Source organism: Sorangiineae bacterium MSr12523, from assembly GCA_037157775.1.
GTDB classification, from domain to species: Bacteria; Myxococcota_A; Polyangia; order Polyangiales; family Polyangiaceae; genus Pendulispora; species Pendulispora brunnea.
Window position 1 is genome coordinate 5,881,102 of the sequence record CP089982.1, and the last position, 115,343, is coordinate 5,996,444.

Here is a 115,343-nt window from a genome sequence, read left to right on the forward strand (position 1 = left end):
TCGAGATCTCGCGGCGCACCCGCAAAAGCTCGAGCTGCTTGCCCACGATGGCGGCGACGGCCCGAACGCGCGCCTTCGCGTCGAAGGTCTCCAGGATGCGCTGCTTGTCGGCCACGCTGGCCTGCTCGGCCGCCAAGTTCGACGCGATCAGGTCCGCCAAGGCGCCGCTTTCGCGCACGTTGTCCAAAATGCCCGCCGTCTCTTTGGGCAGGTTGGGCATCAGCGCCAGGGCCTCGCGCATCGATTCGCGAAGGCTCGCGCCCAGGGCATCGAGCTCCACGTCGCGCTCGAGGTTCTCGGGAATGCGGCGGATGCGCGCCCGCATGTACGGCTCGAGGCCGAGCGGCGCGAGCATCTTCAGCCGCGACACCCCGTGGAGCACGACGGAATAGTTGCTCGGTCCCAGGCGAATGACCTTCACCACGCGGGCGACGGTGCCGACCTCGTAAAGGTCGCCGAACGCAGGCTCGTCGACCTCGGCATCGCGCTGGCTGACGATGCCGACGACCGCGCGCTCCTGGCCGAGCAAATCCTCGACGAGCCGCACGCTTCGCGCACGCCCCACGTTGATGGGAACCACGCTCGCCGGGAACACGACACTGTTCCTCAGCGGCAGAATCGGGACCATTTCTCCTTCGCTCGAACGCGTTTCGCTCACACTCTGGTGATACCGCGAAACGCGGATCTTAGCGACAAACGTAACGAACGGAAAAAGCGCAAACGATGACAGTGGAGCCCGGTCGTGGTACTCCTTCGCGCCAATGCGGACGAAGTCCCGTTTCTCGGCGATGGTTGCCTTGGCCGCGGCCGTCTCGGCCCTCGTGGGCTGCGGGGCGGGGCAAGCGGAAGACCCGGAAAGCGCCCTGCGCGCGTATGCCCGCGCCCTCGAGGAGGGCCGCTCCGACGACGCCTACCGCATGCTGAGCGACGAAGCGCGGCGAGGCATCTCACCTGACGCCTTTCGGCGCATGCTCAAGGACAGCCCGGAAGAGGTGCGCGAAATCGGTCGAGCCTTGCAGCGTCCCACCGCACCGCCCGTGGTGACGGCCGTGGTGACGAGCCCGTCGGGCCAAGAGCTGGAGCTGGTCCTCGAGAAGGGCAAATGGAAGGTCGAATCCAACGCCATCGACCTGTACGCCCAGGATACGCCCCGCCACGCGGTGCAGGGCTTCGTGCGTGCGCTCGAGCGGCGCCGCTACGACGTCATTTTGCGCTACGTGCCCGACGCCCACAAAGAGGGGTTGGACAGCGCCAAGCTGAAACAGGCTTGGGAGGGCTACGACAAGGAAGAGATGTCCCAGCTCATTGCTGCCCTGAGGCAAGCGCTCCCGGCCGCATCCATCGAAGAGGCGGGTGACCGAGCGACCATGCCCTACGGGGCGGGCACCATGCAGCTCGTGCGCGAGCACGGGCTCTGGAAAATCGAGGATTTCGATTGAGGACGCACGGAAATTGACTGATCGGCGGGGATCCCCCGTCCAACTCGGCGAATACGCTGCCCCTGGAGAATCCATGCGATACGAATTGAATATTGGCCGTAGGTGCGTCGTCGCGTTTGCCGGGGTCCTTGCCCTGGCGGCGACCACGGGATGTCAGGCGTCCTTCAAGGCGACGGCTGGAGGCAGCAACCAGCCGTCGACCTACAACCCACCGCCCTCGTACAACGAGCCGCCCCAGGGACAGGGACGCGGTCCGCGGCGCGCGCCCATGCCGGGTGCCGGCGGGCCGACGTCGACGAACAACCCGCCGCCCTACAATCCGCCGCCGTACAACCCGGGGCCGCAGGCGCCGCGTTACACGTTGCCGGGCGGGGAGTCGGTGCCCGTCGCCACGGCGAACAACGGCTTCGGCGACGGCCAGGCCACGGCCGATGCGTTGCGCGGCTTCGTGTACTCGATCCCGGCCGGCACCTCGCGTTTGCCGTCGCTCCAGAACATGCGCCCCATCGGCGTCATCTACGCGCGCAGCCTGGACGTGCCCGAGCGCAACTTCCGCGACGGCTTCCCCGGCATCGACAACACGCGCAACGAGTGGTTCGCCATCCGCTACGAGGGCACGTTCAACGTCTCACGCACGGCGAACTACAGCTTCCGCCTGCGCTCGGACGACGGCTCGCTCCTGTACATCGACGACACGATCCGCCTCAACAACGACGGTCTGCATTCGGCGGGTGGTGGCGCGGTCAACGTGCCGCTCAATGCCGGTACGCACCGCATCCGCGTCGATTACTTCCAGGGCGGAGCCGGCAATGCCGCCCTGCAGCTCTTCGTCGCGCCGTCCGGCAGCGGCGAGCGCATCTTCACGACGAGCCTTTAGGTAGCGTGATGTCCGGGGGCCGCACGTAAAGCGGCTCTACTTCGGTAGGTTCCACGGATTGCGTGCGTTGCGCGGCGACGCGCGCAATCGACGTGGCGTGTGGCACGTCGTGGGGGGCGTCGTTCACGAGGCGCACGGGGCGCTCGTGAATCGAGTCCCAATCGACGAGCGGGCCTCCGCTTCCCACGATGAGAAGCCGCCCGTGCGCAATTTCTTGTCCAATGCGCTGCGGGGCCGTGGCCAGCGGCAGGTGCAACGGTTCCGCATCGCCCCATTGGACGAAGACCTCCCCGTGCATCGCCGGAAGGACGCTCACCGCGACCTCGTCGGGCGCCGCCACGAGGCCCCAGCGCACCGCCTCGAACGACGTCACCGCCACGACCTCGCGACCGGTGCCGAGCGCAATTCCTTTCACGGTCGCCACGCCGATGCGTGTGCCGGTGAACGAGCCCGGCCCGATGCCCACGGCCCATCGCTCCACGTCCCGCGGGGTCCAGCCCGCGTGCTTCATGGCCTCGTCCATCGCCAAGAGCAACGATTCACCATGGGCATTCGAAAGCCGCCGCTCGGAGGTGAAAACGAGGCGCTCCCCTTCGAGCAGGGCCACCGATCCGAGGGCCGTGGACGTATCGACCGCGACGATGCGCGACATTCTTGTCCGGGGCGCCTTCAAAGCTGCGCGAAGCGGCCGCTGCGAAACGCCGCCTCCAGCAATTGATCGACGCGCGCCGTGAGCTCGCGGGCACGGGGATCGGGCGACTGCCCGAGGGCCACCTTGATCTCGTTGAGCGCCTTGAGCTGGCTGAAGAGCTGCACATCTCCGAGCCCCGCATTGCCGGTGAGCACCTGCCGAATGCGATCGATCTCGCCCGCAAGCGCCTCGATGCCGATGCCCATGGCCCCGACCCGTTTGAGGTTCGGATGGTCGCGGTAGTGCGCCTCCAGCACGGGGGTCACAATGCCTTCGAGGATCGCGGCCTGGTCCTGGTTGTTCCAGATGTGCTTGAGCACGAAGAAGTCCGACGCGTCGGCCTGCTGCCGACCATCGAGGAACGCGCTCGCCACGAACAGCTTGAGGATCTTCACCACGCGCCGGTCCGAAAGCGTGATGCCCTCGGCGCGGATCTGGAAGACCAGACCTTTGTAGGCCGAGAGGAACTCCTCGGAAAATTGCAGGTTGCGCGCGAAGGTGCGATGGAACTGGGCCATCTCCTGCGCGCTGGCCAGCGGCTGAATGGGCGCGTCGGCGTAGGCCTCGTTGCGGATGCCCTTCTCGAGCAAATCCTGGAAGTGGTACGCGTCGAGATTGTCGCTGCGAATGCGCAGGATGAACCGATCGAAGATCGCCGTGAGCGTCTCGTCGGTGGGCACCTCGTTCGAGGCACCAAAGCACGAGAGCAGCGGGCAACGCAGCACCGTACCGCCGCTCGTGTAGCGCCGCTCGTTCAGCAGGGTGAGAAGCGCGTTGAGGATGGCCGAGTTCGACTTGAAGACCTCGTCGAGAAAGACAATCTCGGCCCGCGGAAGCATGCCATCGATGCGCCGCTCGTAGCGGCCTTCGCGGAAGGCGGCGATGTCGACCGGGCCAAAGATCTCGTTCGGCTCGGTGAAACGGGTGAGCAGGTACTCGAAGTAGTTCGCATGAATCAGCCGCGCGAACATGCGGATCAGCGCGCTCTTCGCGGTGCCCGGTGGGCCGACCAACACGGCATGCTCGCCCGCCAGCGTCGAAATCAGGAGGAGGCGGATGACCTCTTCCTTGCCGAGGAAAAATCCTTCGAGCGTACGAGCGATTTGGGCGAGACGAACGTGAAGGGACTGGTTCTCGAGGGCGGCCGCCATGCGTGTGGGAAGCGGGCGTTCACCCGCCGGTAGGTTGGCAGACTACCAGGGTTCTTCCTGATGGGGAGCCCCGATGACACACGTGCTTCCTTGGTGCTTCGGAGGCTTGCGAAATGTCCCTGGGGCCTGGGGATCCCATGGATATCCCGTGCTCCATACAAATCGTGATCGAACTTCCGTAGAGTTCGTCGAAGATGCGCTCGCCGATTCTTCCTCGTCGCTATGGTTTTGCTGGGTTGGTCGCCTTGGCAGGTTGGCTGCTGCTCGTCCCCGCTGCGGGAGCGTGCTCCTCTTCGTCCTCCGAAGGGGATAACTGCTCCCAGATCCAGTGCATCAACAACGTGACGTTGCGCCTTCGTGTGACGCTGACCGCGGATCAGATGAAGGACACATCGATTCACGTGTGCCGCAACGGCGTGTGCAGCCAGGGCGAGGTGGACTCCCTGCCCGCCTTCCGCGGTGACACGCACAAGGTGCTGTTGACGGGCGGTGTTCCGAACGACACCACGCTCGATTTGGCGGAGCCGGGCAAGTCGTACTCGGTGGAGGCGATCATCCCCATCGACGACTTCCCGATCGACAAGACGAAGGATCAGTACGAGCTTCGCGTAAAGCGCGGAACGACCGAGGTCCAAGGCCTCGCCGAAAAGGCGAACTACAAAGAGACCCGCCCCAACGGCGAAAACTGCCCCACCGTCTGCATCAACGCCACCATCGGCAATCCGTAGAGCGAAGAGAGAGAGCAAACATGAAGGCGGGAAGGCGGGAAGTTTTTTGTGTTTTTTGAACAATGCTCCTTCTTCGAGAGCACCTGGCTCCAACAACAAAAAAACCTTCCCGCCTTCCCGCCTTCATGTGAATCTCTCCTAGCTTCGAAGTGCGGCGAGAGGTGATATCCGCGAGGCGCGGTAGGCGGGGAAGAAGCCGCCGATGAGGCCCATGAGGGCGGCGAAGACGACGGCCTTCACCAGGATTTCCGCGGTGGGCGAGAACGTGAAAACGAGCTCGGACCACGTCGCGTAGTTGATCATCGAGATTTTCACGCGGGAGAGGCACGTCGAGAGAAGCACGCCGAGGGCGCCGCCCGCGGCCGTCAGGGTCATCGCCTCGACGAGGAAGCCCACGAGAATCTTTCGCCGGGGAAATCCCAGGGCGCGCAAGGTGCCGATCTCGCGCTCGCGGTTGGCTACGGCCGCGTGCATCGTCATGGTGGCCCCGAGCATGGCACCCAGCGAAAAGAAGACTCCAATCAATGTGCCCATGATCCGTAAGAACATGCTGAGCCCTTCGGACTGGTGCTCCAGGAAGACCGGCTCCTCGATGGCATCCAGCGCCAGGCGCTTGTCGTGCTCCACCGCGGACTCGAAGGCCGCGAACTGCTCCTTGTCGGTCAAACGCACGTGCACCGACGACACGGTGGCCGTGCGACCGAAGGCCGCCGACAGCACCGGGCGATCGATCCACACCTCCGACTCCGACGCGTGGCCGCGGTCCTCGAAGACGCCAACGATGGTGACCGGCCGATTTTTCCTGAGCTCGAACGACTTACCGAGATCGAGCCCCTGGAAGCGCCCGCGCAACCGCGAGCCGATGATGGCCTCGTCGGTGCCCGGCCGCGGCTTCTGCCCTTCGACGATCACGAGCTCCGAATGAAGCGCGTACGACTGCGGATCCACGCCCCGCAGCGTCACGTTGCTCATCCCCTCGCCGCCCGACTTGGGCACGGCGGCGACCACCACCGTCTCCGCAGACCCGAGCGGCGCACCGTTCTCGTTTTTCACGCCGGGCGCGGAAAGCACGAGCGCGAGTGCCTGCGCATCGAAGCTGCTGTTCAACTCCGCATCGCTCCCCTTTCGAAGCACCAAGGCCGTATCGTCCCTTCCGCCTTCGCCCAGCGTCTTGGTCACGCCGGCCGCAAGCATCCACGATGCCGCGAACACCAGGGTTGCGAGGGCAACACCCAGCGCGGTCGCAACTGCGGTCGTCTTGCGCGCGAGCAGACTACGAAGATTGTACTTTGCAATGAGCATGGGGTCCTCTAGGCAACGCGCCGGAGCGCTTCGGTGACACGCAAACGTGACGCGCGGATTGCTGGCTGCAGCGACGCGCAGAGCCCCAGCGCGATCGCAACGACCAGCGCCATGGCGAGGGTGCTGCCATCGACGCGGAACACGGGGAAGAACTGCGTCATGTTCTCCTCGAAGAACTTCCCCACGCCGCGGTCGACGACCAAGTACGAGAGCACCAGGCCGACCAGGCCCCCGAGAAAACCGACCAGCGCCGCTTCGCCGGCCACGATGAAGGCGATGTGACGCGGCTTGAAGCCCACGGCTTTGAGCGCGGCATACTCGCTCGTTCGCTCGCGGGTGCTCATGCCCACGGCGTTGGCCAGAATGAGCCCCATGATGGCCAGAATGACCAGCGAGAGCACGCTCAGCACGTCGAGCACGGAGGAGATCATCCCGATGAATCCCGTGTTGAAGGTCCGCTCGTCCTGGCTCACCGTCTGCACGTCGCGCTCGCCGAAGATGCGATCCAGCGCCACACTGGCCTTGACCGCGCCGTCGGGATCCGTCGTGCGGCTGGTGATCCAGCCGATCATGTTGCGCCGCTCAGACGGCAACGTGTCGTCGAGGCGCTGCCAGTGAAAGAGGAACGTCTGTTGGCCGACGTGCGGCGCCGCCGTATAGATGCCCGAGACGGTGAACGTCCACCCGGCCCCTTCGGGTGCGGGATAGAGAGGGCTTTCCAGGGTGATGCGGTCGCCCACCTTCCACCCGAACTTGTCGGCCAGCCCTTTTCCGACGATGGCCCCCGAGCGATCCTTCAGGAACGCGTCGTACTGGTCCTTCGGCACGTGCACGTCGTCGTAGACCTCGAAGTACGTCTTGCCGTCGACGGCGATGCTCGCGAAAAACTCGTTCGGATGGTTCGGCTCGCGCCCGCCGAACCAATTCGCGTACGTCACCGCCCGCACGAGAGGCCGGCCGTCGGCGCCTTTGGCATTGGCCACGTCCTCCGCGTACCGTTTGGGCAACGGTAGAACGAAGGTGACCTTGTGCCGGGTCATGAGGCGATCCTTCTGCGCGAACTCCTGCGCCACCGTCCACGAGCGCAGCGCCGTGCGCAGGGTGATGAACGTCATCACCGCGACGGCGGCACCGAGCACGGTCAGGGCGAGACGAACCTTGTTGCGGAACACGTTCCGCACGACCAAGTGTCCGAGGTTCATATCAAGGCTCCCTTGTCGAGGCGGCGGATGATCGATGCGCGCTCGGCGGCCGTGGGATCGTGCGTGACCATGACGATGGTCTTGCCCATCTCGCGGTAAAGCTTCTCGAAGATCTCCAGCACCTCGTTGGCACTCTGCCGATCGAGATCGCCCGTGGGTTCGTCGGCGATGATGACCAGCGGATCGTTCACGATGGCGCGCGCAATGGCCACGCGCTGCTCCTGCCCGCCGGAGAGCTGGCGCGGGTAGTGGCCCATGCGCTGCTCGAGCCCCACGATCTTCAGCGCCGTTTGGGCGCGCTTGCGCCGTTCGGAGGATGGCAGCGACGTAAGGAGAAGCGGCAGCTCGACGTTCTCCAGTGCCGTGAGCACGGGCAAGAGGTTGTACGCCTGAAAAATGATGCCCAACGTCTGCGCGCGCCACTCGGAGAGCTCCGCGTCGCTCAATTGATCGAGCCGCACGCCGGCCACCTCCAAGCTGCCGCGTGTGGGGCGATCCAGACCGCCGATGAGGTTGAGCAACGTCGTCTTGCCCGAGCCCGACGGGCCCATGAGGGCCTCGAATGCGCCCTGCGCGACATCGAGATCGAGATCGCTCAGGATGCGCAAAGTCTCCCCTCCGCGTTGGTACTCCTTGGCGACACCGCGCAGGCGGATGACGGGAGGGCCGTCGGCGAAGGGCGCGATGCGCACCGAGTTGGTGACTTTGGGGGAGGCGTTCGTTCGGTCTCGTTCGAGTTCCAGTTCCATCACTTCGCTTCGCTTTCCTTGACCATCTGACCATCCATGAGATCCGGGCCCGGGTTTTCCGCGACGCGCGTTCCCGACGAAGGCCCTTCCGCCAGAACGAATCTCCCGCCGAGTGCCTCGCCGAGCGTCACGCGCTCGAGGTGCACGGCATCGCCCCGAAGGGCGAAGACGAACTTTTGCCCACCGCGCTCGACGATGGCCGACTTGGAGACCACCGTTTGCGGGGCGGCGTGGAGCTTTTCCGGGTCGAGCGCCTCGCGCAGAAAGCCCACGCGGGCCGCCATTTCCGCGCGCAGCTCCGGCACCGGGTCGAGGAACTTCACTTTGACCAGGGCCGTGGCTTTCGCGCGATTCAGGCGGGGTCCCACCATGACGACCTGGCCGCGGTGACGGTCGTTCGGAAACGCGTCGAGCACGATTTCGCAGGGTGCCTCGACCGCCACGGCGCCCGCGCGGCCTTCGGGCACGTCGACTTCGACGAGAAGCGATGCCGGGTCGAGAATTTCGACCAGCGGGGTTTCGTTGGTGACGACCTCGCCCACCTCGAGCGGCTTGGTCGTGAGCACGCCATCGATGGGCGCGAGCACGCGCATGTCGTGAAGTGCGGCTTCGATGCGGGCGGCATCGGCCGATGCGGCCTTGATTTCCGCCTCGGCCGCGGCCACCGAGGCCGAAAGCGACAGGGAACGCGTCTCCAGATCTTCCGCTGTGGCGACGGCCACCGCGCCGCTGGCAGCGAGCTTCTTCTCACGGGCCAGGGAGCGCTCCGTCTCGGCCAGGGTGGCGCGGGCGACCTGCACTTTGGCGCGCGCAACCTCGACGCGGGCACGCGCGGCCGCGAGCTCCCGGCGTTGATCCGTGGGATCGAGCTCGAAGAGCACGTCACCTTGGTGCACGCGATCGCCCTCGTGGGCGTTCGTCTTGGTGATGCGCCCCTGAACCTTCGCGCCGACCTTCGCTGTGCGCTGCGCCACGACGTATCCGGTGGCCGTGAGCTCGACCGAAGCCTGCGACGGCGCCACCTGCGCAATCTCCGTCATGCGTACGACGGGGCGCTGCACCCTCGCGAGCAACGGACGCGCCGATACGGCGGAAACCGCGCCGACGCCCGCAACGGCGAGGAGTGCGATCCAGCGTTTCGAAAGGCCACCCTGCGTGCCACGCACCGGCGGAGAAGGAGATGAAGAACCGCGCGAAGGCCCCGTGCGGTCGATGCGGAGCGACGCCAGCTCCGCCGAAAGAGAATCGTTTTGGACGCGTGCCACGATGGGCGCTCCCTTCTTTGAATATCACCCATTGGTAATATAACTTTTTGGAAATTCAATACGCCCGGCGACGCAAACGAATTATCTTAGTAAGTAAGATACATAGTTAATGGATCCGCACGTCTGACGAGTCAAGTGTCTTATTAAGTAAGATAATTTAGTGTGCCGGAGTTTTCCCGCGCCGCGGCTCGACACGCGTCAACGCGGACCGTATAAATCTTACATACTAAACAATTTTGGAGACGCTCCTCGTGGCGAGCAAGGGAACCGAACCCAGCATTAAAGAGATCCCCGCCTCCGGCGTGACCGGTACGACCGGCGTTACCCGCAAAAACTGGTCACGCACCATCGGTGAGGAGCTCGGGCGCGAGCTCAGTGCGCGCACCATCCTCTTCCATCAGGCCATCGCGGAGCGCATGGGCATCAGCGTCACCGATCACAAATGCCTCGACATCGCGGGCCGCGCCGCACTCGAAGGCCCGCTCACCGCCGGTCGCATGGCCGAACTCACCGGCCTCACCACGGGCGCCATCACCGGCGTGCTCGATCGGCTCGAGAAGGCAGGCTTCGTGCGCCGCGAGAAAGATCCCGACGATCGCAGGCAGGTGCTCGTGCGCATCCTGCCCGATCGCACGGCCGAGTACATCTCGATCTTCGGACCCTTCGCAAAAGCCTGGGAGGAGATGTGCTCACGCTACACGGAAGAGGAGCTCGCCCGTGTGCACGACTTCTTCCGCACGTCGCTCGAGTTGATTCGCCAAGAGACGGAGCGGGTCCGGGCCATGGGGCCCGCCAGTCCCGCCGGAGGCCCAAACCCACCGCCGCAAGGCACGACCGAGCTCTCCGCACCGCTCACCCACGACAAGGTCGGCTACCTGGAGTTCGTGCGCGGCTGCACCAACATGCAGCTCCACGCCGAGGTCGGCCCGCATCTTTACCGTGGCCGCTTCGTCGGCGCGGAACCTCGCATCACCGCGCACGAAGGCCACATCGTGGTCGAACCCTCGCGATCCATGCTTCGCGGACTCACGTCGAAGCGCGGCACGTCGGAGCTCGCCATTCACCCGTCCCTGCCGTGGCACATCCTCGTTCGCGGCGGCGTGGTGAACCTCGATGCCGACTTGCGCGCCCTCACATTGCGCGAGCTCGAAATCTCGGGCGGCGCGGTCGATGTGTCCCTGCAGCTCCCCCGCCCCGCCGACACCGTCATCGTCCGCATCCGCGGGGGCGTCAAAAAGGTCACCCTTCTGCGTCCCGAGGGTGTACCCACGCGGCTCGTCGTCAAAAGCGGCGCCTCCGGGCTGACCATCGACACGCTCCACTTGGGCGCCGTCGGTGGAAAGACGGACTGGGCATCGCCGGACTTCGCGAACGCCAAAGCGCGCTACGATATCGAGGTACTCGGGGGGGCGGACCGTCTCACCCTCGGGACGCTCCCCCCCGTCACGTACACCCGCAGCGAGTGACCGCGCCTACTGCACGAGATCGCCGTACGCGTCCCGCCCCTCGGGCGCGCCGAGCCGCAAGGTCTGCGTCAGCTCCGACTCGAGCTTCGCGCGATCGCCGACGATGACGACCTTGAGCGCCTCGGGATGGAGATACTTTTTCGCCACCCGACGAACGTCCTTCACCGTCACCGCGTCGATCCGCTTGGGCAAGGTCACGAATTCGTCCAGCGGAAGGTCGTAAATCGCGATGTCTTCCACGGCCGACGTGACCGCGTTCACCGTCTCGAACCGCCCCGGCAGGCCATGCTTGATGTCCGACTTCGCGTCCGCGAGCTCCTCGTCCTTGACGTCCTCGTCGATCATCCGCCGGATCTCGCGAAACAGCTCGCCCACCGCCGCAGCCGTCTTCTCGGACACCATCGCACCGCCGGCCAGGAATGGGCCCGGGCCGTGCCGCATCGCGAACCGTGACCCTGCCCCATACGTGAAGTGATTCGCCTCACGCAGGTTCAAGTTGATGCGGCTCGAAAAGATGCCGCCCAAGATGGAATTCATCACCGTGATGGCATCGCGATCGGCATTGCGACGGGGCACCCCCACCTCGACCAAGGCCACCTGCGACTGGGCCGCCCCCGGCTTGTCCACCAACACGAGCCGCGGGGCCTTCGACGTGGCCGGCGCCGCCGGCGTGCGCGGAGCCTGCGCCGCACCGGCCGCAGCCCACGCACCGAACGACGACTCCAGCTTGTCCGCGAGCGCCTTCTGCGTGATGTCACCCGCGACCACCAAGGTGGCATTCTTCGGCGTGAACATCGTCTCGTAGGCTTTGACCAGGTCCTTGCGCGCCAGCGCCTTCACGTCGTCCGCGCGACCGCCCAGCGCGTTGCCGTAAGGGTGGTTGCGCCCGTACAGCGCCGCCGCGACCGCATTTTGCGACATGGCACCGGGCTGCGTCTTCTCCTGCGCGAGCGCCGCCAAGCGCCGCGAGCGCAAGCGCTCGATTTCGGCATCGGGGAACGTCGGGTGCGTGGCCACGTCCGCCAAGAGCTGCAGCGCCCGATCGAGGTGCTTCGCCAGCGTCTTCACGGAACCACCGCACGAGTCCCACCCGCACCATGCCGCATGCTGCGCGCCGATCTCCTCGTAGTCGTCGGACAACTGCAACGCCGTGCGGCTCTTCGTCCCCTGCTCCAGCATCGAGCCCATGAACGACGCGACCCCCGGCTTCAGCGCGGGATAGTCCCCCGCACCGGCCTTGAGCGCCAGGCGCACGCTCACGATGGGCAGATCGCGCCGCTCGACGAAGAGAACGCGCACGCCATTCTTCAGACGAAACGACTCCACCTTCGGCGGCGTGAAGACGACGGTGCCATCTTCGTCCGGCGCCTTCTCGCGGAACGCCGCATCGGGCGTGTCCCCGCGCGGGGCAGCCGGCGAACTCGGCTCGAGCGGCTTCGGAGGCTCCACGGGGGACGGTGCCGGCGGCGCCGGAGGAAGCTTCGGCGTGCCACCGCAGGCCACGCCCAGAATGCCCACCATGACGACTGCCCCCAACGAAACGATGCGCCTCATCACGAACCTCCTTTAAGGCGGCCCGCCACCGGCGCCCCTTTTTCGGGTGTCACCACCGTCACGATGCGTTTGTCCGCCGGAAGGTACCGGCGCGCGACATCCTGCACCGAGCTCGCCGTGGCTTGTTCGTACCGGGCGAGATCCTTCGCGAGATACCGCGGATCGCCCATGTACTGGTTGTACAAATTGATGCGATCGGCCCTCGACGCCGTCCGCTCCAGGCTGAAGGTCAGCCCCGAGAGCACCGACGTCTTCGCCCGCGCGAGCTCCTCGCTTTTCACGCCGCCCGAGCGCACGAGCGCAAGCTCCTCGTCGATGGCCTTGAGCAGCTCCTGCGCCGTGTGCCCGGGCTGCGCCGTGGCCACGATCTCGAAGGTCGAGCCGAGCTGGCTCGAGTCCTGCGACGCCGAAATGTCCGCCGCAATTTGAAGATCGTAAACGAGCTTCTTGTACAACCGACTCGTTTTCCCGCTCGAAAGAACGTGCGACAGCAAATCCAAATCGCCATCACCCGGCGCGAACATCGGCGGCGTGGGCCACGTGATGTAAACGCGCGGCAGCTCCACCCCAGCGGCCACGTCGAGCCGCACCTCCTTGGCCAACGTCACCGGCGGCACCGGCGCACGCGCCGGCAGCGCACCCGACGGGATCGGCCCGAAGTACTTTTCCACGAGCTCCAGGGTCTTCGTTCGATCGAAGTCGCCCGCGATCACCAAGGTCGCATTGTTGGGCGCATACCACGTGCGGAAGAACGACTTCACATCCTCGAGCGAGGCCGCATCGAGATCGCGCGGCGTGCCGATGGTGAGAAAGTGGTACGGATGTCCCACCGGGTAGAGCCGCTCGTAGATGTACTGCACCACCAGGCCGTACGGCGCATTCTCGTAGTTCTGGCGCCGCTCGTTCTTCACCACGTCGCGCTGTCCCGTGAAGGTCAGCTCGTCGACGTGGGAGAGCAAAAATCCCATGCGGTCGCTCTCCAGCCATAGGGCCAGATTCAGCCGATTTTTCGGCACCGTCTCGTAGTAGTTCGTCCGGTCCGTGCTGGTGGTGCCGTTCACGTCCGTCGCACCAACGCGCTCCAAGAAGCGAAAGTACGCGTCCTCGGGAACGTGTTTCGAGCCCTGGAACATGAGGTGCTCGAACAGGTGGGCGAAGCCGTTCCGGCCCGAGGGCTCGTCCTTCGAACCGACGTGGTACCAGACGTTCGTCGTGACGATCGGCGTCCGATGGTCCTCGTGCAGGATGACCTCGAGACCGTTCGCAAGCCGGGTCTTTTCGATGGATAATGAGGGAGGCTCACCTTGAATCGAGGGAGCAGGCGCCGCGGCCGCCGAGGTGACGGGCACGGTCACCGCGGCCAACGCAAAGATGCGCGCCCAGCGAATGGGATCGAAGATGCGACGGGACATGGCGCGCAGTATGGATCGGCCCGAGGTTCGACCCAAAGCCGGATCTGGTATCGTGCCGAGCCCATGGATCGACGGACGTTCCTCGGCGTGACGATTTCGGGCATTTTGGCGCAATTTGGGAGTGGCTGTGCCCGGAGCGGGGTCACGCCGTCCCTCACGAGCGCGCCGCGGCCGCGCGGACTCGAGCTGGAGGAAGCCTCCATCGCCGATCTGGCCGGGCGCATGGCGCGCGGCGACTGCTCGTCGCGGGAGCTAGTGGACGCGTACCTCGCACGCATCGAGGCCGTCGATCGCAAGGGGCCGGCGCTGAAATCCGTGCTCGAGATCAACCCGGAGGCGCAGGCCATCGCCACGCGCCTCGACGAAGAGCGGCGCAGCAAGGGCGCACGCGGGCCGCTGCACGGCATACCGCTGCTCGTGAAGGACAACATCGATACGGGCGATCGCATGCAGACGACCGCAGGTTCGCTGGCGCTGCTCGGGACGCCCGCCCTGCGCGATGCCCATGTGGTGGCGCGGTTGCGGGACGCCGGCGCCATCATCCTGGGCAAGACGAACTTGAGCGAGTGGGCGAACATGCGCGACTCGCACTCGGTCAGCGGGTGGAGCGCCCGCGGCGGGCTCACGAAGAATCCCTACGTGCTCAATCGCAACACGAGCGGCTCGAGCTCGGGCTCCGCGTCCGCCGTCGCCGCAAACCTCGCCGCCGCGGCCATCGGCACCGAGACGGACGGATCCATCGTGAGCCCGGCGCAACTCTGCGGGCTCGTGGGCCTGAAGCCCACGGTGGGCTTGGTCAGCCGCGCGGGCATCATCCCCATCGCGCACTCGCAGGACACGGCCGGCCCCATGACCCGCACCGTGGCCGACACCGCGATTTTGCTTGGCGCCATTGCCGGCGCCGACCCGCGCGATCCCGCGACGAGCGGCGCACGCGCCGAACGCGACTACACGCGATTCCTCACGCGGGACGGTGCCCGCGGTGCGCGCATCGGAGTGCTCCGCGGCGAGCGCTGGATGACCCCTGCCCTGATGGCCACCCTGGATGCGGCCATCGCGGCGTTGCGAAAGCTGGGCGCCACGGTCGTCGAGATCGAAGCGCACGCGCCCGAGGAAGCCGCACGCGCCGGGGCCCGCGCGCTGGGCGATATTGCGAAGGCCGTGGAAGCCCCCGAGCTGGAAGTGCTGCTCTACGAGCTCAAGGCCGACATGGCGGCGTACCTGGCCACGCGCACGAACCAGCCTTTGCGCACCTTGGACGATCTGGTGAAGTTCAACGTGCAGCGCGCCCGCGAAGAGATGCCCTGGTTCCGGCAGGATCTCTTCGACCGCGCCCTGCAAAAGGGCCCGCTCGACACACCGGCGTACCGCGAGGCCTTGGTCGCGTGCCGCAAGCTCGCGCGCGAAGAAGGTATCGATCGCACCGTGCGCGAGAACAAGCTCGACGCCATCGTCACCCTCACCGGCGGCGTGGCCTGGGTCACGGACTTCGTGCACGGCGACGCCATCACGGGCTCGATGTCGACGTTGGCCGCGGTGGCCGGCTACCCGAGCATCACCGTCCCGTGCGGTGCCGTGCACGGACTGCCGGCGGGCGTTCTCTTTTTCGGCCCCGCGTGGTCCGAGCCTGCGCTCTTGCGCATCGCCTACGCGTACGAGCAAGCGACGCACCTTCGCACGAAGCCGACGTTCCTTCCGAGCCTCGAGAACTAGGCGAACCTCGCTCCGATCGCGAGCACGTGCTTGCGCAACCAGATCGATCCCGGATCGACCTGGGCGCGCGTCGGATGGAACATGATCTCTTCGAACGATCCCGGATCCAGCGGGGGTTGGACGGCATCGAGACCGAGCACGCCCCCGAGCACCTCGATCTGCCGGCGAGGGACGACGGCGATCAAATCGGAGCACGAGACCATGTGCAGCGCTTGCAGATAGCTCGGCACCACGAGCGCAATGCGGCGCTCCACACCGTTCTCGCGCAGCCACGTATCCACGGGATCTTCGCGCTGGCCGCGGCCGTAGACGGCCACGTGTGGCGTCGCGAGAAAAGGCTCCATCTGCCCGATACAGGCGCGCTCCGGGTGATCCTTGCGGATGGCGATGGCATCGGTGTCCGAAAAGAGGCGCTGGCCGTGGAAGCCAGGAAATTCCGACCCGGTACAGGCGATCACCAAGTCGATCGTGCGCGCGAACTCGGCGGTCATCACGCCCGGTCCACGCCAGGGCGCTACGTCCACGCGAACCCTCGGAGCCTCGCTGCGAATGCGTTCGCGAAGCGGCGGCAGGATCAAGTTGAGAACGTGGTCGGGCATCATCACGCTGAACCGGCGCTCGCTCATCGCTGGCTCGAAGGTGTCGGCCACGAAGAGCCCCTGCACCTGAGCCAGCGCCTCCGACAACGGCACGCGTAAGGCCTGCGCGCGGGGCGTGAGCTCCATGCGCGAGCCCACGCGCACCAACAAAGGATCGCCCATGATGTCCCGCAGGCGCTGCAGGGCGTGGCTGGTCGCAGGCTGCGAAAGGCCCACGCGCTGCGCAGCGCGGCTGACGCTCTCCTCGGAGAGAAGAGCCTGGAGCGCTACGAGAAGGTTGAGGTCGAGCGAAGCAAGATTCATGGGACGAAAGGACTCTATGCCACCTATGGATTGGAGCCGGCGGCGCCCGTTGTCCATGCTTTGGCGCATGGAATCGAACGAGAACAAGCGACTCTTGCAGCATGTTTATGCGGAACTGGCCAAGGGCAACTCGCGGCCGTTGGTGGAGTCTTTGGCGGACGACGTGCGCTGGACGGTGCCGGGCACGACGAAATGGTCCAAAACCTACGTGGGAAAGGAATCCGTACTCCGCGATCTTCTCGCGCCACTTCGGGCGAAATTCGCGACCCCCTACAAGGCCACGGCGACTCGCTTCATCGCCGAAGGCGACTGCGTCGTCGTGGAGGCACGCGGCGATGTCATGACCAAGAGCAACATGCCCTACAACAATGCCTACTGTTTCGTGTACCGCTTCGCCGAGGGCAAGGTGCGCGAGCTCGTCGAATACGCCGACACCGAGCTCGTCACCTCCGCGCTCGGCGATCCTACAGAGGCTTCGCCGCCTGGATGACCACCTGCCCGCCCCGTTTTAGCCCGAGGGAAATGCTCGTTCCCTCGGGCACGTTGCTCAAGGAACGATAGAGGTAGCCGTTCGGGCCGACGACGTCCTGCCCGTCCACGCTGACGATTTCATCGCCCACCACGAGGCCGGCCTTCGCCGCGGCGCTGCCCGGCCGCACCACGCTCACGATGTTGCGCGCCTGCTCGAGATCCGCGTCCGGCGAGCGCTCTTGGAGGACGAAGCCGAGATCGCCGCCCATGTCGAATCCTTTGGTGCGCTTGCGCGGCGCACGGAGCGGGGCAACCTCGTTCGTTCTTCCCGCGTCGACGGTGAGCGGAACGTAAATCGGGGAAAATTCCGAGCCGCGGAAGTCATTGGGGTATGCGCTCACGATGACGCGCCCCGCGGGACAGCGCTCGATCTCGAATCGGCCCTCCGCATCGGTGACATTTTTGCGGTCCTGGTCCCCCATCGAACCGCCCATCGACATCATCCCCGACGAGCCTCCTTTCGCCGGCCGGGCGAAGACGACCATGCCCGGAATGGGTTGCCCGTTGTCGAGTGCAACGACGCGGCCGCGCAGGGTGGCATTGCCTTCGAGCTCGAGGCGCAAGCCTTCGCGCTTGGCCCCTTGCTCGAGTTGCACTTTGGTGAGCGCGCGTCCCTCGGCGGCCTCGGCGGAGACGACGAAGTCGCCCGCCGGAAGATCGCGCAGCGCGAAGGCGCCGCCCGTGCGGAAAAAGCTTTCGTCGCGCGAGACGCCCGTTTTCTCGTCGCGCAAGGTCACCGAGAAGCGTTCGGGCGACGAGCCTTTGCTCCCCACGACGACGCCCGAGATGGATCCCGTCTGGCGAATGGTGAGCGTGACCTCCGTTCCCGCGCGCACCTTTTCGGCCATCGTCTCGCCACCCCCTTTGCGGAAGGCGCGCACGGTGTACGTTCCCGGGGACAGCTTCGTGAGGGTGAAGCGCCCGTCGAGCTCCGTGAGGACGGGCGTGCGACGGCCCCAGGCCCATCGCATCGAGCGACCGGCCTGCCCCTGCGCCTTGCTCGCACTGTCCGATTCACGCTCGGCGTCGACGAAGGCGTCGGTGACCGGCTGGCCGCCGTCGTCGACGACGCGGCCGCGGATTTCGTCTTTTTGGGACTCGACGACGACCTTCACGCGGGCCGTTTCCCCGGCCTTCACCGCCGTGGAGACACCTTGCACGTCGTCGTCTTTGGTGCCGGGGGCGCGCATGGCCGACCAACCGTGGGAGGCGGAAACGCGGTAGTCGCCCGGGTTGATGCCCTTGAGGGCGAAGGTCCCATCGTCGCGCGTGGACGTTTGGTTCCAGCCCCACGAGCTGCCCTTCGCCTGCACGTTCGCGCCCGCGACGGGTGCACCCGATCCATCGACCACGGTGCCTTCGATGGAGCCGCCGGCGGGAAGCGTAATGCGCAATCCGCTCACGTCGCGATCGACTTTGACGTCCAGCGGCTCCTTGGGCGTGGCGATGCCTTCACGCCGCACATCGACGCTGTACGTACCCGCGAGCAGGCCCCGGATGCGGAAGCTTCCATCCTTCTCGCTCTGGGTGTTGCCCCACCCGGTACGGCTGCGCGGATCGCGGCCATCGCCTCCGCGGGTGCGCGCGAAGAGCGTTACGCCGGCCACGGGCTCTCCTTTGGCGTCGACGACGACGCCGCTCATGGAAAGCCCCGCGTTGACCTTCCACACGAGGCCGTCGATGTCCTTTTCGGCGAGCGTGATGGGTTCGTACTTGTCCTCGAGCGCCGCGTCCTTGCACCAGACTTCGACCTGGTACGTGCCGGGGAGCAAGGCTTCGACACGCACCTTGCCGTCGTCGTCGGCCTTGGCCCAGCGGAACTCGCCCTTGCCTTTTTCGGAGAGGTTCACCGCGCCTTGTGGACAGCCTTTGCCGTCGCTGAACGTGATGCGGCCGCTCACGGTGGCTGCCGGGTGGGCTTCGATGAGCACCTCGCCGGACGTCTCGCCCACGCCAAGGAGAACGCTCTCGCGGGCGGTGCCCCATCGATGCGGCGTTTTCGCATCCGGCTTGTAGCGGCCGGGCTCGAGCCGCGAAATGCGAAAGCGCCCTTCCGCATCGGTGAGCGCCGTGTGCTCTCCTCCTCCGCCGGGGCCGAACATGATGGCGTTCCCATTCGCGGACACGCGCGCTCCGGCCACGGGCGTGTCGGTGCCCGCCTCGACGACGCGACCTTGCAGCACCGATTCGGGCGTGAGCGCAATCTCGATGAACTGCCCTGGCGCGACGCCATCCTTCGAGCCATCGGCGTATCCCTCCGCCGTGGCCTGCGCGGAGATTCGGCCCGGCGAGACCCAAACTTGCCACTCGCCCTTGCCATCGCTTTGCGCCACCGCATTGGCGGCGCCTTCTGGACCAAACATGGCTTGGTCGGTCGACAGCACGGTCACCAGCGCACCGACGACGGGACCACCCGAGATGTCCTGCACGCGCCCGCGGACCTGCACGCCGCCCCCGGTGAGAACGAGATCGATGTTCTCGCGTGCCTCGCCCGATGCCAAGGTGAGCGCGCGTCCTGTCTTCTCTGCGTTGACCCAGCGTGCGGGCTGGTAATTCACCGCCGACGCGGTCACCTCGTAGCTTGCGACGAGCAGGTCGTCGATGCGGTAGCGCCCATCGGCACCCGTGGTCACGCAACGCGGAACGCGCTTGTCGACCGAGACGAGGCGGTCCGACGAAGCGAAGGCGCAGACTTGGGCTCCGGCAATGGGCTTCGCCGCCGTGTCGGTGACGCGCCCCGAAACGCTGCCGCGCGACAGATCGCGATCGCTCGCGGTGACGTCGGAAGCGGTGGACTCGGGTGCAGCAGGATCGCCTCGCTCGCCCGAAGCCGCCACGTCGCCGCGATGGCGGAAGCGATACACGGCGAACGCGAACAGCACCGCAGCCAGCGCGCCCAAGGCGATCCACGTGCGTCGATTCATCGCTTGCCCTCAACGCGGGACGAGGCCAGCTATTCCGTAGCGCGGAGCGTCGCTGCAAAGCGGCATGGGCGGCCCGGTTCGTGATACAAGGTGTGCCCAATGCGTCCGATATGGCTGGGACTGGCTCTCGCGACGTGTGCCTTCGCGGTACCGGCAAGCGCCAAAAACGCGTCGAAGTCGACGCAGACGAAAAGCGCAAAGCACGCTTCGAGCAGGCCGAACAGCTCGAGCAGCGATGACGCGGAGGGGCCGAAAGATTGGTGCGCGCCCGAGGTCACGGAGCTGGAAGAGCACGTCTGCTACTTCGATGGCGACGATCCGGCGAAGTCCGAGGGACACCATACGCTGGTGATTTATCTCCATGGCTCGCTGGCCACGACCCCCGGTTTTGCGTGGCTCCAACAGCGCTCGATGGCGAACTACGCGAAGCGCCACGGCTTCACCGTTCTTCTGCCGACGTCGCCGAAGAACGCCGCGGGCAACGGGTATTTGTGGCCCACGTCCATCCCCGCGCAACGCGAACACGAAGCCAAGGTGCTCGCCGACATCCAACGCGAACGCAAAGAGCTCGCAAAGCGCGTGGGCCACGACTTCGACGAGACATTCGTGGTCGGCTTCTCGAGCGGCGCCTACTACGGGAGCGGCGTCGCCGTGCGCGGCGCCCTCACCGACATCGACGGCTACGTGATCCTCGCGGGCGGCGCCTCCCCCGGCCAACACCTCGCCGCCACGAAAAACCGAGCCCCGATCTTCGTCGGCGTCTCCGCCTCCGATCGCCAAACCGCCGACGACTCCCGCCGCTACGCCCACGCCTTGGCCGCCATGGGCTGGCCCCACCGCGTCGAAGAACGCCCCGCCGGCCACACCGTGGACCCGACGTTCCTGTCGCAAGCCCTCTCCTGGCTCCGCACCAAGACACGCAACACCGCGCACCGCACGGGGGGTTGATCGCCAAATCGTGTACACCTTAAGGTGAGCGACACGTAGGGGAGGCCGAAATGCCGAAGGGGCCAAAGCTTGGTCGGGAAGATTGGCGCTGCGTCTTGGATCGGCTTTCGGCGGAATTGGCGGACGGACCTCCCAGTCAAATCATCGCTATTGGAGGCGTAGCATTTGCCTTCGCTTTTGATTCACGAAGAACGACACAGGACTTCGACGCCGTGCTGGACCCCGCCGATGCACCGCGGATCCTCGCAGCCGCGGACAAAATCGCCCCGGAGTTTGGGCTGCCTTCGGGGTGGTTGAACGAGAGGGCCAAGCACGCGGGTCTTCTACCACCTCAAGTTTCAGGCGACGTGCACCTCCTGTTGAAGGTGGGCTGCATCGACATTTTGATACCAGGCGCTGAGCAACTGCTCGCCATGAAATTGATGGCGTTTCGAGATGAAACTGACCGCGAGGATGCCCTGATCCTGCTGAGAACGATGAACACGGCTGGACTCGATCTGGAGGACGTATGGAATCGCGTTGGCGGCTTCGTCCTCCCCGCGAAGCGACATAACACCAGGCTCAATCTTGATGACCTATGGGAGCTGATTAGCGAGGCGATCTAGCGGTCCTGTCTTTGCGGGCTCGTTGCGCCGTTAGCAGCCCGATCGTATAGATCAGGGTAAATGGTTTCGCCGCATGCCTCTCCAGCAATGTCTCTGACCGAGAGGGTCGTGGCATTAGTGCGAGCCGTCATGTCCGGAGACAACCTAGCCGCGAGACAATGGGTCAAGGATGCGCATCGGGAGCATCTGGACATGTCCGCGCTACCGCCCCCACCCGAAACCTTTGGTCGCAACGAGCGTGCAACGTACGCTGCACTCGCAGAGCTACTTTGCGAGCGAACTCAGCGGCCAGCACCTGCGTGGACGAAAGCCGTGGGTCCCGCAGAGTCTCCCGTGTACCTAGATGGCGGTGCGGCGAAGAGTGCAAAATTGCGCATCTTCTTAGAGCGAACGGCTCCCGAACCGCTGAAGCGTCGCCGAGTCTACGCGATGCGCGGCTACCTCGACGTGCTCTGACGTCACCACGTCTCGCCTTTGCGGCGGTGGCCCCTGCGGGACTCGAACCCGCACGCCCTTTCGAGCCGTGAATTTTAAATTCACTGCGTATGCCATTCCGCCAAGGGGCCTTGTCGGTGGTTCCTCCTATAGCAGGACCTCAGGTGTCCATGTTGGTCGGAAGTGTCGCGAGTCGTCGCGACTGTTGACGGCAAGGGGTATCGCGGGCTTTTTGGCACCATGAGGGCGGCTTGTTCGAAAGGCGTGCGACGGCTTTTGTTCGGAATGTTGACGCTTGGGGGGCTCCTCGGGGGCTGCCAGGCGCATGTGGCGGCGGCCAAGCCACCGGAGAGTGCGACGCTGGGGCGCATTCGTGGGATCCGGGCGGCGCGGATGTTCGACGCCAAGGCCGGACGCATCGTGAACAACGCGGTGGTCCGGATCGAGGGAGACCGCATCGTTTCGGTGACCGAAGGCGCACCGGCGGATCCCACCGTCGTCGACTTGGGCAACGTCACGATCATCCCTGGAATGATCGATGCGCACTCGCACATTCTCTCGAACGGCGACAAGTCTTATCTGGAGATGCTCGTCGAGAAATCCGAGGCGTACCGCACGCTCGAAGGCGTCGCCAATGCTCGCAACGTGCTGCGCGCTGGGTTCACCACGGTACGAGACTGCGGCAACGAAGGGCTCATGTATGCAGACGTTTCCCTGCGCGATGCGATTGCCAAAGGGCTCGTGGAGGGACCGCGCATGTTCGTCGCCACACGCGCCATCGCGGCGGTCGGCGGGTACATGCCCTTTGGCGTGTCGCCCGATCTCGCGCACCCTCCTTCCGGTGCCCAGTTCGTGAGCGGCGTCGAGGAAACGCGGCGAGCCGCCCGTGAACAGATTCAGCATGGCGCGGACTTGCTCAAGCTTTATGCGGATTTTCCCGAGGGCTGGGGTACCTTCACCGTCCACCCCACGCTCACCGTCGACGAGATGAAGGCCGCCGTCGATATCGCCCACACCGCTGGCCACAAAGTCGCGGCGCACGCCACCTCGAAACAAGGGATCCGCAACGCCATCGCAGCAGGCGTCGACTCCATCGAGCACGGAGAGAACGCCGATCCGGAGATCCTCCGACTCATGCGCGATCGCGGCGTCGTCCTCGTTCCCACGGTCGCCGCCCTGGCAAACCTCCTCGCCGACGCCCCCGCCAGCGGCCTACGACGCGAGCGCTACCTCAAACGCATCGCCAATAGCCCGCGCCTCGTGCGCGACGCACGCGATGCTGGCGTCAAGATCGCGGCAGGTTTCGATGCCAGCGAATCCGCCGACGACGGTCACAACGCCATGGAGGCCATCATGCTCGTGGCCTACGGCCTCTCACCCGTGGAAGCCCTCCGCGCCGCCACGTTGCGCGGCGCGGAGCTCATTGGGTGGGATGACCGCATCGGCTCGATCGAGAAAGGCAAAATCGCCGACTTGGTCGCCGTCGAAGGCGACCCGACCAAGGACATCCACGCCCTTGGTCACGTCACCTTCGTCATGAAAGACGGCGCCGTCGCTTGGGACGTGCGCGACGTCAGTGGAGCGTCCCTATCTCCGACTCGACCGCGCGGGCCAGCTCGCCCGACGCGATGAGCGCCGACACCGCCGCGATGTCCTTGTAGAGCGGCCGATCCTCGGTCAGAGGCGCCACCAATTCGCGCACCTTGGCATGCGCCGCGCGCACACCGCGGCTCGGCGTCAGCGGCTTTCGCTGGTCGAGCCCCGCCGAGGCGACCATCGTCTCGATGGCAATCGCGTTGCGCACGTTGGCCACGATCTCCCGCAGCTTGCGCGCGCTCACGCTCCCCATGCTCACGTGGTCTTCCTTGCCCGCCGACGACGGAATCGAATCCACGCTCGCCGGATGGCACAGCACCTTGTTCTCACTCACCAGCGACGCCGAGGCCACCTGCGCGATCATGAAGCCCGAGTGAAGGCCGCTGCCCGGCGCCAAAAACGGCGTCAGCCCCGTCGAAAACGCCGGGTTCACCAGCTGCTCCACCCGGCGCTCGCTGATGTTCGCCAGCTCGGCCACCGCCATCGCCGCGAGATCCAGCGCCAGCGCCAGCGGCTGCCCGTGGAAGTTGCCGCCGCTGATGATGTCCGGCTCCCCCTTCTCGTCCAAAAAGACGCTCGGGTTGTCGGTGACGCTGTTCACCTCCCGCTCGAGCACCGAGCGCACCCAGCCGAGTGCGTCGCGCGTTGCACCGTGGACCTGCGGCATACAGCGAAGGCTGTAGGCGTCCTGCACCTTGCCGCAATCGCGGTGGCTCTCCATGATTTCGCTGTCCGTGAGCAGCGCGCGCAAATTGCTCGCCACCGAGGCTTGCCCCGGGTGCGGACGCGCCACCTGCAGCCGCTCGTCGAAGGGACGTTTCGTCCCCTTCAGCGCCTCCAGGCTCATCGCACCCGCGATGTCCGATGCCGTGCACAGGCGCTCGGCCTCGAGCAACATCAAGGTGCCCAGCGATGCCATGTACTGGGTGCCGTTGATGAGCGCGAGCCCCTCCTTGGCCTCCAGCGAAAGCGGCGCAATGCCCACCATGCCCAGCGCATCGGCGCCCGGAATGTGCACGGGGCGGTAGCCGGCCTTGGGGTCGGCGCTCGCCCGCACCGAGGCTTCGACCGACGCCTCGCCTTCCCCGATCATGGCCAGCGCGAGATGCGCGAGCGGGGCGAGATCGCCCGAGGCGCCCACCGATCCCTGGGACGGAATGCGCGGGTGCACACCTTTATTGAGCATCTCGATCAGCTGCTCGACCAGCACCGGGCGCACGCCGGAGTGCCCGATGGCCAGCACCTGCGCGCGCAGCAGCATCATCCCGCGCACCTCGGCAATCGACAGATCGGGGCCGACGCCGGTCGCGTGGGAGCGCACCAGGTTTCGCTGCAGCGCACGAATGTCGTTGGCACCGATGCGCGTTTCGCTCAGCGCACCGAAGCCGGTGTTGACGCCGTAGATGCTCGGCGCATCATCGCCTTGGAGGGCGACGCGATCGATGGCCGCGCGCGATGCAACGACTTTTGCGCGGGCTTCGGGGTGGAACTCCACGGCGCGCCCCCGGAGGGCGACGTCTTCGAGGTCTCGCAGAGAAAAGGGTTTGCCGACGAGGACAGCGGACATGGATAGCCCAATAGCGCAGGCAACGCTGGCCGACAAAGACTCCTTCGGGTAACGTCCGTCCGCGCCATGCGTTATTACGTCTCCCTCGATTCTGCGGCGTCCCCCGACAGCCAACCCGTCGAGGTCGACGTCACCGAGTTGCCCAGCGGCGAGCTGCAGGTTCGCATCGGAGGCGAGCTCGTCGACGTCGACCGGGTCTCGCTCCCTGGACGCGGGCTCATTTCCGTGCGCGTCGACGGCCAGGTCGTCGATCTCACGACGGAAGGCACCCCGCCCGACGTCGGCGTCGTCGCCAGCGGGCACCGCTCCTACGTGCGCGTCGTGAGCGAACGCCAGCGCGCCGCCGACGCTGCGAAGAAAGCTGGTGGCGGCGCCGGAGAGAAAATCGTCAAGTCGCCCATGCCCGGCCGCGTCGTAAAAGTGCTGGTCCAAAAAGGCGACGAGGTCGCCGCAGGGCAACCGCTCCTGATCATCGAGGCCATGAAAATGGAAAACGAGCTTCGCGCCAAAGCGCCCGGCACGGTGGCCGAGGTGCACGTCACCCCCGGAACCGCCGTCGAAGGCAGCGCCAAATTGGTCACGTTCGCGTGAGGCCCCGCATCCCTCTGGTTCATGCGCCGACCCCCATCGTGCGCTCCAAAGCGCTCTCGTCGATGCTTGGCGTGGAGCTGTACATCAAACGCGACGACATCACCGGCGGCGCCGAGTCGGGCAACAAGCTGCGCAAGCTCGAGTACCTCTTGGGCGACGCCCTCGAGCGGCGCACCACCTGCGTACTCACCTGCGGCGGCGCCCAATCGAACCACGCCCGCAGCACGGCCATCGCCAGCGCGATGCTCGGCTTGCGCAGCATCCTCTTTCTGCGCACGGGCGAAAACCCCGACGCGCTCCGCCGCGACTACACGGGCAACGTCTTGCTCGATCGCCTCGCCGGCGCGGAAATTCGTCCCGTTTCGGCCGATGAATACCGCGATCGCACGCGCATCATGGGCGAAGCCGCCGAAGCGTTGGTCGAGGTGGGTGAACGCCCGTACGTCATCCCCGAGGGCGGCTCCAACGGGCTCGGTGCCTTCGGGTACGTCGAGGCCATGCGCGAAACGCGCATGCAGCTCGAGCACGGAATCGCGGGCGGCGCAGCGGCCTTCGACCTGGTGGCCCACGCGTGTGGCTCCGGCGGCACGGCCGCAGGCGTCGTCTTGGGCGCCGCCGAATACGAGGTCGCGCACCACGTGTGGACCTTCGCCGTCTGCGACGATCGCGCCCATTTCGAGCAGCAAATCGCCCGCGTCGTCGCCGAGGCGCGCGAGCTCGAGCCCTCGCTGAGCCGACTGGCCCCCCTCACCATCGACGACAGCGCCAAGGGCCCTGCCTATGGCGTCATGAGCGAAGAGCAGCGCGCGTTCTTGATCCGCGTCGCGCGCACGAGCGGCATCCTGCTCGACCCTGTTTACAGCGGCAAGGCGCTGTTCGGCCTCGCACAAGCCGTCGCCCGCGGAGCCATTCCGCGCGGGGCGCGCGTCCTGTTCATCCACACCGGCGGCCTGCCCGGTCTCCTCGCACAAGGGGCCAACTTCGAAGGCGCCTTGTGAAGGCGCTCGCGCAGGTGGCCAAGCCGCTGGCCTCGGCCCTTGCGCTGCAGGCGGGCATCCTCCTCGTCGGCGCCCTGCTCCATCGCAACGCCATGGGCGCGGCTGCCGTGCAAGCCGCGGCGGCCGAATTCGGCTCAGGGCAATTCGGAGTCGCCTGGTCCACTCCGCTGGAAAAGGCACCGCCCGCGAAGGCCATCGCCCTGCGGGCCCTGCGCGGTGCGGGCTATGCGCTCGGTTTGGCCGTGGTTCTCGTGGGATTGGCCCTCGTCACCCGCGCGGCCACGTTCCACGGGGCCGCCCAGATCGGAGTGCTTCCTCTCATTAATGGGCTCATTGTCTCCGTGCTCCTCGCCGTGCGTGACGAGCTCATTTTGCGAGGAATGGTGCTGCGCGCCCTCGACGGGGCGGTCCCGCGCGCGGTCGAGCTCGTCGTTTGCGGCCTCGTGGCTGCGGCCGCGGCGTGGGGCTCCAAGGAAGGCGCCGGGGCCCTGGAAATCGTGGCCGCCGGCGTGTTCGGCGCAGGCTTCGCCGCTCTTTGGAAGATCGACCGCGGGGCCTGGATGGCCTGGGGGGCCAACGCCACGTTCCACTTCGTCATGACGACCCTAACGCACGGCGCCGTTTTCGATGTTCGCGTTGCGCAAGGTACCTGGGCGCAGGCCGTCCTCTAAGGGTAGGATCCGTCGGTCATGGATGACAGCGTTGGACGACGCAGCCCCCGATCGCTCAGCCCGGAGCGTCGCGCGTCCGCGCTTCCGCGTTCGGATCACACGCACGATCCCGCAGGCGAGGAGTTTCTCTTCCACCTTTTCCGCGGCAGCGAGCTGCTTCAAGACAGCCGCGTGCACGAGGCCAAAGAGGAGCTCGAGCAGGCCCTCCTCCTTCAGCCGCGCGATCCCAAAGGGCAGGATCTGCTCGCCGTCGTCTACTTCCGCATTGGCCACTACCCGCGGGCCATCCAGATCTACGAGCAGCTCAAACGAGACCATCCCGGGCGCGCGTCGCTCAGCCTCAACCTTGCACTGTGCTACTTGAAAACCGGCCAGGCGCAGCTCGCGCGCGAGGAGCTCGAAGAGGTGGTGCGCCTCTCCCCGGAGCACCGCCGCGCGTGGGGCTACCTGGGTCTCGCCTACGAGCGGCTCGGTGACTACGACAAGGCGGAGCTCGCGTTCGAACGCGGCGGACACTCCGCCATGGCCCGCCGCATGATGCAGCGGCGCGGCGGGCGGCCTTCCATCGCGGCCCTCTCTTCGGAGCTCGGGTACTCGATGCGGCCCTCGGATCCCACGCGCGATTCGTACGAGCCGCCGCGACGCTACAGCGAAAACGGCAAGCCGCCGAGCCTCGGCGCCGTCGAGACACCTACCCCCGCCGGCGCGACGCCAGCGCCCCATAGCGAAGCCCTCGAAGACGTGCGCGCCGCCGCCGCGGAGGCCTTCGAAGAGCTGGACGCGGGCGAGCTCTCGTTCGTCCTGGCTCAAGCCGAAACGCGCCGCCCCGACGGAGAGATGTGGCACCCGGTGGAAATCGGCGAAGCCATTCGCTTTCCCGCGCACATGCCCGGGCCGTCGAGCCTTCCCATTCCCGCGTCGGCCCCCGCCCCGTCCCCGAGGTCCGTACCGCAGATCCTCGCCGCCGCGCGCATCGCGGCCTCCGTGGATCGGAGCATTGCAGCCGCACGCAATGCCGGACACGTCGTCGTGTCCCTCGCCAAGCGCGAGAACGAAGAGACCGCGCACGCGTTCGCGGTCCGCTTCGATGCGCTGCGCAGCTACACCGGCACGCTCGCCGCGAGCGTCCTCGAACGGCGCGGGCGCGGTGCCTGCGATGCATTCGGCGGCATCTCCGCCACGGTGATGCAGGTCACCGGCGATGGACTCCTCGTCCTCGCCCCACGCGCGGGCCGCAGTGCCCTCGCCTCCACCCTCGGCGAAGACGACGTCCTCTTTTTGCGCGAGGATGCGATTCTCGCGTTCGATCTCACCATGCCCTTCGAGAACGGAAAGATCCTCCAGGATCCCATCTTCGTCGCGCAGTTGAAGGGCCCAGGCCCCGTCGCCTTCGAGTACATCGAGCCGCTCACCACCTTGGAGGTCACCCCCTCGCATCCGGCGACCGTGCGTAGCCCTTCGGTTCTCGGTTGGATGGGCCGACTCGTTCCCGAGAGCATCGCACCGGGAGAAGCACCGGGTGGGGTGCGGGGTCTCATCAGCTTCGCGGGCACGGGAACCGTGTTGGTCGCCGGACGATGACGGTCGAACATACCCCCGGTTCCAAGGCCACGGTGCCGCGGGACATCAAAGAGCAACGAAAGGAACACCGCCGCACCCTCGCCCAGGACGCGGTGAACCTTCCGAACCTCCTCACGATGGCCCGCATCGTGATGATCCCCGTCTTTCTCGTGCTGCTGGATCGTCAGACGCCGCTCGACTGCTTTTGGGCCGCCATCGTCTACACCCTGGCCGCCCTGACCGACGCGCTCGACGGCTACTTGGCCCGCAAAATGGGCGTGGTCAGCGTCCTCGGAAAGTTTCTCGACCCGCTTGCCGACAAGCTCATCGTCATGGCCGGCCTGGTCTGGATGGTCCCCATGGGCCGAATCCCCGCCTGGGTGGTCGTCGTGCTCCTCGGCCGCGAAATCAGCGTCACCGGGCTGCGCAGCGTCGCCGCCAATTCGGGCGTGGTCATCTCCGCCGGTCGCGAAGGCAAAACGAAAACGGCGCTGCAAATGATTGGGATCATCGCCCTCGTCCTGGGTTACCCCTATCATCTGGCGTACTTGGGTATCGATCTCGGCGTGGTCGACCTGGTCCACGTCGGGCGCTTGCTCGTGTATCTTTCGCTTGTCTTTTCGGTCGCCAGCGCCGCCCAGTACTTGCAGCTTTTCGGGCAGGCGGTCGAAGCCAAAGAAAGCAACCTACGCGACCATTGAAGCCCAAAAACCCGGATATGCGCGCACAGTCTTTGCTCTGGCTTGCGCTCCGTTGCGAGCTACACTCGCGTCCGCGTTGAACCAATGACGACGCACGCCACACCGCAAGCCTCCGCAGTCCCCAAGTCCGGCCTCGATGCTGCGGATCTGGGCGCTTCTGCGCGCTCGTCGAGTCCGGCGGCGGAGCCAGCCGCGCGAAGCCGTTGGTCATGGATGGGCTTGGGGTTCGTCGGGGCGCTCGGCATCCTCGTTTTCTGGGCGTTCGACGCACTTCCCTTCCAGGACCTGCCGGCGCACGCAGGCCTCATTGCATTGCGTCATCGCTTCGCGGAGTCGCCCTTCGACCAGCGCTTCTTCGTGTTGGCGCCGCACCTGGGGCCGTACTCGCTGTTTCGGTTCATCGGCGAGCAGGTCACCTCGATGTTCGGGCCGATTGCCGCGGTGCGCACGCTCGGAACCTTGCCCCTCGTGGTGACACCCGCGGCGCTCCTTTTCGCGCGTAGGCGGTTGCACGGCGACATGTCGCCGACCATGGGGTTCATGGGCATCGTCCTCTCGTTCGGGCTGATGACCCTTCTCGGCTTCGCCAGCTACCTGCTCGGTCTGGCGGTCATGCTGTTCGGCCTGACCTTGTGGCTCGAGCTTTTGCTCGCCGCCGATCGCGGGGAAAACACGATCGCCAAAGAGCTGGTCATGCTGGCGGCGGCGCCGCTCATCTTCATCGCGCACGGCCACGCCTTCATTCTGTTCCTGGTGTTGGCAGGGATTGCCACCATCGTGACGGGCCGCCGGCGCCAGCGTCTACTGCGGCTGCGCACCCTCGTTCCGGCGCTTTCCCTCGCGGCGTACGTCGCTTGGTTGGAGCGTGCCTCGACGACGCCGCCGGGCTCCGTGCACGTGAGCGCCGCGAGCCTGGAGCCCCATTTTCAAGGGCCGTACGACAAGTTCACCTTGCTCATCACGCCCACGTTGATGACGCGAACCGGCATCGACTTCGTGATCGGCTGTGTGGTTTGGCTGCTGGTGATCCTCTGTACCGTTGCCACGGTACGGAAGCTATCGAAGCCGGATGCCGCGGCGTTCGCGACCGAAGGTGACGGCAGCAGCATCCACACGCGCGCCCTCGTGGCCGGGGCCGTGGTCATTGGCGCCATGTTCCTCGTGCTTCCGCATGCCATCGGCTGGTTCGGCTTCGTCGATGGCCGCCTGGTGCCGCTGGTTCTCTTTCTCTGCCTGATGGCGATTCGGCGGCCCTCGCTGGATCGTTGGCTCGCAAGCTCGCTGGACCGGATGGCGCCGGCCCTCGCCTACGGCGTGGCGGTGGTGGCCCTGGTGGCGTCGTACCGCTTTCAAAACGAAGCGCGCGGCTACCACGAGATCCTGGCGGCCGTGCCCAGTGAGGCGCGGGTCCTCAATGTGCCGCTCGATCCGAACAGCGACATTTTCACGGCCCACCCCTTTACGCATTACGACAAGCTGCTCTTGGCCGAGCGTCCCACCGTCGTGAGCGACATCTGGTTCCACCAAGGTTCCGCGCTCTACCCGACGAAGGAGAACCCCGCCTTGCGGTTGCCTTCGACCTACAGCGAGAGCGATCTCCACGGGGTCGACTGGGCGGCCTATCACCTCGAGGACTGGGACTACGTGCTCATTCGCACGCGCCCCGAAGCCTCCACCCCCGCCACGCCGGACCGGCTTTCCCTCGCCGAACACCGCGGCGGCTGGTGGCTTTACAAGTCACTGTAGACGCGAAGCAGACGCGAAGCAGACGCGAAGCGTGCGCCGGCATGGAGCGCCGGCATCCTGCCGGCGGTTAGCCGGCTTCCAGCCGGCGCCGCGATCGCCGCGAAAAAGAGCCACCTGGAAGGTGGCGGACCGCCGGCAAGATGCCGGCGATCCATACCTAGCGGTTCCTTCGTTTCGCGGACTTGCTCAGGTGCTGATCTGCGGGTGCTTCACGGTCTTCTTCTGCTTCTCGCTCTCCTTCGCGGGGCGAAGGTGGCCGAACAGGTACAGACCGCCCATGAACGTCGTCCACGGCCGGAAGTAGCGGAAGGTCGTGTACCACTGCAGCGCCTTCGGGCGCTCGGCCACCGGGCGAAGCCCGCATGCGGCCGCGTGGTCCTGCGCATGCTGGAAAGCATCCGCGATACGCTCCTCGACGACGCGGGGATGCGCGCGCTCCCGCGCCACCTTCGCGGCCGTTTGACCGAGACGGCCACGCCGCTTCGGATCGCGGATCAAGCCGAGCGTCGCCCGGGCGAAGGCCTCGTCGGCCTCGTCGACGCCCGCACCGCGGTTGCCCGGGGCGAGGAGCACGCCGTTGACGCCGTCCTGGATTTGCGCGCTGACGCCCATTCCGTCGGCAAAGGCAACGGTCGGCGTGCCGCACCAGAGCGCCTCGCCCATGACGTTGCCGTAGGTTTCGCTGAGCGACGCGTGCAAGAACAAATCGGCGTACGCGTAGTAATCCGCCATCTTCGAGAACGGCACCTCGCCCGGGAAGAACACCCGATCGGCCACGCCCTGTTCAACGGCGACGCGCTTGTAGTACTCCGTGTCGGGTCCCTGCCCGAGCAAGGTCAACGTCGCATCCGGCTCCGCCTTGGCAATGTGCCTCGCGAAGATGCGAATCAGCCGGTCCTGCGATTTTTCACGGGTGTGGCGCCCGGCGCACAGGAGGCGCGGGCCGCGGGAGAGCCGGCCATTGCCGAGGTGCTCGTAGGGGTCCGCCCCGAGCGGCTTGTCGAACATCTCCGGCTGTACGGCGCGCGGAATCACGTGGATGGGCGCGGTCACCCCACGCTCACGCCAGTAGCGGCGCAGCCCCTCGGACAGCACCACGAGGCCATCGCTCTCGTTGTAAATGCTGGCGAAAAGCTCCTCGTACGGCCGGCGCAGGAACATCTCCAAGCCGCCGTGGACCGCCTCGATCTTCGAGAGCTTCTCGGGCAGCAGCACGTCGTAGGCGGCCGCGAGGTGCGTCGTGTTCACGATGAGGAGCGGGATGCCCTTCATGCGGCGCAGCCATAGGCCGAATTCGACCAACAGCGACGTCGTCTGCGCGAAGACGATGTCGAAGTTCCAACGATCGGCGTCGTACACCCACGATGCAAGTGGAAGTGGGATGTGCACGCCTGGATACGTCTTCAGTGGGAGACTCGGAAGCGACACCGTACCCGGTGCGAGTTCCTCCGGTCTGGCATCCGGATCGTGTGGACCGATGACTGTGACTTCGTGACCACACCGACGCAATTCCTGATACAGAAAGCGTGTCTGAAACGCTGCACCGTTGGCGTACGGGATCCGAGTGAAGTCACTGAGAATCGCCACCCTCAAAGGCCGCCCCTGTCGCGCGGCCAAACGCGCGAACGGCGGGAGCTCCTCGAGGACCGATTCCTCCTGCTTTCTCGGGGAAATCTGGGAGGCCGGCGCCTTGGATGTTTCACCCTTGGCTACCGTTTTTCCGTGCAATCGCACGACGGTTGCGCTCGCATCGACCGGACGGACTTGCGCCGAATCCGGCATTTCACTTGCGGAGTCGCGGGCATGAAGGTCATCGACGTGACCGAGTTCTACTCGATAAGGGGAGGCGGGGTTCGAAGCCATCTCTCGGAGAAGGGTCATATTTCGTGCCAGCTGGGCCATGACCACTGGGTGGTCGCGCCGGGGGAGAAAACCACGCTCCAGGTAGTGGAGAAAGATGAAAATGCAACCGGGCAGAGCAGAGTAAACTATGTAGGTGGACCTGCGCTACCTTACGACCCCACGTACCATTTGTTGTGGCGCGTGGATGCGGTCCACCGTCTCGTTCGTCAAGAGCGGCCGGACGTTTTGGAGATTCACTCGCCCTACGTCGCGGCGGCGTCCTCCCTATCCATCCCGCGTAAGTACTTCGGTATCCGCACCTTCGTCTGGCATGCGGACTTCATCGATACGTACCTGCGCGGGCCTCTCACGCGCAGGCTCTCCCCGTCGACGGTGGACGTGGTGGTCGAGCCGCTCTGGGCGTGGATCCGCGCCATTGCGAGCGGCTGCGATGCGACCTTCGCCGCTTCGCGCTGGCAGGCGGAGAAGCTGACCGCGCACGGCGTCCCAGGGGTGACGTACCTCCCCTTCGGCGTGGACAAGACGCGCTTCAAGCCGGGCGCGCGCAGCGAGAGCGTCAAGGCGGAGATCCTCGGCCCGCGGGCGTCCACGGGAGGGCCGCTTTTGGTCGCCATCGGCCGCTTCGCCATCGAGAAGCGATGGGACGTCGTGCTCGATGCCTTCGCCGCCCTGCGCGAGGAACGCCACCTCAAAGGCCTGCCGGCGGCGACCTTGGCCATTTTCGGCGACGGCCCCGAGCGCGCGGCGATGCAGGCGCAGGTCGCCGGCTGCAACGATGTGCTGTTCTTCGGCTTCGTGAAGGACCGAGAGCGCCTCGCCAGCGTGCTGGCCAGTGCCGATGCCTTGATCCACGGCTGTCCTTACGAGACGTTCGGTCTAGGCATCGCCGAAGCCGTGTCGTGCGGACTTCCCATCGTGGTGCCCGACGAGGGGGGCGCGGCCGAGCAAGCATTGCCCGGCGCCTCCGAGATTTACCCCACGGGGGATGCCACCGCGTGCATGCATGCGACCCAGCGGCTCCTGGCGCGCGATCGCACGGAGGTGTTCGCCTACGCACGGCGGGCAGCGGACCTCGTTCCGAGCGTCGAAGATCATTTCAAGCGCCTCTTTTCGATGTACGAGGACTTGTCGAAGAAACGACGTCAGTCCCCACCAAGGAAAAACCGCCGTGAGCGTTCACGTATCGATCCACGACGTTTCGCCCGCATTCCGTAGCGAAATCGAGTTTGCTCTGGAGATGTCGCACGCGCGCGGCATCAAGCCCGCGCTTCTCGTCGTTCCGAATTTCCATGGTGAGCATCCTCTGGAGGAGGACGCGTCGTTCTGCGGGTGGCTTCGCGATCTGCAGGCCGACGGCCACGAGATTTTTCTCCACGGCTTCTTCCACGCCGCGGGCGCCCCTCGCCTTCGCGACGACGGCCGTCCCGGGGGCACCTTCTCGCGGTTCTTCGCCCAACGCGTCGTCTCCGGCGGCGAGGCCGAGTTCAGCGACGTCTCCGCCGACGAGGCACGCGCCCGCCTCGCCGAAGGCGAGCGCATTCTGTCCAAGGCGGGGCTGCACATCGACGGGTTCATCCCGCCCGCCTGGTCCATGCCTCCGTGGATGCTCGACATCCTGGCCGAGCGCCGCATCGCCTACACGGAGGACCACCTTTACATGTACGCCCCCTCCGCCCGCCGCAAGAAGCCGAGCCTCGTTCTCAACTACGCCAGCCGCACCCCGAGCCGCCTCTTCTCCAGCGTTGCCTTCTGCCGCATCGCCAAGCCGGCCAAAGCCTTGCTCCCCGCCCGCATCGCCATCCACCCCGCCGACATGCGCTTCCGGCTCCTGCGCCACGAGGTACAGCACTTGTTGAAATGGGCGGAGGGCGACACGGTGGAGAGGGCGACGGCGTTGGTCTGAGCGGGGGCGGCTAAAAGACGTGCACGAGCGCGTGCGCGTGCACGAAGACGAACACGTCCACGATCACGATCACGATCACGCGAAGGTCGTGGTCGTTCTCGTGTTCGTGCACGCGCCCGACGACGAACACGGTCACGTGCACGAAACCACGATCACGCGAACCTCTTGTTCGTCCACGTGATCGTGTTCGTTCTCGTGTTCGTGCACGCGCTCGTGCACGATCCTCTAGCCGTTACCCCGCCGCCTCCCTCGCAACCGGAGCCTCTTCTCCCTTTTTCTGCCGCCAGATGTGCAAAATCGATGGCAGCACCAAGAGCGCAGCGACGAGGCAGAGGATTTCGCCGGACATGGCGAGCTTGCCGAAGGATTGGAGCGCCTGGTTGTCGTTGAAGAGCAGGGCGCCGTAGCCGACGGTGGTCGTGTAGCTGCAGAGGGCGACGGCGCCGCCGGTGCGTTTGACGGCGGAGGTGACGTCGCCACCAAGGAGACGGGAGCGGTCGAAGACGTTGAACGGATACTCCGAACCGATGCCGAAGGTGATGGGCAGCGCGATGAAGTTCAAGAAATTGAGCTTCATGTCGATGAGCGCCGCGCCACCGATGGTCCAGAGGACACCCATCACCAGCGAACCGATGACCACGATGAACCCGCGGAAACTGCTCGTGGCCACCAGCACCACCAGGCAGACCGCCAAGAACGATGCGCCCGTGGCGAGCGGACCGTCGCGCTCCATCGCGTGGATGATCTCCGCGAAGATCGTCGAACGGCTCGCCGTCTGCACCACCGTACCGTTGGGCAATTTGACGTTGTCCGTGGTCTTGGCGATGCGCAGCGCGATGTAGCCGTCGGAGAGCGAGATGTTCTGCGGCTTCACGTAGAACACGGTGCCCAGCGTCCCGTTCGACTCCTCGAAACGGCGGCGCAGCAGCGCAGGCAGATCTTTCGCGGCAACCGGCGCGAGATCCTCGGGAGGCTTCACCTCCAGCACGCGCTTGCGCTCGTCCTCTTGCATCGATGCGAGCACCGCGGGCGTAAGGCGATCGCGAATGCGCTCGAGCACCTCGAGCTTCTTCTTCTGCTCCTCGGCGTTGCCCGGGAGCAAATCGTCCACCGTCGTGATGTCCGCAATGAGCTTGCCCTGCGGATCGGCGGCGTCGTTCTTGAAGATCTGCTCCTTGAGCATCGGCACCTGCTCGGGCGAGTCCGCGAGCATCAGCGCGCCAGCAATGTTCATCTTGCCGCCGAAGACGTGCTCCGCCTTCGTGGACCAGCTTCCTGCACCGCTCGACTTCGACCCGCGTGAGCCCAGTCGATCGAAGTTGTACTCCCACGGATCGTGCAAGTAGCTCGGCAGCTTCCATGCGGTCACCGCGCAGAGAACGGCCGCGGCGCCTACGAAGATCCACGGGCGGCGCTCGGTCACGTCGGCGATGATGCGCATCACCGGCCCGCGGCTTCCATCACTCTGGATGCGCGGCGCCGGATCGCGCAGCCACGGGGGCAGCTTCTCCTGGATCCACTCCAGAACGACGATGAGCGCGGGCACCGTCGGGATCATCGAGAGCCACACGAGCAGCATCCCCACGAAGCCAATGAGTCCGAATTGGCTGAACCCGCGGAAGTTCGTGATGACCAAGGAGCCGTAGGCGATGCCGCCGACGCTGGCCCCGACGAGCTCCGCGCGGAACGCATTCCACACGGCGTCGCGCCGCGCCTGGTCCGGCGGCAGCCCGCGCGCGCGGAACTCGCGGTATCGCGCGAGCAGCACGATCGGGTAGTTGATGCCGTTGCCCAGGATGATGGCCCCGAGGAACGCGCCCGAGGTGTTCACGTACCCGTACGTGGCCATCGCGAACGAATAGGCCGCACCGATGCCGACGAACGCGGGCAAGATGATGATGATCAGCGACCAGAAGGATCGGAAGAAGACGACCAGGCCCGCCAGAATGAGCACCAACGCCATGCCGGTGGCCCACGCGGCATCGCTCATGATCGACTGCCGCTCCTCCGTCGCATTGGCGATGGCGCCGGCGAGACCTGCCTGCATCTCCGGGTGGAACGCATGCGGGTTCACCTCGGCGACCATCTTCTCGACCATGCGCAGCAACGCTTCGCCATTGGCGTCGCCCATGCCTGCAGTCTTCGAGATGATGCGCAGACCCAGCATTCTCCCGTCGGGCGTCGCAAAGTAGCCCGTCGGGAAGTCGTCGTTCTTGTTCGCCCTCTGCTGCCACCGGTCGCGGTATTGGTCCAAACCGAGCGCCGGCTTCTTCTCCTCTTTCGGCGGTGCGGCAGGCTTCTCGGCGCCCGGTGCCGCCGCGGCCGGCGGCTTCGCGGCAGAACCTGCGGGAGCGGGCGCGGGCGGCTCGTCCGCCGTCAGATCGCTCACCAACCCGCTACCAATGGCAATCTGGTGATCCAGCGTGTTGTCCGCGTCCTCCAGATCCTTCAAGTCGGCATAGAGCCACTTGTTGTCCTGGAAAAACTTGCGCACGTCCTTCGTGCCGGTCTCCGTGTACGCGATGAGATCCGGACCACAGCGCGTGGCGCGGCACGAGGCATCGTCTTTACATGCCGCCACGCAGGCCTTGTGCTCGGCCATGGTCGCGTCGAGCTTTGCCGACATCGCGTCGATGAAGCGCTCGTTCGCCGCCCGATCCGGAGACTCGACGACCACGATGAGGTCGGCCCCACCGCCGACCCGCCCGAGCTGATGCTCGAAGGCCTTGAAGCCCTCGCTGTCGCGGGGCAAGAGCTCGAGGAGATCCGTGCGGAGCTCGAGGCGCGATGCATAGCTCCAACTCGCCACGATGGTGGCAAGGGCGAGCATCAGGACGATGACCGGGTAGCGTCCTGCCCAGTCGACGGATTTGGCGACGATGCGCTTGATCAAGGAGACGCCTCGAGGTTCTCTATGCTCTCACCGAAGCCCGCCGCGAGAAGAATCTCATTTTGGATCTTCTTGGCCTGCCGCTCACCGCTGAATTCGCGCTCGATGCGCGCCCGTGCCAGCTTGCCCTGCTCGGCGCGCAAGCCGGGATCGCGCATGTATCGAACGAACTCCGCCGCCAAACCTCGCACTCCGCTGTCGTCATCGCGTCCACTGCCTTGCACGTCTCGTTCCCGCGGTAACCGAACGAGGGTACCCGTAATTCCGTCCGCGAGCATTTCCGCGACACCGCCCACGTCGAACGCGATCACCGGCTTGCCCATGGCCATCGATTCGATGACCGCACGCGGCAGCGGATCGGGGTACACGCTGGGCACCACCGCGACATCGAAGTCGGCCACGTAGGGTTTCACGTCCGCGCGAAAACCTGCAAAGTGCACCCATTTCTGGATGCCCAGGCTTTCCGCGAGCTCGCGGCACTCGGCCAGATGATCGGGGCGGAAATCCTGCGGCGTATCGCCGATGATGACGAAGCGCACCCGCTCTTTCTCGGCGTCGGAGAGGTCCTTCAGGGCGATGCCCGCGGCGCGCACCATCTCGATGTAGCCTTTGCGGCGCAAAATCCGGCCTTGGCTGCCGAAGACGATCACGTCCGGCCCGAGGCCGAGCTCCGCGCGCAGCGCCGGGGTCACGCGCGACGCATTGAACTCCTCGACGTCCAGCGCGTTGTGGATGACCGAGACCTTTTCCGGACAATGAGGGAACAACGACGCCGCCGCCTTCGACACGCAAACGATGCGGCGCACCCCGCGACTGGCCGCCAGCCGATCGTGTAGCGGCGCGACCGCACTCGGCAGCGACGTGTATCGCACGTGCCACAGGGCGGGCACACCGGAAGTTCTCGCCAAGGCACCGCCGGCGAAGTCCGCGTTGGTGCCGTTGCAATAGAGCAGGTCGAACCGACCGCGTCGCGCGAGGGCGCTCAATCGGGCGATGGCCCGGGCGCCACGCACCACATTGCCCGCGAGGCGCACGCCCTTGAGGGGCAGCGCGGCGTCGAAGTCCTCGCGCTGCATGGGGCGATTCCACGGCTCGATGGGGTTTTCGACCAGGTTCTGCTCGAAGAACAGGTCGTCCACCACGCCGCCTTTTTCATAGAGTTCCCCAATGACCCCGGGACGCGGCAGGACCACCGCGCGATGCACCACCTTGGGATCGAGGAACTTCAGAATATAAAAGAGGCTGCGCCCCGGACCGCCGTTGCGCGCAGTGTCGTTGATGAAGAGAACCCGGACCTTACGACCTTCGAGCCTTGCCAAGATGGCAAGGTCCTATAGCAAGGGTCGGGCGCGCTCCACTCAAAAAGCCGAACCAGGCATCACCCGCACGTACGGGTTGACGGCGGCATCCTCGAAGCGCCCGGTCTCGGGCGTCTTTTGCGGCATCCGGTGCAGCGCCTCCATGGACGGCGACGTGCGCCCGTCCCACGAGTGGCCGGGGTCGAACTCATGCTTCACCTTCACGGCTTCCTTGGTGAAATGCCAGGCCACGAAGAGCTTGTTGGCCACGTGCTGCAGTTCCGGCTGCATCGTGAGGTATTCCGTATCGGCGGTAAAAACGTTCTTGTTGGCGAAGCACGCCTCGAACACCGTGACGGGTTCCACGGTTCCACGGTTGGTCGACCGCTCCGTGTCCTGGATGATCTTGATGCGCGAGCTCTTCACGGCAGCGAGCCGGCCCTGGTCGTTGGGCGAGGAAAACGACTCCAAAATGTAGATGGAGTCCTTCACGCGCGCGGCCGTATCCGACGTCTGACCGCTGACGCACACCTCTTTCCGGTCCGCGAGGGTGATGCGAAAGGAGTCGCCCTGGCGGTTGTTCACCGTCGGCGGCGCCTGGGCGAGCTCCGGCGCAACGGCAAAGGGATTCTGGGCAACGGGGGCGGTTTTAAGATCCTGCTCGAAGGACGCCCGGTTGAGGCATCCCATGCTCCCCAGGGCGGCGAGGAGCACGAACGACGAGGGCACGAGGCAAGAAGCGAATGCGAGGCGGTGCATAAACGCAACACAATAGCCGAGCGGCCGGACTCGACCAATAGGTTCGTGCAGTCCGCTTATAGATTTGTATCGCCCTCACACGTGCCCACACTGTGGGTCTACGAAAGCTCCGAAAGCGGCATCCTGGGGAGCATCTCGGGCACGAGGGATGGGTCGCGGAGCGCCGCGGCGATGGCTTCGTCGAGCGGTGCGTCGCTCGGAGGGAGAACGAGGGCACGCGCGATCATGGCGCGGCCTTCGAGGACGAGCCCCTCGTACAGAGCATGGCCGAAGATGAACGGGCGGCCGCCGTGGGGGGCGATGACGCCGCCCTCGTCGATCAAGGCGAGCGCGTCCAGCTCGCGCGTGCGCGCGTTGGGCAAGCGCGTGGCCTCGGTCGGAATTCGCGCGGAGATGGCCGCGTACTGGCGTGCGTGGAGCGCCGCTTTGGCCGCAGGAAACGCGGCCCAAACGAGCGCGTTCAGAAAGTCGTGCCACTGGCGAGGGCGCGTCGGCACCCGCTTGGTGAGCGTGATCTTCCCGTCGTAGAGCGCCTGCACGTCGACGGTGTCGTTGTCGCCGCGTGCCTCCCGGCGCTTGCGGCGCGTCTTCTTGGGGATCTGCACCTCGAACGTGATCGGCGGGGGCGTCTCGCCGAAGGCCCGCACGTACGTTTCCACGGCGGGCCAATCCGGCTCGTCGCGAAAGGCCGACGCCGCCTGGGCAATGGGCCAAAAGAGTGGGTCCCGCTCGTAAAAGCGCGGCGCGAAGCACTTGGCATCGGGATCCGTGCGGCGCGCGCGGAGCGTTCTCGGCGTGCTACGGTCGTCCTCCCGGCGAAGCATGGCCCCAATCTATCTCATTGTTTCCATCGACTGCGAATGCGACAAAGGCCCAAAATGGCGCTCGCAGAGTCCCCTCGCCTTCACCGGCGTCACCGAGGGCATCGCGCGCCGGCTGCAGCCGCTTTTTTCGCGCTATGGCGCCAAGCCCACGTATCTCCTTTCGGCCGAGGTGATGCGCGATCCGGCGAGCGCGGACGCCCTGCTGCACCTCCAAGGTGACCACGAGCTCGGCACGCACCTCCACGGCGAATACGCCGAGCCGGACGCCTTCGAGCCGGAGGTGACCTCGGCCTTCCAGCGCGACTACCCGCGCGACGTCGAGGCGGCGAAGTTGCGCTACCTGACCGAGCTTTTCACGCGCACCTTCGGCCGCAAGCCCACGAGCTTTCGCGCCGGCCGCTTCGGCATCGGGCCGCATTCCGTGCCCATCCTCGAGGAGCTCGATTACCTCGTGGAGTCCAGCGTCACACCGCACATGGACTGGACCGCGAACGGCGCGCCGGGCCTCACGTTCCGTGATGCGCCCACGCAGCCGTACCACCCCGATCCGCGCGAGCCCGGGCGCCCGGGAACGAGCCGCATGCTCGAGGTGCCCGTGACGATCCGCCCTCACCGCGTCGGCCGGGTTCTTCCCCACCTGGGTTGGCTGGGCTCGCGCCTCGCGCAGATGGTCGAACCGCGCTGGCTGCGTCCGACGCGCAACAGCGCCGAGGCCATGGCCGACGTCGCCCGGGAAGAAATCGCGAGCGCCCCGCGCGGCAAGCCGGTGGTGCTCAATGCCATGTTCCACAACGTGGAAATCATCGCGAACGGCAGCCCCTATGCGAAAAACGAGCGCGAGGCCCAAGCGATTCTCGCGCGCCTCGAAGGGCTGCTCGCCTTCGCGCGGGCAGAAGGCATTAAGGTCGTGGGCCTCTCGGACGTGATGGGCATCTGGTCGGGGACGGCGTGAGCGGACGCGCCATCGTCCGCACGACCTTGCTCCTGCTGCCGATGCAGATCGTCTTTCGGGCAGGCGAGGCCATTCTCCCTTGGCTGCTCGCGGTTTGGTTCGGCAGCAGCCACGCGACCGACATTTACAACCTCACCTTTGCGGCCTTCACCTTGGCCGCCTCGCTCATCTTCGGCATTTTCCAGGACTCGGCGTTGGTGCCCATCCTGGCCGAGATCAAGCTGACCGATCGCGCCTCCATCCCTCGCATCACGGGCTCGATCCTCGCGCACACGTTGCTCTTCGGCAGCGTGCTGGCCGTGGTGGTGGCGCTTCTCGGATTCGGCTGGTTCTCCCTGCATTACGAGGGTGACGATTGGCTTCTCGGTGCGCGCATGGTGCCCTTTTTCGGCGTCTTGCTCGTGGCGATGTCGGTCAAGACCTTCTTCTGGGCCATCCTCAACGCCGACCATCGCTACTTCGCACAGCCGGTCGCGAGCTCGATCAGCATCGTCGCCACCATCAGCATCATGGCCGCGTTTCGCCACTCGCTGGGCGTGCTCTCCATTCCAATCGGTACCTTGGTCGGTGACTGCCTCGCGATCTTGGTGCTCAGCATCATCGCGGTGAAGTTCGCCGGCATGCGCATCCAGCTCACCTTGGAGCGCCCCGAGCCGGTGCTTCGGTTCGCACGGCTCGTGGCCGCCGAGGTGGGCGGCAGCGCGGTCACACGCATCAATCCGGTGGTCGACCAATTCATGGCGGGGCTCGCGGCCGTGGCCGGGGGCGGCACGCTGCTGCGTTTTTCGGGCGACGTGGCGTCGCTGCCCACGTCGCTGCTGCAGGCGGCGCTCCTTCCGGTGCTTCTCTCGCACCTCTCCGAGTACTTTGCCGCCGGCGACATCACGAAACTGCGCGCCACCGTGGCGCGCGCGCTGCTCATCGTGGGCGGGCTGCTCCTGGGCATCTCGTTGCTGCTCTACGCCGTGCGCGAGCCGCTCTTGAAGTTCGTCTTCCTGCGGGGCGAGATGGATGCGGCGGGCGTCGATCGGATGATCCGCATTTTGCCCTATCATCTCGTGGGGCTTGCACCGTTCGGCCTCTTGCTCGTGCTCGCGCGTGCTCACGTGGCGGTGAAAAATAGTGGCATCATGCTGGGCATGGGGGCGCTCAACGCGATGCTCAATGCCTCGTTCAACCTGTTCTTCCTCAAGGTGATGGGCCTCGAGGGGCTGGCCCTATCGACGTCGTGCGTGCAGGCAGCCATCGCGGTCGTCTTTTGGTTCCGCTTCGAAGCGAAGATTGCCACCTTGCGCGGCTCTATCCCGTCCATCCCAGCATGATCCGCGTTCTGCACGTCGTCGTCGCGGGGGAGGTCGGCGGTGCCGAGCGCATGCTCTGCGATCTCGCATCGCGCCCCGAGGCGAGCGATGCCCTGCACACCGTCGCGCTCATGACGCCCAACCCTGCCCTGCGCGAGCTTTTTGCCCGCGCCGAGCTTCGCGTGCGCGACCGCTCCGAGACGCGCAAGGTGCACGAAGGGCCCCTCTCCTTCTTGTGGAGCTCCATCGGCCCGCGCGACGTGGCCTGGCTCGTGGACGTCGCCAACGCCGAGACCGCGCAGATCGTGCAGCTTCACACCTTCGGCTCGCAGGTCGCCGGCACGCGCGCCGCCATGCGCCTCGGGCTTCCCGTGCTGCGCACCGAGCACTCCACGCGCGTCTACGACGACCCGAGCTGCTGGCCTTTTTCGCGCTGGTCGCTTCGCCGTGCGCAGTCGGCGGTGTTCGTCAGCGAACACGTGCGGCGCGCGGCGTTGAGCAAAGATCCCACGATTTTCCCGCGCGCACGCGTCGTACGCAACGGCGTCGACACGGAGCGATTCGCCTACGCTCCACCGCCCGCGCGCGGACCGTTCACCTTTGCGCTCGTGGGTCGCCTGGAGCGACGCAAAGGCGTCGATCGCGCCATCGATGCGTTGCGGCACGTGCCCGAGGCGCGGCTCGAGATCGTCGGCGATGGTGCGGAGCGGCCGCGCCTCGAAGCCATGGTCAAGGAGTGCGGCGTCGAGGCGCGCGTTCGATTCCACGGCATGCTCTCCGATCCCCGCGACGTTCTGCAGCGTTCGCACGCCGCGCTTTGCTCGTCGCGGGAGGAAGGCCTGGGCATTGCCAACTTGGAGGCCATGGCGATCGGGCGCCCCGTCGTCGCCTCCCCCGTCGGGGGCGTGCCCGAGATCGTCCAAGACGGCGTCACCGGGCTTTTGGCCCTCGACATGAGCGTGCCCGCACTCGTGCTGCGCATGCACGATGCCGTCAAACACCGCGACAAGATGGTCGCGTTCGGCGAGGCCGCGCGAAAGTTCGTCGTCGACCGCTGCTCGATCGACGCGATGTGTCGCGCCTACGGTCGCATCTACGCCGAGCTTTTGTGATCTCGAGCCCACCGTAAGAAATCGATGCGCCAACCACTCGGGGGCCGCGTCTTGATCGCAGAAGATGGCGATCGAGGAAAACTGGCCGCTCGCGCTCGCCCCGCGCGCTCGCACGGGCGTGGTCACGTGGACCGTGAGGCTCGGATTCGTCGCCCTCGTGGCCGGCGTCCTCGCGACCACGGTGTTCGCGTTGGGCCTGTTGCACACGCGGCCGGTGATGCCGGGCGAGGCCGAGGTCCTCTTCGAGGCCGCGCGCATGCACGCGCACCTGCCGCTCTTCACCGATCCACGCGCCGGCACCTTCGAATACGGCAGCTACGCGTCCCGCTTTTACGTGCTGTACCCGCCCATTTGGTCCTGGGTCGTGTCCTTCGTGCCGCCCGAAATCGCGCAGCCCATCGCGCGCTTCGTCGGTTGCGCAGCATGGTTCGGCGTCCTCGCCTGGATCTCGCAGCCCGCAACCCCGCGTTGCCGCCCCGCCGCCATGGCTGGGGCGCTGTACGTGGCGGGTGTCTTCGTCTTGGCCAACTTCGCCACGACGGCGCGGCCGGATGCCATCGCCGTGGCCCTGGCCGCGCTGGCGCTGGATCGATGCGTGCGGCGGCAACGGCTCGATGGCTGGTCCGTCGCGCTCTTTTGCACGGCGGCCGTGCTCAAACCCAACGTCATGGGCGCCATGATCGGCGTCTTCGTCGCGTCCGTGATCACCGCGCCGCGCTACGCACTGCGGAACATCGCGATGGCCATCTTGCTCGGTGCCGCGTGGATCGATGTGCTGGAAATCGCCAGCAACGGCGTATGGCACGAGCACTTCGTGTGCTCCTTCGGCCAGCCGCGCAGCCTCGCCTTGGCCGCCTCCGGCGCCGTGTCCCGACTGCCCTTGCTCGGGGGACTCCTGGCCACCGCCGCATGGCTCGCATGGCGACACCGCTACCACCGCGGGATTGCCCTGGGCCTCGGGGCGCTCGCCGGCGCCTTCGCCTGGGCGTGCCTCGCCTTTTCACGTCCGGGCTCGGCGTCCAACTATTGGCTCGAGACCTGCGCCGTCTGCGTCGTGATCCTCGCGCATGCTCCCCTTCCCGACATTCGCGAGTGGAGCGGCACCACCGCGCGCCTCGCCGCCATCGCCTTTGCCGCGCAAGCCATCTACAACGCGGGCGCCGCCTGGGAGGGCACCTTGGAGTCGTTCGAGAAGGAGCCAGCGCGCGCCCGCCTGGCGCAGTTCGCCCGAGAAAACTGCCGCGCCGAACCGAACGACGTCATCGTCGCCGACGAGCCGGGCTTCGAGCTCGAGACGAACGACCGCATCCTCGCCACCGTCTTCACGATGAACGCCGCCGTGCGGGCGGGAAAGCTACCCCTCGAAACGGCCGTCTCCGACGCCAAGCGCCCGGAAGTCCGCTGCGTGATGAGCGCCCACGGTGAGTTCGGCGCATTCCTCCCCGAGGTGCGCGACATCTTCCGCGATCGATTTCGCCTCATGAAGGAAGAGGGCGACTGGAAACTGTACGCGCACCGCTAACCCGCGGTGTCCTCCCCCTCGAGCATGCCGGTGGCGATGGCCCGCGCGAGCGCCTCGAAACTGGATCGCTCGAACTCGGCACCGCTGGCCAGCCAATCGATGTGGCCCTCGCGGGTGTACGCATCGCGGAAGTGCCCGAGCACGTCGAGGTGATCGGCGTAGCCGCACCACACCAAATTTCCCCAGAGTTGCGACCGCAGGGGCACCACCCCATCGTTGACGCGCGCCCCCGGCGAGCGGCCGAAGGCCCGCGTGAGCATCGCCTCCATTTCCGGTCCGGCATCGGGCAGGCAGCACGGATAGCGATCGTCGGAGCGCGCCGTGATGCTGTACAGGCTGGCGAAAAGCGGGGCGCTGATGACGCTCCACGGCCCCCCGAGGGTGCGCATCCACTGCGTGGTCGATGGCGGCGGCGCCATCGAGGCCGAGGACTGGTAACGCACCCCGGGCCGGTTTTCGACGCCGGCTTGAAAAAGGTCCATGGCCTCCGGCGTCACCTGGATGATCGACCCTTGGTCCTGCCGAATCGCCTCCAGGTAAAGGCGAACCTCGCGCCGTCGGGCGTCATCGAGCACGCGCATCAACGCGTCCGTGGCGCGATCCAGCATGCCGAGCTCGACCCCCAACGCGCGATCGAGGCGTCCCACCGCGAGCACCAACGCGCTCGCCGCCGCCAGCGGCGGTGCGCCCAAGGACAGGGCGATGACCGTGAGCGCGCTCACCGCGTAGAGCATCCGCTGGCCGCTGACCGTGGCGAAGAAGCTCGCGAGCGGCGTTCCATAGTGCGGCGTGTTCATGGTGGTGACGCTGGCGAGGCGCGGAAGCCACCGCAGGCACGACGGATCCACGGGGATCTGGGCGCTCGGGGAGGCCACGAGGCGCGCATCGAGGCCGCCCGTCGAGTGCCCCACCAGGTGAATCGGCCCGAGGATGTCGTCCCCTTCGCAGGTGCTGGCGACGAGCTCGGCCAGACGCGCCGCACGCCGCCGAACGGACGCCGTTGGCGGAACATCGAGCACGAAGGTCGACACCTCGCGACCGGCCGCCGCGAAGTGCTTCTCGATCGCCTTCTCCAGGTGCGCAAAGTAGTCGTACGGGCCAAGGCGCCCGAAACCGAACATTCCCGGGGTAAAATACACGCGAGAGATCCGCGTCGAGCGCTCCGCCATGTCCACGCCCTTTTACCCCGACCTGCCGCACCTTCACGAAGAGATCGTCACCTGTCGAGCTTGCCCGAGGCTGGTCGACTGGCGCGAGAAAGTCGCGCGCGAGAAGCGCCGAATGTTCGCGAGCTGGACCTATTGGGGAAAACCCGTCCCCGGCTTCGGCGATCCCGCAGCCCGCATCGTCTTCGTGGGCCTCGCCCCCGCGGCGCACGGCGCCAACCGGACCGGCCGAATGTTCACCGGCGATCGCTCCGGTGATTTTCTCTTCGCCGCGCTTCACCGGGCCGGCTTGGCCAACCAGCCCACGAGCACCTCCCGAGACGACGGCCTCGCGCTGAACGACGTCTTCATCGTGGCGCCGGTGCGTTGCGCTCCGCCGGACAACCAGCCGTTGCCCGAGGAAATCACGGCGTGCCAACCCTTTCTGGACCGCGAGCTCGCGCTCCTTCCGAACGCGCGGGTGCTCATCGCGTTGGGCGGCATTGCCTGGGATGCGGTGCTGCGTCACTTCGAACGACGCGACCTTTCGGTCCCACGCCCGCGTCCGAAGTTCGGTCACGGCGCACGCGCCGCCATCGAGGGTGCGCCGCTCTTACTCGGCAGCTTTCACGTGAGCCAACAGAACACGCAGACCGGGCGCCTCACGCCTGCGATGTTCGATCAGGTGCTGGCGGTTGCGAAACGTACGGTCGGATTTCGTCCGTCGTCGATGAAAAATTCAAAACCCTAACGTTCGATATCGTCTTAGATAGTTAGCGATAGCTATCGAGAAATCCTGCACTTTCACCGTGCGACAATCAGGTGTCGCTTTGGTGCCACACCTCAAGCGGTGGTGTCACCTATTTTTCGCACCCGGGTCGATTAGGGGTTCCACCAAAAAGCGCCGCCGTTCTAAGACGGTTCGGTCGCGGCCCGTTTTGGCGCGTCCCGGCCTCCCCCGGCCGGAACTGCTCAGAAGCGAGGTGCAGGTTGCAAAGTTACCCCAAGTTGTCGAAGCGGTCCGTTGCTCTAGCCGCTGTCATCGTTGGAGGTTTGGTGGGGATGGCGGGTGGTTGCGCGAAAGGCGTCGCAAATCTGGAAGGTGGACGCGGTGTTCCGGCTGCTGCGCGGATCGAACCGGCGCAGGCGAACGTTTCGCACGGAAACACGGCCAAGGCCCAGAAAGCGGCGGCCGGTAGTCCGCGACTTGCCCGTTCGTTGCTCGGGCGCGTGGGATCCGCATTCGCGCAGAACTCGACCGGATCGCCCACGGTGCTCGAGCAGTTGCTCCCCGAGGAGGACCGCCCCGTCGCTGGAGGTCTGTGTCCGCCGGACATGGCCAGCATCGACGATAGGTTCTGCATCGACCGATATGAAGAGTCTCTGGTCGAAATGCTGCCCAATGGGGAGGAGCGCCCCTATTCGCCGTATACCGCTCTCAACGGCGAGACGGTGCGCGCGGTAAGCGCAGCGCACGTGATCCCGCAGGCGTACATCAGCGGGACCGACGCCGGCGCGGCGTGTGCCCGCGCGGGAAAGCGCTTGTGCAAGCCCGCCGAATGGCAAACGGCCTGCATGGGGCCGCAAAAGACGACGTACGGCTATGGCAACCAGCGCGAGTCACGCCGCTGCAACGATCACGGCCGAAGCGCGATGGGCGTCCTCTATGGATACGGTGCCCCGAACGACCGCACCTTCTGGTCGATGGATCGGATGAACAACCCGATGCTCAACCAGGTTGAGGGCACTCTGGCAAAAACTGGTGACCACGAGGCCTGCACCAACGACTACGGGGTCTACGATATGGTAGGCAACCTCCACGAATGGGTCGCGGATCCTGCCGGGACCTTCCAAGGCGGCTACTACCTCGACACGCAGCAAAACGGCGATGGTTGCACGTACAAGACCAAGGCCCACGAAATTTGGTACCACGATTACTCCACCGGCTTCCGCTGCTGCGCGGACGTCGCGCCCTAGCCTGCGTAGGCTGAGTACGCGCGGCGCCGCGGCGCAGTCGCTGCTGTTGTGGGCGCCGCTGGTGGCCATTGCGCCGCTGGTCGGGGCGGTGGTGCTGCACGGGGGGTGCTCCCATTCGGGGGACGCACCGCCTCCTCAGCCCGCTCCATCGGTGACCGAGAGCGCAAGTGCGGCACCGGCGGCGGTGGCTCCCGCGCCGTTGGAAGCGGACGCCGGAATCGCCGCCGCAGATGCGCGGGATGCGGGCCCGCCGGTGCGCGTGCCCTCCGTCGTTCTTCACGTCGGCGATTCGACGGTGGGGTACTACGGCGGACTTTCGCGCGCGCTTTCCGAGCGGTTCAAAGCCGAGGGCGCCCAGTACATCTCCGACGTCTGGACCAGCGCGTCCGTCGTGACGTTCGACAACTCGGACAAGTTCAAGAAGCTCATCGCGAAGCACAACCCCGACTTGATCCTCATCACCCTCGGGACGAACGATGTCTTCATCCCCTCGCCCCAAGGCTTCGCCCATCACGTGGCGAACATCGCCAAGAGGACCGAGGGACGCGAGTGCATCTGGATCGGCCCGCCCACGTGGAAGAAGGACACGGGCATCGTCGAGGTCATCCGGCAGAACAGCGCGCCCTGCCGGTTCTTCGATTCGAGCATGATGAAGATGCAGCGCCGAGTCGACGGCATCCACCCCACCGACAAGGGTGGGGAGACTTGGGCCGGCGCCTTCTGGGAGTTTTACCGGGGCAGCGTGAGCAACTCGGTCACTGCGCAGTGACCGAGCCCCCACACGGAACGGTCAACTCCTGCGCCTTTCCGTCGCTGCCCACCTTCACGGTGTGCCGGCCGCACGGAACGACGTGACTGCCCGCCCCTTGGGCTACGACCTTGCCATCGAAGTAAATTCGGTGGCCGCCACCGCGCTCGACGACGAGGGTTCCCGTATTTCCGCCGGCGGCGGGTGCTTCCACAGGCTTCGCTTCCGGTTTCGGCTCGGGTTTCGCTTCGGCCTTCGGCTCGGGCTTGGGCTCGGCAGGCTTCGGCTCGACCTTGGGCTCCGCGGCCTTCGGCTCGGGCGCGGGCGTGGGCGGCGGTGTCGCGGCGACCGGCGGCTCTTGCACCTTGGCCGGTTCGGACACGGACGTCTGCGCTCCCGGCGGCTCACCATGCTTCACGAAGAGCGACGCCGCCCCGAGGCCCACGCCAAAGAGCGCAACCCCGCCCACGAGCCACCAGAGCACGCGTGACTTGGCTCCCTTGCCGCCTTCGAACATCCGCCCCGACTCCGCCGGCGCGATCACCGGTGGGTTCTGCTGGGCGAGAATCGTCGACGGGATCGCCGGAACCGTGGCCGCAAGCGCATGGCTCGGACCGCCCGTCGTCACCACCGGGGGCGAGTCCGTGGGAATCGTCCTCGAGAGATCCGGTGACGACGTGCCCCCCTCCGGGCGTACCGGCGGCGGCGCATCGGAAACGGACACGTTCACCGACTTCGGCGGCGCGAAGCCCGTGGGCGCTGGCGAGACCAAGGTCTCCTCCACCGGTGCCGGTGCCGAGGGCGGCGCCGGCGGCGGTGCCACCTCGCGCTCGTCCACCTCCGTCGTGAACGGCTCGTGCGGGGCAACCCCGTGAAGCCCGCCCATGAGGGTCTCCTGGTGCCCCGGCGGAATCGACGACGGCGTGTTCGTCAGCTCTGCGTCCACGCGACCGGGCATGGGCTCGGCCGAACGTGGGAGCAGAAGTTCGCTGAAGGACACCGCCGACGGCGGGCGCGACTCGTACTCGCGGGCCAAGGTCGGCGGCTCCGCGTCCGGCCCATCGCCGTAGGTCGCGGCGGTGGCATCGGTCACCTCCATGTCGGCCGGCGCGGCGTGGTAGCCCGAGTCTTCCACGAACTCGTCGATGGCCGAGCGAGGAATCCCCGCCCCCACCGCAACCGAGGACGTTGGCAACGTCTCCCGGTCTTCGTCGTCCGTGCTGATGCGATCCACTGCGGTGACCACCGGCGCCGCTAGCGCGGGTGCACCTGGATCACTCGTCTCGATAGAGAATGCAGGCAAGCTCTCCTCCCCCCTCGCAGATGCTCCTCCATTGTACGATGCGTCGGGGACGGCATCCATCGTGATGGGCGTCATCTTGGCCCACGAGCTGTCACGCCCTGCTGGCTCGTCCTCGCGTTCGCGAAGTCGATAAAGCGTGTCCTGCAAGAGGCGCCGGCCTTCGTCCGGAGCCACGAAATCCCGGAGGATCTCCATCATGCTCTCGGCCGAGAGCTCGCGTTTCGCCGGGTCGGCTTCGAGGCCCACCGCGACCGCCCGGCGGATGGCCTCCGGCAAATCCGGCCGAAGCACGTCGAGCGAGACCAAGTGCGGATAGGCCATCGCCCGCATGACTTCAATCTCCGGCAGCGCCGCATATTGAATGGCTTTGCGCCGGGCGAACTGCTCCCAAAGGAGCAATGTTGCCGTGTAAATATCCGTCTTCTCGGTGACCTTCTCGCCGCGCACCTGCTCGGGCGCCATGTAGCCGAAGGTTCCCTTGGTGATGCCCGCGCTGGTCTTGCCGGCGTCACCCGAGACGTTCGTCACCTTGCCAATGCTGAAGTCACCCAGCTTGACCCGGCCATCCCAAGGAATGAGCACGTTCGACGGATTGATGTCGCGATGAATGACCGGAGCGAGAATTCCCGTTTCCGGATCGCGCGATGTGTGCGCGGCGGAGAGCGCCGAAAAGACGCACCACGCCAAATACGCACTCGCACGGTCATCGAGCCATCCGCCGGCGCCTTGAAGTTGCGACCGCAGCCGATTCAGCGCCAAGCCATCGACGTATTCGAGAACGATGACCAGCTTGTCTCGAACGGCGAACACCTCGAACAGCTGCACGATGAACGGGTGATGCAGCCGCCCATAGGCCTCCGCATCGCGCGCGAGCAGCCGCTCGAACTGCGGGTCGTCGCGGTACGACGGCAGCAACATTTTGAGCACGACCGGACGGTGGTCGCCCGCCGGCTTGATCGGCCGCGCGAGGAGCACGTCGCTCGTTCCGCCGCTGGCTAGCCGGCGAATCACTCTGAAATTGCCCACCGTCTCCGGGGGTCGCTCGTCTGCGTTCAACTCCAATCCTCAACCGCCCATGGCGCGTAAGTCTTCTTCCACACTGTCCAATAGCTCGTTCGCTCGCTCTTCGTCGATGCCAAGGCCCTCGGCAAATTGGTTCAAGACTTCGTTTTCCTGATCGGCGATTGCGTTGTCGGCAAAGGCTATGGCGGCTGCGAGCACGAAGGCAACTTCCCCGCGTGTCGTATCCTCCTGCAGGGTCTCGATGATATCGTGCATTCGCTTTTCGCGGCCATCTTCCGCCGTTTTTTTGGCGGCGGCTTCGAGCATCGCCTCGATGTGCACGGTCCGCAGGGTATCGCCCGATAGATTGCGCAGTGCGCCGGTGAGGACCTCGCGCTCGTTGTTGGTGACCTGCCCATCGGCCGACATCATCATGTACATGGCGTCGCAAAGCGGGCCGTACTCGTCCAAAAGGCGCAGGGTCTCGGCCAAATCCGGGGTCACGTTCTCCGGCAAGACGACGGAGGGCCGCTGCCCGCGCAAACGGAGCTGGTCACGAAGACGCGAGATGGTGGAGCTGGAGAGCCAGGGGATCATTCCTCATCGATCTTACATCGATGCGTGCGACTTGGTCCGTTCGGCGCACAGTGAAAATGAATTTCACTTTCTCTAACTGTTCACCTGAGGTCGCTAAGGGGTGCTGGCCAGCGCCATCTCGCCTGCCTTCAGCGAGCGCACCACGTGCAGGGCCTCCTCCTTCGACGCATAGAGCTGCGAAACGGTGTGCAGCTTCAGGTTCGCCAGTCGCACGGCCGTGCGCTGCAAGGAGCTCCCGCCGTACCGCACGATGGTGATCGAGATGTCGATGATGCGTTGAAGTTGCACGGCGTACACCTTCGTGTGTTTCACGTTGACGTCGATGCCGTCGTAGTCGACCACGCAGTAGACCTTGCGCCCCGCGCAATGACGCTTCCAAAACGCGACACACCGATCGAAGTGACCGACGATCTGCTCGGGCGTGTCGAGGCGGACGCCGTTCCTGCCGCCGAACGTGAAGTAAATAATATTCTCGCTGGCGTCGTAGGACAGCGTCGCCGTCTCCCCCCGCTCCGTGATCATCGAAGGGGAAGATAATCCAATCGGCATCGAAGGCACGCAAATCTCCATGTCGCGCCCCGCGCGCAACCGCGGGTTGCCGCGGATGTCGATGCCACTCCAAGTACCATTCGCGCCTTGGTTGCATGTCGCAACGTGCGACGGCGACAGAGCCCAATTGCACGGCGAAGCAGAGTGGATTCGCAGCGCAAATTCCAATTTCGGTAATAGGCATACGCGGTGCAATCGATATCGACGTCACCTTCAATCGCACAAGGAGCCGATTATGCACGACATCGATCGCACGTTCATGGAGAACGATTCCGAATATTCGAACCACGACTCGGAGTACTCGAATGAAACCGATTCGGAATCCGACAACGAGGAATACGAATTCCAGAGTGAGGATCACGAAAACGAGGGCGAGGGCGTCTTCAGCGAGGACGAAGTGGAGCATCTCGCCGCCGAGCTGCTCTCGGTCTCCAACGAGCAGGAGCTCGATCACTTCATTGGCAGCCTAGCCAAGCGCGCGTTCCGCAAGGTGCGCGACCTCGGCAAGAAGGTGGTCAGCTCCTCCACGTTCAAGAACCTGGTGAGCCAATTGAGGCCGATTGCGCGAAACCTGCTTCCCAAGGCGGGAATGGCACTCGGCAACATGATCGCGCCGGGAATCGGCGGGGCACTTGGCGGCGTCGCGGCCAAGGGGCTCGGCCAGTATCTCGGACTCGAGCTCGAGGGGCTGAGCGAGGAAGATCAGCACTACGAAATTGCCAAGCAGTTCGTACGCCTCACCGCCGATGCGAGCAAGCGCGCGGCTGCCCTTCCGCCTGGAAATCCCAATGCGCTTGCGCGCAAGGCCATTGCAGCGGCCGCGCACAAGTACGCTCCGGGGCTGGTAGGTCGCCGCTTCAATGGCTGGGTCGAAGGGCGAATCACGGGAGCCGGAGACGGCCGCCAGGGGTCGGGGCGCTGGATCCGGCGCGGCCGCCACATCGTGCTTCTCAACGTGTGAGTCGGACCATGGCCACCGGCAATGCGCGATGGATGCTGTCGCAGGAGGCCCGAGCCATGCTCAATCGCCTCGACCGGGTGCAATCGTTGATGCTCGCCGAGACGATGGTCCCTGCGGCCGCCCCCTCGGCAGCGGCCTTGTTGGCCATCGATGGCTTTCTCGCCTCCGGGAGGCGCGCTCTTCGAAGCCGCATTCGGCGTTATCTCGCGTGGCTCGCATCCGATGCGGGCCGCGCCACGCGGATCGAGGACGCGCACCGCAATTTCACGTTTCTGCGATTGCGCTTCAACGCGGTGTTGACCCAATTCGACATTTTCAGCGAAGCGATGAGCCAGCGCAGTGAATCCCGCACCGGGGTGTGGCTCGCCGCGCTGGACTTCGCCGCGAAGGACGCGTTGACCCTCCCGGGCTGCCCCGAGCCACCGCCCGTACTCTGTTATCTCGCGCGCGACATGGGCGGCGCCATCCGCCGCGCGCGAACGCGGCTGCCCGGCGGAGGGCAGAATCCCGTAGCCATCGTGCGCATTCCGCGCGAGCGCATGCTGGGCAGCGGCATCGCATCGTCCTTGGTGCACGAAATCGGGCACCAAGCGGCGGGGCTGTTCGATCTTTTGCCACCGCTTCGCGCCACCCTGGCGCCGCATGCGCACGACAGCGCCGTCGAGAGCCGTATTTGGCAATCGTGGCGGCGCTGGATTTCCGAGATCCTCGCGGATCTCTGGGCGGTCGCACGGGTGGGCGCGACGTCGACCTTGGGGCTCATGACGTTGGTGAGCCTGCCGCGCGCGTTCGTGTTCCGCGCGAACGTGGACGATCCGCATCCAACGCCATGGATCCGGGTCAAGGTGAGCTGCGCCATGGGGAATGCCCTTTATCCGCATCCCCAATGGCAGGCCTTGGCGCAGCTATGGGAGTCGTATTATCCGATAAACGATTTGCCCTTCGAGCAGCGCGGTTGGCTGCGCGTCCTGGAGGCGAGCATTCCACGATTCCTCGGGCGGCTGCTCGCGCACCGCCCCGAGTCGCTGGGTCGTGTCCGGCTCGGAGATGCGCTTCGTCAGGCCGATCGGCGTCCGTCGCACCTCTCCGAGCTTTGCCGGACGTGGCGCCGCGCACCCGAGCTCGTGAAACACGCCTCGCCGTGCCTCGTTTTCGCCGTGCTGGGCCAGGGCCGGCTCGATGGAACGGTCACGCCGGAAGAAGAAGGAAACGTCCTGGCCGGCCTACTCGATCACTGGGCCATCACCGCAACGACCACCCGCGCCGTTTCTGAAATGAGGAGAGCAATATGAGTGCCGATTTCAAAAATTTTCCAACATCCGTCTTCGACGGGCAGCAGATCAACTTCGATGTCGAATTCGATCCAACGCCGGCCAAGCCGGGTGCAAAATACACGTTCCTTTGGGCTCTCGTACCGAAGCCCGACAACACGGAAGTGCCTACGACGCCATCTCCCATCATTCTCCCACAAGAGCTCCGTCTCGAGTCGTCCGGCAGCAAGCTCATCGCGTCGTTCTCGTGGCGCGTCGAGAGTCGCAATTCGGACAATCGACTCGGAGTTTCCATATTCGAGGATGGGAAGCCTCTCATCGGCACAATCCAGGATTTCAAGACACTCACGGCCAGCATCCCGCAGGTCGCGGGCGAGGCATTCAACGAGGTGACGGCGCAAGCCAACAAGAATGGCGCGTTCCCGGTGGCGCTGCAGTCGGGGCCGGGGCCGGTCACCGCACTCTCCGACGAGGGACTCTGGGTGCAGATCCTTGCCGCGACCCGGGCCATCTCGTTCGATGCTTATGCCAAGTTCCTTCAAAAGAACTTCGGCAAGGACGACGGCGGTCACGGAGTGTCGGGCTCGCAGCCTTCTTGCCCTCCGGCCTCGTTCTTCACGGGGACGCGGACCTACAATCGAATCAAAGAAGTCACCGAGCGATTCATGAGGGATCGCTGCATCGTCGGCGAGCCGGGCTCCGACGACGATGAAAAGGCCTTTCTCACCGAGGCCATCCAGGAGGGCACATTGCGCTTGCGACGCGCGGCGCAAGGCGATCCTTTGAAAACGCCCTTTCCCAACATCGAGCAGGTGCAGAAAGGCCTGCCATTGGCGACGGAAGATCTGCAGACCTTCCTCAAGTGCATCGACTCGACCTTCCGCGATGTCTGCCTGGTGGAGCTCATTTGGACGTATTGGCACGAGGAGGCCATGCTCGTGCAGACCCTCAAGGCCATCAGCCGGCGCTTCCAGAATCGAAGCGCGCCCAACGGACGCGATCCACTCGCCAATTTGGAAATCGATCCGCTGCGGCCTCTGAACAATTTGCTCTGGGGCTACATTCAGGACGAGCAATATCGCCTCAGCGTCCTGCGCCGGGCACACGAATACGAACATCATTATGGCATTTCGCTCGACGGCAAGGCCGTAACGGACGTCAGGCCGGCGGATCGGCGCTCGAAGTTCCTCGAGTCGTTTCACAACCTGCTCTACCGAAGCATCCAATTCTACAAGCAGGACGACGACAAAACGGTTTCCGCCGATGGTTTTCCCGTGCTCAATGCCATCAAGGAAACGCATTATCTGGTCGCGGCGGGCGCGCACAACCAATTCGGGGACCTGCCCTCCACCTCGCGGCAGGAAATGCTCATCGAGCAATGGATCCTCGGGCGGCCCGAAATGCGGGAGTTCCTCCGCGGCCGGCCGATGGTCCCCTACCCCGAGCCGTGGATGGATCGGGTCGATGCCATGAAGTCCCTGCAGGGCTGGACCGACGTGAGCGTGGTTCATTTTCGCGACCTGGGCATCTTTGGCGAGCAGCTGCTGCTCTCCATTCGCCATGGGTCGTGGGCGCGGCAGAACGATCCCGCGGCGGGCATGAACTGGGCGCGATTCTGGCGCCAGGAGGTGCAAGGATACATTCACGCCTACCGCGCGACCACCGGCGTGGACCTCACCACCGAGCCGACCGATTCCCGCTTTGCGCGCGAGCGCGTGCTTCCGCCGGCCGTCCTGCTGCGCAAACGCCTCACGGCCCAAGGCGTCCGCTGAGCGAACGATGCTCGACTTCACGTCGGCGCTTTACCTGGGCATGCGGCATGGTGCGCGGCAGCTCGAGGCATGGTCAGCGCTCACCGAAGGCAAACCGGCGGCGCTGAAAGAGCCGCCCGGTGCGCGGGCGGTCGCTGCTCGCCTCGCGGGCCTCGCCGGCTGCCAGAGCGGGCTGCTTTTTCCCTCGACGCTGCACTTGTTCTGGGACCTGTTCTGCGCGCGGGCCGCGGACGAGCCCATCGCCATCCACTTCGACGCAGGGCTCTACGAAGTGGGCCGCTGGGGCATCCAGCGCGCGGCGGCGCACGGCGTTCCCGTGCACCGATTCGCCCACCACGATGTGCGTGCGCTCGCGGCATCGCTCGAACGGACGCCGCGCGGGCGTCGCCCCATCGTGGTCACCGACGGCGGGTGTCCGCGGTGCGGGCAGGTGGCGCCGCTTCGGCGGTACCTCGAACGGGTCCGCGCCCGCGGCGGGTACCTCGTGGTCGACGACACGCAGGCACTGGGACTTTTTGGCGGCGGTGGTGGAGGCTCCTTGCGGCGGCTCGGCATCCGTGGCCCGGAGATCCTCTGGTGCGCATCGCTGGCCAAAGGATTCGGCGTCCCCGTCGCCGCGGTGGCCGGTGCCGCGCGCGAGATCGCGCACATCGAGGCGCGCTCGGATACGCGCGTGCACACGAGTCCTCCGTCGCAGGCCGTGATTTCCGCCGCCGCACGCGCCCTCACCGTGAACAGCGCCCGCGGGCCCGCGCTTCGTTCGCGCCTCGCCCGCAACGTGCAGCGATTTCGCGCGGGGCTGCTGCGCCTCGGGGTGCGGGCGCCGGGCAGTGCCTACCCGCAGGTGAACCTTCCCGTGGCGGCACCGCGGAAACTGCATGCGCGCCTTCTCCGGCGCGGCGTTCGTACCGTGCTGTTTCGTGGCGCGCTCGGATGGCTGCTCACCGCACGCCACACGGCGGCCGACATCGACGAGGCGCTGCGCGCGCTCGCAGCCTCACTGAGTGCACCATGATCATCGACGCACACTGCCACGCCGGCCCCGGTGACGGATTCTCCGGCCCCTGGAGCTCCCACGCACCGCTCGGCGCGTACCTGCGACGCGCACGCGATGCCGGCATCGCGCGCTCCGTTCTCTTCGCCGCGTTCCACTCGGACTACCGCAGGGCGAACCGCGCGGTCGCACGCATCGTGCAACGCGCGCCGGATCGCTTCCTTGGCTTTGCCTTCGTCCACGCCGAGCGTGATCGCGGACGCATCGCCTCGATGGTGCGCGAAGCCGTCGAGGACCACGGCTTTCGCGGCATCAAGGTGCACCGCCACGACGCGCGCATCAGCCGCGAGATCTGCGAGGCCGCGCGCAACTTCGGCGTGCCCGTGCTGTACGACGTGGGGGGCGAGGTGGCGCAGATCGAGCTGTTCGCCCGGGAATTTCCCAGCGTCCCCTTCATCATTCCGCACTTGGGAAGCTTCGCCGACGACTTCGCGGCGCAGTCGGCCATCGCCGACATCCTGGCCCGCCTCGCCAACGTGTACACGGACACGTCGGGCGTCCGCCGGTTCGATCTATTGGTCCGCGCGATCCGCCGCGCGGGCCCGGCCAAGGTTCTCTTCGGCTCCGACGGCCCCTGGCTACATCCCGGGGTGGAGCTCGCAAAAATCCGCGCCCTCCGCCTCCCACCTTGGGACGAGCAATTGGTGCTCGGGGGCAACCTCTTACGACTGATTCACGGAGAATGAACGATGAAAGACTTGGACACGGAGCTCTCGGAGCTCGACGAGCTATTCGATACGGAGCTCGAGGAACACGAGAAAGGGCCATCGAGCTGCGGATGCGGCTGCAAACGGCAAAAGCCAACCAATGAATCGGAGGAACTGGAGTCGGACAGCGAAACCGGTAAGCGCCCCGGATGCGTTGGCTTGGTCCACGGACAGTGCCCCCCAGAGGGAACTCCGTTCGAGGTCCTCGACCAATTTGCATTCAATGTAGCTCGCATCGATCGAGTCCGGCACCCGCCGAAGCTCGAACGCGTTGCGCGGACCATCGCGGCGAGCCAGCGCACGGCGAATCCGATTCGCAAGGTGCTCCTGGTGGGTTACACGGACCAAGTCGGCAAGGATGTCGTCAATATCCCTCTAGGGCAGAACCGCGCCAGCGAGGCCTTGGACGCGCTCTGCGCGCTGTTGGAACGCACCAAGCCTGGCCTTTCGCGCAGCATCGAGTTCATCATCGCCTCGTGCGGAAGCCAACGACGCAAGGCCACGCCCCCGAAGAGCCGGCGCGTGGAGATCTTCCTTCCCATACCGCGCAAGTCGCAACCGAAACGCAACGAGGGTCAGTCTTGCGGTGTGCCTGCGCGCCCGGCGCTCCTTCGCGAGATCGAACAGGAGAGCGGACGCGCGCGGGTCACCACACAACCCCGACTTTGCCTCTTCATGAACGCCGGCGAGCGCAGCCATCGCAACCACTTTCAATGCGGTGCTTCCCGCCAAGCGACGCGCATCAGCGCCGTGGCCTCGCCGACGGGCGCGAATTGCCGCCGTCGGATCGGCGCGACGTCGTACGACACGGGGGCCGACATCATCCGATCCATCGAATCGGCCCGCGCCTGCCTCGGCAGACCCGTGGATGCCGTGCACGTCTTCAGCCACGGTTTCGGCCAAGGCATCCCGGGGACCACCACGGGTTCGGCGGGGCTCTATCGCAACGGCTATCCGGGCGTGGATCGAGCCGATGGAGGCCGCACGCTGAGCGATTTGCCGACCGCCGCGCTGGCCAACAACGTGACGTTCGTCCTTCACGGCTGCAACTTGGGGAGTGGCGACGAAAACTTCGCACGCTCGCTCTATCAACGACTGCGGGCGGGCTCGTTGACGAATCCCAAGGTCCTCGCCCATCGCAACGGTGGCTGCGCAGGCCGGGATGACAGCTGGCGCGAGTACTCCAACGCGCATCCCAACGGGCGCAATGTGGCGCCGCTGAGAAATCTCGCGAGCACTGGTTGCTGCAGCTCGTAATTCGGAGAGGACCATGAGAATCCGCAGTCGTATTCCCCTGTTTCGCCGGCGACCTCGATACGGTCGCCCATTCTTCCGAGGCCCTCGCTTCTATCTGTTCGACGACCCGCTCTACGCTTGGCCGCCGATCGAAGACCTGGACGATCTCGACGAGATCGAACAAGAACTCGACGAGTTGGACGCGATCGACGACTTCGACGGCCTCCCGAGGCGAAACATGCTTCGCCGATGACTCGAGTTTTGGACGCCATGGGAAACCAATGATGACGAACATCCCTTCCGAACGAGACTTGATCGACGCGCGCATCGACGTCCACGCGCAAAGGGCACTCCGCCGGCTTTTCGGAGGAGATATCGACGCCCGCGAGGACGCGCGCGAAATGCTTTCCGCGGTCAAGGCCGGAACCCTCGCGGGAATCTACATCGTGAATCAACGAGTGCCCGCTCTGCGCCTGCAGAAGCTCGGCACGGGCTGGTGGCAGGCCATTCCTCCAAATCGAGATGCCGTCGTCGTTCTCGATCCGGCGAACCTCGCAACCGGAGCACCACTCATTGCATTTCGCGACAGCGTGAAAGCCAATGCCTCACGCCTCGACCCGGCACTCCGGGAGGCTTGGACCATCGCACGGCGCTTCGGTCGCGGAGAATTCGCCCGGTGCGATCTCGACTCAGGCCTTTCGACCGAGAGCACGACTCGGGCGCCTCAGAGACGGGTCAAGGGAACGATTCCAGGGTTGTGCGAACCCCGTAAGGTCGACCCCTGCAAGAACCCAACGACTCCATCGAGGACGTGCAGCCGGCATGATCCTTACCCCGAGGACCGCGTCGTTCGACCTTGGATCTGCCGCCTCGAGGTAACCTTCCGTTGGAGCGTTGCCGGCCTCCGTCCGCGGTGGGAGCAAAGGACTGACAGGGGAACGGGCATCCTCGTCAGTCCAAGGCACGTATTGACGGCCGCGCACGGGCTGTTCGTCCGAGCCGGGCACTACGACAATCCCAAGAACGAGGAGCCGGTGCTCGCGAAAGCCGACGATATCCGTATTTACCCAGGAGATGACGATCGACGGCCGGTCGAGGCGCTGACCGCGGCGAAGCTCCGTGTGTCCGCCGCATGGAACCGATCGATAGCGTCCGCCGCGGGGCCTCCGCCCGCGGCGGATTATGGCCTCATCACGCTCGAGAAGCCGGTTCCACGGTCGGCGGCGCCCAGATGGCAGTTCGCCGGCTTGCCTCTGTTGCCGTCTTCGCCGGTGAGGACCGGCGGCTACACCGACGAATGCTGCTTCGACGGCCGTTGCGCTGGACGGCAGACGTACCGCACGGGCGTCGTTCTCGGAGGCGATGTTCTTCCTATCGTGAGGCTCGAGTTGCCATCCGCGCACGGCCATAGCGGGAGCCCCGTTTGGACCATGGAGAAGGACCAGGCCGTCCTTCGCGGAGTCCTGGTCCGCAAGTTGGAAAGAAACTGCTCGCAGGCACTCGACCTGACCCCCGGACTTTGGAAAGAGGTTTCCACCTGGATCCAAGCGGACAATGGCGCACGCCGAGCGATTACGTCTTTCGCTCAATCAACCGCAGCAAATTACCGCCGGCGATGAGCCGTTCGTCGGCGGGTGGCAGGCCCAGTGCGCGGATCTTGGCCAGCTCGATGCCGGGATGGAGCCACGGCCCGTCGCTGCCAAAGAGCACTTTGCTCGGCCCGGCGCGTGTGACGGCGGCCTCCAACAAATCGAATCGACGTACCCCCGATGTGTCGGTGTACACGTTGGGAAGACGCGGCAGCTTGTCGATCAAGGAAACCTGTGCGCGGTAGTCGTCGGCAAAGCTGCCGAGGTGCGGAATGATGAAATTGACCTCGGGGTACTCGGGGGCGAGTAAATCCAATATGGTCACGTCGCCCATGACGTCATAAAGGATGGGTATACCGAAGCTTCGAGCCACCTCGCACACTTCGCGGGTGATGCGTCCGTCGTGCTGGTGCACCTTGATGCCGCGAAAGCCGTAGCGCTCCACGGCCTCGCCCACCAGGCGGCGCACGTTGCCGACATCGCTCTTCGGATTGACGAAGGCAAACCCGATGAGACGCCCCTCGTGCTTGGCCACGATGCGCGCCACCTCGCGGTTGGCGGCCTCGTAATCGGAGTGAAACGCGGAGAACACGACGGTGCGCGTGATGCCGGCTTCCGAAGCGCGCGCCAAGTAGCGCTCCAGAGGCGCCGTCGTGTCCCACGGTCCGGTGAAGCCATCTCCCTTGCCGGCGTGGCAGTGGCAATCGATGATCATACGAGCTCGTCGTCGTAAAAACGCCGCCGCCGAGCCCATCGCGCACGCCGGCGCGCCCAGCGCGCGCGGTACTCGAATTCGCCCTCGGGCGGCGCATCTCCCGGGGGCTCCGCCTGCGCGGGCTCCGCATCGGGCGGCGGCTCTTCGGGCGGCGCGGGCTCTGCAACTGCGGCGGGTTCCGCAACGGGGGGCTCGGCCACGACGGGCGGCGGCGGTTCGGGAGGCGGTACCGTCCAGGGATACGAACCGAAAATCCACGGCAAGCTCGGAGCCGAAACGCCGGTGCGGTAGATCCACGGGCGCACGACGCGCGACACCGATGGGGCGCCGCCGCGAAAGAGCCACGAGCGCGGGTAGGCGCGCCCCACCACGCGGCGCCCGAAGATCCACGGCCTCGCGTAACGCGTGCCCCGGGACCACGGTGCGTAACGACCGCCCCGGGCGTAACCCCGCGCAAAGCTTCGCCGGATCAGCGGCGTTCGAAATCGGAGGACGGGGCGCCGCCGGCGCAAGAGACGCCGCACGGCGGCGCGCACGGGCCGCGCCCCACGAACGACGCGAACCTCCTCTTCTCGTTCTGCGTAATTGCTCATCACCATGGCCTTCTTTCCCCGCTGGTCAGGCGGCGACATGTCCGTAAAACCCGTGTGAAGGTCGTAAGTCCGTATTCGATGTCCTCGAAGCTGTGGTCCGCCCGAAGAAGAAATGTGATCGACGTACGCGCCCCGCAACGCGATTGCTGCGGCACCGCATGCACACCGCGCCGCGCGAGCTCCTCGTAAAGGCGACGGGCCTGCTGCCGATCGTCGAGCCAGCATCGCTGCACGGGGAAGGCGTATTCCGCACTAGATGCGGCGACGCCCCACGCGGCGGCGCATGCTCGGAAGTGCGAGACGCGCCGTGCGAGGCGATGGCGCAAGCGATCGCCCTCGCGGGCATTCGTGTCGCATGCCGCCTTCGCCGCGGCGAGGCTCGCTGCCGATGGCGGGCTCGCATAGACGCGCGTCTCGCTCTGCCGTTGCAAACGCAGGATCCGCTCGCGTGCACCGGCCACGACGCAGAGAGGCGCTCCAAAGGCCTTGGCGAGCGAGGCCACCATCACCGTATCGGCGCCGCGGATGCCTTGCGCCAGCAGGCTTCCGCCACCCCCCGGCCCGAGCAGTCCGAACGCCTGCGTATCTTCCACCAGGAGCACTCCGCCATGCGCCCGGGCCATCTCCGCGTATTGCGCGAGCGGTGCCGCCCGCCCGCAGCCCGGGCAGAACCCATCGGCCGCAATCCACAGCCGTCCCGCACACGGATGATCGCGAAGCAACCGCGCCAGCGCACCCGGATCGTGATGGGCGAAGCGGCGGCGGGACACGCCCCTTCGCAAGCCGGCCATCTCGATCCCCCATTGCATGATGGGATAAATCCCGTCGTCGTACACCACGAGATCGTTCGGGCCTCCGGCGTGCTGAAAGAGGTCCCAAAACAGATGCAACGTGGACGGGAACACCGCCGCATGCTCCGCGCCGGCAAGCTGCGCGATCGACCTCGCCACGGCGGCGGCGCCAGGCGGCTCCCGCAAGATCGCGGGGGCCCCGGTGGTCAGCTCCGGCCATGCCTCCAACTCGGCGCTCGCGTGGCGAAAACCGAGGTAGAGCGCCGACGCGAAATCGATGCATGCATTCTGCATTCACTTGACGGCCTGCTGCGTGAGAAGCCGGTTGCGCAGGTGGAACGAGGGCGGCAGGTACCGCTCCGTCGCCTGGCGCTGATCGGTGAGCTCCGCGGTGAGATCGATGCCCGTCACCGCGCGGTACGCGTGAATGTAGCCCTGGATCTCGGCGCGCCAATACCGCGCCCAGTTCGCCGCGCTGTTCGGCGTATTTTCCAGACTCCACGCGCCGTAGCGAATCGACAGCACGATCTGTTCGCCAAACACGGCGAGATCCCGGAAGTGCACCACGCTGGCGTCGGTCCAGCCCTTGAGCACCTTGACGGCATCGACCCGGTCCATCCACCGCTCCGGGTACGGCACCATCACGCGCCCGCCGAGAAATTCGCGCATCTCCGGCCGCGATAGGATGTACTGCTGCATCAGCATTTCCTGCCGCCCGCTGGCCGGCAAGTCGCCGAATTGATTGTGCGCCCCGTGGGCCAGCACATAATGCGTCTCCTTGATGGCATTCAGAATGGGGAAGCCGTCCGCCACCACGGTAGTGTCGTCGTCCTCGCGGTAGAACTTGGTGCATCGGTGCAGCAGATTGTGGAACGACTCGAGGAACTTCGAGCGCCGGTCGATGGTCCGCAGGTCCTTCATCACCTTGCCGTGCAACGTAAATCCGTAGTGGTGCTCGTACTCGTGGCCACGCCGCAGCACGCTCAGGCGATTGGGCTCGTCCTGGACGAAGCCCCAGAGCAGCTGGCTCAGAGGCCGCAGTGGGTCGATTTCCAAGTTGGCCAGCGGATCGCGACCGTTGGGACCGCGCACGTTCTGGAAGCGCTGCGTAATGGCGTTCATGGTCTGCACGAGCATTCCCTCCTCGTGCCAGTACGACCAAATGAGCTCGAGCATGCACGGGAATACCAACTTGTTCTGCAGGTATCCGCACTGGTCGTCCACGATGCCGGAGTACGACGAGCGCGGCCCGGAGAGATCGCCGAGTTTGCGCCGGATGATATCCAAGTAAGGAAGAATGAGCGCCTGCCCGTCATCGCCCTCGGAAGCGATGGGAATCAGGTAATCGCTCCACATTTCCTCGAACTTCTTGGGCAAGGTGTGGCCGAATCGCGCCTCCTCCTCGGCCAAGTCGAGCTCCAGAGGCTCGCTGGGGAGGACGCCGCAGCGGGTCATCACGAAGACCTCGGTCGCGAACTTCAACACCCGGTATGGGCCATAATTGGAAATCATCCACGCCGTTTCGCCGGACAGGTCCCATTCGTGCTTGTGCTTTCCCCGTCCATTTCCGCGTTTGTGCGGCGGCCGGCGCGCGAGAAAGGCCTCGACGAATTTCTCGTAGACATCGTACTGCAGCTGGCTCGTGCTCGCGCGAATGGCAATCCACAAGATTTCGTCCTTGGTTGGCGGCACGTGCGCGCGTCCCAGGGTCACGGCCACCGGCGTGGGCTGCACCACCGGCCCGGGCGCGCTTCCCGTGAAGGAAACGAAGGCCACGGGCGGAAGGTCCTTCACCTGCACCAGCGAATGCTCGGAGCTCTCCAGGACCTGCCCGCGCCTTCGCACCGCGCGAATGTCGTAAAAGCCCTTTTCGATGCGCCCGGTGTTCAAGCGGATGGCCGAATTTTCCGGGTGCAAAGGCTCCCAGAGCTGCTCCGGCAAGGGGGCCCATTCGGACTTGGCAGCCTCTCCCGCTCTGTCCCCTTGGTCGGCGTCGTCGGTGTGTTTGCGAATTTGCCATTCGAATGGCTTGCCCACGGCCACCGTGCCGCCGGTTTCGTCGACAATCATGAACATACGAACGGGGTCGCCGTCGTTCGTGTCCTTTTTGGGATAGATATGCAGCCCCTCGCACTTTTCCAACTTCGCCGTTTGACCCGATTGGTCCGGCGTCTGTCCCGTCTGCTGGCTCTGTCCCGTCTGTCCCGTCTGTTCTGCTTTCTCGCCGTTTTGCGCTGTCATGTTCTGGTCCTCCTCTACCGAATCGCTTGTTCTGGAAAACGCGCCGTCTCCCGCACGACGGCGCCGGCCCCGTTGCTCTTGATGCCCGCGCAGACTTCGCCGGCGTCGACGGTGCTCCGCCACGCCCAGTGCCGGAGCAGTTTCGCAAGCAGATCGCCTTCGCGCTCCGGCGTGATGGCTCCGCGCACGCGCGCTTGTCCGATCACGGCGAACGCCAACGTCGGCGGCGCGCGCAAGAGCCGGCTCGGAGTCCCACGCCAAGTACGAAGAAACGTGGCGAGTCGGTCCGGGCATCGCTCTTCGGTCGCGAGAACGTCCTTCAGCGATTTGCCCCGGAGCGCCGGAGGACAATGGTGCACCAGGAGGCCCACGAACTCCGGCATGCACTGCTCCACCGCGGCGAAAATCTCCCGCCGCGAACCATCGAGTCGATCCGTTGGATAGAGCGATGTCCAGAGTTCATCCAGATCGTGCCAACCGGAATGCGGATAAAGCGCATTTCCAATGGCCGCGCTCAATTTGACCCGGAGATACGGCGTGGGGTGCGGATCGTCGGGGTTGATGCGAAACACGAAGGGCGGCGGCAGGCTCACCACCCCCATGAGGCCCGCCGTGGAGGTGATGCCCACTTTGGCGATGGACCAGAGGTCGGCCACGATCTCCGAGATCCAGCGGCTCCAGAGCCGCCACGTCTCCGCCGACGTCCCCGCGGGCGGCGGTGTCTCGCGCAGCTCCTTGCGCAACGACGGCACGAGGCCGAGAAGCGCAGCGCCCTGGTGCCCCACCTCGTGAACCAGCGACGATGCGAGGCTGCTGCTGATCATGCGCTCGCGCGGCAGGCGCACGATGGCGATGGGGTTCTCCTCGCCGCCGGGCAGGCGCGTCCTGGCACGGCGGATGGCCGCCCCAGGACCGCGGGCGAGGTAGCAGATGACCGGCGGCGGATCGATGTAGCCGGGAAGCGCGAGGGCATCACGGCACACCACGTCGAGCCCACTGAGCCACACGCCGGTCTCCGCTTCACTGCGCTGGCTGAGCGCCTCGCTGAAGATGTCGACGTGCGAGAGCACGGCATTGAAGCGGAGTCGCACGAACGTAAAGCGCCTTTGGCATTCCGAGGGCGTTGCACGCGCTCCTTCCGGCCCCTCCAGCCAATCGAGGTACTCGAGCACACGGTTTCTCATGCGGCGGACACCGCGCGAAAGGTGCCGCTCGATGGCCGCCTGCGCCTCGACGCCGAGGGCCGCCGCCGGCACCATCGTCTCCTGCAGGGCAAACGACTTGATCCGCGAAAGCCGGTTCAAGAGCGCGCGCGCTTCCTGCGCGAGCATCCACGATGCGGAGAGGCCGGAGGCCATCGGTCATGCTCCGTAAAGGACGATTTGGTTTCCTTTGCGCACCCAGCGCCCGCTCGCGCCGGCCGCGGCACCTGGCGAAGTGGCACGACCATGTCCATTGGAGAGCCCCGCATGGGCGAGAATGCCCGGCGCATATTTGTGGGCCGCCTGGGTGATGGCCTGCGTGGCCACGCTCTTCGGGTCCGCGCCCGCGGGTGCGTTGAGGGCCGAATTCGCCGCATCGGCCGCAAAGCGCACGAACTGCTTGGCCAATTCGAATTCGCTGTCCTCGAGGCTGAGGCCCTCGAGCTCCAGCCCGAACATCGAGCCTGCGGCGGAGGCCACCTGGCTTCCAATCTGGCCGCCGATGCCCGGCGCAATCCAGTTGCCCAGCGCGCGCCCGGCCACGGGGAGCGCCCTTTTCGCGACGCCTTTGAGCGCACCGCCGAGCTGCCGGCCAATGGGCGAGTTGATGGCTTTTCCGGCCAGGCTGCCGACGGTTTTGACCAACCCGCCGAGAAACTGCTCCAGCTCCTGCTCGTTGGAAATACCGAGCATTTCGCTGGCCAGCTCGTTCAATTCGTCTTCGTGGAATATTTCCTTTTCGCCCTCGCCCTGAAACTCCGATTCGCCCTCGTTCTGGAATTCGAGAAACTCGGTTTCCATATGGGTACGCCCCATCGTTCGATCGAGATCGTGCATGACTCGCGCTCCCTTCTTTCTATGGACGTGCTCACCGCCGTCGCACGAGCGAGAGTTCACGGTACGTGCCAATCGTCGATGATCGGGATTTACCCATTTCATGGTGCCCGAGCAACGAAGCGCACTTCGTCGGAGGCCTCCCGGGCACGAAGCACCGTTCGCTCGGCGGTCACGCGCGCACGCGAATCGCGCGAACGGCTACTGGCATATCGACTGCTTGGCGTCGTTTCGGAGGACGACGATCATGACCTTTGCACCGTATCGTAATGAAAGCGAGACCGAGGCCGAGCTGGCCGCGGAGCTCTTGGAGATACAAAGCGAGGAGGAGCTCGACCATTTCATTCCGCTGCTCCTGCCTGCGCTCAAGCTGGCCGCACCGCTCTTGGGCAAGGTGGCGGGGCCTCTGTTCAAAGGCCTGGCGGGCAAGGCCCTCCCCTTTCTACAGGGCGGACGGCGACGACGCAGACCGCCGCCGCAGGATCAATTCTTGGGCAAGATCATCGGGGGCCTGTTCGGCGAGCTCGAGGCCGAAAACGAAGAGGAAGAGCAATTCCTCGGCAAGATCCTCGGCGGCTTGCTCGGCCAGGGCGAGGTGGAGACGCGCGAGCAGGAGCAATTCCTCGGGAAGATCCTGGGCGGGCTGTTCGGCGAGGTCGGCGATCGCGAGGTTCAGGAGCAGTTCCTCGGTGGCATTTTCAAACGGCTCTTCGGCGGGCGCGAGCTCGAGGCCGAAACCGGGGCGCCGGGCCAGCCGGAGCAGCGCGCGCGTCGGTTCGTGCGGCTGGCACGCCGGGCGGCGCGCCGTGCGGGCCTCGAGATCGCGTCGCGCCTGGAGGCCGGGCACCGCCTCACCGAGAAGGAGGCGCGCAAGATCGTGCTTCGCGCCATCGTGCAGACTTCGGGAAGGCCGGGCCACGCCCCCAATGGCCGCGGCACTCACGCCGGCCACGCAGGCCACACGGGCCGCGCAACCTGGGTGCGGCAGGGCGATCGCCTCATTTTCACGATGTAAGGGACCCTAGTCTTGCCGCTTCGCGAGCTCCATCTGGAGCGCGCGATCGGTCACCTTGAGCATCTTGGCGGCGCGCGGCACGTTCCGCGCGGCCGCCGAGAGCGCCGCGCGAATCGCAGCCTCACGCGCAACCTGGCTGATCTCCTTGAGGCCGAACCCGCGCTGCACTGCCTCTTCGACGGCACTGTCGAGTCGTTGCTCGGCGCGCTCCGATGCCGGCGGAAGGTCGTCCGGCGGAATGTCGCCCGCGGTGAGCGGCCCCACGCCCACGTGGCGCGCGCAGAGGCGCTCGACGACCTGCCGCAGCTCCCGCACGTTGCCCGGATAGTCGCGCCTCAGCAAAAACTCGCAGACCCGCTCGTCGAGAATCACATTCCGCCTTTCCCGCTTGTCCAGGGACAGCTGAGCAAAATGTTCGGCCAGCGGCAGAATGTGCTCGCGGCGTTCACGGAGCGGCGGAAGGCGGAAAGTCCAAGTGCCAATCCGATAGAAGAAGTCGGCCCGAAAGCCCTTTCGCTCCACCTCGGCGGGCAAATCGCGATTGGTCGCGCTGATCAAACGAAAATCGATTTCGAACCATTGGTTGCCGCCCACGCGTTTGTACGTGCGCTCTTGCACCACGCGCAGAAGCTGCGCCTGCAAGGCCTCGGGTAGCTCCCCCACCTCGTCGAGAAAGAGCGTGCCCTTGTGGGCCAGCGCAAAGGCCCCGTCGCGCCGGCTCGCCGCGCCCGTGAAGGCGCCGCGCTCGTGCCCGAAAAATTCGCTCCCCGAGAGCTCGGGCACGATGGTCGCCGAATCGACGGTGATCAATTCGCCTTTGTCCGGCCGCCGATCCAATGAATGAATCAGCCGCGCGACCTGCTCTTTGCCGGTACCGCTCTCGCCCAAGAGCAGCACCGACGTCGTGGTGAACACCGCCACCTCGACGATTTGCCGGAGCACCTGCCGCAGCACCGGGCTTCCCCCGACGACGTACGACGAAACCAATGGCGACTCCAAGAGGCGGTCGACCTCGTTCCATCGCTCCCAGCGCGCGGCAATCACGGCTGCGACGTCGTCGGGTTGCCAGACGACGACCTCCTTCGCCCCGGCCGCGAGCAAACGCCAGGTTTTTCCCGCGGAAAGTGCGTCCGCGTGCAGCGCAATGGCAATGATGCGCGCGCCGCTTGCGTGACTCCACTCCCGCAGCGCAGCCTCCAGCTCCGGGCCCACCACGTCGAAGAGAAGCAACCCGACCTGCGGCGTGCCATCGTCTTCCACGATATGCACGCCGCGCCGCTCGAGATCTTCGCGCACGGCCGGCACGGTTGCCGACGAACGAACCATCGATCGAAGCCAAACCGAGAGCATGAGCCGCCCCCCCTCATTCGAGAACGTGCCCGAATTAGGATTAGACCGGCGGCCAGCCCTGTCTTGTCATCCGACTCGACGACACGCGATCGTGCGTGTGACGCTAACGCGCAGAGCCTTCGAGCAACTTCCTGAGTGCGCGCATGAAGCTCAATTCAGGTTGGACGGGTTGGACGGGTCGAATCACCTCGGGACGGCGCAAGCGCGTCTCCGTCGTCCAAGAAATGTCGTTTGCCGGATCCAATTCATAGGGATTCGGCTCTTTTTCGCCCATATCACGCCATGGGCCAGCGCTATCGCTCCGTTTCATACCCCGTTGATAGGGCCGATGGCGGAGCGACAGCGATCCATTGTGCATTTACCCCATGTGCCAAACATGGGTCGGGCACACTCGTTGGGGCTTAGTCGTCGAACTTGAAGAGATCTTCCAGGTCCGTCTTCGTGAGCTTCTTCGCGCCGCCGACGTCCTCGCTCAGAACGGCGCCAACGAGCTCGCGCTTCTTGGCGCCCAATTCGAGGATCTTCTCCTCGATGGTGCCCTTCGCGATGAGCCGGTACGTCGTCACCACCTTGGTCTGGCCAATGCGGTGGGCGCGGTCGGTTGCCTGATCCTCCACGGCCGGATTCCACCACGGGTCGAAGTGGATGACCGTATCGGCTGCGGTAAGGTTCAAACCGCTTCCGCCAGCCTTGAGCGAGATGAGGAACACGGGCGGGCCGTCCTCGTCCTGGAAGCGCTCGACCACCGCCTGGCGATCGCGCGTGGAGCCATCCAGGTACTCGTAGGCCACGCCGTCTTCATCCATGGCGCGCCGGATGATGGAGAGCATCGATACGAACTGGCTGAACACCAAGACGCGGTGCCCGCCGGCAACGCACGTCTCGATGAGATCGCGTAAAGCCACGAGCTTGCCCGAGTCCACGTCGCCGAATTCGCGCGGCAGGCCCAGCAAGCGCGGATCGCACGCCGCCTGGCGCAGCCGGGTGAGGCCCGCGAGGATCTGAATGTGGCTCTTGGCCATGCCCTGGCGTTCCACCTCGCCCATGACCTGCGCCCGCACCTCCTTGAGCACGGCCGAATACAAGGCGGCCTGCTCGCCGGTGAGTTCGCAAACCTGGTCCGTCTCGATCTTGTCCGGGAGCTCCTTGAGCACTTCGGACTTCGTACGGCGCAGGATGAAAGGGTGAATCGTGGCGCGCAGCCGTTGAGCGGCCTTGGAATCGCCATTGTCGATGGGCCGGGAGTAACGCTCCTCGAACTTGTCGAGCGGCCCGAGAAGGCCCGGGCTGACGAAGTCGAAGATCGACCAAATCTCGGAGAGGCGGTTCTCGATCGGGGTACCCGAAAGGGCCAGCCGCCGCGCCGCATTCAGCCGCTTGGCCGCACGCGCCGTCGCCGACAGCGGGTTCTTGATCTGCTGCGCCTCGTCCAAAATCGCGTAGCGGAGCTTCAGCTTGGCCAACAGCTCTTCATCGCGGCGCAACAGCGCGTAGCTCGTGACGATGACGTCCGCGTCCTCGAGGTCGTCGATGCGCTCCTTGCGGTCGATGCCGTGCCAGAGTGCGTGCTTCAACGATGGGGCGAACTTGTCCATTTCGCGCAGCCAGTTGGTGACCACGCTGGTGGGCGCCACGATGAGCGCCTTGAAGGGGACGCCGGCCTTCTCGTCGGCCGCCTTGACGGCGAGGAGCAGCGCCAACGTCTGGATCGTCTTACCGAGACCCATGTCGTCGGCCAAGACGCCGCCGGAGCCGATTTCATGGAGGAACCAGAGCCAGTGGAAGCCTTGCTCCTGGTACGGACGCAGCGACGCCTTCAAATTGCGCGGCTTGCGAACGCCCCCGATCTCGTCGATGTCGCGCAGCTTGGTGAACAGGTCTTTGGCGCCCTCGCTCACGTTGGTGCGGCCGACCTGCTGCAGGAGCTCCTGAATGCGGCCCGCCTGCGACAGCGGAAGCCGTCCGCCCTGCCCGCCGCCGGTGGCGAGGATCTCCGCCTGGCGCAGAAGCACCGATTTCACCTTTTCGGCGTCGAGGCGTGAGAACGAGCCGTCGGCGAGGCGCACGTAGCGGCGTCCTTCGGCCAAGCAGCGCGCAAGTTCCTCTTGGGTGACCGCCACGCCCTCGCTCTCGAACGAGAGACGCAGGGAGAGCCAATCCACGCCGCTGGAGACGCGGGCGTTCGCGGTGAGCGTCTCGCCGCGGACCTGCACGTCGACCAGGTCGTCGGGAACGAAGAGGTCCCAATGCTCCGGCAAGGCGCCGATGCCCTCGGTCCAGAACTGAATCGAGTCGTCGCCGCGCGCCACGAAGCCGTTGCCCTCTTCGTCGGGCTGCAGCCCCAGCTCGCGCAAGGCCGATGCGGCCTCCTGCTGCGCAGCGATGTCACAGCGGATGCACAAGGCGCGCTTCGAGGCGCTCTGCGGCGGCTTGACGATGACCGGCGGGGTCATTCCGTCGGCGCGGACGTCGATTTCCACGTCCTCGTAGGCGGCGCGCAAGGCCACGCGGGCCTCGGTCAAGGTGCCGCCCGCACGCATGCGGAACGTCGGAACGATGTCGCGCACCTCGGCGACTTGCGAAAGCTCGGGGAGCTCGGCGCCCACTTCGAGCGCGACGCGCGGCAGGCCCTGCGCAATGAGCTGCGGCAAGTGGTCGATCGGCTCGTGGATGAACGGCGCACGCGCCAGACGGCGGATGCTCGACGGCGAGACACGCCGGTCGATCGGACGGGCTACACCCTCCTGCGCATCGACGAACCAGCCCGGGCTGCCCTCGAACCACGCGCCCTGCGCCATCGTGAATTTGCGCGGATCGCCGGGGCGCTGAAAATTCGATTTGACGAGGACCTGGGTGCCGTCTTGGCTAAGTTCCAAATCGAACCGCGGACGGAGCGGCTCGTCGCCGAAGCGAAGCTCCATCATTTGCGGCTCCACGATCACGCGGCGGCCTTTGAGGGCGGCGAGCAGATCGCACGCATCCTCGCCGCGCACCTCGATGCCCACGCGACGCGGACCCTCGGATTCGAAGCGGGCGAGCAACCGAATCGGTTCGCGATCCGGCGTGGGGCTCTGCGCCAAAAGCGGAAGGAGCGTGCTCGGAAGAAGCGCCGTGCGGGCGTTCGGATCGATCAGCGTGATGGTGAGCGACAGTGGCCGCACCTGCATACGAAACTCGATGACCTTCGGAAGCGCAGCCATCGGCTCGGGAAGCCATGCGTCGATTCCCGTGGAAACGACACCCGGGCGCTGAATCGGCGCCGCCACCGGCGCAATGCGTGCGCCCGTGGGGCTACTGCCCGCGGCCGCCGCGGCCGCCGCAGCGGCCAATTTCGCCCGACGGCGGCGTCCTCGCCGCCCCCCACCGGTCACGCCGGGCACGCCGGATTCCCCCCCTGCACCGAGCGCCGCGCCACCAGCACCGCCACCGTATGCGGGACCATGGCCATTGGCTTGATAAGTCGGAGGTTTGGGGCCCATCGGCCCACCTGGGGATTGCATCGAAAAATCTCCACGATCGCGTGAAAAGGTTGTGCGCCCGCCCTCGTAAGGGTTAGGAGCAAACTGCCGTCCGGCGTTCCCGGGATTGTCCGAGGAGGACGCGGAAGACGGCGAAGAAGACGAATAAGGGCTCGGATCGGAGTCCGGGTCGCGTTCACGCTCGCCAGAAAAGCCTCGAGGTCCGCGCGTTTGGTCCCGAAGTGCGATGAGCAGGGCCGCCACATGCTTGCAATGCCCGTTGACCTTGGGAAAGGCCGGGCAACTGCACGTGGACGTGAACCCACCGGGCGTCAGATCGAGCTGGACGCGGTAGGGCTCGGCCTCGGTTCCTCGAACCTCTCCCTTGGCGGACGAGTCTTGGATGGCGATCTCGTTGACGGCGTTCCGCCGGACGTAATCGTAACCGCGAAGAAATGCACGCGCCCCCAAAAGCCTTCGGAGTGCACGATCGTTAAGCGTGGATATCGCTTCCGTGAAGGGACTCGACAAGACCCGCCATGCGCGCAATACGAGCGCGCCCTTTCTTTCTCGGAATCGGCCGCGCAACGCACCAGCACTCACCAGGAGACCCGGAGGCCCAGAAGAGCGGTGGGGGAACGGACCGTTTTGTCATTTCATAGGCTCGCGCAATTCAATGGAGCGAGCGTTTCACCATCTTATGGCCGCATCCCTTGCAAAAAAGGAAACCGCCGAAGGGCCGACCGCATGCCCGGGAAAAAAAAGAGCGGTCACTGGATATTCTAGGGGGCTTTGGGACAGCGAAGCCCCAAAAGTGAACTAGTTCTCTCGGGGGGCTTGGGGCGGCGGAGCCCCCCAATAACCTGACCGAGGCGGCGGAGCGCCCCCAAAACCTGACAGCGCAAGTCCCTCTTGCGAAAACGAGGGCAGAGCACGCAGAGGTTTGCGACGTCCGCGGTTTTACGCGTAGCACCGGTTTTAGACGGTGGCAACGACCAACTTGTACACGGTACCCTCGATTTCGTCGATATCTCGCTGCGAGCCATGACCGAAGGAGACACCGTGGAGTCCGAATCCTCTGCTGACCAACCCAAAACCACGGGAGAAAAGGCAACACGCGACAACTTGGGCGGTAAAACCGCCATCGTCACGGGCGCATCCGCCGGTATCGGACTCTCCGTGGCGAAGAAGCTCGCCGAAGCGGGAGCGAACGTGGTGCTCGTGGCGCGCGGGCGCGAAAAGCTCGACGCAGCAGCCGCCAGCATCGGCCTCGAGCGCGCGATGTCTTTCGCAGCCGATGTATCCCATTTCGACAGCCTGCGCGAGCTGCTCCGGGTCACGCGAGAACGGTTCGGACGGATTGACATCCTCGTGAACAACGCCGGCCTCAACCACCGTGGCCCTGCAGTCGGCATATCGCCCGATACCCTCGGCGCGATCATCACGACCAACCTGACCGCACCGGTTTTCCTCAGCCGATTGGTCGCCGAGCACATGGTGCAGCAAGGTTCCGGATCCATCGTGAACGTGGCGAGCCTGGCCGGAAAAATCCCCGTCAAAGACGAAGCGGCCTATTCGGCCTCGAAAGCGGGCCTGCGCGCTTTCGGCCGGGCACTCGCGATGGAACTCGACCCGTTGGGCGTCCACGTATCGACAGTGTGCCCCGGCCCGGTCGATACCGACTTTCTGGGCGATTTGGAGCACGTACCGGATATCGTCCTATCGCAACCCATGGTGACTACCGACGACGTGGCCGATGCCGTTCTCACCTGCATCTCGAGCGGCAAACGTGAAGTGAGCCTTCCCGCCCTTTCCGGGCTACTTACGACACTCGGATACGTCTTCCCGAGCCTCGCCGCGGCAATGCATCCACTGTTCGAGCGCCGCGGCGCCGCCAATCGACGCCGCTACGTCGCAGCCCGGGCGGCCGGGAGAGTGGTATGACTTCGAAAATCTCCTTACTTGCATGTTGCATCGTTCTAATCGGGTGCAACTCCACGATTGCCGTAGGCTTGGACGAGGACGATGCCAATCGCGTCGTCGTTGCACTCGATCGCGCATCCATCGAGGCCAGCAAGGAAGCCGACCCCAATGCGGAGGGCAAATACCACGTGGTGGTGGCGCGGGAGGATTCCGGCCGCGCCCTCGCGACCTTGCGGGACGAGGAGCTGCCGCGGACGCGCTACCCGGGGCTGCTGGAAGCGATGGATAAGAACACCCTCGTGCCCAGTCAAGCCGTGGAGCATGCGCAGATCGTGGCGGGGCTCGCGGGCGATCTGCAGCGCACGCTCGAAGGTGTGGACGGCGTGCTTTCGGCGCGCGTGCACTTGAATCTTCCGGCGTCCGATCCGGTAAAAGATGCTCCGATTAAATCGTCGGCCAGCGTGCTCGTCTCCTATCGGGGGCCGACGCCGCCGCTCAGCGACATCGCGGTACAGCGCCTGGTTTCCGGCGGCGTGCCCGGGCTCGCACCGAGCGATGTGGCGGTGGTCATGCTCGCCCGCCCTGCCCTGCCGCAGGCCGCACCGGCGGGGCACGCGCTCACGCACATCGGGCCCTTCGTGATCTCGCGCGCGTCCAAGCGCATCCTCGAGGTGGCGCTTCCCATGGCGCTGGCGCTGGTGTTCGCGTTCTTCTGGTTCGTGTACTTTACAAGGTTCTCGCGGCTGCGTGCGGAGCTCGCCTCGGCAGCAGGCGGAGCGCCCATTCGAGAGGAGCCCACGGTGCGAACGAAGAAGGAGCGCGCGTGATCGAGATCCGAGGCCTCACGAAACACGCGCGCGAGCCGAGCGCCGCCCCCATCCTGCGCGACGTGAGCCTCCAGGTTCCGAAGGGGTGCCTGTATGGATTGATCGGCCCCGGCGCCGCCGGCAAGAGCGTACTCTTGAAGCTCGTCGTCGGGCTTTTGCGCGCCGATGGCGGCGAAATCCTGGTGGAGGGCGAGGACATCACGCAAATGTCCGAGCTGCGGCTGCAGGCGGTGCGCACCAAGTTCGGGATGCTCTTTCAGAACAATGCGCTGTTCGATCATTTGTCCGTGGCGGACAACATTGCATTCCCGCTGCGCCGGTTGTTCTCGCTTTCGGAGGACGAGGTCGCGGCGCGCGTAGCCGAGCGCCTCGCGTGCGTGGCCCTCCCCGGCTTCGAGACGCGCATGCCGTCGGGACTCTCCGGTGGCCAAAAGAAGAGGGTGGGCGTGGCCCGCGCGACGGTGAGCCATGCCTCCATCGTTCTGTACGACGAGCCGGCGGCGGGGCTCGATCCGGTGACGTCGCAGAAGATCTTCGATCTGCTGCGCAGCGAGCAGCGGGCCTCGGGCGCCACCGTCATCATGGTTTCGAGCGATTTGGATCGGCTGCTCACGGTCACCGACCGTGTCGGCATGCTCTACCGAGGTCAACTCATCTTCGATGGCACGACGGAGGAAGCACGCAAGACCACCGAGCCGCGGGTGCGCCAATTCGTCCATGGGCTGACCGAGGGTCCGCTTTGAGGGGGCAGGACCTTCTCGATCTGACGAGCGTCCTTCTTTCGCTGTTCGGCTCCTCGGCCCTGGTCTTCGCCATCGTTTCCTGGGACGAACGGCGCCTTTCCGATGAACAACGCGACCGCGCATGGCCATCGTCGACCCGCCTGCTGGCGCCCCTCGCCTTCGGCCCCATGTGCCTGCCGGTCCATTTCTGGAGAACCCGGCGGAGCGCGTTGGGCACCCTTCTCGGCTTCGTTTATGGCGGGGCCGTCCTGCTCCTGAACTTCGTGTTGGTCGCGCTCCTGGAGCAGCTTCTCATTTGACTATTTGACTCGATGTCAATTCCGCTAGTCTTTGGGCATGGCAGCAGCGACGGCGCCCGATCGAGATCCTGCTCCCGGCCCGTCCCGGATCGATGCCTTTGCCGAAGGGGTTGGGCAAAGCTTCCTCTTCATCGCGGCCACCGCCGGCGGCATGGGCGTGCTCCTCGGGCAGATCGTCCGGCGCCTTTTCCCGCCGCGCATCGACAAGACGGAGCTGTGGCGCAACCTGTATAAAATGTCGGTCAAGTCGCTGCCCATCGTGGTGGTGACGGCGCTCTTCACCGGCGCCATCATGGTCATTCAGGCCGCGCCCATCGTGAAGCGCTACGGCGCCGAGGGCCTCTTGGGCTGGGGCGCCGGCTTCGGCACCCTGCGCGAAATTGCGCCGCTGCTCACCGCGCTCATGATCAGCGGCCGCGTGGGCGCGAACAACACCGCGGAGCTAGGAACCATGGTGGTCACCGAGCAGGTCGACGCCCTGCGCGCCCTGGCCATCGACCCCATCTCGTTTCTCATCCTGCCGCGCTTCATCAGCATCACCTCGACGCTCTTCATGATGACGCTCTACGCCGACTGTCTGGCGCTCATCGGCGCCTCGCTCACCGGCGACGGGCTTCTCTCCGTGTCGCCGCAAAGCTTTTACAACGGCCTGGTGGGCAGCGGCCTTCTCGGATTTGGCGACGTGGCCAATGGCCTCTTCAAGAGCATCGTGTTCGGTCTGGTCATCGCGCTTTCGAGCTGCCACTTCGGCCTGTCCACCACCGGCGGCGCCCCCGGCGTCGGCCGCTCCGTCACCGCCACGGTCGTCGCCAGCGCCGCGGGCGTCTTCATCATCGACTACCTCCTCAGCTTCATCCTGGGATAGGCCATGAGCGCGAGCACGCACCGGCAAGAGGGCAACCACGAAGAAGCCGCGCCCCGCGCCACGCCGCCATCGGGCCCCATCGCGGCCCTCGGGGCGACGGCCATCGAGTTCCTGCGCGCGGGCCTCGAGCTGTATTCCGTCTTCGTTCGCGCCCTCTACTACGTCTTCCGCGGCCGCCGCGAAAAGGGGGCCCTGGTGAAGCAGATGTTCGAGATCGGCAATCGCTCGGTCTTCTTCGTCTCCATCACCATGGGCTTCATCGGAATGATCCTCGTGTACCAATCCGGCCTGCAACTGCGCCGGGTCATTCCGGATTTCACCATGCTGGGCGCGACGTACCTGGAGCTCTTGGTGCGCGATCTCGGGCCCTCCATCGCATCGCTCATCCTCGCCACCCGCGTGGGCGCCGGCATCGCGGCCGAAATCGGCTCCATGGTGGTCACCGAGCAGGTGGACGCCCTTCGCATGTGCGCGGCCGATCCCATCGATTTTCTCGTCGTGCCGCGCTTTCTCGCGAGCCTCGTCATGACCACGATGCTCATCGTGTGGGCGAGCACCGTGGCCTTCTTCGCCGGCGCGGCCACGGCGTACTTCGCGTACGACCTGTCGTTTCAGACCTTCTTCAACGTCTCGCTCATCGACGCGGGCGACGTCATCACCGGCATGAGCAAGTGCATCGCCTACGGTGCGGCCATCCCCATCGTGAGCGGCTACTGCGGGCTGTCCACCTTCGGCGGCTCCGAGGGGGTCGGCTGGGCGACTACCCGCGCGGTGGTCAACTCGTCGCTGGCCATCATCATCCTCAACTTCTTCATCTCGGGCGCCGCCTTTTTGATTTTTTGAGCCATGATCGAGTTCAAGAACATCGCCAAATCGTTCGGGCCCAAGAAGGTCCTCGACGACGTCACCTTCTCGGTGAAGCGGGGCGAGGTCTTCTTCATCATCGGCGCCTCGGGCGTGGGCAAGAGTGTTCTCATCAAGCACCTCGTGGGCCTGCTCTACCCCGACGGCGGCGAGATCTGGCTCGACGGCCAGGAGATCAGCCAGCTCGACGAAAAGGGCATGTACCCCGTGCGGAAGAAGTGCGCGATGGTCTTCCAGCACTCCACTTTGTTCGACTCGATGACGTGCGCCGAGAACGTCGCCCTGCCCTTGCGCAAGCACAAAGGCCTCTCGGTGCGCGAGGCGCTGGAGGAAGCGCAGCGCCGCCTCGAGATCGTGCACATGGCGGAGTTCGGCGCGCGCTACCCGTCGGAGCTGGGCGACGGCATGCGCAAACGCGTGGCCATCGCGCGCGCGCTCACGCTCGATCCGGAGTTCGTCTTGTTCGACGAGCCCACCACCTCGCTCGACCCCGTGAGTGCACGCCGCGTGGACAAGTTGATTCGCGAGCTCTCCGACAAGCTGGGGGTCACGTGCGTGGTCGTGAGCCACGACTTGGTGAGCATCTTCACGATCGCCGACCGCATCGTGATGCTTTATAAAGGAAGGGTGCGTCTATTGGGCACACGGGACGACTTCAAGGGCGCGAACGACGAAGTGGTTCAACAATTCATCAATGGGCGCGCGCAAGGGCCGATGGATCTCTGAGAGGCCGCCATGCTGAAAGAGCGATCGATCGAAGTCAAAGTCGGCGTGTTGATCCTGGTCTCGCTGGGGATCTTGGCCGCGTTCATCCTGGTGATGGGCGGCCTCTCCTTCGAGCGGACGTACCCCCTTTACGTGGATTTCGACAACCCGGGCGGCCTGCAGGCCGGAGCAGCGGTGCGCATCGCCGGCGTCAAAGTCGGCTCGGTGGACGAGCTGCGCTTCATGGGCGGCACCATCGACAAGGAGACCGGCCGCCGGGTGCTCGTGCGGGCGAAGCTCAAGGTGCAGGTGAAGGTCAAAGACACCATTCACGAGGATGCCGACTTCTACGTGACCACGCAGGGCGTGCTCGGTGAGCAATTCCTGCAGATCGAACCGGGCACGCCCACCCGTCCCATTCTGCGCGAAGGCGCCGTCGTCAAAGGCATCGACCCGCCGCGACTCGACTTGTTCCTGGCCAAGGCCTACGAGCTGCTCGACACCGCGGTGACGGGCATCCGCAACAACCGCGAATTGCTCGGCGACATCGCGGTGAACACCTTGGGCGTGCTGAAAGGCCTCAACATGGCCATCTCCGACAACCGCGAACGCGTCAACCGCACCATGGAGAACCTCGAGAAGCTCTCGGCCGAAGCCAACGCTCTCACGCAAGACGCGCACAAGACCATCAACGATCCGAAGATCCGCCGCACCATCGACAACATCGACAAGCTCTCCGCGGATCTGCAGCGTGACTCCGGCCCCATGCTCAAAGACGCGCGCGAAGCGTTGGGGAACATCAACCGGGCCTCCGCCACCGTCGGCGCCCCCGAAGAGCAGGCAAAGCTGAAAAAGACCCTCAACGACGTCGCCGAACTGGCCTCCCGCGCCAACGCCGCCGCCGCCGACGCCCAAGCCATCGTCGCCCACGTGAAGAAAGGCCAAGGCACCGTCGGCGCCCTCATGATGGACGAAGAGGTCTACGACGACGTCCAAGAGATGGTGCGCGACCTAAAGCACAACCCCTGGAAATTCCTCTGGCGGGAGTAGGACCAACCGAAGAGGAAAACCGCCAAGGCGCCAAGAACGGGCGGCAGACTTGACTAAGTGGACTAAGCTTATGAAATAGTGGGATGAAGGTCGTTACCGTCCACGAGGCCAAGACGCATCTTTCGCGCCTTATCGAAGAGGTTCTCGAAGGCGAGGAGGTAGCGATTGCGCGCGGAACGAAAGGCCATCCCATCGTTCGCCTTTGTTCGAGAACCAGCCCCCAAACGAAAGCTTGGGATCTGGAAAGGCCAACTCGAAATCAAGGATGAGTTCTTCGATCCTCTTCCTGAAGACGAGCTCCGTGCCTGGGAAGGGCGATGAAGGTCTTACTCGACACCCATGCTCTGCTCTGGGCATTGGTCGACGATCAACGGAGGCTCAGCAAGGCCGCGCGCGATCTTCTTTCGGATCCGGAGCACCGGATTCTCGTGAGCGCCGCCTCGGCATGGGAAATCGGTACCAAACAGCGCATCGGAAAGCTGCCACCACTTCCAGGTGATCTCGCGAGCGCCATCGCAACCGCGGGCTTCGAGCCGCTCGCCATCACGATGGAACACGCGGAGCTCGCGGTAAGCTTGCCAGGAGAACACCGAGATCCGTTCGATCGAATGCTCGCCGCTCAAGCGCGTGTCGAAGGCGTAGGCATCGTCAGCGCGGACGAAGCGCTCGATGCCTTCGGGGTCGAACGACTCTGGTAATTCGCGCCAGCGTTACGTGTCGCTACCCGTGTCCGCACCGCTGTCCTGGGGCGGTTGCGTGTCGGGGACGTTGGTGTCGGGGACGTTGGTGTCCGGTCGATTGACATCGCGCACGGCGGCGTCTGCATCACGCGATGCATCGCCGGGATTTGCGTCGCGCGCGCCGGCGTCTTTTTGGGGCGACGGCTGGGTGCCGGAGAGATCGCTCTTGCAGACGCGGCGGCCATCATCGAGGGGAACGCAGGCGAGGCCGGGTTCACAGTCGGTGGCCTGCAAACAGTCAGAGCCTTCGCCGGAGAGTTTGCTCTCGCTGCACGAAGCCAAGGCCAGCAGAATGCACGGAGCGGCGGCGCCCAGCACGAGCGCGATTCGGACCCTTATTCCAGCGTGATGAGGACGGCTCCCTCGTCGACGGCCTGCGACTCGGAGACACGAATTTCCTTCACGGTGCCAGCTTCCGGAGCCTCGACCGGCATCTCCATTTTCATCGACTCCAGGATCACACACGTTTGGCCCTCTTCGACTTTGTCTCCTACTTTGACCTCGATCTTCCAGACTGTGCCGGTGATGTGCGCGGTGACTTCGATCGGCTTCGCTGACATGTTGGGTGGCCGGACACTAGCTTTTTTCGCAACGATCAACAACTCGGCCGTATCGTTCACCTGGCGGAGCCGCGGGGCGTTCGTGCGGTTGCGTAGGAGATCTTAAACCTGTAACTTTTGTTATAGGAAACGAGACCCATGGCGGAACAGAAAGAGAGTTCGGTCCTCTTCTCGCTCAAAGAACTCATGAGCCTCGAGGAAGATCGAATCAGGCAGGAAGAATCAGATCGCCGTCGTCAGGAAGAAGAGGCGGTCAATGCGCGCCTCGAGGCGGAGCGTCGTGCCCGTGAGGAAGAGGAGGCGCGGCTGCGTGCCATCGAGAACGAGCGCCTCGCCGACGAGCAAAGGCAACGCGAGGAAGCCGCCCGGCTCGAAGCCATTCACAAGGCCGAGATCGAGCGTGCCCGGCTCGAGGCAGAAAACGCCGCGCGTCTGCAGCAGCTTCGCAGCCAACAAGAGCACGCCGAGCGCGTGGCGGCCCTCTCGCAGGACCGCAGCAAGAAGAAGCTGCTCTACATCGCTGTCGGTTCCGGCGTCGTCCTGCTCCTCGTGCTGGTCTTCGGTGGCATGGCCATCAAGAGCTCCCTCGATCGGCAGAAGGTCCTCGAGGACACCATCTCCACGCTCAACAACGACGCCGAAAAGCTCCGGGCCGATATCTCACAAGCCACCACGCCCGAAGAGCGTGCCCGCTTGGAGCGTGAACTTGCCGAGAATCAAAAGGCCATGGCCGACCTGAAGGCCAACCCGGGCAATGCCCCGCAAGCCGCCCCGCGGCCCCGCGTCGCGCGGCCGTCGCAGGGCAGCGGCGCCTCCGGTTCCACCGGCGGTTCGGCCCCCGAGAAGCAGAAGCCCTGCGACTGCAAACCGGGCGACCCGCTTTGCTCGTGTCTTTAGTTTGTGGGGGGCTCCGCCGCCCCACCCCCCCGAGAGCTGGTTGGGGGGGCGCTTCGCGGGTCGTTGGACGTTAGGGGCGTGGCAGAGCGCGAAATCTTCGCGTGATCTCTCGAAGGAATGTGATAGGCGACCCGTCATGAGCACGGGTCGTCTCATTTTTGCAGCGGACTTCGCGGATGTCGACGAGGCTCGCCGCGCGAGCCTCGCACTCCAGCCTCACCTGGGGTTGGTCAAAATCGGGCTGGAGCTGTTCGTCGGCGCGGGGCCGCAGGCGCTCTCCTGGGCGCGTGAGGCCGGCCTGCCGGTGTTTCTCGATTTGAAACTGCACGACATTCCCGCCACCGTGGAACGGGCGGTCGATCGCGCCGTTGCCCTGGGGGCTCGCATGCTCACCGTGCATGCCGGTGGCGGCAAGGAGATGCTCGCCCGTGCCGTCCGGCGCGCCGAGGCAGCAGGCGACACGTGCACCATCGTGGCGGTCACCGTTCTCACCTCGCTCGACGACGCCGACCTCACGCAGCTCGGCATCGATGCCAAGCCCGACGCGCACGCGCGCAGGCTGGCGCGATTGGCCTTCGACCAGGGGGTGCGCGCCTTCGTGTGCTCGCCCGAGGAGGTGGCCACCTTGCGCGTGGAGCTCGGTCCGATGGCCACGCTCATCACGCCGGGTGTTCGTCCGGAGATCCCCGGCTTGCCGGGGGCGACTTTCAACGCAGGCTCTGCGAAGGGCAGCGACGACCAGAAGCGTGTCGCCACCGCCCGCGATGCCATTGCGCGCGGTGCGGATTACGTCGTGGTGGGCCGCCCCATCCGCGACGCGGCCGATCCCGTCGCGGCGGCGGCAAGCCTCGATCAGAGCGTTCGTGAAGCGCTCGCCGGTCGCGCATGAAGCCGCCCGTGAAGCCGCGCTTTCAAGACAAGGCTCGCTACCGCGAAAATCCGCAGCCCCCGGCGCCGTCGCTGCCGCCGGGCACGCGCCTCATCGTGGGCATTCAGCCGGTGCGCGAGGCCATCCGCGCCGAGGAACGCGGCCGCAAGCCGCCCATCAAGGTCCTCGTCGACGACAAGAGCTCCCCGCAGCTCGATGCGCTCGCGCGCTTTGCGCACGACCGCGGCATCCCCGTCGAGCGCATCTCGCGCTCCGAGCTCGATCGGCACACGCGCGGGGCGCACCATCAAGGCGTCGCCGCCCTCGCGCCCGAGCTCGAGATCCTCGGCCTGGCGGATCTCACCCTGGGCCCGAGCGCCCTCGTACTCGCCCTGGACGAGCTTCAGGATCCCCAGAACTTCGGCGCAGTTCTCCGCTCGGCGGTCGCGCTGGGGACCGACGCGGTGCTCTGGCCGGAGCACAGCTCGGCGCCTCTTAGCCCGGCCACGTTCCGTGCCTCCGCGGGGGCCGTGGAGCATGCGACGTTGTGCCGCGTGCAAAGCCTACCCTCGGCGCTGACCGAGCTCGCCGAACGCGGGCTCGATGTCGTCGGCCTCGATGCCCAAGGCGACGAATTGCTGCAAGATGCGCACTTGGACCTTCCGCTCGTCCTCGTTCTGGGCGCGGAAGGCAAAGGATTGCGCAAGTCCGTCAAGCAGGCGTGCCGCCGCTTGGTGCGTCTACCGATGCGGGCTGGCGCCGTCGACTCGCTCAACGCGTCGGTCGCCGTGGCCATCGCGCTCTATGAAGTCGCGCGACGCCACGGCATCCGTAACAACGACGCCTAGCCCTTGGAGCCGGTCAGTGGCCCAACGAGGGGGAGGCAGTCTCCCCTTCCGGCGTGGCCGGCGTTTCCGTGGCCTCGGTTGCGGGCGCTGCGGCAGCCGGTGCCGGCGCTGCCGCCTGCGGGGCTGCTGCGACTTGCACAACGTAGCCGGGGCGCAGCAACATCGCGTGGAGCTGGGTGCGCAATTGCTTCTTCCGCTCCTCGATGAAGTCGGGGGCAAAGCAATCGCTGCTCGCGAATTGCTCGACCACGCCGCCGATAGCGAACGTTGTCATATAGAGCGATAGCCCGCTCAGGATGACATGGCGCGGAGAGAGCTCCGCGGAAAAGCTTCCCTCGCGCTGGCCGTCTTCGACGAAGCGCTCGGCCGCCTTGAGAACGGGCAGCCACGTTTCGGCAAAGCGAACCCGCACGAAGGGGCCCCAGTCCATCAGCTCGCGCAGGATGAGGCGCGCGGCCGAAACCTGCACCCCCAGCGCGGAGACGAACGAGTCGGTCATTAAATCGAGTCGTTCGACGAACGACCCCTCTGTCTGGGCGGCTTCTATGACGAGACCGCCCAGGTTGTGCACCAACCGCTCGAAGACCGCGTTGTACAACGCGTCCTTGCTGGCGAAATGGTGGAAGAGCGAGGCCTTTCGAAGGCCGACGCTTTCGGCCAAGTCGGCCATACTGGCGCCTTCATAACCTCGTTCGGCGAAGAGGCGGGTGGCCGCTTCGAGGATCAGATCACGACGGCTTGTTGAATTGGGTGCACTCTGGGTCACGGCTGCAAGGCTGCCTGCGGGGGGTTTTCGTGGGCTCGTACCGGCTTGAGCAGCTCGGTAACCGCGTTAACCAGACCCGCTTCGACCTCCCGCGGTAGGAGCGAGCCTGCATGAAACAGTGCGAAACCAACATACTCGTGCAACAACTGCATAAGCCACGCATCGGGATCGTCGCCTGCTATCGCGACGAGATTGCGGGCTACGCGCTCGGGACGGAACGATCCGTCGGGCAGAGGACCTGCACCTTGAAAGAGCGCGTCATAAACCCCACCACCGGTGGCAAAGCGAGCAAGCCCGTCGCGGAACTCCTGCCCGCGTTTGGCCGCATCGACCTGCCGATGAACCTCGATGATCCCCGGATTGAATGCTTCGACGATCGCCTCCGGACCGCGCGGGCGCGGGGCAATCACTTGGACGAACCCACCGTTGACGAGTTGGAAAACGGCGCGCGTGACCTCGAACTCGAGCTGGCCGATGCGACGACCAATCTCCGAGATCGACAACTTCCCATCACACAGCGCGTACACCTCGGCGAGGTTCTCCGGAACTTTGGCGTCACGACCCTCACGGCCGTCACGTGAATGAGATGACACGTCCACCACGGAGCGTGCACCCGACACGGTATCACCGATGGGCGATCGGACGGAATTGACCGATGACATGAACGACGCGCGGACGGGCACGTAATCTTCGTTGGGGACTTTCTCCCGGAAAAAACGCATTTCGTCCATGCGCCGCGCACCCTCCATCAGCAGCCCCGCTGCGTGGAGGTTGTGCGGCCGGAGCATGCTTTTCTCGTCGTACCGGTCGTAGAAGTAAAACATCCCCTCGCCCACCCTTAGCGCTCCGTAAAAAATCTCCTCAGCTTGACGTGACATCATCCGGTAAAGCTCTTCCGCGGTGACGAAGTCAAGTTCGATGGCTGCTTCACCTAGCCGTTTTCCTGACGCATTGGATACCAAAATCACACGCTCGAGCTCTTCCCGAGTTACCACTCCGAAGCGATAAAGCACCTCTCCCAGGCGTTCGGCAGGCACAGTTGAAGCGGCCCCAACGAGTGTACCGACGTCGAACGATAGGGACCGAAGGCCTTCTTCTTCGAAGATTTGCAGTTCACCTCGCCAGTTAGACTGTGCGATAAGGGCCACCACATCACACAAAGCCCCTGGTGTGCGGATCTCACCTGCCAATTTGAGCACTGGGGCTGAATCGATCTCACTGCGCAGGACGATGAGGTTCCTAGGGCTGGGCATGGCCCGCCATTCACCGGCGCGCGAACGGAGCTGCTGGCTGGCCGTGCGGCCGACGGGATGGACGGTTCCCGTCTGGTCGACACGTAGCAGATCTTCACGATCCGACATTTTTCAGTGAGGATAACGAAGGACGCGAAAAGAGGGTTAACTTTGCGCCATCGTTTCGAGAAAAAGCGGACTGTTCTGTATAAATATCCGGAATTACGAATGATTCTGCGACGCAAAACCGCGGCGGACTGGACCTGAACATGGCCGTTTTCGGCACCCCGCAAGAGCTCGAACAAACACTGCAACGCTCCGGTTATTTGGCCGATGCACGGCTTGCGCTGACCGTGTGGCTTGCCCTGTCGCTCGACAAGCCGCTGATGCTCGAAGGTCCCGCTGGCGTGGGCAAAACGGATCTGGCGCGCGCGCTGAGTGAAGGCATGAAACGGCCGCTCGTGCGTCTGCAGTGTTACGAAGGCCTCGACGAGAGCAAGGCACTCTATGAGTGGGACTACGCGAAGCAGATGCTTTACACGCAGCTGCTTCGCGACGCAGTTTCCCGCCAAACGGAAGGTGCAACATCGTTGAGCGACGCCGTGGATCGCATCGCAGACCAAGGTGATGCGTTCTTCAGTCCGCGCTTCCTCGTCGCACGCCCGTTGTTGCGCGCACTGACCTCGGACGAACCGGTGGTGCTTCTCATCGATGAAGTCGACCGCGCCGATCCGGAGTTCGAGGCATTTCTGCTCGAGATCCTCGCCGAGCGTCAGGTGACGATTCCGGAGCTGGGCACGGTGCACGCCAAGCACGAGCCGTTGGTGCTGCTGACGACCAATGCGACGCGTGACATGACCGACGCGCTTCGCCGCCGCTGCCTTCACGCCTTCGTCGACTACCCTCCCCCGTCACGCGAGCTGGCCATTCTGGAGTTGCGCGTTCCCGGCATCTCGAAAGCGTTGGCCACCGAGCTCGCGCGCGTTGCCCACGAGGTTCGCAAGCTCGATCTCCGCAAGGCCCCGAGCATCGCCGAGACCATCGATTGGGCGCGCGCACTCGTCTTGCTTGGCGCAAGCGCGCTCGATCCCGAGCTCGCCCGATCCACCTTGGGCGCGCTGGTGAAGCACGAAGAAGACCGCGCCAAGGTCGAGGCGAAGCTGGAAAAGCTTTGAAGCTCGTTTGACCATTGGTCGTCGAATGGTCATATTACCTATATGGCTGCCAACATCCTCTCTGCCTCGCAGTTCAAGAGCCAGTGCCTCGAGCTCCTCGACACGGTCGAGCGCACTGGGGAAGACATCGTCATAACCAAGCACGGGCGACCCATCGCCCGGCTCGCTCCTCTGGAGACGAGGAAGAAGAGCCTGTTCGGATCATTCAAGGGAAAGAGCACGGGCGACATCATCGGGCCGATCCTGCCCGAAGAGGATTGGACGTTCGACGAGGACAACATCAAGTGATCCTCGTCGATACGCACGCGCTTCTCTGGTTCTTGTGGGGCGATGCCAAGCTGGGTAGCAACGCAAAGCGGATCATCGATCGAAACGTTGGGCGTAGCGCGTTAATCAGTGCCATCTCGTTTTGTGAGATCAGGTTTCTCTTGAGGGGCGGACGCATCGATCTCAATGGTCGGACAGCCAAAGAATTTCGCGACCATGCGCTCGCCGGCGGCTTCATCGAAAAGCCCATGGACGGCGCCATCGCCATCGATGCCGTTGATCTTGCACTTCCTCATCGCGATCCAGCGGACCGTATCATCGTGGCGACCGCCCGCGCCTTTGGCGCCGTCCTTCTCACGGCCGACGAGAAACTTCTCGCATCCGACGCGGTCGAGACCGAGGACGCGCGGACATGATCGGAGGCTAAATCTCGGCGACTTGTTCGCCGAAGACGCGCTCGAGGCCGGATAGCAGCGGATCGCTGACATCGACGCGGAAGTCGCGCAAGGAGAGGATCGCTTCGGCGCCGTTGGTGAGGCGGACGACGACCACGACGGGGCAGGCGCCTTGGCTCTCGCTGAAGAGGCGCTTCATCTCGTCGAGATCCGAGGGGCGGGTGCGCTCCTCGCGCAGGCGGATGGTCATGCGCTCGGTGTGGCTGGCGACGACCTTCGATAGAGGCTCGACCTCGTTGAGGAAGATGGTCGGCTCGCGGTTGGCGTCGTCCTCCTCCTCGCCCGCGTCTTCGTCGCGGCGTGGGAAGCTGACCTTGCCGGTGACGACCACCGGCTCGCCGCCGGTGAGCAGATGCGCGTACGTCTCGATCTCGCGGCCGCGCACCTTGACATTGACCCGGCCCGAAGAGTCCTCGAGCTCGAAAAAGGCCAATTTTCCAGGGCTTGCGCCGGGTTTGCCCCCGCCTTTGTTGTCGCGCAGGATCTTCTCGCGGTAGCCCTCGACCATGCCGCAGAGGCGGACCTTGGCCCAGTCGTCCATGCCCGAGCACTCCGCGCAATGATTGAGCTCGTGGCGCGCATACGCAGCGCTGTCGCGAAGGTAGCGCTCGACGGGGTGGCCCGAGACGTAGAAGCCCAGGGACTGCCGCTCGCGGACCAGCATTTCCTTCTGGTCCCAGGGCATGCTCTCCACGTAGTCGCCGGCGCTTTGCGAGGCGAAGCCTTTCCCGTTGCTACCGTTGGCACCGTTCGAGGGCGCGGCGTCGAAGAGACCGAAGAGGTTCGTCTGTCCCCGCTCGCGGTCGCGGCTGGCGGCGCGCGAGCGCTCCAGCGCGATGTCGATGGAGGCGAACGCGCGCGCGCGTGAAATGCCGAGGCCTTTCAACGTGCTGTCGAACGCTCCGCACTGCACCAAGGCCTCGAGCACGCTGCGGTTGATCTTCTTCGCATCGACGCGCGAGCCGAAGTCGAACAAATCCGCGAAGGGCCCGCCGGCCGCACGCGCTTCGAACAGCGTCTCGAGCGCAGCACCGCCGACACCGCGCACGGCGCCCAAGCCGAAGCGAATCTGCGGGCCCAGCGGATCGCGCACTTTGTCGCCCCTGCCGAGCTTCTTGTTCCCGTCGGGGTGCGTGTAGACGACCTTGAAGTCCGTGTCGCTTTCGTTGACGTCGGGCGGGAGCACGGTCACGTCCAGCGCGCGAGCATCGGCGATGGTGCGCACCACCTTCTCGATGCGCTCCTTGTCGCTGGTCATGATCGCGCAGAGAAGCTCGGCCGGGTAATGCGCTTTGAGGTACGCCGTCTGGTACGTGATGAGCGCGTAGGCCGCGCTGTGCGACTTGTTGAAGCCGTATCCGGCGAAGTACTCGAGCAGACCGAAGATGCGCTCCGCGTCCTCCTGCGTGACGCCCTTCTTCAAGGCTCCTTCGACGAAGATGCCCTTCTGCTTGGCCATCTCCTCGGGCTTCTTTTTGCCCATGGCGCGGCGGAGCAGGTCGGCGCCACCCAGGCTGTAGCCCGCGAGCGCTTGCGCGATCTGCATGACCTGCTCCTGGTAGACGATGACGCCGTACGTGGGTACGAGCAGCTCGTCCACCAAATCGTGCATCTTGGCGATGGGGGCGCGCCCGTGCTTGCGGTTGACGAAGTCCTGAACCATGCCGGTTCCGAGAGGACCCGGTCGGTAGAGGGCCACGGCGGCGACGATGTCTTCGAACGAGTCCGCCTTCAGGTCCTTGAAGAGCTGCTGCATGCCGCTCGACTCGAGCTGGAACACGCCCTTGGTCTCGCCGGAGCCCATGAGGGCGTACGTCGGTTTGTCGTCGAGCGGGATGGTCGATATGTCGAACTTGCGACCTTCGCGTTTGATGTCGGGGCGCCCGTTGATGAGCCGCGTGGCAATGTCGATGACCGTCAGGGTCTTCAGACCGAGGAAGTCGAATTTGACGAGACCGGCCTGCTCGACGTCATCCTTGTAATACTGGGTGACGTACGCCCCCGTCTTCTCGTCGCGGAAGACCGGCACGTGGTCCCAGAGCGGGCCTTCGCTGATGACGATGCCGGCGGCGTGTTTTCCGGCGTGCCGTGTGAGGCCCTCGAGCTTGCGCGATTGGTCGACCAGCTCTTTGGTGACCGGCTCCGTATCGTATTTGGCTTTGAGCTTCGGCTCGACCTCGAGGCTCTCCGCGATGGTGTACGTCTCGGCGGGCGACTTGCGCGGAATCAAGTTGGCGTAGGCCTGCGCTTCGATGGGGGTGATGCCCATCGAGCGGGCCACGTCCTTGATGACGCTCTTGGCTTTGAGCTCGGCGAAGGTGGCAATCTGCCCGACGCTGGTTTCGCCGTAGCGCTTCTGCACGTACGCGATGACCTGATCGCGCCGATCCATGCAGAAGTCGACGTCGAAGTCGGGCATGCTCACGCGTTCCGGGTTGAGGAAGCGCTCGAACAGCAGGTTGTACGGGATGGGGTCGAGGTCGGTGATGCGCATCGCATACGCGACGATCGAACCGGCGCCCGAACCGCGGCCCGGACCGACGGGGATCCCGTTGTCTTTGGCGTAGCGGATGAAGTCCCAGACGATGAGGAAGTACCCCGGGAACTTCATCTTGCTGATGACGTCGAGCTCGAGCCGCAGACGCGCGCGGTAGGCGTCGTGGTCGATCTTCTTGCCCATCGCCTCGAGCTCTTTGAAGCGCGTCTCGAGTCCTTCGGCCGCGACGTGGCGGAAGTAGCCTTCCGTGTCGAAGCCCTCGGGCACCTTGAAGTTCGGGAGCATGGGCTCGCCGAGCTTCAGTTTGACGGCCGCGCGCTCGGCGATTTGCAGTGTGTTCTTCACTGCATCGGGCCAGGCGGAGAACTTCGAGGCCATCTCCGCCGGCGTCTTCAGGTACATCTCGCTCGAGCCGTGGTGGCGCTCTTTGGCCTCCGCGTACGAGCGACCCGACTTGATGCACGAGAGGTACAGATGCGCCTCGGCATCGTCGCGTGAGGCGTAGTGCACGTCGTTCGTGGCCACGAGCGGCAATTCGAGCTTCCGCGCGTTCTCAATCATGATTTCATTGAGAACGGGCTGCTCGATCAAACCGTGATCTTGCAGCTCGACGAACAAGCTTCCCGGCTCGAAGATGTCGCGCAGCTTGGAGAGCGAATCGAGGCCGGCGGACGGGCCCTCTTCGAGCACGCGCTGCGGGACGAGGCCGCCCATGCAGCCGGTGAGGCAGATGAGCCCTTTCGCGTGGTCGGCGACGTCCGACATGCGCACGCACGTGGAGCCTGCTGGCCCAGCCGGGTCGGGATCGATCTGGCCTCGGGAGACCAACCAGACGAGGTTCTTGTAGCCCTCGAGCGACGAGGCGATGAGCGGAAGATGGCGGCTGTGCCGGCCGTCGGCCACTTCGATTTCGCAACCCAGGATGGCTTGAACGCCTGCGTCCTTGGCGGCCTTGTAGAACGAAATCGCACCGAACATGTTGCCGTGGTCGGTGATGGCCACGGCCTTCATCCCAGCGCCCGCCACGCGCTTGACGAGATCCTTCACCTTCACCGCGCCATCCAGCATCGAATACTGGGTGTGCACGTGAAGATGAACGAACTCGTCGGACATTCAGGTCTCCTGGGAGAGCCGACGCGTAGCACGACCCGAGGTAAGAGTCAGCCAAAGCACCTCAGCAAGGAAGAAATCCCCATGAAAAACGCACGGGCAGTAGGACTTCTCGGGCTGACGGCGGGCGCGTCCGTCGCCCTCTTCTCGCTCATCACGCTCACGCTGCAAGGTTGCTCGAGTGACAGCGGCAACGGAGGAGGAGGAGGTGGAACCGTGAACGGCGGCGACGCGGGCGGCGGCGGTGTGGAGCTTCAGCATCCGCCGGCAGCTCCGAGCGGACCTGCGACCAGCTCGACGGAGGAACGCAACTTCGCCGTTGACAAGATTTTCATCGGAACGACCGATCGAAATGGCGTCGCGAGCGAGAACGCGTGGAAGAACTTCGGCTACGATCTGGACAACAAGGCGACAACGAAGGCCTCGACCGACGTGTGCACGCCGGTGAGCAAGTCCGCCCAGGAAGACGGCGCCCGAGGCATCGACAACTCCTTCGGGGCCAACATTCTGCGCCTTCTTCCATACCTGACGCAGACGCCGCAAGAGGACATCAACGCGGCGATCACGAAGGGCTCGTTCACCATGCTGCTCGATGTGAAGGGGCTGAGCAGCGAGGCGAATCAGACCGCCACCGGAGCGAGCGGGTTCCTTCTCGGCGGGTCGAAGTTCGAGGGCACTCCAAGCTTCGGCCCCTCGGACAATTGGCCGGTGCTCTTCGAATCGGTGACCGATCCGGCGGATGCGCGTAGCGCGAAAATCCGCTTCCCCGACGCCTACGTCTCCGGCGGCGTGTGGGTGAACAACGCCGCGGGCGACGTGCCTTTGTCGCTGGATCTGCAGGCGGGCACGGTGAACCTGACGATCCGAAAAACGATCATCACCTTCGAGCACAACGGCGCCGGCGGAGCCGTGAATGGAACCATCGCGGGCGTGCTCAGCACGGATGAATTCATCGATGCCCTGAAGCCGCTCGCGGCAGGACTGAACCAATGCCCGGTGGTGGCGCAAGCCTCGGGCTTGATCCGCCAAGCTTCGGACATCATGGCCGACGGGACGAACGCCCCCGGCAAGCCGTGCAACGGCATCTCCATCGGCCTCGGCTTCACCGCCAAGCAGATTGCGCCCCCGCAAAAAGTCGCCCCCAAGCTTCCCCCCGGCGACGGCAAAACCTGCCCCTAACGCACTCGCTCGATGGGACTCAGAGAAGATTCACAGGGAGGCGGGGAGGCGGGGAGATTTTTTTGGTTCGAGTCCACCACGCTCCCAATTGGACGACTGTTGCCACAACAACAAAAACTCCCCGCCTCCCCGCCTCCCTGTGAATTTCTTCAAGCCGTTCTCGCGCGCTCAATGACGTAACGCGCGAGGTGGAAGGCCAAGGTGTAGATGCCGATTTGGGGTGGGCCGCCGATGCTCGTGGGGAACAAGGAGCCGTCGGCGACGAAGAGGCCGCGCACGTGGTGGTGTTCGCCGGTGGGGCCGACGACGCTTCGCTTGGGATCGGTGCCCATGCGCATCGTGCCCATGGGGTGGACGGCGGTGAGGGGCAGCTCGTGCGGGCGAACGAAGCCCGTGTCGAGGCGATCGAGCTCGCCGGGATCGCGCATGCGGTGCGGGAAGACGGCGGGAATGACGACTTCCTTGGCGCCCGCGGCAAAGAGGATGCGCGCGCAAGCCACGAGGCCCTTGGCCAGCTGCGCGCGGTCGGCGTCATTCATGACGTAACGGATCTTGGGGCGGTCCCCTGCCCCGAGCACCACGCGGCCCTCGGTTTCGTCGTGCACGAGCGCGGTGAGCACGGCGAGCTTGCGGTAGTCGCGCATGGCCCGCATGTGCGCTGCACCGAAGCCGGGCAGCGCCGCCGCCGCGCCAATGGGATGCGCAAAGGCCGGCACGATCCACACGCGGCGATCGCTCCCGCGTTCGAAGTCGAGAAACTCGGTGCACTCGTACGACTGCGGGATACCGTCGTAGCTCGCCAGGGTGCGATCGAAGATGCCCGCGACGGCGGCCCCGGGGTGCACGTGAAGGCCGCGCCCGATTTGATCGTGCGGATCGGGCACGCCGCTCGCCAGCGCCAAGGCCGCGGAGCCGGTGGCACTGCCCGCGAGCACCACGACCTTGGCCCGAATGCGCGCATTGGCGATGTGCTCACCGTTTTCGCCGAGCACCATGCCTTCGAGGCCGGTGACGCGCCCGCCATCGATGTGAATGCGCGTGGCGCGGACATCGGCGTAGATGCGTGCGCCGGCCGCCGCGGCCTGCGGAAGTACGATTTTGAGCGCGTTCTGCTTGGCGTCGTAGCTGCAACCGAGCTCACAGAAGCCGCTCTTTTGGCAGCCGACCCGATTGTGCTTCAACGGGCCGCCGCGCCATCCGAGTCGCTCGGCACCGAGACGCAACACCTCGTTGTTGGCATTGCGATCCGCCGCCGGGATCTCGGACACGGATAGATCCGCCTCGATGCGCTCGAAGCTCGGCGCGAGCACTTCGGGGCGCACGTCGTGCAGTCCGAAGTCGTCGGCCCACGCGGAGAGAATGGCGTCGGGAATGCGCTTGCACAAATTCGTATTGTGAATCGTGCTTCCGCCTATCCCGCGGCCCTGCAAAATACGAATGGCCAGGTCCTCGGTGGTGCGCCCGCCCTGCTCCTGAAAGAGAAGCGCGAGCATCTGTTCCTCGCGCTGATTGAAGTCGGCCGTGGTGTGGTAACCGCCCTCCTCGAGCGCGACGGAGTCGATGCCGGCGCGCGCGAGCTCGCGCAGGGCCATCGAGCCGCCGGCGCCGGTGCCGACGACGACGGCCTCGGTGTCCAGCACGAGATCCGCATGCAGCTGGCGTCCTCGAACCGCGAGCTCCGTCACGGCCGATTCACCCACGGCCCCGGATAGCCGAGGATCTTCCACGTGCGCGGATCGCGGTAGTAGCCCATGAAGACCAGGGATTTGAGCCCTTCGAAGCCCGCGCGCAAGAGCAGCGTCGACGACTGCTCGAGCGACGTCAGCACGCGATCCTGATCGGCCGCCGGCAAGCGCGAAAAGCGTGTGCCGTACCCCTGCGCAAGCGGCGCCACGTGCTCGAGCACCGCGAGAAAGCGCAAGAGATCCGTCCGCATGTCGCTCGGCAGCTTGGCCACGTAGCCATCGACGAAGCCCGCCACGTCGGTGTCGTCGGCCGAGGGAATGCTGGCATCTTCGGGTGCATCCGCGGCAGCAATGCGCCGCGCCGCGTGCTCCACCACGATGACGTGCCACGGCGACAATGCCTTCAAACGCCGTGCGCGTTCCGCATCGAGAACGTAGCCGCGCGTGCGAACGTACGCGACGAGCGAGCCCGTGCTCACGAGGAGACCGCCGACGATGCCAAGCCGCAGGAAACGCCGGCGCGAAACCGTTTGTCGGGCCTGATCTCCCTCATGGGCCTCATGTGCCATTGATTTCTCAGTCGGCGACTGGCTCACGACCCATGCGAGGCTACATGTGCACTGGATAAAGTCACTGCTCTTGCGCTTCTCCGCACACCCTGCGATACCCCATTACGTGATTCTGTTCGGTCTGACTGGCGGGCTCGCGTCGGGCAAGAGCGCAGTGGCCGCACGGCTTCGAGCGTGCGGATTGCCTGTGCTCGATGCCGACCAACTCGCACGCGATGTGGTGGCCAAAGGCACGGAGGGACTGCGTGCGGTGGTGGCTGCATTCGGCGAAGACGTGCTCACGCCGGATGGTGCACTCGACCGGCCAAAAATGGCCAAGCTCGTCTTCGCGGACGCGGAGAAACGCAAGCTGCTCAATGGCATTTTGCATCCACGCATCGGTGCGCTCACGCAAGAGCGCGCACGCGCGCTGGCTGAGCAAGGCGAGCCTCTCGCATGCTACGAGGCCGCCTTGCTGGTCGAGAACCGTCTCGCCGACGCTTTCCGCCCTCTCGTTGTGGTGGCGGCATCGCCCTCGCTGCAGCTCGCTCGCGCCATGGCGCGAGATGGTGAAGCCGAAGAGCAGGTGAAGGGGCGGCTCGCAGCACAAATGCCGCTCGAAGCCAAGATGGCCGTGGCCGATTACGTCATCCAAAACGATGGCCCCCTCGAGGAGCTCGAACGCGAAACCGACCGAGTGCTTTCGAGCATCTGCGCCCGCGTTGGGGTCGACGCCGCTCGGTACGGTCTCTCGGGGCGGCTCGAAGACTGATATGACTTCGAAGGAGCCCGTAAAAAGGTGGTCGAGGTGATAGGCTTCGTTTGGGTCAAACAAGAATGAGTGGCGGCGGTCCTGTGAACAAACACATGACTGGCGTTTCCTCTTCGTACCATGGAGAGGGAGCGGCGGAGCGAACGCCAGGAGAGAACTCCGGCTCGACCCACCCGGGTCTGGTGCTGCTCTACGCACCGAACTACGAGCAGTTCCACCCCGCGTACGTCTTCACGGTGCCCGAGCTCATCATCGGGCGCGACGCCACGAATCCGATTTGCGTGCCGGAGCAGGCGGTGAGCCGCCAGCACGCGCGCATCTCCTACGTCGACGGACGCTGGATGCTCTCGGATCTGGGAAGCCGCAATGGCACCATGGTGGCAGGGCGCTTCGTCGGCGAGCACGCGCTGGAGAACCTCGACGAGATTCGCATTGGCGATGCCATTTTCAAATTCGTCGCGGCCGGCGCCGAGCAATACGTGCGCTACCGAATCGATGGCGCCATCTTTGGTGAAAAGCGCGCACGGCAATTGAACGAGCTCGTGGGCGGCTGTCAGATGGACGCCATTGCCGCCGATGTCGAGCGCATCGCGCCAACGGAGCTCTCGTGCCTGGTGCTGGGCGAGACGGGCACCGGCAAAGAGGTGGTGGCGCGCGGCATCCATCGCATCTCGGGCCGGCGCGGTTCGTTTCAAGCGATCAACTGCGCGGCCATCCCGCACAACCTGCTGGAGAGCGAGCTTTTCGGCTACCGGCGCGGCGCATTCTCGGGTGCAGACCGCGACAAGCCCGGGCTCATCAAGCTGGCCGATGGCGGCACGCTCTTCCTCGACGAGATCGGCGACATGCCGCTGGAAGCGCAGGCAAAGCTGCTGCGCGTGTTGCAGATGCGCGAGGTCTTTCCGCTCGGCGGCACGACCGCCGACAAGGTCGACATCCGCGTGGTGTGCGCCACCCACCGGGACTTGTACGCGCAGGTTCGCGATGGCCGCTTCCGTGGGGACCTCTTCGCGCGTCTGAACGAGCACGTGGTGCGCCTTCCTCCATTGCGGGAGCGCAAAGAGGACGTGATGCTGCTCGCGCGCAGCTTCGCCGCCCGCTACGGCGCCCCGCGCATGTCGTTCACCTTCAGCGTGCTCGTGGCGTTGATGCATTACAATTGGCCCTTCAACGTGCGCGAGCTCGAGAGCTGCATCAAGCGCGGCGTGGCTCTGTCGGGCCCCGCGGGCGGCAGCGTTCTCGATGCGCCGCAGCTCCCCGACGCCATCGCCGAATTCATGAAGGGCTACGGCGTGCGCCCGCCGCCCGCGGACGCGTTTGGCGGCCCCTCATCCTTTGGCCCGTCATCGTTCGGCCCGGGGCCTTCGTTGCCGGGGCAACCAATTAGCCAAGCGCAACCCAGCCGCCGCGGCGCGCCCAGCGAAGAAGAATTGCGCGAACTGCTCACCCGTCACCGCGGAAACATCGCCGCCGTCGGGCGGGAGCTGGGCAAGGAGCGGATGCAGGTGCATCGCTGGTTGAAGAAGTATGGAATCGACTTGGAGAAGTATCGCTAGCGGAAGCTAGCGACTAGGGCGCGTCTTCCTCGCCGAGGCCGGCGATTCTGTACCGCTCGCCCTCGCGGCGCAGCACCATCGTGATCACATCGCCGAAGTATCGCTCGCCCGCGACACGCGCGGCGGCGACGGGGATGCGCAGGAGCACGTCCCCTTCCCGCATTTCGGCAGGTCGCGCCGGCACGTTGGCGCTGGATGCGTTCTGCGCGGTGTAGCGCTCGATGGCGTCGAGATCGATCACCTCGGTGCCGACCAACTTGGAGTAGTCGAGGTTCCGGAAGCGGGCGCGCCAACCATCGACGATGGCCGAGCGCGACTTGGTGCCCTTGGCATCGAGCAGCACGGCATCGAACGTGAGCAGGCCGATGAGCGCATCCGCGTCCTCGCGTTGGAATGCGGACACGAACGCGCGCACGACATCGAACATCGCATCGTCGCCCAAGGGCTCGCGCAACGCGACCACGCCACGGGCACCCGCGCGGTCCGTCGCCAGCGGGATGGCGGCCGGAGGGTCGAGCACGACCCCATCGGGGCGCCGTGGCTCGCTGGGAGTCTCCGGTGCCGTCACCGCGGTAACCGGCGCCGACCGGCACGCCGCCAAGGCGGCATACGCGACAACACACGCGACGAGGCGTGCCAGGCCCGTCGCTTTACAGCACTTCGATCTTTGGATCGTCCCCACGCGTAAGCGTCACGATGGCACGATCGGGGATCTTCTTCCAGCGTGCCAGGCTCGCCTTCGACGAAGCGGGCGCCGGTGCGTTGGAAGCGTCTTCCAAATCGCTCGCAAGCAGAACGAAATGCATATGGGCCAGCTCGGGGGCCCGGCGACGGAGTTGCAGATCGTCACCGATGAGCGCGTCCGCATCGGCCTTGCCGGAGAACTGCCGGTAGGCCATCGCATCATTGCGGTGAAGCGCCACGATGACGTCGCCGTTGGTGACCAGGATGTTGAGCGCGCCCGGCTCGGCGCCTATCTCGGCCGTCATGCCATCGACGACCGATAGGGTCGAACGCAGCGCGTCGCGCACGACGCCCTCTTCGATGCTCATGTCCTCCAAGCGACCTGCGTCATGAAGGAACGACAGGAACACGTGGAAGACGATCTCCGCATCGGTCTCTCCACGGATGCCCCCGCGAAGGAACTCGGGCACGCTGGCCGCGAGCCGCTCTTTGATGCCATCGAAGCGCGACACGGTGCCGGTCTGGGCAAACAGCCACTGCCGATACCGAAACGGGTGCGTGTTCTCGGTGCGGAGCGACCCCACGGTCGCCTGCCGCACGTGGCCGATGAGGATGTCGGCCCGAACGTCGTGTGCGTTCTTGGCGACATCAATCTCCGGGCGGTCGTCGATGGGGCGGCGGCGAATCAGCACCTCTCCGCCTTGGTAAAAGCCCATGCCCCAGCCCAGAGGCCCGCCCTTCGCACCAGGACCGGGCCCGCGCGCGTGCACGCGCAACGCGTCTGCCTCGGAGGCGAGAACACGTGCGGCGAGATCCGCGCGATTGCCGATGAGTCCGAACAGCCTTGCCATGGGGGTCTCTCTTTCTCCTGCCAGTAAGTGAACCGGTTCCCCCTACGTAGACCTTACGTAGTGCCCCCACGCCCGCGCCACTTCTTCATGACGAAAAACTGGCACCAAGATGTGACAAAGGTGGGACATAGGGCGACGTCCATCATCCTAAGGAACGACTACCCAGACCTGACGGATCCGAGTGGTGGACGAAGATAAATGTTGGTGCGTCGCGCGAGGTTACCTCTCAAGCTCGAACGCCTGTCCAAGTTTGTGTGTGACAACGCAAAGTCTGCAAAGGCGCAAGTTTGACCTCGCTGGGTGTCGCGAGAGTCGATGCCACCTAGAGGAGTGCACTCTCCGTACCAAGCTGCTGGTCACGATTAAGCATGTCGCGCTTTCAAGTTTGGTCAAGTTTGCTCAAGAGTTGCTCTCATGATTCGGCGCTTCCTTTCCCGTTGGACGAATCGGCGAGCGTGTGCTTGCAACGTCACGAGAGCTTTCAGCCGCGTGTGAAAGATCAGTGCCCTCCGCGGCATCAACGTTGCGAGACGGCATGCGCGATATGCGCGATGGGTGTGACAGCGTGTCGATTGTGCGGCGCTCGGCCCGTCGTTCGAGCTCTCTCGTCAGTGCGCGCACACACCATGGGGAGATTGCGGCCAGCACAAGCCCGACCGCCCATAACGGGATGGCCGAGAAGGCAGAGAAGACGGAGAAGGACGACATCGTTTCTAGGCTGTCATTCTTGCGCAGGCCCATCGGCCGTGACGCGCAGAAGTTGCGTCAGTGCACCCGGCAATGGCTGGCAACCGGTCAGGCGTACGCGACCTTAGAAGGAAGAGATTACTCGTCGCTCGCTTCCTTGGGTTGCAACAGGAACGGCACGACGTGCTCTTTCGCCTCGAAACGGCCGCGGTAGGCGGCGGCGGCCTGCTGACTGGAGAATGGTCCAACGCGCACCCGGTACCAGGTACCGCGACCCGGAACATGCGCTTCACGGACATACGCCTTGTGACCCCGTGCACGCAGTTGGTCTGCAAACTTCGTTGCCTCTTGCGCAGAGCGGAAAGAGCTGATCTGCAGTTGATAACCGCCCTCGTGCCCCACCGGTGCCGATGGTGCGGCCGCCTGACCGATCTGCCCCGATTCGCTTGCGGCTCGCGTCAATGCGTCACGCGGGCGCGTCACCACCGGAGATGGCTCGAGCACCGCCTGCGCCGGCAGCGGCACACCCGATGATGCTCCCGACGAAGACGACGCACTCGGCGCGGCCGATGCCGCGGCCGATGCGGCCGATGCGGCCGATGCGACAGGAGCCGGCGCGACCGGCGGCGCTGCGCCCGCGTCGGCGAGCGCGTTCATCGCGGCAAGCTTGGCGCTGTTTCCTCGCACCGCCGCGAGCGCCGTCGTGGGTCGATCTTTGTCGCTGAGGATCCCTGGGAACGTCACCTCGTGCGACGCGAGATCCGTCGGACGAAAGGCCGCGCCGGCCGGTGCACGCTGCGCCACGAGATCGCTCAGAGGATCCACGTACGCCGGTGCGCTCGACCTCCGGCCCGAAAGCGCAGAGATCGCGAACACGACGCAGGCGCCACCGATGGCGATGAACGCCAAGGTCACGCCGAGAGGTGTCTTCTCCACCTCCGCCTGCTCGGCCGGCGTCTCGGGGTTCGGGCCTTGGTCCATGTCACTCAATTTCGTCTTTGCCGCCGTCGGGGCCTTCTTCCTCCGCCGGGCGATCCATGCGCTCGGGCGCGCTCACGCCGAGAAGCTCGAGCGCGGCACGGTAGGCGATGCGCATCGCCTCCACCCACGCAAGGCGCGCCGCGGTCTTCTTGTGGTCCCACTGCGCCTCCCACCCCTCGGCTGCGCGCTGCGAAGCCTGCGGCAGAATGGGATCCGTCTTGAGGCGGGTGAAGTAGCTCTGGAAGTCGCGCGCGAGATCTTGCACGAAAAAGACGACCCGGTGCGGCTCACGCAACACAGCGGCCGTGCGCACCAGATCGGGAAACTCCGCCAAGCGCGAGGCAATGGCCAATTCGTCCGGGTGGACCAGCGATGCCCACTCTTCCGGTGAAAGCTGCGTGCGCAATGGAATGCCCATGCTTTCGGCTTTGCGCAGAATCGAGCACAGGCGCGCGTGCCCGTATTGAACGTAGAACACCGGATTGTCGAGGCTCTTCTTCTTCGCCAAGTCGATATCGAAGTCGACATTGGAATTCGCATTGCGCGATAGGAAGAAAAAGCGAATCGCATCGCTGCCGGCGCCCTTGCGGCCTGCCGCCTCGTCGATTTCGTCGGCCACTTCCTCGATGGTGACGAAATTCCCCGCCCGCTTGGACGAGCGAACCATTTCACCATTCCGGTAAATGAATACCAATTGATAGAAGAGGCATTCGAGCCGATCGGCGCCGAAACCGAGCGCCTCGATGGCGTTGCGCATCCGCGGCTTGTAACCGTGGTGGTCGGCCCCCAATACGATGATCATATGGTCGTAGCCGCGACCGATTTTGTCTTTGGCGTAACCAATGTCGCTGGCGAAATAAGAATAATCGCCATTGGACTTTTGCACGACGCGGTCTTTGTCTTCCTGATCGCCTTTGGCGACGAAGAAGAGTGCGCCGTCTTTGCGCACGAGGTGACCGTCGCGCTCGAGTTGAGCCAGCGCCATGGGCACGGCCCCCCAACGATGGAGCGATTCCTCACTGAACCACACGTCGAAGTAAACGCCGAGGCTGGCCAGCGAGGTCGAAATGCCGGGAAGAACTTTGGAGCCTGGGATGCCGCGCAGCATCCAGGTGACGCAGGTGCGGCCGAGGGCTTCCGTGTCGCCCGAGATGGCGGCGGGGTCGACCTGAGCGAGGTGGTGCGCCAGCTCTTTGACGTACTCGCCTTGGTAGCCGTCCTCGGGCACGTCGCGTCCGGCGTGGATGGCTTTCACGCTTTCCGCGAAGAGGCGGATCTGATTGCCGCGGTCGTTGATGTAGTACTCGCGCGTGACCCGCCATCCCGTGGCCTCGAGCAGGCGGCCGACGGCGTCGCCATAGATGGCGTTGCGGCCGGATGCCACGTTGATGGGACCGGTGGGGTTCGCGCTCACGAACTCGAGGTTCACGCGCTGCGGGCCGGCGGGCACGCGGCCGAAAGCGGTGCCGGCACGGAGGAGCGCATCGAGCTCCGCATGAAAGGCGCGCGGATGCAGGCGCAAGTTGATGAAGCCCGGGCCCGCGATCTCCGCGGACGCCATGATGGGGTCGGCCCCGAGGGCGCGGACGATGGCCTCGGCCAGCGCACGCGGCGCGAGCTTGACCCGCTTGTTGAGGACGAGGGCGATGTTGGTCGCGAAATCACCGTGCTCGGGGCGCTTCGGCCGCTCGACGGTCCACGAGGCCTCGCCGCCGAGCACATCGGCGCCTGCGGGGAAGGCGCCTTCCTGCGCAAGCCGGCTCAGCGCATGCTGCAACGATTCGCGGACTCGATCGATCAAGCTCATTTCTCGACTCTTTCGGTAGCGCTGTCGCGCAAATTGGGCAATTTTTCTGCCATTCCACTGAAATTCACCATGAATCGGGAACAATCCGCCGGCGTTTGCGGTAGGGAGTCGCTGTGCTTATTCCTCTTGTCGGGCCGCGTAAATTCGTCGTCGCGGCGGTTCTCTTGGTGGCCGGCAGCTCGTGCAGCTCTACGCCGGAGGCAACGCTGGCGCTCTCGGTGGGCGGCGAGGCCGATGCCTTCACCCGGGCGCCGGCCCCTACGACGTTGGTGGTCGACTCCATCGACGTGAACTCGGGCGCGGTGTCGAACCTGGCGCGCGCCGCCCTTCCCGCGTCCAACATCGACTTGGGGGACCATAGTTCGTCGAATCTGGTGCGCATTCGCGCGAACGGCGTCGATGCGAACGGGCTCGTGCTCGTCACGGGAACGTCGGTGAAGCTCCAATTGGGCGCGCTGGAGAATGCCTCGCTCCCCATTTTCGTCCAGCGCACGTCGGAGTTCGGGCGCATGCCCGCGCCCCTGAGCATCGCGCGGGAGGCGCCGGTGCTCGCGAACGTGACGGACCGGTTCGTGTTCGTCGCGGGTGGAAGTGCGCCGGCGAACGACAAGGCGAGCCAGATCTACGATTTGGCAACGCTCGCCGCATCGAATGGTCCAGCGGCCATGCCGCGCACACCGCGAAGCCTGGCCGTCTACGACACGGCGGTGCTCCTGATTGACGATGCAGGGGCCTCGTCGTTGTCGCTCTCGAATGCCGCCCTGGCGCCGGTGAACGTGAATCCACCCGACGGGGGAACCTTCGCGGAGGTCGCCGGCGGCATCACCGTGCGGGCTCCCGATGCGACGCTCTACGTGGTCGGCGCCACGCGCGGGTATGGACTGGCCACGAAGCGCATTCTCAAGGTCAACAAGGACGGCGTCGCGTCGTTTGCCTCGCTTACGACGGAGCGCCGCGGGGCTGCGGCGGTATGGGTCGAAGGTCGCGGCCTCGTGATCGCGGGCGGAAGCGATACGGGTGCAGGCATCGAAGTGTTGCCCCCCGGCGGCACGACGACGACGCCCCTGGCTTACCCGCCCGATGCCACCATCGGAGCCGGCGCCGCCGCGCTCGATCCGACCCACGTGCTGCTCGGCGGCGGGGTCGACGCCGCCGGACAACCTGCCGCCACGCGGTGGATCGACCTCGCGTGCGCGACGTCGGCGTGCACGGCCGAAGTATGGGACGCGGCCAAGCTGCCCGTAGGCTTGCTGACAACACAGGGATTCGATCTGACTACGGACTCAGCGTTGTTCGTCGGAGACGATGCGACCGGATTGAGCCACGCATTTCGCGTCTCTCGGCCAGGGGCCCGCGAAATCGCGTTCAAAATACCGCGCCGCGGCGCGCGGGGAATACGCGTGAACCCGCCCGCCATCACCTTCGTGGGCGGCGACCCGACGGTGGAATCCTTTACGCCGTAGACGGCCCATTTCGTCCGCGGCAAATCTTGGAGTTGCCTCTAATGGTGCGACTTTTTTCGCAAGAAAGTGCCTATACGGGCCCAGGGTTCATGCTCATATCCCAGGGATGATCCCGACCGTCCGAGGTGCGTGCTGCACCCTGGGTTTGCTTCTATTTGCCTGCGGGGGAACGCCTGCCCCCGAGCCGTCGACCACGAGAGGGGGCGCCCCGCCGCTGCCGCCCGTCGCCGCCAACGATCTTCGCGCACCGGAGGCCTTCGCCGGCATTTCGGACACGACGGAACGATCGCGCGCATTGTTTACCGAGGCGAGCCGCGTGATGCTTCATCCGCGCTGCGTGAATTGCCATCCCGCGGGGGACTCGCCGCACCAGCGTGACGACATGGCTTTGCACGATCCCCCGGTCGTCCGCGGCCCCGAGGACAAGGGTGTGGTCGGCATGCAGTGCACGTCCTGCCATCAGGAGAGAAACCCCGTGCTGGCACGCGTGCCTGGCGCTCCGCAGTGGCATCTGGCCCCGAAGACGATGGCGTGGGAAGGGCGCTCGGCCGCCGCCATTTGTGCACAGGTGAAGGATCCCGCGCGCAACGGCGGCAAGAGCCTGCAGCAGATCGTGGAACACTCCGGGCACGATCCATTGGTCGGCTGGGGCTGGTCGCCAGGTGCGGATCGCGCACCGGCACCGGGTTCGCAAGCGAAGTTTGGAGCTTTGGTCGCCGCATGGGTCGCGACCGGGGCAGCATGCCCGTCCGACAAGTCCGAGAAGGAGGCCAAGCGATGACGATGTTCACGGTACGGGTCAATGGCACCGAGCAAAAACTCGATGTCGATCCCGACATGCCGCTGCTCTGGGCTCTTCGCGACATGGTCGGCCTCACGGGCACGAAGTACGGCTGCGGGCAGGCCTTGTGCGGCGCCTGCGTGGTGCACTTGAACGGCGAGCCGGTACGCTCCTGCGTGACGCCGATCAGCCGTGCGGCGGGAGGCACGGTCCTCACCATCGAGGGGCTCTCGCCCGATGGGAACCACCCCCTGCAAAAGGCGTGGGTCGAGCTCGGGGTGCCCCAATGTGGCTTCTGCCAATCGGGGCAAATCATGTCGGCGGCGGCGCTGCTGGCCAAAAAGCCGCATCCCACGGATGCGGAGATCGACGAATCGCTCGCGGGCAATTTGTGCCGCTGCGGAACCTACACGCGCATTCGCGCGGCCGTGAAAAAGGCCTCGGGGACACCTTGATGGACATCCAGATCCCGCGTCGTTCCTTTCTTGCGGCGCTTGGCCTCTCGGTGGGCACGTTGGCCCTCGGCATTGCACCGAGCGAAGCCCACGCCGCACCACCGCCCGGGCTTCCGTCCGGCGACGGCGGTCTCACGGCCAACGCCTTTCTGCACATCGCCCCCGATGGCACCGTCAGCGTGATTTGCCATCGCTCGGAGATGGGGCAAGGCATCCGCAGCTCGCTCCCCGTTCTCGTCGCCGACGAGTTGGGCGCCGACATGGCCAAGGTGAAGATCCTCCAAGGCGACGGCGATCCGATTTACGGCGATCAGAACACCGACGGCTCGAAAAGCGTGCGGGGCGGCTTCGACGACATGCGCAAGGTGGGCGCCACCGCGCGCATGATGCTCATTGCCGCCGCGGCGAAACAGTGGAAGGTGCCCGCGGCGCAGTGCGAGGCGAAAGAGCACGCGGTGGTTCACACGGCGAGCAACCGGCGTCTCGGCTTTGGCGAACTCGCGCCGCTCGCGGCGAAGGTGCCCGTGCCCAAGTCGAAAGACGTGGTCCTTCGCCCCAGGTCCGAGCTGCGCCGGGTGGGCACTGCCCTGCCCTTGCTCGACGCGCCCGACATCGTCACGGGGCGGGCCATTTACGCGGCGGACGTGCGCCTTCCGGGCATGCTCACCGCCGTCGTGGCGCGGCCTCCCGTGGTCGGTGGCAAGATGGATCGCTACGACGGCGCGCGCGCCAAGGCGGTGCCGGGGGTCAAACGGCTCGTCGAGATGCCCGTACCCAAGGGGGCGCCCGCGTTTCAGCCGCTGGGCGGCGTCGCCGTGGTCGCCGACAACACGTGGACCGCGCTCAAGGCCCGCGGCTTGCTCGACATCACCTGGTCGGCCGGCGAAAACGGCGCGTACGACTCGGCGAAGTACCGCGAAACGCTCCTCGCCGCCGTGCGGGCGCCGGGCAAAACCGTGCGCAAGCTCGGCGACGTCGACTCCGCACTCGCCAAGGCCACGCGCAAAGTGGAGGCCGAGTACCACGTGCCGCACCTCGCGCACGCGTCGATGGAGCCGCCCGCCGCCGTGGCCAAGGTCGATGGCAACGGCTGCGAGGTGTGGGCGTGCACGCAAAATCCGCAAGGCGCACGCAAGGAGGTGGCGACGGCGTTGGGGCTTCCCGAGTCCAAGGTGAAGATCCACGTGACGCTGCTCGGCGGCGGTTTCGGGCGCAAGTCGAAGCCCGACTTCATCGTCGAGGCGGCGTTCCTGGCCCGCACCATGGGCGTGCCCGTGCGCCTCGTATGGACGCGCGAGGATGACGTTCGCCACGACTATTACCACTCGGCATGCACCCAGCGCCTCGTGGCCGGCCTCGACGAGCGCGGCAAGGTCACCGCGTGGCACCACCGCACGGCATTCCCCTGCATCCCGGCGACCTTCGACACGAGCAAGACCTTCGGCGACCTACCCGAGCTCTCCATGGGCGTGCTCGATTGGCCGCTCGCGGTGCCGAACATCCGCGCCGAGTCGTGCGAGGCGAAAGCCCACACGCGCATTGGGTGGCTTCGCTCGGTGCACAACATCAACCACGCCTTCGCGATGAGCAGCTTCATCGACGAGATTGCCCACGCCCGCGGAGAAGATCCGCGTGCGAACCTGCTGGACATCATCGGGCCGCCGCGCTTGATGCGGCTGCCGGAGCTCGGCGTCGACAAGATCTGGAACTACGACGACCCGATGGACAAGCGCCCCGTCGATGCCGGGCGCCTGCGCCGGGTGGTGGAGCGCGCCACCGAGCTGGCCAATTGGGCGAGCTCGCGCGGCTCGAAAAAACGCGCCCTCGGGTTGGCGGCGCACTACAGCTTTCTCACCTACGTCGCCGTGGTGGCCTCCGTCGTGAACGATGGCGCTGGGAAGATCCGCGTCGACGAGGCATGGATCGTGGCCGACCCTGGCACCGTGGTCAACATGGACCGGGTGCGCTCGCAGATGGAAGGCGCGGTCGTCTTCTCCATGAGCCATGCGCTGCACGGTGCCATCACCATGCGCAACGGCGCGGTGGAGCAATCGAACTTCCGCGACTACCAGCTGGCGCGCATCGGCGAGGTGCCGCGCAACGTCCACGTCGACATCCTCACGAACAACGATGCACTGCCCGGAGGCGTCGGCGAGCCCGGCGTTCCTCCGGTGGCACCGGCCATCGCCAATGCCGTTTTCGCCCTCACGGGGAAACGCATCCGCGAACTCCCCCTGACACGTGCAGGTGTGATCGCCTGAGAGACGAGAAAAACCATGTCGTCGCAGAGCATCGTCATTCCCCGTCGTTCGTTCCTGGCCGGTCTCGGCCTGAGCGTGGGCACCTTGGCGCTGGGGCTCGGTCTCGAGCCGGCCTACGCACAGGCGGCGACCACCGCGCCGGTCGCAGGTCTGACGCCCAACGTCTTCCTGCATCTCGCGCCCGACGGCACGGTGACGGTGCTCTGCCATCGCTCGGAGATGGGGCAAGGCATCCGCAGCTCCATGCCCGTGCTCGTCGCCGACGAGCTCGGGGCGGACATGGCCAAGGTGAAACTCGGCCAGGCCGACGGCGACAAGAAATACGGTGACCAGAACACCGACGGCTCGACCAGCATCCGTATGGGCTTCGACGGCATGCGGCGGGTGGGCGCCACGGCGCGCATGATGCTCATCGCTGCCGCCGCGAAGCAGTGGAAGGTGCCCGCGGCGCAATGCGAGGCGCACGACCACGCCGTGTTTCATCCCCCGAGCAAGCGCCGTCTCGGCTTCGGTGAATTGGCCTCGCTCGCGGCCAAGGTGCCCGTTCCCAAGGACACCGAGATCGTCCTTCGTCCCCGCTCCGAGCTCAAACGCATCGGCACCGACCTGCCCTTGCTCGACGGCCCGGACATCGTCACCGGACGGGCCATCTACGCGGCGGACGTTCGCCTGCCCGGCATGCTCACCGCCGTCGTCGTGCGTCCGCCGGTGGTCGGCGGCAGGGTCGAGCGCTACGACGCCACACGCGCACGCGCCTTGCCGGGGGTGAAACGCGTCCTCGAGCTTCCCGTTCCCAAGCGGCCCTTTCGCTTCCAGCCGCTCGGTGGCATCGCGGTCATCGCCGACAACACGTGGACCGCGCTCAAGGCGCGCAGCCTGCTGGACATCACCTGGGCCCCCGGCGACAACAGCTCGTACGACTCGGTGAAATACCGCGAGACCTTGCTGGCATCCGTGCGAAAGCCCGGCAAAACGATGCGCAACGTCGGCGATATCGAGGGAGCGCTCGCCAAAGCCGCACGCAAACTCGAGGCCGAATACCACGTTCCCCACCTGGCCCACGCCTCGATGGAGCCACCCGCCGCCGTGGCCCGCGTCGATGAGAAAGGCTGCGAAGTCTGGGCCTGCACGCAAGATCCGCAAACGGCCCGCGACGATGTGGCGAAAGCGCTCGGCCTCGACCCCGCCAAGGTCACGGTCCACGTGACCCTTCTCGGCGGCGGGTTCGGACGCAAATCGAAGCCCGACTTCATCGTCGAGGCGGCGCTCGCCTCGCGTGCGGTGGGCGCGCCCGTTCGCCTTCAATGGACGCGTGAGGACGACATTCAGCACGATTATTACCATTCCACGTGCTCCCAGCACCTGGAGGCGAGCCTGGATGCGCAGGGCAAGGTCACCGGCTGGCTTCACCGCACGGCATTTCCGAGCATCACCTCCACCACCCAGGACGCGAACATCACCTTCGGCCAGCCGCGCGAGCTCAATCAAGGCGTGCTCGATTGGCCGCTGGCCGTGCCCAACCTCCGCGCCGAGGTGTGCGAGGCCAAGGGACACGTGCGCATTGGGTGGCTTCGTTCGGTGCACAACATCAACCACGCCTTTGCGATCAACAGCTTCATCGACGAAATCGCCCACGCGCGCGGCGTGGATCCGCGGGCCAATCTGCTCGAGATGATCGGGCCCGCGCGCCCGCTGGGCCTATCGGAGCTGGGGGTCCCGGCCTTGAGCAACTATGGCTCGCCGATCGATCAGCACCCCGTCGACGCCAGCCGATTGCGGCGCGTCGTCGAACGCGTCACCGAATTGGCCAATTGGCCGGCCTACCAGAAGGACGCCAAATCTGGCACGAGGACGCGCGCCCTGGGTCTTGCCGCGCACCGCAGTTTCGTGAGCTACATCGCCGTGGTGGCCGCCGTCGTCAAAGCCCCCGACGGCAAGATCCGCATCGACGAGGCCTGGATCGTGGCCGACGCGGGGACGGTGATCCACCTCGATCGGGTGAAGGCCCAAATGGAAGGCGCTGTCGTCTTTGGAATGAGCCTCGCCCTCCACGGCGCCATCACCATGCGGGACGGCGCCGTGCAGCAGTCGAATTTCCGCGATTATCCGCTCGCTCGCATCGGCGAGGTCCCGCGAAACATCCACGTGGACATTGTCCCGAGCGAAGGCCGCCCCGGCGGCGTGGGCGAGCCTGGCGTGCCACCGGTGGCGCCAGCCATCGCGAATGCGGTCTTCGCGCTCACCGGAAAACGCATACGCGAGCTCCCCCTCTCGCGCACAGGCCTGGTTTAGCGGCTGGTTTCCCAAGCGATCTCGGATACTCTCGGCCCATTCCTTTTCGTCATTTTCGGGCAAGGCTGGGAGGGCATGATGCGTGATGCTGCGAAAGGCGCCGTACATCCGGTCGACGAGATGCTGCCGTTCGGCGCGCTTTTCTTGTACGGACTGCAACACGTCTTGGCGATGTACGCCGGCGCCATTGCGGTGCCGCTCATTCTATCCAACGCGATTGGGCTCACGCACGAGCAGACCATTTATCTGATCAACGCCGACCTTTTCACCTGCGGTTTGGCCACGTTGATTCAGACCTTGGGTCTTTGGAAGCTGCCCGTGGGGATGAAAATCCCGCTCATTCAAGGATGCACCTTCGTCGCCGTCACGCCGATGATCCTCATCGGCAAGGCGCATGGCCTTCCCGCGATTTACGGATCCATCCTGGTCGCGGGCACCATCACGGTGATTCTCAGTCCGTACATGGGCAAGCTCCTGGCATTTTTCCCGCCGGTGGTCGCGGGCACCATCATCACCATCGTGGGCGTTTCGCTCCTGCCCGTCGCGGTGAATTGGGCGGCGGGCGGCAATCCGCACGCGCCGGATTACGGCGATCCGCGTTATGCGGCACTCGCCTTCGTGGTGCTCGTCTTCATTTTGCTCATCTATCGATTTTCCAGCGGATTCATTTCCAACATTGCCGTCATGTTGGGCCTGGCGCTGGGCACGTTGGTGTCGATTCCACTCGGCTTCACCAATTTTTCCGCGGTGGCCGATGCGGGTTGGCTCGGCATCACCACGCCCTTCAAATATGGATGGCCCACCTTCGACGGCACGGCCATCGCTTCGATGACCTTGGTCATGCTCATCACGATGACCGAAACCACCGGCTCCATGCTGGCCGCGGGCGAAATCGTGGGAAAGCCCGTGAGCAAAGACGATTTGACCCGCGGGCTTCGCGCCGACGGGTTTTCCACGGTCATTGGCGGCGTGCTCAATGCATTTCCGTATACGGCCTTTTCACAGAACATCGGACTTCTCAGTTTGACGGGTGTGAAGAGCCGCTTCGCGGTGTCGGCCGCCGGTGTCATTTTGATGATTCTGGGGCTCTTTCCCAAGCTCGCCGCGATCGTGGCGGCGATCCCGCAACCGGTGCTCGGCGGGGCAGGCCTCGCGCTTTTCGGCATGGTGGGCGCCAGCGGCATCCGCATGCTCGCCAAAGTGGACTTCGACTCGGGGCACAATCTGATGGTGGTGGCGCTGAGCCTCGGATTTGGGCTAATTCCCTTGGGGAATCCTCATTTTTACGATCGATTTCCCTCGTGGCTGCAAATGATCCTTCATAGCGGTATCACCGCCGGGAGCATTGCCGCGGTCACGTTGAATCTGTTTCTCAACGGCGTCCAACGCACTTCCGTGAAGTCCGAGCCGTTTCACGCGCACGGGAGCAACGTCCGCGCGCCATAAGGATCCTGAATGCTTTTTACGAATGCGACGATTCTCACGATGAACGAACGGCGCGACATCATCACCGACGGTGGTGTCGTCATCGAAGGGAATCGAATTACCCAAGTCGGCAAGGCGAACGATCTCGCCCTGGCGCACCCCGAGCAAGAACGGGTCGACTTGGGCGGGAAGCTGCTCATCCCAGGGCTGATCGACACGCACGTTCACCTCGCCCAGGCGATGATTCGCGGCTGCGCGGACGAGTACGAGCTCATTCCGTGGCTGTGCGACCGCATCTGGGTCCTGCAGGGCAATTACACGGAGCGCGATGGCTACGCGAGCGCACGATTGTGCATGGCCGAGATGCTCAAGTCGGGCACCACCACGTTCCTCGAGGCCATGCTCGCGCACCGCTATGGCTTCGACGGCATCGCCCAAGCCGTGGAGGAAAGCGGTATTCGCGCCTGCCTCGGCGGCATCGTGATGGACGTCGGGACGTACGCCACGCAGACGGCCGCCATGCACCCGGGCATGATCGAGTCGCGCGAGACGAGCCTGCTCGGTGTCCTGAAGATGCACGAGAAATGGCACGGCCGTTTGAACGACCGGCTTCACGTGTGGTTCGGCCCGCGCACGCCCGGCGGCGTCACCCCCGAGCTTTACCGCGAGATGAGCGATCACGCGCGCGAGCGCAACATGGGCATCACGATGCACCTCGCCGAGGTGAAGGCCGACCGGGAGTTCCTTCAGGCCGAATATGGGCTCTCGCCGGTGCGCTACGCGGAAAGCGTGGGGCTGCTCGGGAAGAAGTCCGTGATGGTGCACATGGTCTGGCTCGACGACGACGACATGGCGTTGCTCGCCAAGACGGGCACCCACGTCTCGTACAACCCGTCGTCCAACGCGAAGCTCGGCTCGGGCATCTGCGACGTGCCGCGGCTGCTCGCCCGCGGCGTGAACGTGTCACTCGGCTGCGACGGCGCCCCCGCGAACAACGACTACGACATGATCCGCGAGATGAAGTTCGGCACGCTCATTCAAAAAGCCGTCACGCGAGACCCCAAGGTGCTCTCCGCCGAGACGATGCTCGAAATGGCCACGATCCGCGGAGCCCGCGCCCTGGGCCTCGAGCACGCAATAGGTTCGATCGAAGTCGGCAAAAAAGCCGACTTCGCCGTCATCGACCTCGACCGCCCCCACACCGCCCCCGCATTCAATCCCGTTTCGTCCCTGGTCTACGCGGCGACGGGAGGTGACGTCGACACCGTCGTCGTGGACGGGCGCATCGTTGTGGCGGGTGGAAAGCTGCTGTCGATGAACGAGGACGAGGTCATCGCCGAAGCGAAAAAACACGCAGCCCAGGTCTACCGCCGCGCGAACATACCCGCTGGTCCGCGCTGGCCGGTGATTTAGAGTTCACATGAAGGCGGGAAGTTTTTTCGGTTTCAATCGGCCCATCGGGCCAACTGCAAACCCAAAAAAGCGTTCCGCGCGTCCGTGCCGTAAGTCCTTCCCGCCTTCCCGCCTTCCCGCCTTCATGTAAATTCTCCTGCCGCGACCGGGCCCCGCGCCTACCCCAGTTGCTTCAACAGCCACGCGCGGCTCTTCTCGAGCACCTTCGGCGACACGTCCGCATCGAGCTGCGCGTGGATGTCTGCGATGGTGGTCCGCTGGAGAACCGCGCGCCAGGCGCTTTCGGCGCGGTACATCACCGAGGCGATGACGCAGGGCCCATCGGGGAGGACCTTCGGCGTGCCCGGGATGTTGCGACGGATCTCCGTGCAGCGGAAAGAATGCGCATTGCCTTCGACCGCCTCCACGACGTCGAGAAACGTGATGCGGTCGGCGGGCCGGGCGAGGCGGTAACCGCCCTTCGGCCCGAGCTTGCCCTCCACGATGCCCGCCTTGGCCAGCTCCTGGAGGGCCTTGGAGAGGTACTCCTTGGGGATTCGGTGAAACTCGGAGAGCACCTGCGCGGGGACGAAGATCCCCTCGGGTGCCGAGGCGAGGACGCTCAGGCAGTGGAGCGCCCACTCGACTTGGTTACCGAGGTTCACATGCGGCACTATACCAAACCGCTGTTTGTGATGCCGAGCAGTTGGTCCCTCGAGCCCGGCACGGCGCGGAAGGCGACCGAAAGGCGGTTCCACGTGTTGATGATCCCGATGAGGAGCGTGAGATCGGACAGCTCCTTCTCGGAAAAGACGGTGCGTGCCTTCTCGTAGAGCGCGTCGGGCACGGCATCCGGGGTGGAGATGTTCGTCACCGCCTCGGTCCATTCCAGAGCCATTTTCTCGCGCTCCGAGAACAGCGGCGACTCCCGCCACGTCGCGATGTGGTGCAGCCGCAGAGCCCTCTCCCCTTCGATGGTCGCTTCCTTGACGTGCATGTCGACGCAGAACGCGCACCCGTTGATCTGCGAGGCACGGATGTCGATCAGGTGGCGCAGCCCCGAGTCGATGGACTCCTTCTGGGCAGCCTGAGAAAACTCGAAGAGCTTGCGGTAGGCGGCCTTGGACAGTTCGAAATAGGGCAAACGTTCGGACATGGTGAGGTTCCTTTCGAGCGAATATATTACGGATAATATTAGTCCGTAATATGGACCCGACAAGTCCCCTGCCCCGGCTTCCGCAGTTTCCGCGGTCTATCCGCGCTTGCGCGCGCTGCTGGGGCCGTGGGTCGCCATGCGGCGCACGTTGGTGGTCATGAGCCGCAGCGCCGGTAGCGCGGTGCCGCGTTTCTGCTCGAGCCACGCGAGCCCCTGCTCCACCGTATCGAACAGGTTCTTCTCGTAAATCGGATGAACACCGGCCCAACGCATGGCGAGCTGCACGCCGCGCAACTGCGGATCGCGCGTGACGCACGCGATGTACGGGTTGTAGTTCGGGTCGTCGGCCAGCTCGGCGAGCTGCTTGCGGCGGATGGCATCGGGACGATCCGTGTCCAAGTACAAAAGCACGGCAATGCGCACCGGAAGCCGCGGGCCATGGATGGCGACCTGCCGCATGTCATTGAACGCAAGCTCCCAATCGTCGTCGCTCACGACGCCCCAGGACCACCAGACGGCTACCCCCAAGTCCCAGTCTGCACGCGAAAGATACATACGCTCTCTGGTCCAGTCAGGTTACGGGCGAACCGGTGTTCGCACAACAAAACGGTCCGGCACGCCATGGCGCATGGCGGCAGATTGAGGGGTCGTTAGGGCAAGCCATTGGGAGCACCTGCGCTTTAGAGGAGAACGTGGCCGAGCTCGACGAAAATCGGTCCTTTCTTGCGAGAATCCGTGGACATTCGAAGTCTCCATCCGCACCGAAATATGGAATCTTTGCGGGCGAAGGGCCCGGCATAGTAGACGGAAGAGCATGAT

The 115,343-nt window shown here is 65.4% G+C and carries 101 protein-coding genes, 1 tRNA gene and 1 pseudogene (2 of these 103 only partly in view); 59 read left to right on the plus strand and 44 right to left on the minus strand.

The features are described 5' to 3' along the window. Positions 1-595 carry the start of an endopeptidase La gene (lon, locus tag LZC95_22490; GenBank protein WXA99573.1) on the minus strand. It extends 1,742 nt beyond the left edge of the window, so only the first 595 of its 2,337 coding nucleotides appear in the window; its start codon is at positions 593-595; the stop codon falls past the left edge of the window. A gap of 166 nt (positions 596-761) precedes the next feature. On the opposite strand from lon, the gene LZC95_22495 reads away from it, so the two are divergent. Continuing rightward, on the plus strand, positions 762-1,439 hold the full coding sequence (locus tag LZC95_22495; protein WXA99574.1) for a hypothetical protein: 678 nt from the start codon (positions 762-764) through the stop codon (positions 1,437-1,439). Between the two features lie 73 nt (positions 1,440-1,512). Then, entirely contained in the window at positions 1,513-2,316 is an 804-nt protein-coding gene (locus LZC95_22500; protein WXA99575.1) for a PA14 domain-containing protein, read from the plus strand. Here LZC95_22500 and tsaB read toward each other — a convergent pair. Continuing rightward, the gene (gene tsaB, locus LZC95_22505) at positions 2,300-2,968 is read right to left on the minus strand and encodes a tRNA (adenosine(37)-N6)-threonylcarbamoyltransferase complex dimerization subunit type 1 TsaB (protein WXA99576.1); all 669 of its coding nucleotides are present in this window, start codon (positions 2,966-2,968) and stop codon (positions 2,300-2,302) included. The genes LZC95_22500 and tsaB overlap by 17 nt on opposite strands. A gap of 17 nt (positions 2,969-2,985) precedes the next feature. Continuing rightward, positions 2,986-4,158 (minus strand): AAA family ATPase, encoded by a 1,173-nt coding sequence (locus LZC95_22510; protein ID WXA99577.1) that lies wholly within the window; start codon positions 4,156-4,158, stop codon positions 2,986-2,988. Positions 4,159-4,352: 194 nt separating this feature from the next. Here LZC95_22510 and LZC95_22515 point away from each other — a divergent pair, with 194 nt between their 5' ends. Next, positions 4,353-4,886 (plus strand): hypothetical protein, encoded by a 534-nt coding sequence (locus tag LZC95_22515; GenBank protein ID WXA99578.1) that lies wholly within the window; start codon positions 4,353-4,355, stop codon positions 4,884-4,886. A 138-nt stretch (positions 4,887-5,024) separates the two neighbouring features. Here LZC95_22515 and LZC95_22520 read toward each other — a convergent pair whose 3' ends face one another. The 4 genes from LZC95_22520 to LZC95_22535 are packed head-to-tail and all read right to left on the minus strand — an operon-like array spanning position 5,025 to position 9,404. Further along, the gene (locus tag LZC95_22520) at positions 5,025-6,188 is read right to left on the minus strand and encodes an ABC transporter permease (GenBank protein ID WXA99579.1); all 1,164 of its coding nucleotides are present in this window, start codon (positions 6,186-6,188) and stop codon (positions 5,025-5,027) included. A gap of 8 nt (positions 6,189-6,196) precedes the next feature. After that, entirely contained in the window at positions 6,197-7,390 is a 1,194-nt protein-coding gene (locus tag LZC95_22525) for an FtsX-like permease family protein (protein WXA99580.1), read from the minus strand. Beyond that, entirely contained in the window at positions 7,387-8,139 is a 753-nt protein-coding gene (locus LZC95_22530; GenBank protein ID WXB00211.1) for an ABC transporter ATP-binding protein, read from the minus strand. Before LZC95_22530 ends, LZC95_22525 begins: the two co-directional genes overlap by 4 nt. Further along, entirely contained in the window at positions 8,139-9,404 is a 1,266-nt protein-coding gene (locus LZC95_22535; protein ID WXA99581.1) for an efflux RND transporter periplasmic adaptor subunit, read from the minus strand. Before LZC95_22535 ends, LZC95_22530 begins: the two co-directional genes overlap by 1 nt. A 251-nt stretch (positions 9,405-9,655) precedes the next feature. Here LZC95_22535 and LZC95_22540 point away from each other — a divergent pair, with 251 nt between their 5' ends. Next, positions 9,656-10,870 (plus strand): MarR family transcriptional regulator, encoded by a 1,215-nt coding sequence (locus LZC95_22540; protein WXA99582.1) that lies wholly within the window; start codon positions 9,656-9,658, stop codon positions 10,868-10,870. Positions 10,871-10,876: 6 nt separating this feature from the next. Here LZC95_22540 and LZC95_22545 read toward each other — a convergent pair whose 3' ends face one another. Both LZC95_22545 and LZC95_22550 read right to left on the minus strand, forming a co-directional pair. Further along, complete coding sequence (locus tag LZC95_22545) at positions 10,877-12,424, minus strand: insulinase family protein (GenBank protein ID WXA99583.1); 1,548 nt, start codon at positions 12,422-12,424, stop codon at positions 10,877-10,879. Further along, a complete protein-coding gene (locus LZC95_22550) occupies positions 12,424-13,836 on the minus strand; it encodes an insulinase family protein (protein ID WXA99584.1) in 1,413 nt (470 codons plus the stop codon). The genes LZC95_22545 and LZC95_22550 overlap by 1 nt, the downstream gene beginning before the upstream one ends. 63 nt (positions 13,837-13,899) lie before the next feature. Here LZC95_22550 and LZC95_22555 point away from each other — a divergent pair, with 63 nt between their 5' ends. After that, a complete protein-coding gene (locus LZC95_22555) occupies positions 13,900-15,549 on the plus strand; it encodes an amidase (protein ID WXA99585.1) in 1,650 nt (549 codons plus the stop codon). On the opposite strand, the gene LZC95_22560 is transcribed toward LZC95_22555, so the two are convergent. Beyond that, on the minus strand, positions 15,546-16,451 hold the full coding sequence (locus LZC95_22560; protein WXA99586.1) for a LysR family transcriptional regulator: 906 nt from the start codon (positions 16,449-16,451) through the stop codon (positions 15,546-15,548). The genes LZC95_22555 and LZC95_22560 overlap by 4 nt on opposite strands. 67 nt (positions 16,452-16,518) lie before the next feature. Between LZC95_22560 and LZC95_22565 the strand changes: the two genes are divergently transcribed. Further along, positions 16,519-16,941, plus strand: a complete 423-nt coding sequence (locus LZC95_22565) for a nuclear transport factor 2 family protein (GenBank protein ID WXA99587.1) — start codon at positions 16,519-16,521, stop codon at positions 16,939-16,941. Here LZC95_22565 and LZC95_22570 read toward each other — a convergent pair. Then, positions 16,916-19,906 (minus strand): carboxypeptidase regulatory-like domain-containing protein, encoded by a 2,991-nt coding sequence (locus LZC95_22570; GenBank protein WXA99588.1) that lies wholly within the window; start codon positions 19,904-19,906, stop codon positions 16,916-16,918. The two genes, LZC95_22565 and LZC95_22570, sit on opposite strands and share 26 nt — an antisense overlap. 99 nt (positions 19,907-20,005) lie before the next feature. On the opposite strand from LZC95_22570, the gene LZC95_22575 reads away from it, so the two are divergent. Beyond that, complete coding sequence (locus LZC95_22575; GenBank protein ID WXA99589.1) at positions 20,006-20,854, plus strand: hypothetical protein; 849 nt, start codon at positions 20,006-20,008, stop codon at positions 20,852-20,854. 50 nt (positions 20,855-20,904) lie between these two features. After that, on the plus strand, positions 20,905-21,459 hold the full coding sequence (locus LZC95_22580) for a hypothetical protein (GenBank protein ID WXA99590.1): 555 nt from the start codon (positions 20,905-20,907) through the stop codon (positions 21,457-21,459). Positions 21,460-21,942: 483 nt separating this feature from the next. On the opposite strand, the gene LZC95_22585 is transcribed toward LZC95_22580, so the two are convergent. Beyond that, positions 21,943-22,025, minus strand: a tRNA-Leu gene (locus LZC95_22585). A 154-nt stretch (positions 22,026-22,179) separates the two neighbouring features. Here LZC95_22585 and LZC95_22590 point away from each other — a divergent pair. Beyond that, positions 22,180-23,526 carry an amidohydrolase family protein gene (locus LZC95_22590; GenBank protein ID WXA99591.1) on the plus strand — a complete coding sequence of 449 codons (1,347 nt, stop codon included), beginning with the start codon at positions 22,180-22,182 and terminating at the stop codon, positions 23,524-23,526. Here the strand turns inward: LZC95_22590 and hutH are convergent. Further along, positions 23,468-25,057, minus strand: coding sequence for a histidine ammonia-lyase (gene hutH, locus LZC95_22595; GenBank protein WXA99592.1), 1,590 nt, complete (start codon positions 25,055-25,057; stop codon positions 23,468-23,470). The genes LZC95_22590 and hutH overlap by 59 nt on opposite strands. Before the next feature lie 396 nt (positions 25,058-25,453). Between hutH and LZC95_22600 the strand changes: the two are divergent. From LZC95_22600 to LZC95_22625, 6 genes and pseudogenes are all read left to right on the plus strand, one after another. Further along, positions 25,454-25,606 (plus strand): annotated as a pseudogene (locus LZC95_22600) (biotin/lipoyl-binding protein). Positions 25,607-25,644: 38 nt separating this feature from the next. After that, entirely contained in the window at positions 25,645-26,646 is a 1,002-nt protein-coding gene (locus tag LZC95_22605; protein WXA99593.1) for a D-cysteine desulfhydrase family protein, read from the plus strand. Further along, on the plus strand, positions 26,643-27,317 hold the full coding sequence (locus LZC95_22610) for a hypothetical protein (GenBank protein WXA99594.1): 675 nt from the start codon (positions 26,643-26,645) through the stop codon (positions 27,315-27,317). The genes LZC95_22605 and LZC95_22610 overlap by 4 nt, the downstream gene beginning before the upstream one ends. Positions 27,318-27,335: 18 nt before the next feature. Continuing rightward, a complete protein-coding gene (locus LZC95_22615; protein ID WXA99595.1) occupies positions 27,336-28,898 on the plus strand; it encodes a tetratricopeptide repeat protein in 1,563 nt (520 codons plus the stop codon). Beyond that, positions 28,895-29,578, plus strand: coding sequence for a CDP-diacylglycerol--glycerol-3-phosphate 3-phosphatidyltransferase (pgsA, locus tag LZC95_22620; protein WXA99596.1), 684 nt, complete (start codon positions 28,895-28,897; stop codon positions 29,576-29,578). The genes LZC95_22615 and pgsA overlap by 4 nt, the downstream gene beginning before the upstream one ends. 84 nt (positions 29,579-29,662) lie before the next feature. Continuing rightward, positions 29,663-31,324: a hypothetical protein gene (locus tag LZC95_22625; GenBank protein WXA99597.1), complete on the plus strand. Its 1,662-nt coding sequence runs from the start codon at positions 29,663-29,665 to the stop codon at positions 31,322-31,324. A gap of 186 nt (positions 31,325-31,510) precedes the next feature. Here LZC95_22625 and LZC95_22630 read toward each other — a convergent pair whose 3' ends face one another. Next, the gene (locus LZC95_22630) at positions 31,511-33,205 is read right to left on the minus strand and encodes a glycosyltransferase (protein WXA99598.1); all 1,695 of its coding nucleotides are present in this window, start codon (positions 33,203-33,205) and stop codon (positions 31,511-31,513) included. Between LZC95_22630 and LZC95_22635 the strand changes: the two genes are divergently transcribed. Next, positions 33,128-34,402, plus strand: coding sequence for a glycosyltransferase (locus LZC95_22635; GenBank protein ID WXA99599.1), 1,275 nt, complete (start codon positions 33,128-33,130; stop codon positions 34,400-34,402). The two genes, LZC95_22630 and LZC95_22635, sit on opposite strands and share 78 nt — an antisense overlap. Continuing rightward, complete coding sequence (locus LZC95_22640; protein WXA99600.1) at positions 34,356-35,090, plus strand: polysaccharide deacetylase family protein; 735 nt, start codon at positions 34,356-34,358, stop codon at positions 35,088-35,090. The genes LZC95_22635 and LZC95_22640 overlap by 47 nt, the downstream gene beginning before the upstream one ends. 232 nt (positions 35,091-35,322) lie before the next feature. On the opposite strand, the gene LZC95_22645 is transcribed toward LZC95_22640, so the two are convergent. The 4 genes from LZC95_22645 to LZC95_22660 form a co-directional block, all read right to left on the minus strand. Continuing rightward, a complete protein-coding gene (locus LZC95_22645) occupies positions 35,323-37,983 on the minus strand; it encodes an MMPL family transporter (protein WXA99601.1) in 2,661 nt (886 codons plus the stop codon). Beyond that, positions 37,980-39,299 carry a glycosyltransferase family 4 protein gene (locus tag LZC95_22650; GenBank protein ID WXA99602.1) on the minus strand — a complete coding sequence of 440 codons (1,320 nt, stop codon included), beginning with the start codon at positions 39,297-39,299 and terminating at the stop codon, positions 37,980-37,982. Before LZC95_22650 ends, LZC95_22645 begins: the two co-directional genes overlap by 4 nt. Before the next feature lie 39 nt (positions 39,300-39,338). After that, on the minus strand, positions 39,339-40,007 hold the full coding sequence (locus LZC95_22655) for a hypothetical protein (protein ID WXA99603.1): 669 nt from the start codon (positions 40,005-40,007) through the stop codon (positions 39,339-39,341). 128 nt (positions 40,008-40,135) lie between these two features. After that, positions 40,136-40,861 carry a DUF3025 domain-containing protein gene (locus tag LZC95_22660; protein ID WXA99604.1) on the minus strand — a complete coding sequence of 242 codons (726 nt, stop codon included), beginning with the start codon at positions 40,859-40,861 and terminating at the stop codon, positions 40,136-40,138. Between LZC95_22660 and LZC95_22665 the strand changes: the two genes are divergently transcribed. The 4 genes from LZC95_22665 (at position 40,860) to LZC95_22680 (ending at position 45,748) form a co-directional block, all read left to right on the plus strand. Next, positions 40,860-41,813, plus strand: a complete 954-nt coding sequence (locus tag LZC95_22665; GenBank protein WXA99605.1) for a hypothetical protein — start codon at positions 40,860-40,862, stop codon at positions 41,811-41,813. The two genes, LZC95_22660 and LZC95_22665, sit on opposite strands and share 2 nt — an antisense overlap. Beyond that, complete coding sequence (locus LZC95_22670; GenBank protein ID WXA99606.1) at positions 41,810-43,135, plus strand: hypothetical protein; 1,326 nt, start codon at positions 41,810-41,812, stop codon at positions 43,133-43,135. The genes LZC95_22665 and LZC95_22670 overlap by 4 nt, the downstream gene beginning before the upstream one ends. Beyond that, on the plus strand, positions 43,132-44,226 hold the full coding sequence (locus LZC95_22675) for a glycosyltransferase family 4 protein (protein ID WXA99607.1): 1,095 nt from the start codon (positions 43,132-43,134) through the stop codon (positions 44,224-44,226). Before LZC95_22670 ends, LZC95_22675 begins: the two co-directional genes overlap by 4 nt. A gap of 64 nt (positions 44,227-44,290) precedes the next feature. After that, the gene (locus tag LZC95_22680; protein ID WXA99608.1) at positions 44,291-45,748 is read left to right on the plus strand and encodes a hypothetical protein; all 1,458 of its coding nucleotides are present in this window, start codon (positions 44,291-44,293) and stop codon (positions 45,746-45,748) included. Here the strand turns inward: LZC95_22680 and LZC95_22685 are convergent. Then, positions 45,745-46,917, minus strand: coding sequence for a hypothetical protein (locus LZC95_22685; GenBank protein ID WXA99609.1), 1,173 nt, complete (start codon positions 46,915-46,917; stop codon positions 45,745-45,747). The genes LZC95_22680 and LZC95_22685 overlap by 4 nt on opposite strands. Between LZC95_22685 and LZC95_22690 the strand changes: the two genes are divergently transcribed. From LZC95_22690 to LZC95_22700, 3 genes are all read left to right on the plus strand, one after another. After that, positions 46,916-47,644 (plus strand): uracil-DNA glycosylase, encoded by a 729-nt coding sequence (locus LZC95_22690; GenBank protein WXA99610.1) that lies wholly within the window; start codon positions 46,916-46,918, stop codon positions 47,642-47,644. The genes LZC95_22685 and LZC95_22690 overlap by 2 nt on opposite strands. 311 nt (positions 47,645-47,955) lie before the next feature. Beyond that, positions 47,956-48,870 (plus strand): formylglycine-generating enzyme family protein, encoded by a 915-nt coding sequence (locus tag LZC95_22695; protein WXA99611.1) that lies wholly within the window; start codon positions 47,956-47,958, stop codon positions 48,868-48,870. 61 nt (positions 48,871-48,931) lie between these two features. Further along, on the plus strand, positions 48,932-49,639 hold the full coding sequence (locus LZC95_22700; protein WXA99612.1) for an SGNH/GDSL hydrolase family protein: 708 nt from the start codon (positions 48,932-48,934) through the stop codon (positions 49,637-49,639). On the opposite strand, the gene LZC95_22705 is transcribed toward LZC95_22700, so the two are convergent. The 3 genes from LZC95_22705 to LZC95_22715 all read right to left on the minus strand — a co-directional run bounded on the left by LZC95_22705 (position 49,626) and on the right by LZC95_22715 (position 53,042). Continuing rightward, the gene (locus LZC95_22705; GenBank protein ID WXA99613.1) at positions 49,626-51,932 is read right to left on the minus strand and encodes a protein kinase; all 2,307 of its coding nucleotides are present in this window, start codon (positions 51,930-51,932) and stop codon (positions 49,626-49,628) included. The two genes, LZC95_22700 and LZC95_22705, sit on opposite strands and share 14 nt — an antisense overlap. Before the next feature lie 54 nt (positions 51,933-51,986). After that, entirely contained in the window at positions 51,987-52,520 is a 534-nt protein-coding gene (locus LZC95_22710; GenBank protein ID WXA99614.1) for a TerB family tellurite resistance protein, read from the minus strand. A gap of 93 nt (positions 52,521-52,613) precedes the next feature. After that, complete coding sequence (locus LZC95_22715; protein ID WXA99615.1) at positions 52,614-53,042, minus strand: hypothetical protein; 429 nt, start codon at positions 53,040-53,042, stop codon at positions 52,614-52,616. 262 nt (positions 53,043-53,304) lie between these two features. Between LZC95_22715 and LZC95_22720 the strand changes: the two genes are divergently transcribed. The 8 genes from LZC95_22720 to LZC95_22755 are packed head-to-tail and all read left to right on the plus strand — an operon-like array spanning position 53,305 to position 61,689. Beyond that, positions 53,305-54,030 carry a hypothetical protein gene (locus LZC95_22720; GenBank protein WXA99616.1) on the plus strand — a complete coding sequence of 242 codons (726 nt, stop codon included), beginning with the start codon at positions 53,305-53,307 and terminating at the stop codon, positions 54,028-54,030. 8 nt (positions 54,031-54,038) lie between these two features. Next, complete coding sequence (locus LZC95_22725) at positions 54,039-55,322, plus strand: hypothetical protein (protein ID WXA99617.1); 1,284 nt, start codon at positions 54,039-54,041, stop codon at positions 55,320-55,322. Next, positions 55,319-57,073: a hypothetical protein gene (locus LZC95_22730; GenBank protein ID WXA99618.1), complete on the plus strand. Its 1,755-nt coding sequence runs from the start codon at positions 55,319-55,321 to the stop codon at positions 57,071-57,073. Before LZC95_22725 ends, LZC95_22730 begins: the two co-directional genes overlap by 4 nt. Positions 57,074-57,080: 7 nt before the next feature. Further along, positions 57,081-58,088: an aminotransferase class I/II-fold pyridoxal phosphate-dependent enzyme gene (locus LZC95_22735; protein WXA99619.1), complete on the plus strand. Its 1,008-nt coding sequence runs from the start codon at positions 57,081-57,083 to the stop codon at positions 58,086-58,088. After that, positions 58,085-58,813 carry an amidohydrolase family protein gene (locus LZC95_22740; protein WXA99620.1) on the plus strand — a complete coding sequence of 243 codons (729 nt, stop codon included), beginning with the start codon at positions 58,085-58,087 and terminating at the stop codon, positions 58,811-58,813. The genes LZC95_22735 and LZC95_22740 overlap by 4 nt, the downstream gene beginning before the upstream one ends. Positions 58,814-58,816: 3 nt before the next feature. Beyond that, positions 58,817-60,091, plus strand: a complete 1,275-nt coding sequence (locus LZC95_22745) for a hypothetical protein (GenBank protein WXA99621.1) — start codon at positions 58,817-58,819, stop codon at positions 60,089-60,091. Between the two features lie 13 nt (positions 60,092-60,104). After that, on the plus strand, positions 60,105-60,323 hold the full coding sequence (locus LZC95_22750; GenBank protein WXA99622.1) for a hypothetical protein: 219 nt from the start codon (positions 60,105-60,107) through the stop codon (positions 60,321-60,323). A gap of 28 nt (positions 60,324-60,351) precedes the next feature. After that, complete coding sequence (locus LZC95_22755; protein WXA99623.1) at positions 60,352-61,689, plus strand: serine protease; 1,338 nt, start codon at positions 60,352-60,354, stop codon at positions 61,687-61,689. Here LZC95_22755 and LZC95_22760 read toward each other — a convergent pair. The 6 genes from LZC95_22760 to LZC95_22785 are packed head-to-tail and all read right to left on the minus strand — an operon-like array spanning position 61,643 to position 68,038. Continuing rightward, positions 61,643-62,374 (minus strand): amidohydrolase family protein, encoded by a 732-nt coding sequence (locus LZC95_22760; protein WXA99624.1) that lies wholly within the window; start codon positions 62,372-62,374, stop codon positions 61,643-61,645. The genes LZC95_22755 and LZC95_22760 overlap by 47 nt on opposite strands. Then, the gene (locus LZC95_22765; GenBank protein WXA99625.1) at positions 62,371-62,967 is read right to left on the minus strand and encodes a hypothetical protein; all 597 of its coding nucleotides are present in this window, start codon (positions 62,965-62,967) and stop codon (positions 62,371-62,373) included. The genes LZC95_22760 and LZC95_22765 overlap by 4 nt, the downstream gene beginning before the upstream one ends. Then, the gene (locus LZC95_22770; GenBank protein WXA99626.1) at positions 62,967-64,052 is read right to left on the minus strand and encodes an aminotransferase class I/II-fold pyridoxal phosphate-dependent enzyme; all 1,086 of its coding nucleotides are present in this window, start codon (positions 64,050-64,052) and stop codon (positions 62,967-62,969) included. Before LZC95_22770 ends, LZC95_22765 begins: the two co-directional genes overlap by 1 nt. Further along, positions 64,053-65,999 (minus strand): hypothetical protein, encoded by a 1,947-nt coding sequence (locus LZC95_22775; protein WXA99627.1) that lies wholly within the window; start codon positions 65,997-65,999, stop codon positions 64,053-64,055. A gap of 14 nt (positions 66,000-66,013) precedes the next feature. Beyond that, positions 66,014-67,357 carry a hypothetical protein gene (locus tag LZC95_22780; protein ID WXA99628.1) on the minus strand — a complete coding sequence of 448 codons (1,344 nt, stop codon included), beginning with the start codon at positions 67,355-67,357 and terminating at the stop codon, positions 66,014-66,016. A 3-nt stretch (positions 67,358-67,360) separates the two neighbouring features. Next, on the minus strand, positions 67,361-68,038 hold the full coding sequence (locus LZC95_22785) for a hypothetical protein (protein WXA99629.1): 678 nt from the start codon (positions 68,036-68,038) through the stop codon (positions 67,361-67,363). 244 nt (positions 68,039-68,282) lie between these two features. Here LZC95_22785 and LZC95_22790 point away from each other — a divergent pair, with 244 nt between their 5' ends. Continuing rightward, complete coding sequence (locus LZC95_22790) at positions 68,283-69,050, plus strand: hypothetical protein (protein WXA99630.1); 768 nt, start codon at positions 68,283-68,285, stop codon at positions 69,048-69,050. Between the two features lie 6 nt (positions 69,051-69,056). Here LZC95_22790 and LZC95_22795 read toward each other — a convergent pair whose 3' ends face one another. Then, positions 69,057-70,376: a sigma 54-interacting transcriptional regulator gene (locus LZC95_22795; protein WXA99631.1), complete on the minus strand. Its 1,320-nt coding sequence runs from the start codon at positions 70,374-70,376 to the stop codon at positions 69,057-69,059. A gap of 425 nt (positions 70,377-70,801) precedes the next feature. Next, on the minus strand, positions 70,802-73,900 hold the full coding sequence (locus LZC95_22800) for an SNF2 family helicase (GenBank protein WXA99632.1): 3,099 nt from the start codon (positions 73,898-73,900) through the stop codon (positions 70,802-70,804). Positions 73,901-74,902: 1,002 nt separating this feature from the next. Between LZC95_22800 and LZC95_22805 the strand changes: the two genes are divergently transcribed. The 9 genes from LZC95_22805 to LZC95_22845 all read left to right on the plus strand — a co-directional run bounded on the left by LZC95_22805 (position 74,903) and on the right by LZC95_22845 (position 81,832). Further along, positions 74,903-75,802 carry an SDR family NAD(P)-dependent oxidoreductase gene (locus LZC95_22805; GenBank protein ID WXA99633.1) on the plus strand — a complete coding sequence of 300 codons (900 nt, stop codon included), beginning with the start codon at positions 74,903-74,905 and terminating at the stop codon, positions 75,800-75,802. Continuing rightward, entirely contained in the window at positions 75,799-76,608 is an 810-nt protein-coding gene (locus LZC95_22810; protein ID WXA99634.1) for a hypothetical protein, read from the plus strand. Before LZC95_22805 ends, LZC95_22810 begins: the two co-directional genes overlap by 4 nt. Continuing rightward, positions 76,605-77,351: an ATP-binding cassette domain-containing protein gene (locus LZC95_22815; GenBank protein WXA99635.1), complete on the plus strand. Its 747-nt coding sequence runs from the start codon at positions 76,605-76,607 to the stop codon at positions 77,349-77,351. The genes LZC95_22810 and LZC95_22815 overlap by 4 nt, the downstream gene beginning before the upstream one ends. Next, positions 77,348-77,650, plus strand: coding sequence for a hypothetical protein (locus LZC95_22820; GenBank protein WXA99636.1), 303 nt, complete (start codon positions 77,348-77,350; stop codon positions 77,648-77,650). Before LZC95_22815 ends, LZC95_22820 begins: the two co-directional genes overlap by 4 nt. Positions 77,651-77,687: 37 nt before the next feature. Continuing rightward, entirely contained in the window at positions 77,688-78,515 is an 828-nt protein-coding gene (locus LZC95_22825) for an ABC transporter permease (GenBank protein WXA99637.1), read from the plus strand. Positions 78,516-78,518: 3 nt separating this feature from the next. Further along, positions 78,519-79,358 carry an ABC transporter permease gene (locus LZC95_22830; protein WXA99638.1) on the plus strand — a complete coding sequence of 280 codons (840 nt, stop codon included), beginning with the start codon at positions 78,519-78,521 and terminating at the stop codon, positions 79,356-79,358. Positions 79,359-79,361: 3 nt separating this feature from the next. Further along, a complete protein-coding gene (locus tag LZC95_22835; GenBank protein ID WXA99639.1) occupies positions 79,362-80,105 on the plus strand; it encodes an ATP-binding cassette domain-containing protein in 744 nt (247 codons plus the stop codon). Positions 80,106-80,114: 9 nt separating this feature from the next. Then, on the plus strand, positions 80,115-81,134 hold the full coding sequence (locus LZC95_22840) for an MlaD family protein (protein WXA99640.1): 1,020 nt from the start codon (positions 80,115-80,117) through the stop codon (positions 81,132-81,134). Between the two features lie 317 nt (positions 81,135-81,451). After that, positions 81,452-81,832 (plus strand): type II toxin-antitoxin system VapC family toxin, encoded by a 381-nt coding sequence (locus tag LZC95_22845; protein ID WXA99641.1) that lies wholly within the window; start codon positions 81,452-81,454, stop codon positions 81,830-81,832. A 12-nt stretch (positions 81,833-81,844) separates the two neighbouring features. Here the strand turns inward: LZC95_22845 and LZC95_22850 are convergent, their stop codons facing one another. Beyond that, the gene (locus LZC95_22850) at positions 81,845-82,192 is read right to left on the minus strand and encodes a hypothetical protein (protein ID WXA99642.1); all 348 of its coding nucleotides are present in this window, start codon (positions 82,190-82,192) and stop codon (positions 81,845-81,847) included. Positions 82,193-82,209: 17 nt separating this feature from the next. Beyond that, positions 82,210-82,434: an acetyl-CoA carboxylase biotin carboxyl carrier protein subunit gene (locus LZC95_22855; GenBank protein WXA99643.1), complete on the minus strand. Its 225-nt coding sequence runs from the start codon at positions 82,432-82,434 to the stop codon at positions 82,210-82,212. Positions 82,435-82,572: 138 nt separating this feature from the next. On the opposite strand from LZC95_22855, the gene LZC95_22860 reads away from it, so the two are divergent. The 3 genes from LZC95_22860 (at position 82,573) to rlmB (ending at position 85,047) form a co-directional block, all read left to right on the plus strand. After that, positions 82,573-83,331: a hypothetical protein gene (locus tag LZC95_22860; GenBank protein ID WXA99644.1), complete on the plus strand. Its 759-nt coding sequence runs from the start codon at positions 82,573-82,575 to the stop codon at positions 83,329-83,331. Between the two features lie 136 nt (positions 83,332-83,467). Further along, positions 83,468-84,220, plus strand: a complete 753-nt coding sequence (gene pyrF, locus LZC95_22865) for an orotidine-5'-phosphate decarboxylase (GenBank protein ID WXA99645.1) — start codon at positions 83,468-83,470, stop codon at positions 84,218-84,220. Continuing rightward, positions 84,217-85,047 carry a 23S rRNA (guanosine(2251)-2'-O)-methyltransferase RlmB gene (gene rlmB, locus LZC95_22870; protein ID WXA99646.1) on the plus strand — a complete coding sequence of 277 codons (831 nt, stop codon included), beginning with the start codon at positions 84,217-84,219 and terminating at the stop codon, positions 85,045-85,047. Before pyrF ends, rlmB begins: the two co-directional genes overlap by 4 nt. Before the next feature lie 13 nt (positions 85,048-85,060). On the opposite strand, the gene LZC95_22875 is transcribed toward rlmB, so the two are convergent. Further along, the gene (locus tag LZC95_22875) at positions 85,061-85,717 is read right to left on the minus strand and encodes a TetR/AcrR family transcriptional regulator (GenBank protein WXA99647.1); all 657 of its coding nucleotides are present in this window, start codon (positions 85,715-85,717) and stop codon (positions 85,061-85,063) included. Between the two features lie 92 nt (positions 85,718-85,809). Beyond that, positions 85,810-87,174, minus strand: coding sequence for a DUF4388 domain-containing protein (locus LZC95_22880; GenBank protein ID WXA99648.1), 1,365 nt, complete (start codon positions 87,172-87,174; stop codon positions 85,810-85,812). A 140-nt stretch (positions 87,175-87,314) separates the two neighbouring features. Here LZC95_22880 and LZC95_22885 point away from each other — a divergent pair, with 140 nt between their 5' ends. From LZC95_22885 to LZC95_22895, 3 genes are read left to right on the plus strand one after another with little or no spacing between them, the layout of a single operon-like run. Next, positions 87,315-88,220 (plus strand): MoxR family ATPase, encoded by a 906-nt coding sequence (locus tag LZC95_22885; protein ID WXA99649.1) that lies wholly within the window; start codon positions 87,315-87,317, stop codon positions 88,218-88,220. 42 nt (positions 88,221-88,262) lie between these two features. Beyond that, entirely contained in the window at positions 88,263-88,508 is a 246-nt protein-coding gene (locus tag LZC95_22890; GenBank protein WXA99650.1) for a type II toxin-antitoxin system Phd/YefM family antitoxin, read from the plus strand. Positions 88,509-88,540: 32 nt separating this feature from the next. Continuing rightward, positions 88,541-88,903, plus strand: coding sequence for a type II toxin-antitoxin system VapC family toxin (locus LZC95_22895; GenBank protein ID WXA99651.1), 363 nt, complete (start codon positions 88,541-88,543; stop codon positions 88,901-88,903). 7 nt (positions 88,904-88,910) lie between these two features. On the opposite strand, the gene dnaE is transcribed toward LZC95_22895, so the two are convergent. Next, positions 88,911-92,552 carry a DNA polymerase III subunit alpha gene (gene dnaE / locus LZC95_22900; protein ID WXA99652.1) on the minus strand — a complete coding sequence of 1,214 codons (3,642 nt, stop codon included), beginning with the start codon at positions 92,550-92,552 and terminating at the stop codon, positions 88,911-88,913. A gap of 81 nt (positions 92,553-92,633) precedes the next feature. Here dnaE and LZC95_22905 point away from each other — a divergent pair, with 81 nt between their 5' ends. Then, on the plus strand, positions 92,634-93,728 hold the full coding sequence (locus LZC95_22905) for a hypothetical protein (GenBank protein WXA99653.1): 1,095 nt from the start codon (positions 92,634-92,636) through the stop codon (positions 93,726-93,728). Positions 93,729-93,877: 149 nt separating this feature from the next. Here LZC95_22905 and LZC95_22910 read toward each other — a convergent pair whose 3' ends face one another. Both LZC95_22910 and LZC95_22915 read right to left on the minus strand, forming a co-directional pair. Continuing rightward, a complete protein-coding gene (locus LZC95_22910; GenBank protein WXA99654.1) occupies positions 93,878-95,428 on the minus strand; it encodes a GMC family oxidoreductase in 1,551 nt (516 codons plus the stop codon). After that, positions 95,410-95,982: a gluconate 2-dehydrogenase subunit 3 family protein gene (locus LZC95_22915; protein WXA99655.1), complete on the minus strand. Its 573-nt coding sequence runs from the start codon at positions 95,980-95,982 to the stop codon at positions 95,410-95,412. The genes LZC95_22910 and LZC95_22915 overlap by 19 nt, the downstream gene beginning before the upstream one ends. A gap of 46 nt (positions 95,983-96,028) precedes the next feature. Between LZC95_22915 and coaE the strand changes: the two genes are divergently transcribed. Together coaE and LZC95_22925 are read left to right on the plus strand one after the other, a co-directional pair. Continuing rightward, complete coding sequence (gene coaE / locus LZC95_22920) at positions 96,029-96,733, plus strand: dephospho-CoA kinase (GenBank protein WXA99656.1); 705 nt, start codon at positions 96,029-96,031, stop codon at positions 96,731-96,733. 95 nt (positions 96,734-96,828) lie between these two features. Continuing rightward, on the plus strand, positions 96,829-98,289 hold the full coding sequence (locus tag LZC95_22925) for a sigma 54-interacting transcriptional regulator (protein ID WXA99657.1): 1,461 nt from the start codon (positions 96,829-96,831) through the stop codon (positions 98,287-98,289). Positions 98,290-98,302: 13 nt separating this feature from the next. On the opposite strand, the gene LZC95_22930 is transcribed toward LZC95_22925, so the two are convergent. From LZC95_22930 to argS, 4 genes are all read right to left on the minus strand, one after another. Beyond that, positions 98,303-98,857 (minus strand): hypothetical protein, encoded by a 555-nt coding sequence (locus LZC95_22930; GenBank protein WXA99658.1) that lies wholly within the window; start codon positions 98,855-98,857, stop codon positions 98,303-98,305. An 82-nt stretch (positions 98,858-98,939) separates the two neighbouring features. Continuing rightward, positions 98,940-99,824 carry a class II glutamine amidotransferase gene (locus LZC95_22935; GenBank protein WXA99659.1) on the minus strand — a complete coding sequence of 295 codons (885 nt, stop codon included), beginning with the start codon at positions 99,822-99,824 and terminating at the stop codon, positions 98,940-98,942. An 825-nt stretch (positions 99,825-100,649) separates the two neighbouring features. Next, positions 100,650-101,492: an SPOR domain-containing protein gene (locus tag LZC95_22940; protein WXA99660.1), complete on the minus strand. Its 843-nt coding sequence runs from the start codon at positions 101,490-101,492 to the stop codon at positions 100,650-100,652. Between the two features lies 1 nt (position 101,493). After that, positions 101,494-103,299, minus strand: coding sequence for an arginine--tRNA ligase (argS, locus tag LZC95_22945; GenBank protein ID WXA99661.1), 1,806 nt, complete (start codon positions 103,297-103,299; stop codon positions 101,494-101,496). A gap of 113 nt (positions 103,300-103,412) precedes the next feature. Between argS and LZC95_22950 the strand changes: the two genes are divergently transcribed. The 7 genes from LZC95_22950 (at position 103,413) to LZC95_22980 (ending at position 113,389) form a co-directional block, all read left to right on the plus strand. Further along, positions 103,413-104,762 (plus strand): hypothetical protein, encoded by a 1,350-nt coding sequence (locus LZC95_22950; GenBank protein ID WXA99662.1) that lies wholly within the window; start codon positions 103,413-103,415, stop codon positions 104,760-104,762. A gap of 106 nt (positions 104,763-104,868) precedes the next feature. Next, the gene (locus tag LZC95_22955) at positions 104,869-105,543 is read left to right on the plus strand and encodes an Isoquinoline 1-oxidoreductase subunit (GenBank protein WXA99663.1); all 675 of its coding nucleotides are present in this window, start codon (positions 104,869-104,871) and stop codon (positions 105,541-105,543) included. Between the two features lie 2 nt (positions 105,544-105,545). Then, the gene (locus LZC95_22960) at positions 105,546-105,998 is read left to right on the plus strand and encodes a (2Fe-2S)-binding protein (GenBank protein WXB00212.1); all 453 of its coding nucleotides are present in this window, start codon (positions 105,546-105,548) and stop codon (positions 105,996-105,998) included. Further along, the gene (locus tag LZC95_22965) at positions 105,998-108,259 is read left to right on the plus strand and encodes a molybdopterin-dependent oxidoreductase (GenBank protein ID WXA99664.1); all 2,262 of its coding nucleotides are present in this window, start codon (positions 105,998-106,000) and stop codon (positions 108,257-108,259) included. Before LZC95_22960 ends, LZC95_22965 begins: the two co-directional genes overlap by 1 nt. A 15-nt stretch (positions 108,260-108,274) precedes the next feature. Continuing rightward, positions 108,275-110,551, plus strand: coding sequence for a molybdopterin-dependent oxidoreductase (locus LZC95_22970; GenBank protein ID WXA99665.1), 2,277 nt, complete (start codon positions 108,275-108,277; stop codon positions 110,549-110,551). A 75-nt stretch (positions 110,552-110,626) separates the two neighbouring features. Further along, entirely contained in the window at positions 110,627-111,997 is a 1,371-nt protein-coding gene (locus tag LZC95_22975) for a purine permease (protein ID WXA99666.1), read from the plus strand. Between the two features lie 9 nt (positions 111,998-112,006). Further along, positions 112,007-113,389, plus strand: coding sequence for an amidohydrolase (locus LZC95_22980; protein ID WXA99667.1), 1,383 nt, complete (start codon positions 112,007-112,009; stop codon positions 113,387-113,389). Positions 113,390-113,547: 158 nt separating this feature from the next. On the opposite strand, the gene LZC95_22985 is transcribed toward LZC95_22980, so the two are convergent. From LZC95_22985 to LZC95_22995, 3 genes are all read right to left on the minus strand, one after another. Further along, positions 113,548-114,033 carry an Rrf2 family transcriptional regulator gene (locus tag LZC95_22985; GenBank protein ID WXA99668.1) on the minus strand — a complete coding sequence of 162 codons (486 nt, stop codon included), beginning with the start codon at positions 114,031-114,033 and terminating at the stop codon, positions 113,548-113,550. A gap of 8 nt (positions 114,034-114,041) precedes the next feature. After that, a complete protein-coding gene (locus tag LZC95_22990) occupies positions 114,042-114,524 on the minus strand; it encodes a carboxymuconolactone decarboxylase family protein (GenBank protein ID WXA99669.1) in 483 nt (160 codons plus the stop codon). Positions 114,525-114,620: 96 nt separating this feature from the next. Next, on the minus strand, positions 114,621-115,079 hold the full coding sequence (locus LZC95_22995) for a hypothetical protein (GenBank protein WXA99670.1): 459 nt from the start codon (positions 115,077-115,079) through the stop codon (positions 114,621-114,623). Between the two features lie 259 nt (positions 115,080-115,338). On the opposite strand from LZC95_22995, the gene LZC95_23000 reads away from it, so the two are divergent. Next, positions 115,339-115,343 carry the start of a hypothetical protein gene (locus LZC95_23000; protein ID WXA99671.1) on the plus strand. The gene runs 535 nt beyond the window's last position, so the window shows 5 of its 540 coding nt (coding positions 1-5); its start codon is at positions 115,339-115,341; its stop codon lies off the right edge, out of view.

Coding starts and splice junctions, on each gene's coding strand:
- LZC95_22495 (WXA99574.1), top strand. CDS start 762: ATGCGGACGAAGTCCCGTTTCTCGGCGATGGTTGCCTTGGCCGCGGCC.
- LZC95_22500 (WXA99575.1), top strand. CDS start 1,513: ATGCGATACGAATTGAATATTGGCCGTAGGTGCGTCGTCGCGTTTGCC.
- tsaB (WXA99576.1), bottom strand. CDS start 2,968: ATGTCGCGCATCGTCGCGGTCGATACGTCCACGGCCCTCGGATCGGTG.
- LZC95_22510 (WXA99577.1), bottom strand. CDS start 4,158: ATGGCGGCCGCCCTCGAGAACCAGTCCCTTCACGTTCGTCTCGCCCAA.
- LZC95_22515 (WXA99578.1), top strand. CDS start 4,353: ATGCGCTCGCCGATTCTTCCTCGTCGCTATGGTTTTGCTGGGTTGGTC.
- LZC95_22520 (WXA99579.1), bottom strand. CDS start 6,188: ATGCTCATTGCAAAGTACAATCTTCGTAGTCTGCTCGCGCGCAAGACG.
- LZC95_22525 (WXA99580.1), bottom strand. CDS start 7,390: ATGAACCTCGGACACTTGGTCGTGCGGAACGTGTTCCGCAACAAGGTT.
- LZC95_22530 (WXB00211.1), bottom strand. CDS start 8,139: ATGGAACTGGAACTCGAACGAGACCGAACGAACGCCTCCCCCAAAGTC.
- LZC95_22545 (WXA99583.1), bottom strand. CDS start 12,424: ATGAGGCGCATCGTTTCGTTGGGGGCAGTCGTCATGGTGGGCATTCTG.
- LZC95_22550 (WXA99584.1), bottom strand. CDS start 13,836: ATGTCCCGTCGCATCTTCGATCCCATTCGCTGGGCGCGCATCTTTGCG.
- LZC95_22555 (WXA99585.1), top strand. CDS start 13,900: ATGGATCGACGGACGTTCCTCGGCGTGACGATTTCGGGCATTTTGGCG.
- LZC95_22560 (WXA99586.1), bottom strand. CDS start 16,451: ATGAATCTTGCTTCGCTCGACCTCAACCTTCTCGTAGCGCTCCAGGCT.
- LZC95_22565 (WXA99587.1), top strand. CDS start 16,519: ATGGAATCGAACGAGAACAAGCGACTCTTGCAGCATGTTTATGCGGAA.
- LZC95_22570 (WXA99588.1), bottom strand. CDS start 19,906: ATGAATCGACGCACGTGGATCGCCTTGGGCGCGCTGGCTGCGGTGCTG.
- LZC95_22575 (WXA99589.1), top strand. CDS start 20,006: ATGCGTCCGATATGGCTGGGACTGGCTCTCGCGACGTGTGCCTTCGCG.
- LZC95_22580 (WXA99590.1), top strand. CDS start 20,905: ATGCCGAAGGGGCCAAAGCTTGGTCGGGAAGATTGGCGCTGCGTCTTG.
- LZC95_22590 (WXA99591.1), top strand. CDS start 22,180: ATGTTGACGCTTGGGGGGCTCCTCGGGGGCTGCCAGGCGCATGTGGCG.
- hutH (WXA99592.1), bottom strand. CDS start 25,057: ATGTCCGCTGTCCTCGTCGGCAAACCCTTTTCTCTGCGAGACCTCGAA.
- LZC95_22615 (WXA99595.1), top strand. CDS start 27,336: ATGGATGACAGCGTTGGACGACGCAGCCCCCGATCGCTCAGCCCGGAG.
- pgsA (WXA99596.1), top strand. CDS start 28,895: ATGACGGTCGAACATACCCCCGGTTCCAAGGCCACGGTGCCGCGGGAC.
- LZC95_22625 (WXA99597.1), top strand. CDS start 29,663: ATGACGACGCACGCCACACCGCAAGCCTCCGCAGTCCCCAAGTCCGGC.
- LZC95_22635 (WXA99599.1), top strand. CDS start 33,128: ATGAAGGTCATCGACGTGACCGAGTTCTACTCGATAAGGGGAGGCGGG.
- LZC95_22630 (WXA99598.1), bottom strand. CDS start 33,205: ATGACCCTTCTCCGAGAGATGGCTTCGAACCCCGCCTCCCCTTATCGA.
- LZC95_22665 (WXA99605.1), top strand. CDS start 40,860: ATGGCCCCAATCTATCTCATTGTTTCCATCGACTGCGAATGCGACAAA.
- LZC95_22660 (WXA99604.1), bottom strand. CDS start 40,861: ATGCTTCGCCGGGAGGACGACCGTAGCACGCCGAGAACGCTCCGCGCG.
- LZC95_22675 (WXA99607.1), top strand. CDS start 43,132: ATGATCCGCGTTCTGCACGTCGTCGTCGCGGGGGAGGTCGGCGGTGCC.
- LZC95_22680 (WXA99608.1), top strand. CDS start 44,291: ATGGCGATCGAGGAAAACTGGCCGCTCGCGCTCGCCCCGCGCGCTCGC.
- LZC95_22690 (WXA99610.1), top strand. CDS start 46,916: ATGTCCACGCCCTTTTACCCCGACCTGCCGCACCTTCACGAAGAGATC.
- LZC95_22685 (WXA99609.1), bottom strand. CDS start 46,917: ATGGCGGAGCGCTCGACGCGGATCTCTCGCGTGTATTTTACCCCGGGA.
- LZC95_22695 (WXA99611.1), top strand. CDS start 47,956: ATGGCGGGTGGTTGCGCGAAAGGCGTCGCAAATCTGGAAGGTGGACGC.
- LZC95_22710 (WXA99614.1), bottom strand. CDS start 52,520: ATGATCCCCTGGCTCTCCAGCTCCACCATCTCGCGTCTTCGTGACCAG.
- LZC95_22715 (WXA99615.1), bottom strand. CDS start 53,042: ATGATCACGGAGCGGGGGGAGACGGCGACGCTGTCCTACGACGCCAGC.
- LZC95_22720 (WXA99616.1), top strand. CDS start 53,305: ATGCACGACATCGATCGCACGTTCATGGAGAACGATTCCGAATATTCG.
- LZC95_22725 (WXA99617.1), top strand. CDS start 54,039: ATGGCCACCGGCAATGCGCGATGGATGCTGTCGCAGGAGGCCCGAGCC.
- LZC95_22730 (WXA99618.1), top strand. CDS start 55,319: ATGAGTGCCGATTTCAAAAATTTTCCAACATCCGTCTTCGACGGGCAG.
- LZC95_22735 (WXA99619.1), top strand. CDS start 57,081: ATGCTCGACTTCACGTCGGCGCTTTACCTGGGCATGCGGCATGGTGCG.
- LZC95_22740 (WXA99620.1), top strand. CDS start 58,085: ATGATCATCGACGCACACTGCCACGCCGGCCCCGGTGACGGATTCTCC.
- LZC95_22745 (WXA99621.1), top strand. CDS start 58,817: ATGAAAGACTTGGACACGGAGCTCTCGGAGCTCGACGAGCTATTCGAT.
- LZC95_22750 (WXA99622.1), top strand. CDS start 60,105: ATGAGAATCCGCAGTCGTATTCCCCTGTTTCGCCGGCGACCTCGATAC.
- LZC95_22755 (WXA99623.1), top strand. CDS start 60,352: ATGATGACGAACATCCCTTCCGAACGAGACTTGATCGACGCGCGCATC.
- LZC95_22760 (WXA99624.1), bottom strand. CDS start 62,374: ATGATCATCGATTGCCACTGCCACGCCGGCAAGGGAGATGGCTTCACC.
- LZC95_22765 (WXA99625.1), bottom strand. CDS start 62,967: ATGAGCAATTACGCAGAACGAGAAGAGGAGGTTCGCGTCGTTCGTGGG.
- LZC95_22770 (WXA99626.1), bottom strand. CDS start 64,052: ATGCAGAATGCATGCATCGATTTCGCGTCGGCGCTCTACCTCGGTTTT.
- LZC95_22775 (WXA99627.1), bottom strand. CDS start 65,999: ATGACAGCGCAAAACGGCGAGAAAGCAGAACAGACGGGACAGACGGGA.
- LZC95_22780 (WXA99628.1), bottom strand. CDS start 67,357: ATGGCCTCCGGCCTCTCCGCATCGTGGATGCTCGCGCAGGAAGCGCGC.
- LZC95_22785 (WXA99629.1), bottom strand. CDS start 68,038: ATGCACGATCTCGATCGAACGATGGGGCGTACCCATATGGAAACCGAG.
- LZC95_22790 (WXA99630.1), top strand. CDS start 68,283: ATGACCTTTGCACCGTATCGTAATGAAAGCGAGACCGAGGCCGAGCTG.
- LZC95_22795 (WXA99631.1), bottom strand. CDS start 70,376: ATGGTTCGTTCGTCGGCAACCGTGCCGGCCGTGCGCGAAGATCTCGAG.
- LZC95_22800 (WXA99632.1), bottom strand. CDS start 73,900: ATGCAATCCCCAGGTGGGCCGATGGGCCCCAAACCTCCGACTTATCAA.
- LZC95_22805 (WXA99633.1), top strand. CDS start 74,903: ATGACCGAAGGAGACACCGTGGAGTCCGAATCCTCTGCTGACCAACCC.
- LZC95_22810 (WXA99634.1), top strand. CDS start 75,799: ATGACTTCGAAAATCTCCTTACTTGCATGTTGCATCGTTCTAATCGGG.
- LZC95_22825 (WXA99637.1), top strand. CDS start 77,688: ATGGCAGCAGCGACGGCGCCCGATCGAGATCCTGCTCCCGGCCCGTCC.
- LZC95_22830 (WXA99638.1), top strand. CDS start 78,519: ATGAGCGCGAGCACGCACCGGCAAGAGGGCAACCACGAAGAAGCCGCG.
- LZC95_22835 (WXA99639.1), top strand. CDS start 79,362: ATGATCGAGTTCAAGAACATCGCCAAATCGTTCGGGCCCAAGAAGGTC.
- LZC95_22840 (WXA99640.1), top strand. CDS start 80,115: ATGCTGAAAGAGCGATCGATCGAAGTCAAAGTCGGCGTGTTGATCCTG.
- LZC95_22845 (WXA99641.1), top strand. CDS start 81,452: ATGAAGGTCTTACTCGACACCCATGCTCTGCTCTGGGCATTGGTCGAC.
- LZC95_22855 (WXA99643.1), bottom strand. CDS start 82,434: ATGTCAGCGAAGCCGATCGAAGTCACCGCGCACATCACCGGCACAGTC.
- LZC95_22860 (WXA99644.1), top strand. CDS start 82,573: ATGGCGGAACAGAAAGAGAGTTCGGTCCTCTTCTCGCTCAAAGAACTC.
- pyrF (WXA99645.1), top strand. CDS start 83,468: ATGAGCACGGGTCGTCTCATTTTTGCAGCGGACTTCGCGGATGTCGAC.
- rlmB (WXA99646.1), top strand. CDS start 84,217: ATGAAGCCGCCCGTGAAGCCGCGCTTTCAAGACAAGGCTCGCTACCGC.
- LZC95_22875 (WXA99647.1), bottom strand. CDS start 85,717: ATGGCCGACTTGGCCGAAAGCGTCGGCCTTCGAAAGGCCTCGCTCTTC.
- LZC95_22880 (WXA99648.1), bottom strand. CDS start 87,174: ATGTCGGATCGTGAAGATCTGCTACGTGTCGACCAGACGGGAACCGTC.
- LZC95_22885 (WXA99649.1), top strand. CDS start 87,315: ATGGCCGTTTTCGGCACCCCGCAAGAGCTCGAACAAACACTGCAACGC.
- LZC95_22890 (WXA99650.1), top strand. CDS start 88,263: ATGGCTGCCAACATCCTCTCTGCCTCGCAGTTCAAGAGCCAGTGCCTC.
- dnaE (WXA99652.1), bottom strand. CDS start 92,552: ATGTCCGACGAGTTCGTTCATCTTCACGTGCACACCCAGTATTCGATG.
- LZC95_22905 (WXA99653.1), top strand. CDS start 92,634: ATGAAAAACGCACGGGCAGTAGGACTTCTCGGGCTGACGGCGGGCGCG.
- LZC95_22915 (WXA99655.1), bottom strand. CDS start 95,982: ATGGCACATGAGGCCCATGAGGGAGATCAGGCCCGACAAACGGTTTCG.
- LZC95_22925 (WXA99657.1), top strand. CDS start 96,829: ATGACTGGCGTTTCCTCTTCGTACCATGGAGAGGGAGCGGCGGAGCGA.
- LZC95_22935 (WXA99659.1), bottom strand. CDS start 99,824: ATGGCAAGGCTGTTCGGACTCATCGGCAATCGCGCGGATCTCGCCGCA.
- LZC95_22940 (WXA99660.1), bottom strand. CDS start 101,492: ATGGACCAAGGCCCGAACCCCGAGACGCCGGCCGAGCAGGCGGAGGTG.
- argS (WXA99661.1), bottom strand. CDS start 103,299: ATGAGCTTGATCGATCGAGTCCGCGAATCGTTGCAGCATGCGCTGAGC.
- LZC95_22955 (WXA99663.1), top strand. CDS start 104,869: ATGATCCCGACCGTCCGAGGTGCGTGCTGCACCCTGGGTTTGCTTCTA.
- LZC95_22960 (WXB00212.1), top strand. CDS start 105,546: ATGTTCACGGTACGGGTCAATGGCACCGAGCAAAAACTCGATGTCGAT.
- LZC95_22965 (WXA99664.1), top strand. CDS start 105,998: ATGGACATCCAGATCCCGCGTCGTTCCTTTCTTGCGGCGCTTGGCCTC.
- LZC95_22970 (WXA99665.1), top strand. CDS start 108,275: ATGTCGTCGCAGAGCATCGTCATTCCCCGTCGTTCGTTCCTGGCCGGT.
- LZC95_22975 (WXA99666.1), top strand. CDS start 110,627: ATGATGCGTGATGCTGCGAAAGGCGCCGTACATCCGGTCGACGAGATG.
- LZC95_22980 (WXA99667.1), top strand. CDS start 112,007: ATGCTTTTTACGAATGCGACGATTCTCACGATGAACGAACGGCGCGAC.
- LZC95_22990 (WXA99669.1), bottom strand. CDS start 114,524: ATGTCCGAACGTTTGCCCTATTTCGAACTGTCCAAGGCCGCCTACCGC.
- LZC95_22995 (WXA99670.1), bottom strand. CDS start 115,079: ATGTATCTTTCGCGTGCAGACTGGGACTTGGGGGTAGCCGTCTGGTGG.